Origin of the sequence: Acetobacter orleanensis (genome assembly GCF_001581005.1) — a bacterium.
Classification (GTDB): Bacteria; Pseudomonadota; Alphaproteobacteria; order Acetobacterales; family Acetobacteraceae; genus Acetobacter; species Acetobacter orleanensis.
Map to the genome: position 1 here is coordinate 1 of NZ_LHZV01000058.1, position 85,911 is coordinate 85,911.

78 protein-coding genes and 1 tRNA gene are annotated in these 85,911 nt (G+C 59.4%); 55 read left to right on the top strand and 24 right to left on the bottom strand.

What is annotated here, in order from left to right; translation table 11 throughout:
• Positions 1–175: 175 nt before the first annotated feature.
• The gene (gene lpxB, locus AD949_RS05850; protein WP_048836556.1) at positions 176–1,369 is read left to right on the top strand and encodes a lipid-A-disaccharide synthase; all 1,194 of its coding nucleotides are present in this window, start codon (positions 176–178) and stop codon (positions 1,367–1,369) included.
• Between the two features lie 305 nt (positions 1,370–1,674).
• On the opposite strand, the gene hisI is transcribed toward lpxB, so the two are convergent.
• From hisI to AD949_RS05875, 5 genes are read right to left on the bottom strand one after another with little or no spacing between them, the layout of a single operon-like run.
• Positions 1,675–2,094, bottom strand: a complete 420-nt coding sequence (gene hisI, locus AD949_RS05855; RefSeq protein ID WP_048836555.1) for a phosphoribosyl-AMP cyclohydrolase — start codon at positions 2,092–2,094, stop codon at positions 1,675–1,677.
• Positions 2,091–2,975, bottom strand: a complete 885-nt coding sequence (gene ygfZ, locus AD949_RS05860; RefSeq protein WP_048836554.1) for a CAF17-like 4Fe-4S cluster assembly/insertion protein YgfZ — start codon at positions 2,973–2,975, stop codon at positions 2,091–2,093. Before ygfZ ends, hisI begins: the two co-directional genes overlap by 4 nt.
• Positions 2,976–3,019: 44 nt before the next feature.
• Positions 3,020–4,792, bottom strand: a complete 1,773-nt coding sequence (asnB, locus tag AD949_RS05865; protein WP_048836553.1) for an asparagine synthase (glutamine-hydrolyzing) — start codon at positions 4,790–4,792, stop codon at positions 3,020–3,022.
• Positions 4,792–5,844 (bottom strand): glycosyltransferase, encoded by a 1,053-nt coding sequence (locus AD949_RS05870; RefSeq protein ID WP_048836552.1) that lies wholly within the window; start codon positions 5,842–5,844, stop codon positions 4,792–4,794. The genes asnB and AD949_RS05870 overlap by 1 nt, the downstream gene beginning before the upstream one ends.
• Complete coding sequence (locus tag AD949_RS05875; protein ID WP_048836574.1) at positions 5,841–6,749, bottom strand: glycosyltransferase family 9 protein; 909 nt, start codon at positions 6,747–6,749, stop codon at positions 5,841–5,843. Before AD949_RS05875 ends, AD949_RS05870 begins: the two co-directional genes overlap by 4 nt.
• Before the next feature lie 203 nt (positions 6,750–6,952).
• On the opposite strand from AD949_RS05875, the gene AD949_RS05880 reads away from it, so the two are divergent.
• The 4 genes from AD949_RS05880 (at position 6,953) to der (ending at position 11,027) form a co-directional block, all read left to right on the top strand.
• Entirely contained in the window at positions 6,953–7,345 is a 393-nt protein-coding gene (locus AD949_RS05880) for a hypothetical protein (RefSeq protein WP_048836551.1), read from the top strand.
• Positions 7,346–7,480: 135 nt separating this feature from the next.
• Positions 7,481–8,173 (top strand): hypothetical protein, encoded by a 693-nt coding sequence (locus AD949_RS05885; protein WP_048836573.1) that lies wholly within the window; start codon positions 7,481–7,483, stop codon positions 8,171–8,173.
• Positions 8,174–8,179: 6 nt separating this feature from the next.
• Positions 8,180–9,577 (top strand): PQQ-binding-like beta-propeller repeat protein, encoded by a 1,398-nt coding sequence (locus AD949_RS05890; protein ID WP_048836550.1) that lies wholly within the window; start codon positions 8,180–8,182, stop codon positions 9,575–9,577.
• Entirely contained in the window at positions 9,570–11,027 is a 1,458-nt protein-coding gene (gene der / locus AD949_RS05895; protein ID WP_096430451.1) for a ribosome biogenesis GTPase Der, read from the top strand. The genes AD949_RS05890 and der overlap by 8 nt, the downstream gene beginning before the upstream one ends.
• A 263-nt stretch (positions 11,028–11,290) precedes the next feature.
• Here der and AD949_RS05900 read toward each other — a convergent pair whose 3' ends face one another.
• A complete protein-coding gene (locus AD949_RS05900; protein WP_048836549.1) occupies positions 11,291–12,634 on the bottom strand; it encodes a GntT/GntP/DsdX family permease in 1,344 nt (447 codons plus the stop codon).
• A 315-nt stretch (positions 12,635–12,949) separates the two neighbouring features.
• Between AD949_RS05900 and AD949_RS05905 the strand changes: the two genes are divergently transcribed.
• Positions 12,950–14,371 (top strand): MFS transporter, encoded by a 1,422-nt coding sequence (locus tag AD949_RS05905; protein ID WP_082064832.1) that lies wholly within the window; start codon positions 12,950–12,952, stop codon positions 14,369–14,371.
• 75 nt (positions 14,372–14,446) lie between these two features.
• Here the strand turns inward: AD949_RS05905 and AD949_RS05910 are convergent, their stop codons facing one another.
• Together AD949_RS05910 and AD949_RS05915 are read right to left on the bottom strand one after the other, a co-directional pair.
• Positions 14,447–15,874: a glutamate--cysteine ligase gene (locus AD949_RS05910; protein ID WP_048836548.1), complete on the bottom strand. Its 1,428-nt coding sequence runs from the start codon at positions 15,872–15,874 to the stop codon at positions 14,447–14,449.
• A gap of 70 nt (positions 15,875–15,944) precedes the next feature.
• Positions 15,945–16,703, bottom strand: a complete 759-nt coding sequence (locus AD949_RS05915) for a 16S rRNA (uracil(1498)-N(3))-methyltransferase (RefSeq protein WP_048836570.1) — start codon at positions 16,701–16,703, stop codon at positions 15,945–15,947.
• A gap of 177 nt (positions 16,704–16,880) precedes the next feature.
• Between AD949_RS05915 and ubiA the strand changes: the two genes are divergently transcribed.
• The 18 genes from ubiA (at position 16,881) to AD949_RS06000 (ending at position 35,704) form a co-directional block, all read left to right on the top strand.
• Positions 16,881–17,798, top strand: coding sequence for a 4-hydroxybenzoate octaprenyltransferase (gene ubiA, locus AD949_RS05920; protein ID WP_048836547.1), 918 nt, complete (start codon positions 16,881–16,883; stop codon positions 17,796–17,798).
• A gap of 236 nt (positions 17,799–18,034) precedes the next feature.
• Positions 18,035–18,991, top strand: a complete 957-nt coding sequence (gene mbfA / locus AD949_RS05925) for an iron exporter MbfA (protein ID WP_048836569.1) — start codon at positions 18,035–18,037, stop codon at positions 18,989–18,991.
• A gap of 113 nt (positions 18,992–19,104) precedes the next feature.
• Positions 19,105–19,812 (top strand): LolA family protein, encoded by a 708-nt coding sequence (locus AD949_RS05930; RefSeq protein ID WP_244463421.1) that lies wholly within the window; start codon positions 19,105–19,107, stop codon positions 19,810–19,812.
• A 279-nt stretch (positions 19,813–20,091) separates the two neighbouring features.
• Complete coding sequence (locus tag AD949_RS05935; protein ID WP_048836546.1) at positions 20,092–21,471, top strand: replication-associated recombination protein A; 1,380 nt, start codon at positions 20,092–20,094, stop codon at positions 21,469–21,471.
• A gap of 10 nt (positions 21,472–21,481) precedes the next feature.
• Positions 21,482–22,465, top strand: coding sequence for an RluA family pseudouridine synthase (locus AD949_RS05940; protein ID WP_048836545.1), 984 nt, complete (start codon positions 21,482–21,484; stop codon positions 22,463–22,465).
• Positions 22,466–22,495: 30 nt separating this feature from the next.
• The gene (locus tag AD949_RS05945) at positions 22,496–24,694 is read left to right on the top strand and encodes an AsmA family protein (protein WP_048836544.1); all 2,199 of its coding nucleotides are present in this window, start codon (positions 22,496–22,498) and stop codon (positions 24,692–24,694) included.
• A complete protein-coding gene (locus tag AD949_RS05950) occupies positions 24,691–25,452 on the top strand; it encodes an ATP12 family chaperone protein (RefSeq protein WP_048836543.1) in 762 nt (253 codons plus the stop codon). The genes AD949_RS05945 and AD949_RS05950 overlap by 4 nt, the downstream gene beginning before the upstream one ends.
• Positions 25,453–25,611: 159 nt before the next feature.
• Positions 25,612–25,782: a hypothetical protein gene (locus AD949_RS14080; protein WP_156475922.1), complete on the top strand. Its 171-nt coding sequence runs from the start codon at positions 25,612–25,614 to the stop codon at positions 25,780–25,782.
• Positions 25,783–25,884: 102 nt separating this feature from the next.
• Positions 25,885–26,406 carry a Spy/CpxP family protein refolding chaperone gene (locus tag AD949_RS05955; protein WP_048836542.1) on the top strand — a complete coding sequence of 174 codons (522 nt, stop codon included), beginning with the start codon at positions 25,885–25,887 and terminating at the stop codon, positions 26,404–26,406.
• A gap of 116 nt (positions 26,407–26,522) precedes the next feature.
• Positions 26,523–27,917, top strand: a complete 1,395-nt coding sequence (gene ffh / locus AD949_RS05960; protein ID WP_048836567.1) for a signal recognition particle protein — start codon at positions 26,523–26,525, stop codon at positions 27,915–27,917.
• Positions 27,918–27,965: 48 nt separating this feature from the next.
• Positions 27,966–28,316, top strand: a complete 351-nt coding sequence (gene rpsP, locus AD949_RS05965) for a 30S ribosomal protein S16 (protein ID WP_048836541.1) — start codon at positions 27,966–27,968, stop codon at positions 28,314–28,316.
• A gap of 28 nt (positions 28,317–28,344) precedes the next feature.
• Positions 28,345–28,887: a ribosome maturation factor RimM gene (gene rimM / locus AD949_RS05970; RefSeq protein ID WP_048836540.1), complete on the top strand. Its 543-nt coding sequence runs from the start codon at positions 28,345–28,347 to the stop codon at positions 28,885–28,887.
• Positions 28,884–29,636: a tRNA (guanosine(37)-N1)-methyltransferase TrmD gene (gene trmD / locus AD949_RS05975; protein ID WP_048836539.1), complete on the top strand. Its 753-nt coding sequence runs from the start codon at positions 28,884–28,886 to the stop codon at positions 29,634–29,636. The genes rimM and trmD overlap by 4 nt, the downstream gene beginning before the upstream one ends.
• Before the next feature lie 14 nt (positions 29,637–29,650).
• Positions 29,651–30,037, top strand: a complete 387-nt coding sequence (gene rplS, locus AD949_RS05980) for a 50S ribosomal protein L19 (RefSeq protein WP_048836538.1) — start codon at positions 29,651–29,653, stop codon at positions 30,035–30,037.
• A 180-nt stretch (positions 30,038–30,217) separates the two neighbouring features.
• Complete coding sequence (gene leuC / locus AD949_RS05985; RefSeq protein WP_048836537.1) at positions 30,218–31,621, top strand: 3-isopropylmalate dehydratase large subunit; 1,404 nt, start codon at positions 30,218–30,220, stop codon at positions 31,619–31,621.
• Positions 31,621–32,244: a 3-isopropylmalate dehydratase small subunit gene (gene leuD, locus AD949_RS05990; protein ID WP_048836536.1), complete on the top strand. Its 624-nt coding sequence runs from the start codon at positions 31,621–31,623 to the stop codon at positions 32,242–32,244. The genes leuC and leuD overlap by 1 nt, the downstream gene beginning before the upstream one ends.
• Positions 32,245–32,259: 15 nt before the next feature.
• Complete coding sequence (gene leuB, locus AD949_RS05995) at positions 32,260–33,375, top strand: 3-isopropylmalate dehydrogenase (RefSeq protein ID WP_048836535.1); 1,116 nt, start codon at positions 32,260–32,262, stop codon at positions 33,373–33,375.
• Between the two features lie 172 nt (positions 33,376–33,547).
• Positions 33,548–35,704 (top strand): prolyl oligopeptidase family serine peptidase, encoded by a 2,157-nt coding sequence (locus tag AD949_RS06000; RefSeq protein WP_244463420.1) that lies wholly within the window; start codon positions 33,548–33,550, stop codon positions 35,702–35,704.
• A 221-nt stretch (positions 35,705–35,925) separates the two neighbouring features.
• Here AD949_RS06000 and rpsU read toward each other — a convergent pair whose 3' ends face one another.
• A complete protein-coding gene (gene rpsU / locus AD949_RS06005; RefSeq protein ID WP_048836534.1) occupies positions 35,926–36,129 on the bottom strand; it encodes a 30S ribosomal protein S21 in 204 nt (67 codons plus the stop codon).
• 201 nt (positions 36,130–36,330) lie between these two features.
• On the opposite strand from rpsU, the gene def reads away from it, so the two are divergent.
• From def to AD949_RS06030, 5 genes are read left to right on the top strand one after another with little or no spacing between them, the layout of a single operon-like run.
• Complete coding sequence (gene def, locus AD949_RS06010; RefSeq protein ID WP_048836533.1) at positions 36,331–36,861, top strand: peptide deformylase; 531 nt, start codon at positions 36,331–36,333, stop codon at positions 36,859–36,861.
• Positions 36,858–37,523 carry a ubiquinone biosynthesis protein COQ9 gene (locus AD949_RS06015; RefSeq protein ID WP_048836532.1) on the top strand — a complete coding sequence of 222 codons (666 nt, stop codon included), beginning with the start codon at positions 36,858–36,860 and terminating at the stop codon, positions 37,521–37,523. Before def ends, AD949_RS06015 begins: the two co-directional genes overlap by 4 nt.
• Before the next feature lie 34 nt (positions 37,524–37,557).
• Positions 37,558–38,088, top strand: a complete 531-nt coding sequence (locus tag AD949_RS06020; RefSeq protein WP_048836531.1) for a MarR family winged helix-turn-helix transcriptional regulator — start codon at positions 37,558–37,560, stop codon at positions 38,086–38,088.
• Positions 38,078–38,809 (top strand): response regulator, encoded by a 732-nt coding sequence (locus tag AD949_RS06025; protein ID WP_244463419.1) that lies wholly within the window; start codon positions 38,078–38,080, stop codon positions 38,807–38,809. Before AD949_RS06020 ends, AD949_RS06025 begins: the two co-directional genes overlap by 11 nt.
• A gap of 24 nt (positions 38,810–38,833) precedes the next feature.
• On the top strand, positions 38,834–40,213 hold the full coding sequence (locus tag AD949_RS06030) for an ATP-binding protein (protein WP_048836530.1): 1,380 nt from the start codon (positions 38,834–38,836) through the stop codon (positions 40,211–40,213).
• A gap of 15 nt (positions 40,214–40,228) precedes the next feature.
• Here the strand turns inward: AD949_RS06030 and AD949_RS06035 are convergent, their stop codons facing one another.
• Complete coding sequence (locus tag AD949_RS06035; protein WP_082064828.1) at positions 40,229–40,795, bottom strand: outer membrane protein assembly factor BamE; 567 nt, start codon at positions 40,793–40,795, stop codon at positions 40,229–40,231.
• Between the two features lie 258 nt (positions 40,796–41,053).
• Between AD949_RS06035 and AD949_RS06040 the strand changes: the two genes are divergently transcribed.
• From AD949_RS06040 to AD949_RS06070, 7 genes are all read left to right on the top strand, one after another.
• On the top strand, positions 41,054–41,608 hold the full coding sequence (locus tag AD949_RS06040) for a DUF177 domain-containing protein (protein ID WP_048836563.1): 555 nt from the start codon (positions 41,054–41,056) through the stop codon (positions 41,606–41,608).
• Between the two features lie 156 nt (positions 41,609–41,764).
• A complete protein-coding gene (gene rpmF / locus AD949_RS06045) occupies positions 41,765–41,968 on the top strand; it encodes a 50S ribosomal protein L32 (RefSeq protein ID WP_025825885.1) in 204 nt (67 codons plus the stop codon).
• 78 nt (positions 41,969–42,046) lie between these two features.
• A complete protein-coding gene (gene plsX / locus AD949_RS06050) occupies positions 42,047–43,153 on the top strand; it encodes a phosphate acyltransferase PlsX (protein ID WP_048836529.1) in 1,107 nt (368 codons plus the stop codon).
• Between the two features lie 71 nt (positions 43,154–43,224).
• Positions 43,225–44,190 (top strand): beta-ketoacyl-ACP synthase III, encoded by a 966-nt coding sequence (locus AD949_RS06055; protein ID WP_048836562.1) that lies wholly within the window; start codon positions 43,225–43,227, stop codon positions 44,188–44,190.
• A gap of 50 nt (positions 44,191–44,240) precedes the next feature.
• On the top strand, positions 44,241–44,597 hold the full coding sequence (locus tag AD949_RS06060; protein ID WP_257007546.1) for an integration host factor subunit alpha: 357 nt from the start codon (positions 44,241–44,243) through the stop codon (positions 44,595–44,597).
• A complete protein-coding gene (locus tag AD949_RS14535) occupies positions 44,587–45,369 on the top strand; it encodes a MerR family transcriptional regulator (RefSeq protein WP_244926389.1) in 783 nt (260 codons plus the stop codon). The genes AD949_RS06060 and AD949_RS14535 overlap by 11 nt, the downstream gene beginning before the upstream one ends.
• Positions 45,370–45,433: 64 nt before the next feature.
• Positions 45,434–45,507 (top strand) — tRNA-Pro (locus AD949_RS06070).
• Between the two features lie 74 nt (positions 45,508–45,581).
• Here the strand turns inward: AD949_RS06070 and AD949_RS06075 are convergent.
• Positions 45,582–46,703 (bottom strand): AI-2E family transporter, encoded by a 1,122-nt coding sequence (locus AD949_RS06075; RefSeq protein WP_082064826.1) that lies wholly within the window; start codon positions 46,701–46,703, stop codon positions 45,582–45,584.
• Between the two features lie 183 nt (positions 46,704–46,886).
• Between AD949_RS06075 and murJ the strand changes: the two genes are divergently transcribed.
• Together murJ and AD949_RS06085 are read left to right on the top strand one after the other, a co-directional pair.
• Positions 46,887–48,437 (top strand): murein biosynthesis integral membrane protein MurJ, encoded by a 1,551-nt coding sequence (gene murJ, locus AD949_RS06080; RefSeq protein ID WP_048836526.1) that lies wholly within the window; start codon positions 46,887–46,889, stop codon positions 48,435–48,437.
• 95 nt (positions 48,438–48,532) lie between these two features.
• Positions 48,533–49,801 (top strand): UdgX family uracil-DNA binding protein, encoded by a 1,269-nt coding sequence (locus tag AD949_RS06085; RefSeq protein WP_048836560.1) that lies wholly within the window; start codon positions 48,533–48,535, stop codon positions 49,799–49,801.
• 66 nt (positions 49,802–49,867) lie between these two features.
• Here AD949_RS06085 and AD949_RS06090 read toward each other — a convergent pair whose 3' ends face one another.
• Positions 49,868–50,158 carry an integration host factor subunit beta gene (locus tag AD949_RS06090; RefSeq protein WP_048836525.1) on the bottom strand — a complete coding sequence of 97 codons (291 nt, stop codon included), beginning with the start codon at positions 50,156–50,158 and terminating at the stop codon, positions 49,868–49,870.
• 208 nt (positions 50,159–50,366) lie between these two features.
• Complete coding sequence (locus AD949_RS06095; RefSeq protein WP_048836524.1) at positions 50,367–50,828, bottom strand: MucR family transcriptional regulator; 462 nt, start codon at positions 50,826–50,828, stop codon at positions 50,367–50,369.
• 398 nt (positions 50,829–51,226) lie between these two features.
• Here AD949_RS06095 and AD949_RS06100 point away from each other — a divergent pair, with 398 nt between their 5' ends.
• A complete protein-coding gene (locus AD949_RS06100) occupies positions 51,227–52,666 on the top strand; it encodes a mannose-1-phosphate guanylyltransferase/mannose-6-phosphate isomerase (protein WP_048836523.1) in 1,440 nt (479 codons plus the stop codon).
• 115 nt (positions 52,667–52,781) lie between these two features.
• Here the strand turns inward: AD949_RS06100 and AD949_RS06105 are convergent, their stop codons facing one another.
• Complete coding sequence (locus AD949_RS06105) at positions 52,782–53,663, bottom strand: LysR family transcriptional regulator (protein ID WP_048836522.1); 882 nt, start codon at positions 53,661–53,663, stop codon at positions 52,782–52,784.
• A 102-nt stretch (positions 53,664–53,765) separates the two neighbouring features.
• Complete coding sequence (gene trxB, locus AD949_RS06110) at positions 53,766–54,719, bottom strand: thioredoxin-disulfide reductase (RefSeq protein WP_048836521.1); 954 nt, start codon at positions 54,717–54,719, stop codon at positions 53,766–53,768.
• A gap of 180 nt (positions 54,720–54,899) precedes the next feature.
• On the opposite strand from trxB, the gene AD949_RS06115 reads away from it, so the two are divergent.
• The 4 genes from AD949_RS06115 (at position 54,900) to gshB (ending at position 59,099) form a co-directional block, all read left to right on the top strand.
• A complete protein-coding gene (locus AD949_RS06115) occupies positions 54,900–55,385 on the top strand; it encodes an Lrp/AsnC family transcriptional regulator (protein WP_082064825.1) in 486 nt (161 codons plus the stop codon).
• The gene (locus tag AD949_RS06120) at positions 55,382–56,503 is read left to right on the top strand and encodes a glycosyltransferase (RefSeq protein WP_048836519.1); all 1,122 of its coding nucleotides are present in this window, start codon (positions 55,382–55,384) and stop codon (positions 56,501–56,503) included. Before AD949_RS06115 ends, AD949_RS06120 begins: the two co-directional genes overlap by 4 nt.
• Before the next feature lie 8 nt (positions 56,504–56,511).
• Entirely contained in the window at positions 56,512–57,984 is a 1,473-nt protein-coding gene (locus tag AD949_RS06125; protein WP_048836518.1) for a glycosyltransferase family 39 protein, read from the top strand.
• Between the two features lie 113 nt (positions 57,985–58,097).
• Positions 58,098–59,099, top strand: a complete 1,002-nt coding sequence (gshB, locus tag AD949_RS06130) for a glutathione synthase (RefSeq protein ID WP_048836517.1) — start codon at positions 58,098–58,100, stop codon at positions 59,097–59,099.
• 1 nt (position 59,100) lies between these two features.
• On the opposite strand, the gene AD949_RS06135 is transcribed toward gshB, so the two are convergent.
• The gene (locus AD949_RS06135) at positions 59,101–59,313 is read right to left on the bottom strand and encodes a hypothetical protein (RefSeq protein ID WP_048836516.1); all 213 of its coding nucleotides are present in this window, start codon (positions 59,311–59,313) and stop codon (positions 59,101–59,103) included.
• 152 nt (positions 59,314–59,465) lie between these two features.
• Between AD949_RS06135 and AD949_RS06140 the strand changes: the two genes are divergently transcribed.
• The 4 genes from AD949_RS06140 to AD949_RS14225 all read left to right on the top strand — a co-directional run bounded on the left by AD949_RS06140 (position 59,466) and on the right by AD949_RS14225 (position 62,715).
• Positions 59,466–60,155, top strand: coding sequence for a class I SAM-dependent methyltransferase (locus AD949_RS06140; protein WP_048836515.1), 690 nt, complete (start codon positions 59,466–59,468; stop codon positions 60,153–60,155).
• 207 nt (positions 60,156–60,362) lie between these two features.
• Positions 60,363–61,622: a cbb3-type cytochrome c oxidase subunit I gene (locus AD949_RS06145; RefSeq protein WP_048836514.1), complete on the top strand. Its 1,260-nt coding sequence runs from the start codon at positions 60,363–60,365 to the stop codon at positions 61,620–61,622.
• Positions 61,619–62,578, top strand: coding sequence for a heme o synthase (locus AD949_RS06150; RefSeq protein ID WP_048836513.1), 960 nt, complete (start codon positions 61,619–61,621; stop codon positions 62,576–62,578). Before AD949_RS06145 ends, AD949_RS06150 begins: the two co-directional genes overlap by 4 nt.
• Complete coding sequence (locus AD949_RS14225; RefSeq protein ID WP_167334775.1) at positions 62,578–62,715, top strand: hypothetical protein; 138 nt, start codon at positions 62,578–62,580, stop codon at positions 62,713–62,715. The genes AD949_RS06150 and AD949_RS14225 overlap by 1 nt, the downstream gene beginning before the upstream one ends.
• A gap of 111 nt (positions 62,716–62,826) precedes the next feature.
• Here the strand turns inward: AD949_RS14225 and AD949_RS06155 are convergent, their stop codons facing one another.
• From AD949_RS06155 to AD949_RS06185, 7 genes are all read right to left on the bottom strand, one after another.
• Complete coding sequence (locus AD949_RS06155; protein ID WP_048836512.1) at positions 62,827–63,021, bottom strand: hypothetical protein; 195 nt, start codon at positions 63,019–63,021, stop codon at positions 62,827–62,829.
• Between the two features lie 86 nt (positions 63,022–63,107).
• Complete coding sequence (locus AD949_RS06160; RefSeq protein ID WP_048836511.1) at positions 63,108–64,094, bottom strand: Tim44 domain-containing protein; 987 nt, start codon at positions 64,092–64,094, stop codon at positions 63,108–63,110.
• Between the two features lie 24 nt (positions 64,095–64,118).
• Positions 64,119–65,459 (bottom strand): TldD/PmbA family protein, encoded by a 1,341-nt coding sequence (locus AD949_RS06165; RefSeq protein ID WP_048836510.1) that lies wholly within the window; start codon positions 65,457–65,459, stop codon positions 64,119–64,121.
• Entirely contained in the window at positions 65,456–66,721 is a 1,266-nt protein-coding gene (locus AD949_RS06170) for a M16 family metallopeptidase (protein WP_048836509.1), read from the bottom strand. Before AD949_RS06170 ends, AD949_RS06165 begins: the two co-directional genes overlap by 4 nt.
• A 75-nt stretch (positions 66,722–66,796) precedes the next feature.
• Entirely contained in the window at positions 66,797–68,194 is a 1,398-nt protein-coding gene (thrC, locus tag AD949_RS06175; RefSeq protein ID WP_048836508.1) for a threonine synthase, read from the bottom strand.
• 58 nt (positions 68,195–68,252) lie between these two features.
• The gene (locus AD949_RS06180; RefSeq protein WP_244463417.1) at positions 68,253–69,407 is read right to left on the bottom strand and encodes a major royal jelly family protein; all 1,155 of its coding nucleotides are present in this window, start codon (positions 69,405–69,407) and stop codon (positions 68,253–68,255) included.
• 136 nt (positions 69,408–69,543) lie between these two features.
• A complete protein-coding gene (locus AD949_RS06185) occupies positions 69,544–71,049 on the bottom strand; it encodes a carboxypeptidase M32 (protein WP_048836507.1) in 1,506 nt (501 codons plus the stop codon).
• Between the two features lie 110 nt (positions 71,050–71,159).
• Here AD949_RS06185 and AD949_RS06190 point away from each other — a divergent pair, with 110 nt between their 5' ends.
• From AD949_RS06190 to AD949_RS13735, 4 genes are all read left to right on the top strand, one after another.
• The gene (locus AD949_RS06190) at positions 71,160–73,124 is read left to right on the top strand and encodes a tetratricopeptide repeat protein (RefSeq protein WP_244463416.1); all 1,965 of its coding nucleotides are present in this window, start codon (positions 71,160–71,162) and stop codon (positions 73,122–73,124) included.
• Between the two features lie 46 nt (positions 73,125–73,170).
• Positions 73,171–75,813, top strand: a complete 2,643-nt coding sequence (mutS, locus tag AD949_RS06195) for a DNA mismatch repair protein MutS (protein ID WP_048836506.1) — start codon at positions 73,171–73,173, stop codon at positions 75,811–75,813.
• Between the two features lie 53 nt (positions 75,814–75,866).
• Complete coding sequence (locus tag AD949_RS06200) at positions 75,867–78,833, top strand: [protein-PII] uridylyltransferase (RefSeq protein WP_048836505.1); 2,967 nt, start codon at positions 75,867–75,869, stop codon at positions 78,831–78,833.
• Positions 78,834–78,953: 120 nt separating this feature from the next.
• A complete protein-coding gene (locus AD949_RS13735) occupies positions 78,954–79,733 on the top strand; it encodes a helix-turn-helix domain-containing protein (RefSeq protein WP_209421665.1) in 780 nt (259 codons plus the stop codon).
• Positions 79,734–79,806: 73 nt separating this feature from the next.
• Here the strand turns inward: AD949_RS13735 and AD949_RS06210 are convergent, their stop codons facing one another.
• Positions 79,807–80,691: an NUDIX hydrolase gene (locus AD949_RS06210; RefSeq protein WP_048836504.1), complete on the bottom strand. Its 885-nt coding sequence runs from the start codon at positions 80,689–80,691 to the stop codon at positions 79,807–79,809.
• A 127-nt stretch (positions 80,692–80,818) separates the two neighbouring features.
• Here AD949_RS06210 and AD949_RS06215 point away from each other — a divergent pair, with 127 nt between their 5' ends.
• The 4 genes from AD949_RS06215 to fusA all read left to right on the top strand — a co-directional run bounded on the left by AD949_RS06215 (position 80,819) and on the right by fusA (position 85,761).
• Complete coding sequence (locus tag AD949_RS06215) at positions 80,819–82,645, top strand: ABCB family ABC transporter ATP-binding protein/permease (RefSeq protein ID WP_048836503.1); 1,827 nt, start codon at positions 80,819–80,821, stop codon at positions 82,643–82,645.
• Between the two features lie 87 nt (positions 82,646–82,732).
• Positions 82,733–83,035 carry a hypothetical protein gene (locus AD949_RS06220; RefSeq protein WP_048836502.1) on the top strand — a complete coding sequence of 101 codons (303 nt, stop codon included), beginning with the start codon at positions 82,733–82,735 and terminating at the stop codon, positions 83,033–83,035.
• A 115-nt stretch (positions 83,036–83,150) separates the two neighbouring features.
• Positions 83,151–83,456, top strand: coding sequence for a 50S ribosomal protein L28 (rpmB, locus tag AD949_RS06225; RefSeq protein WP_048836501.1), 306 nt, complete (start codon positions 83,151–83,153; stop codon positions 83,454–83,456).
• A 217-nt stretch (positions 83,457–83,673) separates the two neighbouring features.
• On the top strand, positions 83,674–85,761 hold the full coding sequence (gene fusA / locus AD949_RS06230; protein WP_048836500.1) for an elongation factor G: 2,088 nt from the start codon (positions 83,674–83,676) through the stop codon (positions 85,759–85,761).
• Positions 85,762–85,911: the final 150 nt, after the last annotated feature.

Below are 85,911 nucleotides of genomic sequence, written 5' to 3' on the forward strand. Positions count from 1 at the left end.
ATCACACTTCAGCGAATTTCCAAACAGGCTCTGAGATACTGGCTTACCGTCACGAGACCTCTTTCTGCTCTGGCTGATACTGTGTCTGGTGATGTAGGGCATAAGATGCCGGCACCGGGATCGGAAAGGTTTTTCTGAGATTGTGCTCCATCTGGCGCGCCGGTATGGCTGAGAGATGGCCGAGCAAACTCCCCTTCCTTCTTCCGCATCGTTAATCTGGATTCTGGCTGGTGAGGCCAGTGGTGACGTGCTGGGTGCGCGCCTCATGCATGCGTTGCGCGCCCGTAACCCCGCCATCCATTTTGCCGGAGTGGGCGGCGTGCGAATGGAGGAACAAGGGCTGCGCAGCCTGTTCCCCATGCGGGATCTGGCTGTGATGGGGCTGGTGGAAATTCTCCCACGTCTGCGCGCGCTTTCTGCCCGGCTGAATGAGGCTGTGCAGGATATTGAGGCCCGCAGGCCGGACCTAGTCGTGACAATCGACAGCCCCGGCTTTGCCCTGCGTCTGCTCCGTCGGATTTCCGGGTTCGGTATTCCGCGTGTGCATTATGTCGCCCCGCAAGTGTGGGCATGGCGGCAGAAGAGGGTGAAGGAGTTTCCCGGCATGTGGGAGGAACTGCTGTGCCTGCTGCCATTTGAAGAAGCATTTTTCAGTAAACATGGTCTGCTGACGAAATTTGTCGGCCACCCCGTTTTGCAATCAGGAGCCGAGACCGGCGACGCAACCCGCTTTTACCGCCGGCATGGGCTGCCGGATGGCGCGCGTGTTCTGATTCTAATGCCCGGCAGCCGTCGCTCAGAAGCCCCCCGTCTGCTGCCTGTTTTTGGCAGGATGCTGGCTCTGTTGCAGCGGGATATGCCGGATGTGGTGCCGGTTATTCCGGTCTCGCCAGTTGTGGCGGCTACCGTTGAGCGGGAGACGGCGCGCTGGCCAGTACGCCCCGTGATTGTGACGGACGTGCAAGACAAGCATGATGCGTTTGCCGCAGCCGGAGCGGCCCTGACAAAATCAGGAACCTCCACGCTGGAACTCGCGCTGGCGGGGGTGCCCATGGCCGTGACGTATCGGGTTAACCCGCTAACGGCGTTTATGGCGCGTCGTCTGATCCGCGTGCCGTATGTCGCCATGGTCAATCTGCTGGCCGGACGCGCCATTGTGCCGGAACTATTGCAGGAACAATGCCGCCCCTCCGTTCTGGCCAATGCCGTGCGGGCCTTGTTTGAGGATCCGACTTTAGCCAATGCGCAGAAAGAGGCTTTTAAAACCGTGCTGCATGGTTTGCAGGGGCCGGGCGGTAAGCTACCAGCAGATGCGGCGGCAGAAGCTGTGCTTGACCTTCTGGCGGGTAGGGCGCGGAAGGCTGATTGATTAAAAAATATTCTGGTTACAAGGATTTTTAAAAATTCTGTGGTGTTCGTGGGGGTTTTTACCAACGGGACTGATAAGTGTGGCAAGGTCTGTTTGGCGTGCTTTTGTGCGCTTGAAGCTGTTGTCTTTTTACCCCAGATTCTACCGAATCCGGACAAAAAGCCTGTTCAGGTCATGGATTATAAAGGTTCCGTCAGTTCTTGATTCTGAACGGTTGAATTTAATTTTTCGGTAAAATTGGACAGTCTAATCGCGTAAGGTAGGGCCGGGGGCAGTTGATGTTGCCTCCCGGCCAGACCGTCTGGTTAAGCCTGTTTGCCGTATAAGGCTTTTGGGTCAATTTCCGGTTTGGTCAGTTCCACCAGCCCATCCGGGCCGAAGGCACGGTAGAAACAACTACGGCGGCCAGTGTGGCAGGCAACGCCTATCTGATTGACCAGCAGCAGCACCGCATCGCCATCACAATCCAGACGTGCTTCGTGCAGATGCTGAATCTGTCCGGAAGTTTCCCCTTTGCGCCAGAGTTTCTGGCGGCTGCGAGAGAAATAGCAGACGCGGCCAGTTTCAAGCGTTTCCTGAAGGGCTTCGCGCGTCATCCACGCAATCATCAGCACTTCGCCAGTGTCATGCTGCTGGGCGATGGCGGCAATCAGGCCGGAGGCGTCAAATTTGACGGTATCCAGCATGGTGGAAAGGGCGGAGGGAGTGGGAGCCTGATAGGTCATGAGGATGCTGACGTGTCCGGGGTAGGAGGAGAAGAAGGCTGCGGCGGCACGAGGGCCGAAGCAAGCCAGACAGGGGGGCGCGGCACAAGAGTATGGTCGCCACAGGTCAGTGTTTGCGTCACGGCGCTGGTTTTGAGCAGCGCAAGCCCGACATGATCCTGTGAAGAGCAGAGTGTCCCGACTTCGACCCCGTCTGCCAGAACCGGCGTACCGGGGGCCGGGAGCGGTGCGGCGCTGGCAACCGGAACCATGCGTTTTTTGACAAGTGTGCGGTAGTGCATACGGGCTGTGACTTCCTGCCCCATAAAGCACCCCTTGCTCCATGAAACGCCGCCGAGCAGATCCATATTGGCTTCCGCCGCCAGTGTGCGGCCCACTTCGCAATCCTGCATACCATCAGGCAGACCCAGAATGAGCCGGTGCAGGTTGTAGTCTTGTGGGGTATCCGTTGGCTGGGTGTCTTCCGGCACATCCAGTAAGCGCCATCCGGCAGCAGGCAGGCGTGGGTCTGCAAAGCTGATGCTGTTTTCCATCAGGGCAGCATCTGGCGCGTTGCCCCATGCGACCATAACGCGCATGCCGGTTGGCTCCATCTGCACATCAGCCCGCAGGCGGAAGCGTAGCAGTTGCTTGCATAGACCCTCAGCCTGCTCGCTGGCGCAGTCCAGCAGCAGGCAGGTGTCATCCGGGTCAGACACCAGAAAGAAATCCGCCTGCCAGCGGCCTTGCGGCGTCAGGCAGGCGGACCATGTGGCCTGTCCGGGCGCGAGGGCCGCGACATCCGCCGTAACCAGCCCTTGCAGGAACTTCACCCGGTCCGCGCCGGAGAGTTTCAGAACAGTTCGGTTTTCCAGCAGGGCACTATGAGAAGAGGTGGGCATGAGAGGTGCTCCCGGTGATGGTGCAGATGTTGGGATGGCAGATTTTATGACGAGAGGCGCAGCGTTTCAAAAACATCCCCCGCCGGGGCCAGTCCACGGATATGTGTCCGGTGCCACAGGGCATAGAAGAGTAACGTCCATGCCGCCGGGCCGGTTTTACGGCCTGCTGCGGCCTGAAAAAGTGCACGCACACGCTCAGGTTTGGCAATTTCCTGAATGCAGTCCTGCTGCGCAACAAGCTGGCCCAGACGGGCGCCGTCCTCCGCAATCCATGTTCCGATGGGCACGGTAAAGCCCTGTTTGGGGGCAAAGGGGCGGGCTGCGGGGCAGTGCTGTTCCAGCCAGCGGCGGAGCAACCATTTGCCTTTACCATCCCGCACACGCAGCGTGTCTGGCAAGCGCCATGCCAGAGTCGCGATGACCGGGTCCAGCAAGGGAGTGCGGCCTTCCAGCCCGTGCGCCATCAGGCAGCGGTCCAGCTTGAGCAGCAGGTCATTGGGTAGCCATTCAGCAAGATCGACCGCCTGTGCGGCAGAAAGGCGTGTGGGGGCGCCTTCCGCACACATCTCAGCGGCCATAATGCCATCCCGCCAGCCTGTCGGGCGGGTGCGGAGGATGTCCAGCGTGTCAAACATGCCGTGCCGCCACATGCGGCGTCCCCCCTGCCACCATGGACGCACAGCCGAGCGATAGCGGCCATAGCCTGCAAACAGTTCATCCCCGCCCTCACCAGAGAGGATAACGCGCACGTCCTTCGCGGCTTCACGCGCGAGGAACCATGTGGGGATAATGGCGTAATCGGCTGCGGGGTCATCCATGCAGGCCACAATGGCGGGCAGATGGTGCCAGACCATGGCGGATGTAATGCGGACAGTCTGATGCTCCGCCTGTGCGCTGCGGGCAAGGGCTTCAGCGGCTTCGGCTTCATCCGCCGTGTTACGGGCATCAAAAACCGCTGTCCATGTCCGCAGTTTTTCGGGGTGCTGTAGTCGGGTCATGGCCGTCAGCAGGCTGGCGCTGTCAATGCCGCCTGACAGGAACAGGCCAAAGGGTACGTCCGCTCGTTCATGCGCCCGCACGCTGTTCATCAGCGCCTCATCCAGACGGGCGAGTGCGGTGTCCTCCGTCAGAAGCGGCGCAGTGTCGGGCGATGATGGCAGCGGGGATAGACGTTGGCGGTCCAGAATACGGCCCTGCACAATGCGCAGCGTTTCACCGGGCAGCACGCGGGAGATACCTTTAAAAATAGTTTCCCGCCCGGTGGTGAACTGGAGTTGCAGCAGTTCGTCTCGCCTTGCGGCAGAGGCTGCGCGGGGTGTGAGATTGGCGGCAAGCAACACAGCGGGTTCGGACGCAAAGGCTACTCCGCCGTCAAACTCCGTGAAATAGAGCGGCTTTATGCCAAACGGGTCACGGCACAGCAGCAGCTCATCCTGCGCGCTGTCATAGAGTGCAATGGCGTACATGCCGCGCAGATGGCGGGGGAAATCCGCGCCATGGCGCTCCCACAGCCGCAGGGGGGATTCGCAGTCACTGCCGGTCTTGAAATGTTCGGGGCCGATCTGGGCGCGGATGTCCGGGTCATTATAAATTTCGCCATTGGCAATCAGCGTGCCGGTCCCGGCGGAAAGGGGTTGGTCACCCCCTGCAATATCAATAATAGAAAGGCGTGTATGGATCAGGTCCGCATGCGGAAAGCGGGCGAAGTGCGCCCCATCCGGCCCGCGATGCTGCAAAGCTGCGGCCATGCGGTCCAGCACATCCTGCCCGCAGGGCGGGGTGCCGCGTGTGTAAACCAGACCGCCAATGCCGCACATCAGGGCGCCTCCACAGTGGAAAGGAAGTCCGCCCAAGCGTTCAGCACCGGGGTTGTGGCAAAGGTCTGGTCATACTCCGCGCGGCCCGCGGCGGCCAGGGCGCTGGCCCGTGCCGGGTCTTCCAGCACAGCGGCGAGTTGCTGCGCGAGGGCGCGGTCATCCTCCACAGGGGCCAGAAGGCCGTTTTCCCCCGAGCGGATGAGTTCCGTTGGCCCTTGAGACGCTGCCGCAACCACGGGCTTCTGCGCGGAAAAACCCTCGATGACGACATTCCCCAGCGGTTCATGCCGGGAGGGGCAGACAAGGGCCGTGCAGGCGCGGATGAGGCCGCCGGGGTGGGTGGCCCAACCGGGCATCAGCACGCGGTCCGCAACGCCTGCTTTCCGGGCGAGGTCTTCCAGCGCAGCCCGTTCCGGGCCTTCTCCCGCAATGACCAGCCATACGCCGGGGAGATGCGCCATGGCGCGGATCAGCACATCAAACGCTTTGTTGGTATGCAGGCGGCCCAGTGCGAGCAGGAAAGGTACTCCGGCGGGCACGCCTTTTGGCCGAACCGGCGGCGTGTGTGCGAGTTCCGTCGCAAAGTTGGGCAGGTAATGCACACGGTCCTGCGGCCAGCCCTGTTCCCGCATCCAGCGTACCAGCCCATGCGTGTTGCCAATAAGGTGCGAGCAGCGGCGGTAATAGGACAGATCATAAAACCCGCCCAGCCGCCCGGCCAGAATCCAGTCGCCTTGCGGTGTGAATCGCGCGGCGCGGTTCATCCACGCGACCGTCACGCGGGGGGCGAACTGTTTGAGCTGTGTGCGGAGTTGCGGGCGTGTGCGCCAGTCGGTCAGTCCGCCGAATTTAAGGGCATGAGGTCTGGCGCCTCCTGCCTGCATCCGCTCCGCGCGGGCTGCATCCTGCCGAATGATGGGGAGAACGGACAGGCCAGACGCCGCCTGCGCCATGCAGAGTCGCTCAAAAAACAGTTCGGCCCCGCCGGTGGGGGCCCCCGCCATAACGTGGGCCACGCGGAGCGGAGCGAGGGGCGAGGAGGGGGTAGTCATGATTTGGTCTCCGCCAGCACAGTCAAGGCGACCTGTGTGACACGCTCCAGAGAGAGCCCGGCAATGGGCGCCTCTCCTTCCGGGCCGGGGGCTACAACCCATGAGGTGCTGCGGCCGGAGGGCGCGTATTCCGAGGCACGGGAGGGGCCGAATAGCCCCAGAGTAGGGGTGCCAGCGGCGGCGGCCAGATGCATCAGGCCGGAATCGTTCCCGATAAACAGGCGGCATTGAGCCAGCATGGCAGCAACCTGTGTCAGGGAGAAATGGCCTCCCGCATCAATAGCATTTGGCAGGGCATGCAGCACGGGCAGGGCAAGAGCACGTTCCTGTTCTCCGGGGCCATAAAAAATAGCCGGACGGGCCGAGGGGATCTGGCGCGAGAGCTCTGCCCAGAGCGGCAGATAGCGGTCTATGGGCCAGATTTTGCCGGTCCAGTTTGCGGTGGGCCCAAGGGCGATAATCGGGCCGCCGTCCGTAGGGATCATCTGGCTTGCAAGGGTTTTATCAGCCTCGGATAGCCAGACCGTGGGCATGGGGGGCGGTGAGAGGTGCAGAAGCTGCCCGAGATGGTTGAGCCGCAGGCCGGGGCGACGCCCCCCACGCATAATCAGCCGTTTGCGGCTGCGCAGGAAGAACGTGGTGGCTGACCCGCGCAGGTCAATCGTGAGGTCCCATGTCTGGCCGATGCAGGCTTTCCACAACTCCAGCCAGTGTCGGTCATACGTACGCTTGGTCATGACAAGCACGCGCTCGAGTCCGGGCAGGTTCTGAAATAGTCCGGCGGCCACAGGCCCGCAGGCAATGGTGAAACGCGCATCGGGGTAGGTGCGGACAAGATGGGCCAGAAGGCCGGTCGAGAGCACGGCATCGCCAAGGCGTGTGGCCGTGATGAAGAGAATGCGCATTGAAGAGAGTTTATACGGCTCTCGGTCCATTTTTCCAAGTGTGCGCGGTAGTTGGGCAGTCCTGTGCCGTATTCTGGCCCATAAGCGGGTGCAGAAGGCGTGGGGCTAGACATTTATACGGCCTGTGTCATGAACCCGCAGGCACTCAGACATCCGCCCGAAGGTTCGGGCCGGATAGCACGTGCAGAACAGGGAAATTGGGAATGAGGAAAGGTTTTTTTCTGGTTTTGGGTGGTCTGCTGGCCGGGGCGGCTGTGACAGACTCCGGGGTGGCACACGCCGCAACCGGTGGCTGGGGCGCGCCTGCCTGTGGGGCAGAGCCTGCTGCGCCGTCTGTCGATGTGTCTTCCGTTGAGCGGTATAATGCCAGCGTGGACAAGGTGACGGCGTATGAAAAGGCAGCCCGCGCCTATAATACCTGCGTGGCCCGCACGGCCAACAAGGAAGAGACCGCTATCAGCAATGAGGCGCGTGAGAAAATTGCCCATATTCATGAAGGCAGTTCCGCCGTGCAGAAGCGGATTGCGGGGAATTTTGTGCATCTGACAGCCTCGCTGAAGGCCGCCAGCGCCAAATTCGGCGGCGGCGCACACTAAGCGCCTTTTGGAGCGCCCCTTCTGTCACGTCATGTTAAGGGGTGTCTTTCTCGCAGGTGGCTTGTATGATGGGTGTGCATAGGGCAGAAGTGCCGATTACACATGCATCATAGTCAGAACGGGAACCAGCCAGACGTGGCAGAAGATGTTTTCAAGGAAGTTGATGACGAATTGAAGGCTGAACGCCTACGTCAGACGGCTCGCCGGTATGCCGGGCTGGGTGTTGGCGTGATTGCCGCTGTCCTGATTGGGGCTGGTGCGTGGTCATGGCATGTGTCCAGCCTGAAATCCGCCTCTCTCGCCGCAACAGGGTCTTACCTGACTGCGCTGCGTGAGACCGATCATCTTCCGCCCGCCCCCGCGACACAAACTCCGCTGCCGGAAACGGCTCAGACAGGTCTGGCTACCTTGCAGAAGCTTGTGGCAACCGGCCCCAAAGGCGTTGCAACGCTTGCCCGCCTGCAAGAAGGCGGGGTGCAGGCCGCGCATGGTGATGTGACGGCCGCCCTTGCCGCATGGGATGCCGTGCAGAATGACCAGAGTGCTGACCCCGTCCTGCGGCAGTTAGCGACACTTTTATGGTGCCAGAAGCAGCTTGATGCGGGAGACCCGGCAACGCTGCGGTCCCGCCTTTCCCTGCTGACCGGCAACGGTAAGCCATGGAATGGTCTGGCGACAGAGGCTCTGGCTACGCTGGATATCCGTGAAGGGCATCTGGATGAAGCCCGTAAGAAATTTGCCGTGCTGGCCGCGGCGCAGGACGTTCCTTCGGGCGTGCGGAACAGGGCGCAGGCGCTGTCCCAAGCTCTTGATCCGTCGGCAGGGTAAGGCACCATGAATAGCAAAACACGTTCCGGTTTTTTTGGTCGTCCGTCTGTTGCGCGCAGAAAACTGCTGACCGGTGCAGCCATGATGCCGCTTCTGGCGGGCTGTAGTCTGTTTGATGAAGATGAAAAGCCTGTTCTGGCAGGGCACCGTACCAATGTGCTGTCCTCCGGGGCCGGGCTGACGGTGGATAAGGAAGACCATACGGCTATTACCCTGCCGGAGCCGGTCTCTGTGTCCGACTGGCCGATCGTGGGCCGCATCACATCGCATGTCGGCAGTAATTACCGTTGGGGCGGGCTGCATCCGCGCTGGACGAAAGATATCGGCGCAGGTATTTCCGAGCCTGATCTTCTGGCGTGGGCTGCGCTTGGTGATTTCGGGCGTGGATTGATCCAGTCGCCGCCGGTGGTGCATGATGGGCGTCTGTTCATCATGGACGCGCAGTGCGTGGTGCGGGCCTTTAGCTGGCCGCATATGTCCCATCTGTGGACGCTTAACTCCAAGCCAAAAAAGCTTCAGTCCAGCAATGTGGGTGGAGGCCTCGGTGTTGATGGGGATACGCTCTATGTTGTGGACGGTATTTCAGAGGCGCTGGCGGTCAATGTTACCACTGGTAAGGTGAAGTGGCGTTCCGACTTTGGAACACCGGGCCGCTCCGCGCCGACCATTGCCGATGGCCGCGTGTTTTTCGCCACCATTGATGAACGGCTGTTTGCGCTTGACGCGGCAACCGGCAACCAGCTCTGGTCTTACACAGCTACGGCGGCGGAAACGACGGTGTTCGGCCAACCTGCTCCGGCTGTGGTCAATGGCGTGGTTATTGCCGGGTTTGGTGGGGGTGATTTGGTCGCGTTCCGTGCGGAAAGTGGCGAGGTTGTCTGGAGCGATATGCTCGGGAATGTCGGCAGTCAGGCCAGCACCTTGAATCTGACCTGCGTGCGTGGCTTGCCGGTTGTGGTCGATAGCACCGTTTACGCCATCAGCATGGCGCAGGTCATGGCCGCGGTGGATATCCGTACAGGCCGCCGCCTGTGGGAGCGTGCTGTTGGAAGCCAGAACAGTCTGCTATGTGTTGGGGACTGGCTCTATGTGCTGTCTCAGGATGACCAGTTAGCCTGTATTGACCGTCTTTCTGGCCATGTCCGCTGGATTACACAGCTCCGCCGGTTTGTGCGCGTGGATGTCAGCAAAAACATCGTGACATGGATTGGCCCTGTCATGGCGGGTGGTCAGTTGGTCTGTGTCAGCACCATGCCGGGCAATGGCATTGTGCGCGTGAACCCGACCAATGGCGCCATTATCTCCGTGGATTCCATGGATCAGGTTTCTTTTGTTCCCCCTATTGTTGTTGATGAGCAGATGCTGATTGTCACCAACGACGGAAAGCTTCGCTCTTATGGCTGATCGCCGGCGGCCCATGCGGCCTGTTGCGCCTGTACCTTCTGCTGATCTCCCTCTTGTGGCCATTGTTGGCCGCCCAAATGTTGGGAAATCGACTCTGTTTAACCGCCTTGTTGGCCGTCGTCAGGCGCTGGTGGCGGATACCCCCGGCGTTACGCGGGACCGGAAGGAAGGTCTTGCCGTCATGCGTGGTCGGACCATTCGGCTGGTGGATACGGCGGGGCTAGAAGAGGCAGCACCTGACACACTGTTCGGGCGGATGCGTGCGTCGTCCGAAAGTGCTGTGCGTGACGCCGTTCTGGTCCTGTTCTGTATTGATGCCCGCGCGGGTATTACCCCGGCGGATGAGCATTTTGCCGCTTGGGTGCGCAAGCAGGGGCGGCCAGTCATGCTGGTGGCTAACAAGGCCGAAGGGCGCGGGGGCGCTGCCGCCGCGATGGAAGCCTATTCTCTGGGGCTTGGGGAGCCGGTTGCGGTCTCCGCTGAGCATGGGGAAGGTCTGTCCGACCTGATGGGCGAGATTGTGGACCATCTGCCGCCCGAACCCGAGCCAGAAGACGTGTTTGAGGAAGAGGATGAGTTCGAGCCTGATGTGGAAGCGCAGGACCCGGACGCGGAAATTGTTCTTCCCGCCCGTCCGCCGGGCCCGATCCGCATTGCGATTGTTGGCCGCCCGAATGCTGGGAAATCAACGCTGCTGAATTGCTTGCTGGGTGAAGAGCGGATGATTACTGGCCCGGAACCGGGCCTGACACGGGATTCTGTAGCGGTGACGCTGCATGATGAAGGTGACGTGTTCGAGGTTGTGGACACCGCCGGTCTACGCCGGAAAGCGCGGATTGATGAAGCACTGGAAAAAATGTCGGTCTCGGCCTCCATTGAAGCTCTGAAAATGGCGGAAGTCGCTGTGCTGGTGCTGGATGCCACGCTGGGTGTGCATGAGCAGGATTTGCAGATCGCCCGCCTGATCGAGCGGGAAGGCCGCGCCTGTGTGCTGGCCCTGAACAAGTGGGATGCGGTGGAAGACAGAAACGCCACCCGTCAGGCTATTCTGGACCGTCTGAGCATTTCTCTCGCGCAGATGCGCGGTGTGCCGGTGGTGACATTCTCTGCCCTGACGGGTGCCTCCGTGCAGCGGCTGCTTCCTGCCGTGCGGGAAGCCTGTGAGGTGTGGAACGCCCGAGTACCAACGGGCGCGCTGAACCGCTGGTTTGAAGCCGCCTTGGAACGCCATGCGGCACCGCTGGTGGATGGTCGTCGCCTGAAGCTGCGGTATATGACGCAGGTTAAGGCGCGCCCGCCGACCTTCGTGATTTTCGGCACCCGCGCCGAGCAGACACCGGAAGACTACAAGCGGTATCTGGTGAATGGCCTGCGTGAGACGTTTAACCTGCCGGGCGTGCCGATTCGCCTGCAAACGCGTGGCACGAAAAACCCGTATTCCAAATCCTGAGGAGGTCAGCAGTCCTGTCAGGCGGCGGGCTGCTGACACGTGGATTGTGTGTATCCCCGGATTATGAGCGCATGAATGCCTAGTTATGCGTTCGCAGGAACGTATGGGGTGTATTCCGGGTACGAAATACCCATCGGGCCTTATCCAGACAGGGATGAGGAACCGGCGGTCTGAGAGAGAAGACAGGCTAGGATTAGTCGAGCAACTCTGGTGCAGGATTTATGGAAAAGGGGCCATGGCAACATGCGCCCCTTTCTGTTGAGTCAGTGAATGACCCATGAGAGCGGCAGGCAGATCAGCAGGCCGAGAACGGCAATAATCGTCTCGATCATCGTCCAACTCCGCAGGGTCTGGGAGAGGTTCATTCCCAGATATTCCTTCATCTGCCAGAATCCGGCATCATTCATCAGGCTTAGACCGACGGAGCCAGCCCCGGTAACCAGCACCAGCAGTTCGGGCGAGACAGAGTGTGATGTTGCCAGAATCGGGCCAACAATGCCGGAGGCCGTGGTGGTGGCGACTGTGGCGGAGCCGGTGGCAATGCGGACCAGCAGGGCCAGAACCCATGCCAGAACCAGCAGTGGCACATGCGCTCCCAGCGCCAGATTTGTGATGGAGTGGGACAGGCCGCTGTCAATCAGCTCCCGCCCGAAACCGCCGCCCGCCCCAATCAGCAGCATGATGGTGGCGGTGGGGGCCAGACAGTCATTGCTGAAACGGAGAATGGTCTCGCGAGAAAGGCCGCTCAGGCTGCCCATCAGCCAGAAGGACATCAGGGTGGCAACCAGCAGGGCGACATCCGTGTTGCCCAGAAAATGCATGATCCGGTAGGGCAGGGCGGTTGCGGGCCAGATCAGTTCCGCCAGCGCGCCCCCCAGCATCAGCACAACGGGCATCAGCAGGGTTGCGCAGGAAAGCACAAAAGACGGGAGCTTCTCGTGCTTGGCCTGTGTGGTAAACTGGTCTTCCAGCGCAGTTGGCGCCAGAGAACCAATGCGCGGCGCAATGTACCAAGCGTAAATTGGCCCCGCGATGGCCGCGATTGGCGTGCCAATGACAATCCCCCAGAACAGGGTGTACGCCGTATTGGCGTGGTAGGCCGTAATGGCCAGCAGGGTGGCCGGGTGCGGCGGCACCATGGCGTGTGTTACGGAAAGAGCTGCGGCCATAGGAAAAGCTAGCGCGGGGAGGGGCAGATCATTCCGGCGGGACAGGATAATGGCCAGCGGGATGAGTAGCACAAACCCGACTTCAAAAAACACGGGCAGGCCAACCAGCAGGCCGATAACCATCATGGCCCATGGTAGCCGCTTTTTTCCCGCAATGCGGGAAATAGTCAGGGCAATCTGATCCGCGCCGCCAGTTTCAGCCAGAATTTTCCCCAACATGGTGCCCAGTGCGACAACCCCGGCCACATGGCCCAGCACGTGGCCCATTCCATTTTCAAAAGAGGAAATGGCCTGCTCTGTCGGCATGCCAGTAACCAGAGCCAGCCCGATAGACACGATAAACAGCGTGACAAAGGGGTTAAGGCGTACGATCCCGATCAGGAGCATCAGCACGACAATGGCGGCGGCTGTCAGGCCAGAGGCAAGTAAGGGTGTCATTCTTAAAGGATGGAGCGGGGCGGGGTGCGAATGTCAACCATTATTAGGTGCAGCATGGCAGGCGTAGCCTGTGTGTTGAGACAGGCGAGGAAAACCTTAAATCAGTCGGGAAGACGTGATTTCTTGTATTTGCAAAATAGAGAGGTCGCGTTTCAGGGCTTAAGCACAAATTCGTGTGCGTATGAGACGTTTTACTATTTTCGTGGTCTGTTATGACAACTGATGCTGCCAGTCCGGCCTTTCCCTTCGGGGTTCAGGATGGCACAGAAGCTCCAGCGCAAGATGTTGCAGGTCAGAAAAGGAGTGATCGGGCCGATGAATGAACTTGCGCAGATAACAGGCGGGTCAATTGACGGGTCTTCCCAGTCCTCTGTCCCCACTGGCCTGTTTGGTCGGGCCAGAACGCTGGCCATGCTGGCGGTTTCTCTGTCCGTGCTGATGGCGTTGCTGGATTACGCCATTGCCAACGTGGCCCTGCCGGATATTGCGCAGGACCTGCATGCGTCTTCTTCTGCATCTATCTGGGTGGTGAATGCGTATCAGTTGGCCAGTCTGGTCTCTCTGCTGCCTCTGGCGGCGTTGGGCGGCAGGGTTGGGTTTTCCCGCATGTGCCAGTTTGGCATTATCCTGTTTATGGTGGCGTCGGTCCTGTGCGCCATGGCCACGACGCTGCCGGCTCTGGCCGCAGCCCGCGTGTTGCAGGGGATTGGCGGCTCCTGCATTCTGAGCGTGAATATCGCGCTGGTGCGCTACATTTATCCGCACGCGGAAATCGGCAAGGGTATTGGCCTGAATGGCGTTGTGGTGGCCATTGGTGTTGCGCTGGGACCAACGGCTGCGGCTGCCATTCTGACGGTTGCGTCATGGCCATGGCTGTTCTGGATCAATTTGCCGCTGGGGGCCGCAGCGCTTTTCATGGCCTTTACGGCGCTCCCTGTAACACCGCGCGCCGATACGCGGCCTGATCTGGTGGGTAGTCTGCTGTGCATGCTGGCGTTTGGCGCGCTGGTTATGGGGGGGGATGGACTGGCGCATCACTCCGGCAAGGCTCTGTCCTGCACGTTGATTGGGGTGGGGCTGATTTCCGGCATGCTGCTCATGCGGCGGGAGAGCGGGCAGCCGCAGCCCATCCTGCCCGTGGATATGCTGGCAAAGCCTGATTTTGGCATTGCCTTCGTCACAGGTTTTTGCGGCTTTGTGGCGTCCAACTTCTACATTGTTTCCATGCCGTTCATGCTGCATGACGTGCTGGATATGGGCGCGGCGGCGACAGGCCTGCTGATAACGCCGTGGCCGATTGGCATCATGTTTGCAGCCCCTCTGGTGCGGCGGCTTTCAGATACGGTGTCCGCCGGTGTACTGTCCTCCATTGGACTGCTGCTCACGGCAACGGGGTTTTTCCTGCTATGGAGTATGCCCGCACATCCTGCCGCTTTTGAGGTCGTCTGGCGGACATGGGTGGCCGGGTTTGGGTTTGGGTTGTTTCAGCCCCCCAATAACCGCGCCATGATGGTTTCGGCGTCACACGCACGGGCCGGAGGGGCCAGCGGCATGGTGCAGGTGGCGCGTCAGGCTGGGCAGACCTGCGGGGCGACGGGGGTTGCGGCGTTTTTCTCCCTGTTTGGGGAGGGAGCCGCCGTAAAATGCCTGCTGACGGCCACCTGTATCGCGGTCTTCGCGGCTTTGCTGAGTTCCAGCCGGTTGCTTGTCGGCGGACGGTCAGACGGAAAAGCCTGAGCGGCTTTAAACGTCACGCAGCCCGGTTACAAAAAAGGCTGGCACGCAGGAAGCGGCCAGCCCGGAGAGGCGGGATCAGATCTCGCTTTCTCCAAAAATGCGGGTCACATCGCCCATCCATGCGCCATAATAGCGCTCCAGCCAGCGTTCCGCCTGCGTGGGGCCACCTGCGGCCATGGCGGTCAGCGGGGCGAGGTATGCCCACTCCTCCCGCTCATTATCATCCACAAAACCACGCGCCTGAAGGCCGTCCATGGCAATGCCAATGACCTGTGCCGCAAGGTCTCGCACGGTGCCGTCACCCCACGGTGTGTTCAGCGCCTGAGACGGCACCAGAGCGCGCAGCTTGAGGTAGTCTTCCCACGGGCGTTCACGCACCAGTTCGTAGGCGGCTTCCAGCGCGGCGTCATCATACAGCAGGCCAACCCACAGGGCGGACTGGGCCAGCATCATCTCCGCAGAGCCAGCATCGGCCCCGCGCATTTCCAGAAACTGTTTGAGACGGACATCCGGGAAGGCGGTAGAGATATGGTTTTCAAAATCAGCCAGCGTCGGGGTGACATCCTCCAGTCCGTCCTGTCGGTCCCCATTCATCCATGCGCGGAAGGAGCGTCCGGTCACGTCACGCATCTTGCCATTACGCATGATGAAATACATGGGGACATCCAGCATCCATTCCGCATACCGCTCAAACCCGAAGCCCTCTTCAAACACGCAGGCGGGCATACCCGCGCGGGCATTGTCCGTGTCCGTCCAGATGCGGGCACGGTTGGAGAGGAAGTTGTTCGGCTTGCCTTCAAAGAAGGGGGAATTGGCAAACAGGGCGGTTGCGACCGGTTGCAGGGCAAGGGACACCTGCATTTTGCGCACCATGTCCTGCTCGGACCCGAAATCCAGATTGACCTGCACGGTGCAGGTGCGCTGCATCATATCCAGACCCAGCGTGCCAACCTTGGGCATGTAATTGCGCATGATGGCGTAGCGGGATTTGGGCATCCACGGCAGGTCCGCACGTGTTGCGGTGGGGTGGAAGCCCAGCGGGCTGAAGCCGAGCCCAAGCTTGCGAGCCAGCGGGCGCACGGACTCATAATGGGCAGCCAGTTCTTCCGCCGTTTCATGCAGCGTCTGCAGGGGCGCGCCGGAGAGTTCAAACTGCCCTGCCGGTTCCAGAGAAATGCCTGCGCCCTTCGCCTCTTCAATGCCTTTCAGGCCGATCACCTTGCCTTCGTCCAGAATGGGCTGCCAGTCATCCGGCTCAACTTCCTGAAGGCCGTTCAACAGGTCTTCTATCCCTGCGGGGCTATAAGGCGGGGTGGCATAGGCCGGGCGGTCTGCCTGCGGGCCTGCGCTCTCTGCTGCGGCTTCCGGCCGAACCCAGCCAAATTTTTCATGTTCTGTGCCGATACGCCATGAATCGCGGGGTTTGCATCCTCTGGCAAACACTTCGGCAAGCTGAAAAACGGACCGAACGGGTGTGTCGTCGTGGGCATCGGCGTGAGACATTAAAATCACTGTTCCTTGAAAAATTGCCCGGCAACAGGGGCGGGCCACAACGAGGGTAAAGGTATTCTGACTAATCCTGAGCAGAGCGCAAGCTCTGACCCATCAGGGCGAGGCCCGCCGCGACCGCTGTATCAGCCCGTAAAACCAGCGGCCCCAGAGAGATGGGGGCGATGGCCGGACGTGCAAGGAGGGCACGGCATTCCGTATCGGAAAAACCGCCTTCCGGGCCAATCAGCAGGCCATCACCCGCCCGCGCCTGCTGAAGAGAGACGTTGAGCGTGACGCCACGATCTTCCGTGCGCTCCATGGCCGTAAACAGGCGGGCCCCCTCCGGCCATGCGCCCAGCAGGCTGGCCAGAGGGCAGGGTTCGGCAATGGTGGGAATGTCCAGACGTTCGCACTGCTCGGCGGCTTCGGTCGCGATGGCTTCCAGCCGCTCCGGGTTGGTGCGGTGGGTATTGGTGCGCTCCGTAATGACTGGCAGAAAGTGCGTAACCCCCAGTTCCGTGCCCATGCGCAGGACCATATCGGTCGCATCGCGTTTCAGGAGCGCGAACGCCAGAACGAGGTCCGGTTGGACGGAAGGCGCGCGAAGTTGCTGCGTGAGCGTCAAGCTACCGCGATCCTTGCGAATCTCGCCCAGACTGGCCAGCCACTCCCCGATGCTCGCGTTAAAGACGCGCACAGGGTCTCCGGCCTTTTTCCGCATGACGGTGCCCAGATAGCGGGCCTGTGCCGGGCTGAGCGTGCAGGACGTGCCAGCCTCAGCGGGACCCGGTGTGGCGTCCAGCGGAATAAAAAGGCGGGGGAGATGCTCGGGCGAACTCATGACATTCAGCACTCAGGCGGGTTGCTGCGGAAGGAGAGGCCCGATCCGGCGGATCGGTCTCGGAATGACACTGGTGTGTAGGCGGTAATGCGGCTGTGCGCAAAGAGGTTCATGCCGGAGGGCAATGTATGGCATACCCCCGGCACTGCTGTGTTTGTTTAAAGGATTGCCTGTATCGTGTCAGCGTCTTCCGGTCATACCGATATCCGGGTAACGGGCTGGATTGCCCGCCTGCCTCCGGCGTTGCGCCCTTATGCCCTGCTGGCGCGGCTGGATCGGCCCATTGGCACATGGCTGCTTTTCCTGCCGGGGGTCTGGGGGATTCTGCTGCCTCAGGGTGTGCCGGTAGCGGAACGGGTGCGGCTGATCGTGCTGTTTGGTGTTGGCAGTCTCGTCATGCGGGCCGCTGGCTGCGTGGTGAATGATATGTGGGACCGGGATATTGACCGGCAGGTGGCCCGCACGGCAGGCCGCCCGCTGGCCTCCGGCGCGCTGCGGATGCGGCATGCGGTGCTGTTTCTAGCTGTTCTGCTGGTCATCGGCCTGTCCATCCTGCTGCAATTGAACGGCTTGTCCCGGATTCTAGGTGCGTCCTCGCTAGTGCTGGTGGCGCTGTATCCTCTGGCCAAGCGGTTTACGTGGTGGCCGCAACTGGTCATGGGCTTTACCTTCGGGTTCGGAGCGCCGCTGGGCTATGCGGCAGCGGCGGGGCATCTGTCCTTCGCGCAGATCGCCCTGTACGCAGCAACCATCGTCTGGCAACTCGGGTTTGATACCATTTATGGGTTTCAGGACATGGAAGATGACGCCCGGATTGGCGTGAAATCCACCTCACGGCTCATGGCCGGGCGGGCAAAGGCTTTTATTGGCACCTGTTACGCGCTGACGGGGGTGTTGCTGGCGGTGGCCGCAGGCCTTGCGGGCACTGGGCATCTGTTCTGGCCGGTTCTTCTGCTGCCGTTGTTCCTGTTATGGCGGCAGGTGCGGGCACTGAACCCAATGGACCCGGCTTTGTGTCTGGCGCAGTTCCGGGCCAACCGGGAAGTGGGGCTGGCTGTTGCATTGGCGTTTCTGGCGGGGCTGATTGCTGTCTGACGTTCAGAAGTGTGCGCAGAAATGCAGAAGTGCGCCCATAAATGCGTCCAGAAATCACAGAGGCTGAGAGTCTGTTTCTGTCAGGAAAGTAATGATGCAGGCAGGACCAGGTTATGATCCTGCCTGTTTTTTATTTGTATGGAAAACGGTCAGAACAAAGTGTCTGAAAATGAGAAATATTCTCATTATTTAAGAATAAATTGAAATTTGTCCTGAAAATCTATAGAGCAACAAAAATGCGTAAATTTTCCGCCCTGACTGAACAGGAAATTCTTGCTCTGGCCATTTCCAATGAGGAAGAGGACGGGCGCATCTATGCAGATTTTTCTTATGCCTTGCAGGAAAACTATCCGGATACCGCGAAAATTTTTGCCGATATGGTGCATGAGGAAGATGATCATCGGCGGCATCTGATTGATGTCTATGTCCGGCGGTTTGGCTCCCATATTCCGCTTGTGCGCCGCCAGGATATTGCAGGCTTCATGCCGCGCAAACCGGCATGGCAGATTCAGGGGCAGGGGATTGAGGTTGTCCGGTGCTATGCGGAGGATATGGAGCGTGATGCCGCACGGTTTTACCGGCAGGCCGCTCTCCGCACCAATGATGCCGAAACACGCAAACTACTGGGTGATCTTGCAACAGCAGAAGACCAGCATGGCCGCACTGCCAGTGACATCACATCCCGCCACCTGACAGACGATAAGCGGGAGGATGAGGACGAAAACGCCCGGCGGCGTTTCGTGCTCCAGATTGTCCAGCCCGGTCTGGTGGGGTTGATGGATGGGTCCGTCTCCACACTGGCCCCGGTTTTTGCCGCGGCTTTCGCTACGCATGAGTCGCATAGTGCGCTGCTGGTCGGGCTTGCGGCCTCGCTGGGGGCGGGGATTTCCATGGGGTTTGCCGAAGCACTGTCTGATGATGGCACGCTGTCCGGTCGCGGCAAGCCGCTTATTCGCGGGCTGGTGTGCGGTGCCATGACCATGGCGGGCGGCATTGGCCACACCCTGCCATTCCTTATTGAGTCGTTCAGCGGCGCAATGATGGTGGCCGTTGCCGTTGTGGTGGTCGAACTGTTCCTGATTTCATGGATACGCTGGCGGTATCAGGATACGCCGTTCGGCTCAGCCATTGTGCAGATTGTTTTTGGCGGGGCGCTGGTTTTTCTGGCTGGCGTGCTGATAGGCAGTTCCTAAACCCGCCCCCTGTTATCCGCCTGCCACAAATGGCATACTGGATGTGCCATAATAAAGGCCCGCGCAGGATGTTTGCTGGCGGCTTATGGTCACCAATGGGAATGACAGCGCGTATGACATCACGTTCCAGCAAATTTTCAGCCCTGTGTCTGGCTCTGTCCGTGGGGGGCGGCGTGAGTGCGTTCGCGCATGCTGCTCCGGCTCTGGCGCAGGGGGCAGCAGCCCAGAGTGTGCCCCAGAGCGGGGGGCAGAGCGCCACACCGGCGGAGGCACCGGAGGGCATCACGCTGTCTGCGTCTGACAAGATGTGGCTCGGGAAGATTGAAAAGGCGCTCAACAGCGTCACAACATTTCAGGCGCATATGCAGCAGTTGGATACGGATGGAAAACGTACCACCGGCGTAGTCTGGATGCAGCGCCCCGGCCAGATGCGGCTGGCGTATGACCCGCCAACGCCGCTCCTGCTGGTTGCCAATCAGGGCAAGGTGGTGTTCCGGGATAACCAGCTTGACCAGACAACCGTTATTCCTATGGAGCGTACGCCGCTGGGGCTCTTGCTGCGGCAGCATGTCAGTCTGAAAGAGGATGTGACGATCACCGGCTTTCAGCATGAAGGCGGCTTGGTGCAGGTTACAGTCGTGCGCACGTCTTCTCCCGGAGATGGCAGCCTGACACTGGTATTTTATGATAATCCGGTCTCACTCCGCTCATGGAGCGTGGTGGATGCGCAGGGGCGCGAGACGCGTGTGACCCTGTTTGATGTCAAGAGCGGGGTTGCCATTCCCGCAGGCACCTTCACGCTCCCCGCGCAGCCGGATTAAAGCGGCGCAGGCCGGGAGGCTGGATGGCCGTCTGCCCCTGAACTGTTGTTTTTGCGGTTGTCTCAAATGTTCAGGGATGTGACTGGCTGGGCCTGCTTGTGTGGTGGAACAGATGGTTTTGTAGGTGCGATACCGTCGCCCCGGCGCAGAAAAATAGCGTGTCTCGATGCGAAAATGGGCGCCGACTAATCCTGACGGCTTTTGAAAACAGTCCTTAAGGGTGGCAAAACGGCAGCGGCGGCCCGATATCAGGGGCGGATAGTTTCAGGACAGGCGGGTATGGCGGCACGGCGCACGACACCTTCGGGCACGACGATGGGGGAAGATCTTTTTGGGGGGCAGGCTCCGCCGCTGGAGCGTGAGCCTTCCACGATGCATCCCACGCGCCCTGCGCCCAACCAGCCGCTGGCGGATCGCCTCCGCCCCAACAGGCTTGAGGATGTGGTGGGGCAGGCGCATCTGCTCGGGCCGGATGGAACGCTGACGCGTATGCTTGAGCGTGGCTCCCTTGCCAGCCTGATTCTCTGGGGTGGCCCCGGCGTTGGGAAGACGACCATTGCACGGTTGCTGGCGCAGGCCGCAGGGCTGCGGTTTGTCCAGCTTTCCGCAGTTTTTTCCGGTGTTGCGGATCTGAAAAAAGCCTTTGAAAATGCGCGCAGGCAGGCAGAAGCCGGAGGCGGCACGCTGCTGTTTGTGGATGAAATCCATCGCTTTAACCGCGCCCAGCAGGATGGCTTTCTGCCGGTGGTGGAAGATGGCACCATCGTGCTGGTGGGGGCGACCACGGAAAATCCCTCCTTCGCGCTGAATTCGGCCCTGCTGTCCCGCTGTCAGGTCATGGTGCTCAACCGGCTGGATGATCCGGCGGAAGAAGCGCTGCTGGCGCGGGCGGAAGAAGAAACCGGGCGGCCTTTACCGCTGACTGAGGAAGGACGCGCGACACTTCGCGCCATGGCGGATGGGGATGGCCGCTACCTGCTGAACATGGTGGAGCAGATTCTCAGCCTGAAAACGGATGCGCCGCTGGATGCGCAGGCTCTGGCTCGTCTGCTGGCCAAGCGTGCCGTGCTATATGACCGGGACCGGGAAGAACATTACAATCTGATTTCAGCATTGCATAAATCCCTGCGCGGGTCAGACCCGGATGCCGCGCTCTACTGGTTCGCCCGGATGCTGGAAGGTGGGGAAGACCCACGCTACCTCGCACGGCGTATGACCCGTTTTGCGGCGGAAGATGTGGGGATGGCGGACCCCCATGCGCTGCCGCTGGCTATTGCCGCGTGGGAGACGTACGAACGTCTTGGCTCACCGGAGGGGGAACTGGCGCTGGCGCAGCTTGTGGTGCATCTGGCGACCGCTCCCAAATCCAACGGTGTTTATAAAGCCTATGGGGCGGCCCGCCGTGCCGCAAAGGCCACGGGCAGCCTGATGCCGCCTGCGCATATCCTGAATGCGCCCACAAAGCTGATGAAGGATATCGGCTACGGGAAGGGCTATCAGTATGATCATGATGCGGAGGAAGGCTTCTCTGGACAGAATTATTTTCCGGACGGAATGGGCCGCCAGACCTTTTATAATCCGAGCGGACGGGGCTTTGAGCGGGAGATAAGCCACCGTCTGGAAACATTGGCCCGCTTGCGGGATCGGCGTCAGTCGTGAATATCGTCGCATGAGTGTTGTGATTCTGACTGTGAGCGAAGACGAGGCGGATATTCGCCTTGATCGCTATTTTCGTCGCCATTACCCGCATCTGACGCAGGGGGCGTTGCAAAAGCTGTGCCGTACCGGGCAGATACGGGTGGATGGCAAACGTGCCGAAGCGTCCACCCGCCTGCAACCGGGCCAGTCCGTGCGCGTGCCGCCTATCCCCATGGCCGCAAAACCGGCAAAGGATGCCCCGCGCCCGCTGGATGAGCGTCTGGTGCGGGAAATTCAGGGTATGGTGCTGTATCAGGACAAGCATCTGATTGTGCTGAATAAACCGGCAGGTCTGCCGGTGCAGGGTGGCCCCGGCATTACCAAACATGTGGATATGATGCTGGACGGCCTGCGGGGCGAGCCGGATGATCCACGCCCGCGTCTGGTTCACCGGATTGACCGAGATACGTCCGGCCTGCTGCTGCTTGCCCGCACACCCGGCGTGGCCGCCAAACTGGCGGAAGCTTTCCGTGGGCGGGATGTTAAAAAGACGTACTGGGCTGTGGTGGTCGGGCGTCCTGACCCGATGGAGGGTGAGATTGACCAGCCTCTGGCGCGGCTTGGCGTAGGGGCTAACGCTATTATGGTGGCGGCGGACCGCAAGGACCCGGACGGCCAGTATGCACGCACGACCTATGAGGTTCTAGATTCGGCAGCCCGTAAATTCTCATGGCTGGCTCTGTCTCCGCTGACAGGCCGGACGCATCAGTTGCGCGTGCATTGTGAATCGCTCGGCACCCCGATTCTGGGGGACCCGAAATATGGCGGGGCCACCGCGCATGTTGAGGGGTTTACGGACCAGTTGCATCTGCATGCTCGCCAGTTGGATATGCCCCATCCGGCCGGGGGGCGGCTGACGGTCACTGCCGAACTCCCGCCGCATATGCGTGAGACCTTCCGTGCTCTGGGCTTTACACCGGGGGTAACGCCCAAACCGTCCCGTCGCGGCGGATAATAGCGACTTCTGGAACGCGGGAGGAAGCCGATGCGGCTGAAATGGAAAATTGGTTTGGTCGCCGGGGCTGCCGTGCTGCTGGTGGGTGGCGGTAGCGTTGTCTCCGCCATGCAGGATGCAAACTGGCTGCGGGTGCGGCTGGTGGCCGCTGTGGAAGAACAGACGGGCCGTCATCTGACGATCGACCAACTCCATGTCTGGATTCTGCCCTTCCCGTGGGTGGAAGCGCGTGGCGTGCGTCTGTCCGGGGTCGCAGATGCAGAGGCGGGAGCCGGGATTGGAGCAGGGGAGCAGGGGCAAGTGGCTCCCGCGATGCTGGAGGCGGCGGAAGTTCGTGCCCGGCTTGGTCTGTTGCCGCTCTTCCAGCATCGCATTGTGTTTAATGATGTCAGCCTCATTCAGCCGCATGTGGCGCTGCGTCGTCTGCCGGATGGGCGGGCCGACTGGCTGTTTGAACCGCCTGCGCGCCCGGATACGGGGGCAGGAAGCGCGTCCTCCGGCCAGATGCATTGGGATGTGAGTGTTTCTACACTCCGCATTTCCAAAGCGGATGTGCAGTGGGATGATCAGGTTCGGCACAGAACCGGCCAACTCGCTTTTGGCCATATTCAGGCCAAGGATCTGGACGGCGCGACGCCCAGCTTTGACGTGCAGGGTGAAAAAGGAAAAGGCCAGTTTGTGCTCACCGGCCAGACCGGCCGCCTGTTGCCGCAGCGGGCCAAAGAGTTTCCTGTGCAGTTCAAGCTGGCACTGACTATTGCCGGGCATCCTGCGGGTCTGGCGCATGTGGATGGCAAGGTGACGGACCCGGACGGCGCACGCGTTTATGCGCTTCAGGTCGGCGGCTCTCTTGGGCAGGTGCGGGACCTTGAACAGTTTTTCCCGCGGGCGCAGTTGCCGGATGGGCAGAATATTTCAGTCGATGCACAGATAGCAGGCTCTGGCGCGCAGCCCGTCGTGCAGGGGCTGCATGTGCATACCGGGCAAGTTGAACTGGGCCGTTTTGTGCCCGGCAGCAAACTGACCCGCGCCATGCTGGACGCCGCAAAGCCGGATGATCCGCTAACGGTGCAAAGTGACGGCCAGCTTGGCGCGCAGGCGCTGGGGTTGCGAGGCACGCTCGGCACACTGGCGCAGATAACAGCTCTCGCACAGGCCCCGGAAAAGATGGAAATTCCGGTGGGCCTGACGCTTGTGGACGGGGCCTCCAGCCTGAAAATGGCGGGCACGCTGGGCGGTGGTCACTCCTCGGTGGACGTGCATGGTGTGCTGGACCAGTTGGCTCCCGGCGGCACGTTCCCCACGGCGGAAAGTGTCAAGGTGGATGGACACGTGGAAACAGCGTCCACACTGGCACTGGTGAAAAAGCATGACCTGCCTGATCTGGTGCGCGGCCTGACGCTGACAGCCAATGTGGAAAGCCCGCATGTGGTCTGGCGTGATCTCGCATGGTCGCAGGTGACGAGTCATGTCTCCGTGCAGGGTGGCCGCTTGGTGGCGGACCCTGTGCAGGCGGAAGGTTCCGGCTCAGCCCAGTCTGCCCGGTTTGTTTATGATGCGTCCGGCAACGCCCCTGCTTACGAAATTGCGATGCATCCCGTTGTGCTGCCGGTGGCGGCTGTGCAGGGCTGGATGGGCGCACCCTCTTTGATGCAGGGGGCGTTGATGCTTGTTGGCACCGTCAGCCTGCAAGGGGATGATGCGGCAGCCCGGAAGCGCAGTTTGACCGGGCATATTGGCGCATCCGTAGTGGATGGCTCTATTGGGGGCGCGGCCCTCCGCACCCTGCTGGGGCCAGATGTTCCGCTGAAGGGTAAAATGCCGGTCCGGTGCTTTGGCACACACATGCAGTTTGCGGATGGGGTCGCGCAGATTGACCTGCTGGCCATGGAAACCCCGTTCCTCTCCCTGCACGGTCACGGCACGGTTGGTCTGGGCACAGAGGCGCTGGACCTGCATCTCTCACCGCGTGTCCTGCTGGGTGGTGCATCGGCCTCGTCCGACCTGCGGGTGACGGGCACGCTGACAGCGCCGGTGCCTAAAATGGAGCCCACGTACGGCGGCCGCTACGGGCTGAATATCGGTGGGGATGACAGCGGAAATGATAATTGCCCCACAATGCTTTCCGCCGCGCGGGAGGGCGGGGCGGGTCCCGCGCCGTCCACCCCCAAGGCCGGTAAAGAGGGGAAGGTCATGAACATGCTGCGTGGTCTGGGGTTGTTTAAATGAGCGATCAGGAAAAAACGCCAACCGCCGCCCCAGTGCCAGCTGGAGCGCGCAAGCGGTTCTGGAAACAGGCCAGTGTTGTGCCGGAGCAGGATGGGTTTGCCGTGCAGCTTGATGGCAGGCCGGTCCGCTTGCCCGAGCGCACGGCGCTTTCTGTGCCGTCCCGTGCTTTGGCGGAGGCTCTGGCGGCAGAATGGCAGGCGGCAGGCCTGACGGTGGGCGGCTATTTCCGGCCGGAAGATCTCCCGCTGACCCGTATTGCCGGGTCCATGCTGGAGCGAGTGCCGGGCGCGCGGGCCGGTGTGATCGATAGTCTGCTGGCTTATGCCAGTAGTGACCTGCTGTGTTACCGCGAGGCCGGAAATTCCAGACTGGCACGGCGGCAGCGCGAACTCTGGGGGCCATGGCTCGATTGGTGTCAGGATACCTTCGGGATGGAACTGCGCACGACGGAGGGGGTAATGCCCATCACCCAACCGGACGCTACCCTGCACACGTTACGCGCCCTTCTGGAGTCCCTGTCCGATGCGGAACTGGCGGCACTCGGTGTTGCGGTTCCGGCTCTGGGCAGTCTGTATCTCGGGTTGGCTCTGGTCAAAGGGCAGGGCACACCGGAAGAACTGCTGGCCTGCGCGACGCTGGATGAGAGCGAGCAGATGGCGCGCTGGGGGGAAGATACGGATGTGACCGACCGTATCGCCTCGCGGCTGCGGGATGTGGCGGATGCGGCTCTTTTTCTGGATTTCTTACGTAAGCCCTAATTCTTCCTGCCGCATGTGATGCGTGTTTTGTGTCGGATAGACACGTCCGTGCCATGAATTTGCCCCTGTCTGCATGCAGACAGGACCTTACAGACTGATGAACCTGAGCGTTCTCTCAGCCTGAAATACAGGTCTTGTCACCGGATGAGGAGCATTCAAATGCACTATGAATCGACAGGTGGAGAACCTCAGCGTCAGGTTCTGTCGGGGGCTGCCGCACGGGCACGGTTGCAGGGGCGGGTTGCCCATGCTGTCGCAACGTGCGCCATGGGCTCATGGTTTTTGCTGGGGCTGATCCCGGTTGTGGTCATTGTCTATTCCATGAGCTGAGATGAACGCTGCGGTATGACAGTGTGGTGAGCGCCTTGTGTCCGCGTACCGTCTTGGCGGATAGTATTCAGGACGTAGAATTTTCAGGAGTTGTCAGAGTCCATGAACTACAGAAATGGTTTCCTCGCCACAGCGGCGGTCATCGGTCTCTCCCTTGCTGCTCTGCCTGCCTCAGCGCACCCCGGTAAGGGGGAGTTTCCGCCGCCGGGTGGCCCCGGCGGGTGCATGATGGGCGGTGGTCACGGCCATGCCATGAGCATGCTGGAAGGGCTGGATCTGACCAAACAGCAGCGCAAGCAGGTTGATACTATCCTGCATGACGCGCGCGATCAGGATCACGCCGATGACATGCGGGGTGAGTTTTCCAAAATTCACCAGCAGATTCAGGATATCCTGACATCGCCCGGCCCAGTCGATAAAGACAAGATTGCCGCCTTGCAGCAGCAGCAGGCGACTCTGCGTGCGCAGGCTGAAGCACGCCATCTGGACGTGGCTTCCCGCATCCATGATGTGTTGACACCGGACCAGTTGGCGCAGGTCAAGGCGCGTCAGACCAAAATTCATGACCTGATGGAGCAGCTGCGCGAAGCTGAACACCCCGCTCCGCCGCCGTCTGACAAGTAAAACACAGACGTTTCTTGACTCGGTGAGAGTGGGGTTGTAACTCCCTCTCACAAATCAGGACCGCCACTCCGCGAGTGTTCGCGCAGTGGCGCGTCTCCTTTTGGGGTAATAGGCTTTTGTTCGAGGCACTTTCAGGCAGGCTTTCCGGGGTTTTTGATGGGCTCGCCAAACGTGGCGCGCTGTCAGAAGCTGACGTTATGGAGGCAATGCGCGAAGTCCGTCTGGCGATGCTGGACGCAGACGTTGCGCTGCCTGTGGTCAAGGACTTCGTTAATAAGGTGAAGGAACGCGCCGTGGGTGCGGAGGTGCTGGAAAGCATTTCCCCCGGTCAGGCCGTTGCGAAAATTGTTAATGACGCGCTGATTGATGCCCTTGGGGGCGCGGGCGCTGTCCCGCTGAACCTGAGTGCTGTGCCGCCTGTGCCGGTGCTGATGGTGGGTTTGCAGGGGTCTGGTAAAACCACAACCTCTGGTAAAATCGCCCTGCGCCTGTCCACGCGTGAGCGCAAGAAGGTGCTGCTGGCCTCGCTGGATACCCAGCGCCCCGCCGCCCAGTTGCAGCTTGCCCAGTTGGCGGAGCAGGCGCATGTCGCCTCCCTGCCGATTGTTGCGGGCCAGACTCCGGTTGAAATCGCGCAGCGCGCGATGGATGTCGGGCGTCGTGAAGGCTATGACGTTGTTATTCTGGATACCGCAGGTCGTCTCTCCATAGACGAAGCGCTGATGGAAGAGGTCCGGCAGGTTCGCGCCGTGACCCAGCCTGCGGAAACCCTGCTGGTTGTGGATGCCATGACCGGGCAGGACGCCGTCAATACAGCCAAGGCGTTTAATGACGCCGTGGGTGTGACCGGCGTGGTGATGACCCGTATGGATGGTGACGCCCGCGGTGGCGCGGCCCTGTCCATGAAGGCTATTACCGGTGCGCCCATCAAGCTGACCGGCTCTGGTGAAAAGCTGGATGCGCTGGAGGAATTCCACCCCGAGCGTGTTGCGGGCCGTATCCTCGGTCTGGGCGATATCGCCGGGCTGGTGGAAAAAGCGGCTGATACCCTTGATCATGAAGAAGGGGAACGGCTGGCCAAGAAAATGATGGCCGGCAAGTTCGATCTTGATGATTACGCATCGCAGATCAAACAGATCAGCAAGCTGGGGTCCATTTCCGGAATTGTCGGCATGTTGCCGGGTATGGGGAAGATCAAGGAAGCCCTTGGTGACAAGGATCTTGATACCTCCATCCTCAAGACGCATCTGGCCATTATTTCTTCCATGACCAAAGGTGAGCGCAAAGCGCCTGCCGTTATCAAGGCCTCCCGCAAGAAGCGGATTGCAGCCGGGTCAGGGACGAGTGTTCAGGAGGTCAACAAGCTGCTCAAGCAGTTTGATATGATGTCCTCAATGATGAAGCGCTTTAACAAGCTCGGCGTGAAAGGTCTCATGCGCCAGGGTATGTCCGCGCTCATGCCTAAGGGAATGGGTGGAGGGCCGCCGGGTGGTGGTTCTCCCTTCCGCTAAGCGGCCTGTTTCTATCCGAAGTTTTTTCAGAGTTTTGGAGAAGTCTGAATGAGTCTTAAAATTCGTCTTGCCCGCGCAGGGGCCAAGAAGCGTCCTTACTACCACATCGTTGTGGCTGACAGCCGTTCCCCGCGTGATGGCCGCTTTATCGAGAAAGTGGGTTCCTACAACCCGATGCTGCCGTCTGACCACGCTGAACGCGTGCGTCTGGTTGACGAGCGCATCACCCACTGGCTGTCTCAGGGTGCGCAGGCAACGGACCGCGTTGCACGTTTTCTGGGGAACGCTGGTCTGGCTCCTAAGCCTGCTTATGCCGAGCAGCCCAAGCAGTCTGCTCCGAAGAAGAAAGCTCAGGAACGCGCTAAAGCTGCCGCTGCCGCAGCTGCCGCCGCAGCCTGAGGCCAGAGCGAGCTAAGCTGACCGGATCATGCGCGCAGACCTTATCCAGATAGGCGTTATCGGCAGGCCGCATGGCGTGCGCGGGCTTGTGCATGTGCACAGCCACGCTGCCGATGCGTCCGCGCTGGAAGCCTACAAGGTTCTGCTGGATGATAAGGGGCGGGAATGGTCTCTGCGGTGGCGTGGGGCGGATGGTGTGGCGGAACTGCGTGATGCGCAGGGCAAGCCGCTGGCCGACCGGACCGCAGCGCAGGCGCTAGTCAATGCCCGCTTATATGTGCCGCGTGATGTGCTGCCCGAGCCTGAGGAAGAAGAGTTCTACCATGCTGATCTGATCGGTATGGAGGCGCGGGAAGGTGACTGCTCTTTGGGGCAGGTTGTCATGGTGCATGATTACGGGGGTGGTGCCAGTCTGGAACTGACCGGTGGCGTGCTGGTGCCGTTTACCCGCGCCTGCGTGCCGGAGATTGATCTGAAAGGGCGCGTGGTTTCCATCGTGCGTCCGGATGAGGTCTCTGGTGAGGAAGGGCGTGGCGTAGGGACAGTCAAAGCAGTGGGACCTGCGGCGTGAGCTGGCAGGCTACGGTGCTGACACTGTTTCCAGAGATGTTTCCCGGTCCGCTGGGGCTGTCTCTGGCTGGTCGCGCACTGGAAGGCGGCGTGTGGTCCTGCACGGCGCAGGACCTGCGGGAGCAGGGGCTGGGCCGACATCGGGCGGTGGATGATTCCCCGTTTGGTGGTGGGGCTGGCATGGTGATCCGCCCGGATGTGGTGGATGCCGCTCTGGACGCCACGCAGGTTCCGGCAGACGTGCCGCGGGTGTTTTTAACGCCCCGAGGCCGCCCGCTGCGCCAGCAGGACGTGCAGCGTTACGCACAAGGGCCGGGTCTGGTGCTGTTGTGCGGTCGGTTTGAAGGTGTGGACGAGCGTGTGCTGCAAAGCCGCCAGATCGAACAGGTGTCCGTTGGAGACTATGTTCTGTCTGGTGGAGAGACAGCCGCCCTTGTGCTGCTGGATGCCTGCGTCCGGCTGCTGCCCGGCGTGATGGGGAGTGAGGAAAGCGGGGTTGAGGAAAGTTTTTCCGAAGGCCTGCTGGAATATCCTCATTATACCCGTCCCGCTGTATGGGATGGTCAAAACGTGCCTGAAGTCCTGCTGTCAGGAAACCATGCGGCAATTGCTGCGTGGCGTCAGACGCAGGCGGAAGAAATCACGCGGGAAAGACGGCCGGACCTGTGGTCTGCCTGGCTGGCTCGCAGGGAGAAAAACGGGGCTGCTGCCAACGGGAAAAACGGGCAGACAGACCCAACAGGGGTTTGAGGAAGGATACCGAAATGAACATTATTCAGCAGTATGAAGCTGCAGAAATCGAACGTCTGACAGCCGCTCGCGCCGTGCCGGAATTTGCAGCCGGTGATACGCTCCGCGTGTCCGTGCAGGTTGTTGAAGGTGAGCGCAAGCGTCTTCAGGCATTTGAAGGTGTTGTGATTGCCCGTTCCAACAAGGGCCTGAACAGCAACTTCACCGTGCGCAAAATCTCCAATGGTGAAGGTGTGGAGCGTGTGTTCCCGCTCTATGCTCCGACCATTGCTGAAATCAAGGTTGTGCGTCGCGGTAAAGTGCGTCGTGCAAAGCTGTATTACCTGCGTGGCCGTAGCGGTAAGTCCGCTCGTATTGCAGAACGTCCGCGTGACGTTGCTGCTCCGGCAGTTGCTGGCTAAAAGCATGATGCAGCAGGGGGCCTTCGGGTTGCCTGCTTCACTTAAAAACCCGGTGGGGCTTCGGCCCGCCGGGTTTTTGGGTGCTGAGAAGATGAAGGCGCGGGTTTTTCGTCTGTCAGACCATGGCTGAGTTCAGGCTGATCTGCGCGAGTCCGTGCCGTTCCATGAAAGGGGAGGGCGATGGCGCCGCGTACGTTATTCGACAAGATCTGGGACCACCATGTTGTCGAAACCCTGCCGGATGGCACCTCTATCCTTTATATTGATCGTCATCTTCTGCATGAGGTGACAAGCCCGCAGGCGTTTGAAGGCCTGCGTCTGGCCGGGCGGAAGCTGCGTCATCCAGAAATGACCATGGCTGTGGTGGACCATAATGTTCCCACCTCTGACCGCACCCAACCTATCGAAGAGCCGGAAAGCCGGAACCAGATTGAAACGCTGGAACGGAATGTGAAGGAATTCGGGGTTCCGTATTTCCCGCTGCTGTCCGCCTCTCAGGGTATTGTGCATGTGGTTGGGCCGGAGCAGGGCATTTCTCTGCCGGGTATGACCATTGTGTGCGGAGATTCCCATACCTCCACACATGGCGCGCTTGGCGCGCTGGCGTTCGGCATCGGCACGTCCGAGGTCGAGCATGTGATGGCCACCCAGACCATTCTGCAACGCCCCGCCAAAAACATGCGGGTGACGGTGGAAGGCCAGTTGGCGCCGGGCGTGTCGGCCAAGGATGTGATGCTGGCCATTATCGGGCATATCGGCACCGCCGGTGGCACCGGGCATGTGATTGAGTTCGCGGGTTCCGCCATTCGTGGTCTGGACATGGCCGGGCGCATGACCATCTGCAATATGTCCATTGAGGCTGGCGCACGGGCTGGGCTTGTCGCCCCGGATGACACGACCTTTGACTATGTCCGCAACCGTCCGTTTGCCCCCAAGGGCGAGGACTTCGAGAAAGCTGTCTCCTTCTGGCGCACACTGGCGACGGATGACGGCGCTCATTTTGATAAGGATGTCTCTCTGCGGGCGGAAGATATTGCGCCCAGCCTGACATGGGGCACCAGCCCGGAAACGGTTCTGCCCATTACCGGCACGGTGCCGGACCCGGCGCAGGAGGCGGACGAGTCAAAACGCGCCCAGATGCAGCGGATGCTGGACTATATGGGGCTGGAAGCCGGACAGAAAATTGCCGGAACACCGGTGGATGTCGTGTTTATTGGCTCCTGCACCAACAGCCGCATTGAAGACCTGCGCGCCGCGGCTCAGGTTGCTGCTGGCCGTAAGGTTGCGGAGGGTGTGCGCGCCATGATCGTACCGGGCTCCGGGCTTGTGAAAATGCAGGCGGAAGAGGAAGGTCTGGACCAGATTTTTCTGGATGCCGGGTTTGAATGGCGTGAGGCCGGGTGCTCCATGTGTCTGGGCATGAATCCAGATAAACTGACTCCGGGCCAGCGTTGCGCCTCTACCTCCAATCGGAATTTTGAAGGCCGTCAGGGGCCGGGCGGACGGACGCATCTGCTTTCTCCCGCCATGGCGGCTGCGGCGGCTGTTACCGGCTGCCTGACAGATGCGAGGGAGCTGGTCTGATGGATAAATTCACCACTCTGTCCGCTGTTGCTGCGGCGCTGCCCGAAGCCAACATTGATACGGACAAAATTATCCCGGCTCGCTTCCTGAAAACCACACAGCGCACGGGCTTGGGTAAATATGCGTTTGACAGCATGCGCTATCGGCCGGACGGGTCTGAAAATCCGGACTTCATTCTGAACAAGGAGCCTTGGCGGAAAGCCGAGATTCTTGTCACCTATGACAATCTCGGCTGCGGGTCTTCCCGCGAGCATGCGCCGTGGGCGTTGCTGGATTTTGGCATCCGCTGTGTGATTGCCCCCTCTTTTGCGGATATTTTCTTCAATAACTGCTTCAAAAACGGCATCCTGCCCATCACGCTACCCCGTGAAATCTGTGAGCAGTTGATGTCGGATTCCACCATGGGCAGCAATGCCCGGCTGACCATTGACCTGCCCCGGCAGGTGGTGGTTCGTCCGGATGGTGAGGAAGTGCCATTTGAAATTGACCCGTTCCGCAAGCACATGCTGCTTGAGGGGCTGGATGATATTGGTCAGACACTTCAGCACGAGACTGAAATTAAGTCCTTTGAACAGAAGGTCGCCGGGGAACGCCCCTGGATGCCCTCAATCACCCTTGATTGAAGAATGGGAAACACCATGAGTGCTCAGCCTGCAAAACTGCTTGTTCTGCCCGGGGATGGCATTGGCCCGGAAGTGATGCACGAAGTTGGCCGCGTGATCACTTGGCTTGAAAAGAACCGCGGACTTGCGTTTGAGATTACGGAAGATCTGGTGGGTGGGGCGTCTCTTGCTGAATATGGCGAGCCAATCCGCAATGAGGTGATTGAAAAAGCCCGCGCGGCAGATGCGGTTCTGTTCGGCTCGGTTGGGGACCCGCGCTGGGGCCATGTGGGCTTTGAGAAGCGCCCGGAAGTGGCCATTCTTAAACTCCGACAGGAGCTGGAACTGTTCGCCAACCTGCGTCCGGCCAAAGTGTTTGATGCCCTTGTGGATGCCAGCACACTCAAGCCAGATGTGGTGCGCGGTCTGGACATTATGATTGTCCGTGAGACAGTTGGCGGTATTTATTTTGGTGATCCACGCGGGATTGAAACCCTGCCGGATGGTACGCGGCGTGGTATTAACACCGAAGTTTACACGACACCTGAAATCGAGCGTGTGGCACGCGTAGCGTTTGAAATGGCCCGCAAGCGTTCCAACCACGTCTGTTCCGTTGAAAAATGCAACGTGATGGAAAGCGGCCTGCTGTGGAAAGAGGTTGTGACAGACCTCCATGCCCGCGAATTTTCGGATGTTAAGCTCACACACATGCTGGCCGATAACTGCGCCATGCAGCTTGTGCGCAACCCGCGCCAGTTTGATGTGATTGTGACTGGCAACCTGTTCGGGGATATCCTGTCCGATCTGGCCTCCATGCTGACAGGTAGCCTCGGTATGCTGCCGTCCGCCACGCTGGGTGCGGTGCGGGCTGATGGAAAGTGCGCGGCCCTGTATGAGCCGATCCACGGGAGTGCGCCGGATATTGCCGGGCAGGGCATTGCCAACCCGATTGCGCAGATCCTCTCCTTCGCCATGCTGCTGCGCTATTCGCTGAACCTTCAGGACGAAGCGAAGATGGTAGAAGAGGCTGTCTCCCGCGTGTTGGAAAGCGGCCTACGCACGGCGGACATCATGAGTGAAGGCATGGCCCGTGTCGGAACATCCGTGATGGGTGAAGCGATTGTTCGTGAACTGGATAAACTCCAGAACTAAAAACGGTCCGGGCCGGTGTCTGACGGTCTGATATAAGGAAACCCCCGGTGTCATGCACCGGGGGTTTTTCTTTGGCCTGTTCCTGTTTGTTTCCCGGTGTGACTGGACTGTTTTTCAATACGGTGGAAAAACAGTCTGTACGAGAGTGTAGAGATGTCCGGGAGCAGTAAAAATGCGGTTTAAACAGTGGATTCTGACAGGGGCGGCGTCTGCGCTTGTCATGGTAGGTGCCGCACATAGCATGTTCGCTCAGGCTCAGGCGGCAGAAACACCGTCTGGCAACGCCCCGGTTATTACAGCCCAGACAAACACAGCCTTTCTGGATGAAATTCACGGGCCGCAGGCTATGGCATGGGTGCGTGCGCAGAACCAGCACACCACAAGCACGCTGGAAAAAGACCCGCGCTATGCCGGGTTTTATAAAAAAGTATTGTCTGGTCTTCAGGCGCCAGACCGTCTGGCCATGCCGTCGCTCATGGGCGGGAAGGTCTGGAATTTCTGGCAGGATGCCGCGCATCCTCATGGTCTCTGGCGGGCAACCAGTCAGGCCTCTTACCTGAAAAAAACGCCTGACTGGACTGTTAGGCTCGATGTTGACGCTCTTGCAAAACAGGATGGGGTAAACTGGGTCTTTAAAGGCCCTAACTGTCTGGCCCCTGCGGATGAGCATTGCCTTGTGGCGCTCTCTAATGGCGGGGAAGATGCCGAAACTCTGAGGGAGTTCAATACCAGAACCGGGCAGTTTGTGCCGGGTGGTTTTGTGTTCTCGCGCTCCAAGCAGACCGCTGCATGGGTGGATGACAACACGATTGTGCTGGCGCGGGACTGGGACGGTAAAGGCACAACCCTGACACCTTCGGGCTACCCGTTTGTGGTAAAAACCATGGTGCGTGGGCAGCCTGCCGGACAGGAAAAAGACCTCTTCCGGGGGGAGCCATCTGATATGGCCGTCACGCCTATAGTGTTGACGGATGGGGATGGGCATCAACTGGTCCTTATCCAGCGGAGCCTTAACTTTTTTGAAACGCGCTATGCCGTTGTGGAGGCTGGGCACACTTTGCGTTGGTTGGCCCTACCGGCAAAAAGTGAAATTCAGGGGCTGCTGAAAGGGCGTCTGATTGTCTCGATTGAAGAAGACTGGCACCCAGACGGACAGCCTGTAATTCCGGCGGGGAGCCTGCTTTCTGTTGACCCAACCGGGGTGGAGCACGGTGTACAGGCGCTCTTCACACCCGGTCCGTCTCAGTCGATTGATCAGGTGGGTGTCACGAAAAACACAGTTCTTGTTACGCTGTTTGATAATGTTCGGGGCAGGGCTATTCGCTTTACACCCGCGCAGGCCGGGCAGCCTTGGAAGGCGACCCCTCTGGCGCTGCCGGATATGACCTCTATCCATATCGTGGATACAGACCATGCTTCGGACACGGCTTTTCTGAGCGTTGAGGGCTATCTGGAACCGTCGCAGCTCTGGCTGTTGGAGGGAGCCGCCCAGCCGCGTAAGGTCAAGTCTGCTCCGGCGCGGTTCAAGACGGATAATCTGGTGACGGAGCAGTTCTGGGCGACCTCCACGGATGGCACCCGTATTCCCTATTTCATCGTGCATCGGCGCGACATGGCGCTGAATGGGGCCAACCCGACCCTGCTGACGGGCTATGGTGGTTTTCAGGTGTCCTACACACCGCTTTACACGCCGGAAATGGGCCAGCTCTGGCTGGACCGGGGTGGCGTGTATGTGGTGGCTAATATTCGCGGTGGCGGTGAATTTGGCCCGGCATGGCATGAGGCAGGCAGGAAGTCCGGGCGGCAGAAAGTGTATGATGACTTTGCCTCTGTCGGGCGCGATCTGATCAGTCGCAAGATCACCTCTTCGCGCCATCTGGGTATTCGCGGGAGGTCCAATGGGGGTCTGCTGTCCGGTGTGGAAATGACACAGCACCCGGACTTGTGGAACGCGGTGATTATTGGGGTGCCGCTGCTGGATATGGAACATTTTGAAACGATGTCCGCCGGGGCCTCATGGGCTGCGGAATATGGCTCCATGTCTGTTCCGGCGGAGGCTGAGTTCCTACGCTCCATTTCCCCGGTGCAACATCTGAAAGCGGATGTTTCCTACCCGGAGCCATTCATTTTTACAGCCACCAGTGATGACCGCGTGGGACCCGTGCATGCGCGTCGCTTTGCGGCCCGGCTGGAAGCATTGGGTAAGCCTTTCTTCTATTATGAAGATATTGAAGGCGGCCATTCCGGTACCGTGAACGCGCCGGAAGTCGCGCATGAGCGGGCACTGGAGGCGGTCTATCTGTCACACCGTCTGATGGACGCTCACTAAGGCGGGACAGGCGCAGCGGTGATGCGTGTGAAGGTAGGACGCGAAGGGGAGGGCTTTCCTTTCCGTCCTGTCGCCATGGAGGGTTGTGAATAAATCTCGGGTGTTGGCTTTTCTGGTCTCAGCTTTTGGTCTGGCAAAGGTGAGGTTGCCACGTTGAGAATAAAAAAAGGGCGGGACACGCGATGTGTCCCGCCCTTTTTGGCGTAGTCAGTGCGGAAGCTTTAGAAGCCTTCGCGCTCAATACGCTTGCGTTCCATCTTGCGGGCGCGGCGCACGGCCTCAGCAGACTCACGCGCTTTACGCTCGGAAGGCTTTTCGAAATGACGACGCAGCTTCATTTCACGGAAGATGCCTTCACGCTGCATTTTTTTCTTGAGCGCTTTGAGAGCCTGATCGACATTGTTGTCACGGACGAGAACGTGCACTTGGCCACTAACCCCTGTTTCAGAAAACCCGGATAACCCCGGTTTTAACGTGATATGGAAAAGACTCGGCAAAGCAACTGCGTGCCACCGATTCCTCTATTGGCGGCGTCTATAGCACGGGCTTGCGCAAAGACACAATTCGTTCTTGCTTCCGGGTCACAAACTCTTGTGAGTAGTCCATAGAACAATAAGGAGGCGGGTATGGCGGTCTTGAAAGTTGCCCGGATGGGGCATCCTGTTCTGCTCGGGCGGGCGGAAGAGGTTGAAGAGATCACCGCGCCAGACACCCAGCGCGTGATTCAGGATATGATAGAAACCTTAAAAGATGCTGGTGGGGTTGGGCTGGCGGCACCGCAGGTCCATGTTTCAAAACGGATTTTTCTTTATTGTGTGCCGGAAAGCCGGAGTGAGGGGGAGGAAGATCCACCCTGTGCGGTACAGGTGCTGATCAACCCCGTTCTGGAGCCGGTGGGAGAGGAGCAGGTACCGCGTCTGGAAGGTTGCCTCTCCATTCCCGGCCTGCGTGGGGAAGTCCCGCGTTACAGACGGGTCCGTTATGCGGGATATGACGAGATGGGGCAGCGCGTGGAAGGCGTAGCGTCAGGTTTTCGCGCCAATGTCATGCAGCATGAAATGGATCATCTGGACGGGATTCTTTATCCCATGCGAATGGATGATCTTGGAAAGCTCGGATTTGACGCCGAGATAACGCGATACGGAGTGCGGACATGACCACAGTTTGGGGCCGGGTCGAGCAGGCTATTTCTCTTGCGGTGGCGGGCCTTGCCACAGGCAGCATGCCACATCCCATACAACGGGACGCGGTGCGGGATGCAGCGCTTCACAAGCTGGCCGCTGTGGCGGGAGAGCGTGGCTGGAGTGTCCCTGTGTTGCGGGATGTTGCCGGACCGGAAGCAGACCTGTTTTTCCCCGGCGGGGCTGTGGAAATGGTTGAAGCGTGGTCCGACCTGTGTGACCGCGAGATGGTCATGGCCATGCAGGATACGGCTGAGCCACGGCTGAGCCAGCGTGTCAGGCAGGCGATTCTGCTACGTCTGCCAACCGATTCTGCTATGCGGATGGGGGCGAGAAGCGGGTTTGCGACACTGGCCACGCCGTGCGCACGTGGTGCGTTGCGGCGGTCTTTGATGCGGACCATCAATGCGATCTGGCAGGCTGCGGAGGATGAGTCGTCTGGCATGACATATGTCACCAAACGTCTGACACTCGGCGCAGTCTATGGCGCAACGTTGCTATATTGGCTGGCGCGCGGACAGAATGAAGCCGCTCTCGCGGCATTTGTTGATCGCCGTCTGGCGGGTGTGCTGCGTCTGGGCAAATTGCGGGCGCGGTTGAGCGGGCGGCGTCCGGCTACCAGTCCGGCCCCGGTCTGAGGGTGCGGGTTATGCAGCAAAATGACAGGTGCTGATGAATACCGTCTATCGCCCGCATGATGAAGCCGGTGCGGGCCTCCTGTTCCTGCGGGAAGAGCAACTCCGTCTGGCTCAGGCCATGATGTTTCTGGCAGGGCGCGATATGGCCGCGGCGCTGGAGCCGATTCTGACGGAAGAACGGTTGGGCAGTGCCCACTATCGCGTGTTGCAGGTGCTGGCATTTAGTCCCGGTATCCCCGTCAGCCGCCTTCAGGAGACACTGGGGGTGACGAAACAGAGCCTTGGGCGCACATTGGGCGAGTTGCAGGATCGTGGCTACCTGAAGAGCGAAACCAGTCTGCGGGACAAGCGGCAGAGGCTGTTGCATCTGAGCAAAGAGGGGCAGGCTGTGGAAGCCCGACTGTTTGCCGTTGTGCGCCAGTGTCTGAGTGCCGCCTACAGAGAAGCAGGCGGAGCCGCAGTGGAAGGGTTTCGGCGTGTCATGCATGGTATGCTTTCGGAAAGCAGTCGCGCGATGATTGCGGATGATGCCGCAGGACGGAGAAAGAGACGCAATGGACCCTAGCCACCGCGATCTTGTGCCCGAAGAGGGCATGGCCCCGCATGTGATTGTAGTGGATGATGACCCACGCCTGAGGCGGCTGCTGCATCGCTACCTATCCGAGCAGGGGTTTCGCATCAGTGTGGCGGCCAGTGCGGCAGAGGCGCGGCAGACTCTTCAAAGCATCCAGCCCGACGCGATGGTTCTGGACGTAACCATGCCGGGAGAAAACGGGCTGGAACTCACCCGCGCTCTGCGGGAGGCGGGGCAGGATTTGCCGATTGTGCTGCTTACGGCGCGGGGCGAACCGGCCGACCGGATTTCCGGGCTGGAAGCGGGGGCCGATGATTATCTTGGTAAACCGTTTGAACCGCGAGAACTGCTATTGCGGCTCAAGGCGCATTTGCGGCGGCTGGCACCGGCTCCGGCGTCGGACAATCTGCGGATTATCCGGTTGGGTGAGAAGGAGTTTGACCCGGTACGGGCCTTGCTGTCTGGCCCGGAGGGCAATGTGCATCTGACAGGTGGCGAGGCAGCCCTTTTGTCCGTGCTGGCGCGTCGTCCGAATGAAATTTTTTCCCGCGAGGAAATCGCCCGTGCGTTGGATATGGCGGAAATCGGGGAGCGCGCGGTTGATGTGCAGGTCACACGGCTACGGCGCCGCATTGAGCCGGACCCGCGTGAACCGCGCTTTCTGCACACTATTCGCGGGCGTGGCTATGTGCTCAAACCCGGCGTGCAGTAAGAGCTATCTGTCCGTGTTGCGGGTATGAAGAGGCGAACACTCCGGCTTTTCCCCTCAGGGGTTTTAAAGTCCCGCAGTATGGAAAAATCCGTACGGCGCGTGCTGCCGCGCTCGCTGCTGGGGCGCTCTTTGCTGATTGTGCTGATCCCGCTGCTGGTCACACAGGCTATTTCGCTGGAACTGTTTTACGGGAATTTTCTCAAGGTTGTATCCCGTCGGCTGTCTGACAGCGTGACATCTGACATTGTGCTCTCCCTCAACGCGCTGGAACATTTGCAAAAGCAGAGCGATAAGGCGTGGTTTGTCGCGCAGGCGCGGGACCATTTGCAGCTTGTGGAAACATGGCACCCCGGCGCACGGCTGCATCGTTTTGGCTCCAACCATATTACCGGCCCGATGGATGATGATCTGGCACATGCGCTGGATACAGCCATTGATTATCCGTTTTTTGTAAACTGGAAGAGCGACCCGCATACCGTAAAAATTGCCATTCAGTTGCCCGATGGTGTGCTGGATGTGGATGCACCGCGCAAACGGCTGGATATGGGGCAGATCTGGTTGTTTGTGGTCTGGGCGTTCAGTAGTTCCGTTCTGCTGTTTGTGGTGGCCAGTCTGTTCATGCGCAATCAGATCCGCGCTATCCGCCGTCTTGCGCGGGCGGCGGAGCAGTTCGGGTTGGGGCGGGACATTGGCCCCATCAAGCTGGAAGGCGCGCAGGAAGTGCGTAAGGCCGCTGTGGCCTTCAACCGTATGCAGGACCGGATTTACCGCTTTGTCTCACAGCGGACGGGCGTTCTGGCTGGTGTCTCGCACGACCTGCGCACACCGCTCACACGGCTGCGGCTTTCTCTCGCCATGGTGCCGCGTACCGGCACGATTAAAGGGGAAGAGCTGAGCGCGGATGTGGATGACATGATCGGCGATATCGCCGAGATGGAACACATGATCGGCAGCTATCTGGCCTTTGCGCGCGGTGAGGGGGCGGAAACGCCCGAGCATGTCGAGATGGCGCCGTTTATCGAGGATGTCGTGGCTGCGGCGCGCCGGTCCGGAGCAACCGTTGCGTCTGTTACGGTGCAGCCGGGTTTAACCGCCCATATGCGGCCGGACGCCATGAAGCGCGCCCTGACAAACCTGCTGGATAATGCGCGCAGGCATGGCGGAGCGATTGCCATTACGGCTTACGCCATACAGGACGGTGTCTGCCTGCTGGTGGACGATGACGGGCCGGGTATCCGCCCTGAGCGGCGGGAAGCCGTTTTTCGGGCGTTTGAAAGTGGGCGAGGTGGAGGTACAGGGCTGGGCCTGACCATTTCTCGTGACATTGTGCGTGCCCATGGGGGAGACATGGAACTGGATGCCTCGCCCGCCGGTGGGCTACGTGTCAAATTGGTCCTGCCCTAAGGGGCGGGGAAGATATTAGAGCGTATTACCCGCGCCGAAGTGGCCCGGACCGTTGTTGCCGCCCATCATACCCGAGCCGCCGCCACCCATACCATTCGCGCCACCCATCATGTTCTGCATTGGGTTGTAACGGCCCACGTTGCCCAGAATCTGCTGAAGGATATTGATGCTCGTGCCCGGTGTCGGGGTGACCTTGCTGATCATGGAGACAGGGCGGCTGTCTTTACGGTTCAGCGTCCGCAGGCTTTGCAGCATGCCAGCGTTATCAAACTTCAGAACCACGAGCTGCTGCTTGTCGATCCCCGGAAAATCCATGGGCTTCATGTAGGTGGTCATGGAAATGTAAATCCATGTGTTGTCATCAAAGGCACCCTTTGTGGTTGGGGAGCCGAGAAGATCCACCGCATCGGCGCGGGTGCTGGTGCCCGGTGTAAGCTGATTGTAATCATCCGCTTCCACCAGAGAACCGCGCGGGATAGGCGTGGGGGCGAACACGGAGCAGCCGGAAATGACAAATGCCGCAGCCAGCGCACCACAGGCGGTGCCGAAGCGCGTCATGCTTTTCTTGCGGTGCGGTGTCATATCAGTAAGGCGTCCCCAAATCTGTAACAGGTCACTCTGAGAAGGTTTGATCTTTCAGGCTACGGCATGAAGGAAGACCTACTCTGTCGGATGCCCCAACGGGCTCTGTGCGTCAATTCCTGAATTATGTGGCGGTCCGGTTTAGGCGGGATGATGGCACCGGTGGCGCTTTATGTTAGGGCTGCTGAAGGCGCTTCCGCACACTGGCGGCGGGAGGGCTGTCTGTTTTTTCAGAAGCTAGAATTTCAGGAGGTTTCCATGCCCCATAAGCCGGAATTTTCCCGTCCCGTTGCCGTGCGTCGAATCGGCGCGGCCGGGTTGGATCTCATGGTCGAGGCAACGCCTGCGGAATGCAGGCAGGTTGCTGAGCGGCTCGGGCTGCCTGAAATCAGCATGTTTCGCTGCAAATATACGCTCTCACTTGGTCGGCGCGATATTGTGTCCGCCCACGGGGCGCTGGCTGTGCGGTTCAAGCAGACGTGTGTGCGCACGTTAGAGCCATTTGAGGATATGCTGGCTGGCTCCTTTGTTGTGGAGTTTGTGCCCGAGGAGCATTTTGAGGAAAAGGCGGTTCCTGATCTGGAAGCCGTGGATGAGATTCCCTATGCGGGGGAATCGATAGACCTTGGGGAAGCTGCGGTGGAGCAGTTCGCACTGGATCTTGAGCCATACCCCCATGCTCCGGATGCTAGTCTGCCCGCAGGGCTTGTCATAAGTGAGGAAGAGGCGGAAAAGCTGGCAGAGCAGGACGCCGCAGAGAAAAAAATGAATCCGTTTGCTGATCTCGCACGGTTGCGCCGCAAAGATAGCTGACGTGTCAGCGCAGGTTTTATTGCGCTCTTGCTTGCGAAAGGGGCGGCTCTCTGCTAGAGGCCGCCCTCAATCTGGTGATTAACCTGTTTTGTCTTTCGGTATGTGGATTGTCCACGATGCCGGTAGTCTTAGATCTGTTTGGAGGGGCTCGGTCCCATGGCTGTACCCAAAAGAAAAACTTCGCCTTCACGTCGTGGCATGCGTCGCAGCCATCAGGCTCTGCGTGTGGAGGCTCATGCTGAATGCTCCAACTGTGGTGAGCTCAAGCGCCCGCACAACATCTGCAGCCACTGCGGCCACTACGATGGTCGTGAAGTGATTGCGGCTGGCAAGGCACTGAAAGTCGCTGTTCGCGCCTGAGGGCAAGCGGCTCGCATTACCATGAGGTAATGCGGTTGTACGGGAGTAAGGCATCTGCGGCATGGCAGAGAAGCAGGCATGAGCGATAGAGAGATTTCCGAGAATTCCCCCGTTGAACAGAGCGAGGTTTTTAGCCTTGCGGTTGATGGGATGGGGGGGGACGGAGCTCCCGACGTGGTCGTTGCCGGGCTTGCCATCGCAGCTGATCGCCATCCCGGCATGCGTGTGCTTTTGACGGGTGATGAAGCCTGTCTGCGTCCGCTTTTGGCAAAATATCCTAAAGCGGAAGCAATCTGCACCATCTGGCATACGGATGCTGCCATCCCCATGGACATGAAGCCCACCGCTGCCCTGCGGGTGCGCCAGTCTTCCATGCGTCTGGGGATGGATGCCGTTGCAAGCGGTCGCGCCAAAGGCGTGGTCTCTGCGGGCAATAGTGGTGCCATGCTTGCTCTGGCAAAAATTGTCGTTAAGACCATGCCCGGTATTTCCCGGCCCGCCATGGCCGCCATCAGTCCGACGGTTAAGGGTGACGTTGTCATGCTTGATCTTGGGGCTAATGTGGCGTGTGACTGGCGCAATCTGGTTGAATTTGCCGTGATGGGCGAGGCCTTTGCCAAAGCTGTGCTGGGCCTGCCTGCTCCCCGCATCGGGCTTCTCAACATCGGCTCGGAAGAGTTGAAGGGTGATGAGAAGCTGCGCGTAGCGTCTGAAGCCCTGCGCGAAAGCCCGCTTGCGGCCCAGTTCCACGGATTTATCGAAGGTCATGACATCACGGCGGGTACAACTGACGTGGTGGTGACGGACGGTTTTACCGGGAATGTGGCGCTCAAGACAGGGGAAGGGGCGCTGAAAATGGCGTCTTCCCTGCTGCGTCAGGTCTTTAATCGCGGCATTATTTCTAAAATTGGCTATCTGCTTGTAAAGCCCGGCCTTGAACGCATGAAGGAATGGCTTGATCCGCGCCGGTATAACGGCGCGGTTTTTGTCGGTCTGAACGGCGTTGTGGTGAAATCCCACGGTGGAACAGATGCTGAGGGCTTTGCCGCGGCTGTGGATGTGGCCATGGATATGGTTACGCATGGATTTAATGATAGTATTCGCGAGCGCCTGACCCATATGGGGGCGCTTCTCTCCCGTCAGCAGGCCGCGCTTGAGCGTGAGCCTGAGACGACGGCTTCCTGATCAGACACAGGTTCAGGGCACTGGTTGTCAGGCCGTCCTGAGTGCTGGTGTTTGACAATGAAAGAACGGTAATGGCGAGACGTTCGCTTCTGGTAGGGTTTGGCGGGTTTCTGCCGGATCGGGTCGTGTCTAACGATGAACTGGCAGCCCGGCTTGAAACGTCCGATGACTGGATAAAAACCCGCACCGGCATCACCCAGCGGCATATTGCGGGTGAGCACGATACGGCAACCAGCATGGGGGCCGCCGCAGCGCGCAAGGCACTGGATTACGCCGGTCTGAGCGCTGATGACATTGATGCCGTGATTGTTGCGACATCCACCCCGGATCAGGCTTTTCCGGCAACAGCCGTGCGCATTCAGGCGGAGTTGGGCATGAAACAGGGCTTCGGGTTCGACCTCGCCGCGGCCTGCTCTGGCTTCATTTACGCTCTTTCCACAGCGGATGCCTTTATCCGGGCCGGGCAAGCGCGGAACATTCTGGTCATCGGGAGTGAAGTCTATTCCCGGATTATCGACTGGTCTGACCGTGGCACCTGTGTGCTGTTTGGCGATGGTGCTGGTGCCGTTGTGCTCTCCGGTTCCGATACGCCGGGCGAGCAGGGACTTTTGTCCACGCATCTTCATTCCGATGGCACTGCTGGTGATCTCCTGTATGTCGATGGTGCGGTCGGTCGCCGTGATAAAAGCGGCTACCTGAAAATGAACGGGCGTGATGTTTTCCGCCATGCGGTCGCAAAGCTTTCCTCCTCCGTGGATGAAGCCCTGAAAGCCGAAGGTCTGGATTATTCAGACGTCGCATGGCTTGTCCCACATCAGGCCAATATCCGTATTATCGAAGGGGTGGCCAAAAAGCTCGCCCTTCCGGCCGAACAGGTTGTGATTACGGTGGACCGCCACGCGAATACCTCCGCCGCGTCCATTCCTCTGGCGCTGGATGAGGCTGTGCGGGATGGCCGTATCAAAAAGGGTGATCTGGTGCTGATGGAAGCGCTGGGTGGCGGCCTGACATGGGGTTCCGCACTGGCCCGCTTCTAACGCTTTTACCGAGATTTTAATGACAGGATGGTGGGTGGCCTCACGAGAGAATTGACGAGGCCGCCCAACATGTTACTTTCCATAGTATGGAAACTGTCACGCGCGCCTCTCTGGTTGAGCAGATTTATCAGCAGGTCGGGTTGTCCCGCAAAGAATCGGCCGTGCTTCTGGAAGATATTCTGGAAACGCTCATGCAGGCGCTGGAGCGCGGCGAAAGCGTCAAGATTAGTGGTTTCGGCACGTTTTCAATAAGACAAAAAGGCCAACGCTGCGGACGCAACCCGAAAACGGGTGAGGAAGTCCCGATTCTTCCGCGTTCCGTGCTGGTTTTCCGCCCGAGTCAGCTGCTCCGTGCAGCCATTAATCACGAGCCGCTCGAAGGTGGCGAGGCGTACGATGATGAGTGAAGCCGACCAGTCTCCTTCTATTACAGATGTTTCCGACCTGCCGGACGAAGACGGCGGTGGTCTGGCACGTTCAGAAAAAGGGCCGCACGCCTTTCGTACAATTAGTGAGGTTGCTGACGAACTGCATGTTCCGCAGCATGTGCTCCGATTCTGGGAAACGCGCTTTGAGCAGGTTCGCCCTTTAAAAAGAGGCGGTGGCCGACGGTATTACCGTCCGGCTGATGTCGATCTGCTTCGGCATATTTCCGATCTTCTTTACGCTAAAGGCTACACGGTAAAAGGTGTGCAGCGGCTTCTGCGTGAAGGAAATACGGACACAGGGCATCAGGCTGACGCAGATGTCCCGGTTGTGACTGACGCTCTTGAGGCGGACACGTCTTCCTCTACGCGTGACAGCGCAAGCGAACCAGTGGCTACTGTTGCAGTGTCGGCTCATGGCGTTGCCTCTAATGACGTCGCGTCCGATGTAACGCCAGAAGACGAACAGCGGGAAGAGACCGCAGCGACGACGCTGGAGGCACAGAGCGCGCTGGATCAGCCTCACGCAGAGGTTGCACAGCAGCCCAAAAAGGTTGTTGAGGCTGCACCTGCACCTGCACCTGCACCTGCACCTGCACCTGCACCTGCACCTGTATCGGAATCAGCATCAGTCGTGAACGCTGGCTCTGGTGACGTTGTGCGGCGGCTGGAAAAGCAGACTGTCCGCCTGAAAAGCGAGCTGGCCGATATTCTGGTGGAGCTGGAATCGTTCCGTAACCGCCTGACAGCCTGAAAAAATCCGCAAGGTGACTTGTGCGGTGTGAAAGGGACTGCTAAAGACCCTTTCACCAAATGGACGGGCAGTAGCGCAGTCTGGTAGCGCATCAGTCTGGGGGACTGGGGGTCGTGGGTTCGAATCCCGCCTGCCCGATATTTGTCCAGTTGGTTCTCTAAAAATGAGAGCAGTTTATAGGGTGTCCGGAAACGGAACACCCTTTTTGCTGTTTAGGCCTCTATTGCATTGTTGCCCGCGGTCCAGCGGCGCCAGAGCAGGTTGAGTGCGGCCATGGCCGCCGGGCCAACAAACAACCCCAGCAGGCCCCATGTTTCCGCGCCACCCAGAATTCCAAGAAGAACCCACAGGAAGGGAAGTTGGGTGCTGCCGCCAATAAGTACCGGGCGGATAAAATGGTCTGCGACAAAAATCACGACAGCGCCGATGCAGAATGTCACGATCGCGGCAATTGAAGCGCCTTTGACAAGGATCAGCAGGGAGACAAGCCCCACGGCAATCATGGCGCAGAAAGGGATCATGGCGGCAACAGCCGTAATCACACCAAACAGGGCAGGGTGGGCCGCACCGGCAAAACTGTAGACAATGCCCATCAGCGCGCCTTCGCCAATGCCGACCAGCACAAGGCCGAGCACGGTCCCATGCACGGAGGCAACAATCTGGCGCGCAATGGTTTCGCCTCGCTTACCGAATGCCCGGCGAGAGGCCACGCGGCATTGGCGAATAACCGACGTGCCATCCTTATAAAGAAAAAACAACGTGATGATTGAAAAGCAGAAGAGCGTGCCTCTGTGCGCAATCTGAGAGCCAAGGGCTTTTGTGATCGACATGCCCTTGCTGTCCAGAGCACCTGTCAGGTTGGAAACGTCTTCCGGGTTGGACAGATGTGCCTGCCACCAGTTTGTCAGAGTCTGGCTGCCAAAGGGCAGGCGGCTGAGGGCATCAGGCACGGGCACACCGTTCTGGCGCGCCTGCTCCAGCCAGCTTAGGGCGCTTTTCGCTTCACCAACCGCTTCCAGTGTAATGAGCATCATGGGAATAACAAAAATCAGCGCCATAGCTGCGGTAAAGAGAAAGGGCAGCATTGTCCCCTGTGCCGCCTTAGGCCATGCGGCTTGGGCGCGCGTGTAAAGGGGCCACGTTGCAATGGCGAAAACGCCGCCCCACACCAAAGCCGGTAAAAAGCCATGGATGGTATAAAGTGCTATGGCGAAGATAAAAAATGCCAGAACGTTACGCGCTGTTTCCTGCCCATTTCTTGAGCGCTGGCTTGGCTTGACCAGAACACAGCGAGGGTGCCCGGAAATGATGGGCTGGCTTGTCGTGTCTGGCATATGGGGCATTTCTCCTTGGTCGACCGGACAAAATATGAAGTTTGGTAAGTTTGCGCGCTCATTGGCTTGCGGTCGAGCAAAATATAGAGCCACAACGTCGCTGCACAGCGGCGGTTTTATTTGAAGTTTAAGGCTTTATCCCTCTATCTCTAAAGGGAGCGCTGCCCGTATAAGCAATCTGTCATGCTCAAAAATTTCCTTACTGTTGGCGGCTGGACCATGCTCAGCCGTATTCTTGGTCTGGTGCGGGATCAACTCCTGGCCGCCTTTATGGGTGCTGGTCCGCTGCAGGATGCCTATCAGGTGGCGTTCCGCCTGCCGAATATGTTTCGGCGGCTGTTTGGAGAGGGCGCGTTCAACGCGGCTTTTGTGCCGCTCTTTTCGTCTGTCCTGACCAAAGAGGGCAAGGATGAAGCCCGCACCTTCGCGCGGCGCGCGTTGGGCGTCATGCTGCTCTGGCTGCTGTTTCTGTGTGTGCTGGGTGAAATTTTCATGCCGCAGGTGTTGCGGCTGATTGCCCCCGGCTTTTTGCAAACGGGTGAACGGTATGCACTGGGCGTCAGCCTGAGCCGCATCACCTTTCCCTACCTCGTGCTTATCTGTGCCGCAGCCCTTGTGGCGGGCGTGCTCAACGGGCTGCATCGGTTTGGCATCGCTGCGGCTGCGTATCTGGCGTTCAATGTGGTGGGGATTGCCGCCATTCTTTTTGCCTCACCGTTTTTGCCAAATGTGGCTTATGCGGCAGCATGGGGCGTGACGGCTTCTGGCGTGGCGCAGCTTGGCCTGCTGTTATGGGCCGCGCATCGTGCGCAGTTTGGCCTGATGCCGCTCTGGCCTGCGCTGACGCCGCGTATTCGTCTACTGGTGCGTCGCATGGTGCCGGGGCTGGTGGGAAGTGGCGTAGGGCAGATCAACCTCACGGTTGATACGATTATCGGCACGCTCCTGCCCCCCGGCAGCGTCTCGCTGATGTATTTTGCAGACCGGATCAATCAGTTGCCTTTGGGGGTGCTAGGTGCTGCGGCGGGTACAACCCTGCTGCCTGTGTTGACGCGCTATCTCGCGGCCGGGGAGCATGATGCAGCACATGCCGCCCAGAACCGCGCCATGAGCTACGTCCTGCTGCTCACGCTTCCTGCTGTAGCTGGATTACTGGCGCTGGCCGGCCCGATTATGATCGTGCTGTTTGGCCACGGCTCTTTTACGGAGCATGATGCACTGCTCTCCGCGCAGGCTCTGAGAGCCTATGCGATTGGTCTCCCGGCTTTTGTGCTGGTGAAGGTTTTTTCCCCAGCCTTTTTTGCGCGCGGCGATACCCGCACTCCGGTTTATATCGGTATTGGCGTTCTGGTGCTGAATTTTCTCCTGAACCTGCTGTTTATGAAGCCTCTGGCCCATATGGGGCCGCCGCTGGCCAGTAGTCTTGCGGCCTGCGCCAATGTGGCCTGTCTGGCAATTCTGCTCATGCGGCGTGATGCTTTGCAGGTCTCCGGGCGTGAGCAGTTCAGAATGGTTAAAACAGCCTGTGCCGCGATTTTGATGGGAGTAGTCCTGTTGGGCGTGCAGGCGCTGCTAGCGTTCCCGTCTGGTCTGAGCCTGCGGATTCTGTGGCTTGGGAGCATGGTTGGGCTTGGCGCGGTTCTCTATGCGGTGCTGCTGCATGTGTTTGGCATCATGAACGGCGCGGATCTGCTGGCGCGTGTGCAGCAGCGGTTGCGTAAACGACGGGCCTGACGCGTTAAGACCATTAAGGTCTGGTGGTCCGGCTTGCGTGTTCGCGGTGTCGCTGAAGAGACGACCGGATGGGGTGCGTCCGGAAAGGGAAAATCGTGACGGAAATTCTTCTGGCTCATCAGGTTGACTTCAAAACATGGCGGAACGCGGCGCGTGAGCATGCTTTGGCGGGTACACTCCCGGATGCTCTGACATGGCGCGTCGCGCAGTCGGCTGAGGACGTGCAGAAGGCTCTTCAGGCTATTCCGACCGAGCAGACGTCTCCTGACCATACGCTGCATCTGCCACGCAGACTTGTGGAATGGATTTTACTAGCCTTTCAGGCGCCCCAGCCTGAGCGGTTTAGCGCGCTATATCGCCTACTCTTTCGCGTGGTACACGAGCATCTGGATCTGACGACAACAGATGATGACCCGGACGTTCGGAGGGTTGTTGCTCTTGTGGAGGCCGTGAAAGCGGAAACCGAACGCTTCCGGTTTGAGTTTGCGCGGCATTTTGCGGACACAGAGCAAAATATCTGGATCGCGACGCCCTCAGCCTACGTGGTGGAAGGCAATGCCGCCTACTGCATGGCGCGTTATGCACGGGCTTGGGAAGTCCGCACCGCGTATCGCAGCATGAAGTGGGACGGTAAGACGCTGTGGTTTGGTCGGGGAAAAGCAGAAAGCGGCAGCGGTTCGCCGGTGGACTGGCAGCAGGCTGGGCAGGGTATGTGGCAGGATTGGCCTCGTACAGTTCTGGTGCCGGAGTCTGAGGACATTGCAGACACGACATCGCTGACGGCTTTGGGGGCGGAGGCGATGGATTGCCGCGCCTGCGCGCTCTGGCGTCCGGCGTCTCGCACAGTTTTTGGCGAAGGAACAGCCGAAGCCCGTGTCATGCTGGTGGGTGAACAGCCGGGGGATCAGGAAGATCTCGCCGGGCGACCGTTTGTCGGCCCTGCTGGTCAGGTGCTGGATCGGGCGCTGGAAGCAGCCGGGTTGAGTCGGAGCAGTGTTTACGTAACAAATGCCGTCAAACATTTCCGCTTTACTTGGCGGAATGGTCGCAGACTGCATCAGAAGCCCGAACAGGAGTCCATGCAGGCGTGCCAGATGTGGCTGGATGCTGAACGACGGCTGATTAAACCGGCTTTGATTGTCATGATGGGTGTTACGGCGGCGCAAAGTTTGCTGCATCGACCCGTGACGATTTCTCGTGAACGGTCTCGGATTTTCCCATTAGTGGACGGAAGTCAGGGACTGGTGACGGTTCACCCGTCCTACCTGCTGCGTCTGCCCAGCGAGGCAGATAAGGAGCGGGAATATGCACGTTTTGTAGAAGATTTGCGGCAGGCCAAACTCTTTATGGACAGTCAGCCCTGACGGGTATTCGGGAGAGGGGTACGCGGCAGCGCGAGCAAAAAGCTCATGGCAAGCCCAACCGGACTGTCAGGCCTTGCGTGCTTTATTGATCCGCGCGTGTAGGTCTTTCCCGGTTTTAAAAAATGGAATGTATTTTTTAGAGACCTGAACCTGCTCGCCGGTTTTTGGGTTGCGTCCAATGCGCGGATCTCTTTCCTTGATGGAAAAAGTGCCAAAGCCACGTAATTCCACACGATTATTGTCTGCCAGACTGCTGGAAACAGACTCGAAGACAGTATTGACGATCAGATTGATGTCTTTGAGTTGAAGATGCGGATGTTTCTGCATAAGCGCGGCAATGAGCTCAGACTTAGTCATGGTCCACCTTCCAAATTCCGGGTTGGCCGCTTGCTGGACGAAGAGCGCCGACGGATATGCGTGACAAAAAGGGACGCCAAAATAAAAAAAGTGCGTACCTGCCACAGTGGGCTGATACGCACTTCAAAATTCACTAAGCCGATATGATCCGTCAATACATAAATGATCTGACAGTACGAACCAGAGGAATACTGTCAGATTTTAAAAATCAGGCTGTTGCTTTTTTGCTGCGGCGGCCACGTGCACCGGACTCTTCACCGTCCGGGGTTGCATGGATTTTGCGGCCCAGACCGATTTCACGCGCCAGCGTGGAGCGGCGTTCTGCATAGTTCGGCGCAACCATGGGGTAATCAGCCGGCAGGCCCCAGCGCTCACGATACTGTTCCGGCGTAATGCCATAGGCGCTCTGTAGGTGGCGCTTGAGCATTTTCAGCTTTTTGCCGTCTTCCAGGCAGACAATATAGTCAGGGAACACGGAACGCTTGACCGGCACGGCGGGCTGAAGCTTTTCCGGTTCGTTCTGCGGCTGATCAGCTGTTTTCAGAGCCTGATAAATATCACGGATGAGCGTGGGGATCAGGGCAGGATCAGTCTGGTTGTTGGACACATGAGCCGAAACAATTTCTGTGGCGAGCTCAAGGATGTTGGGATAGCTCTGGTTCTCTGACATCGACAATTCCGTTTATTTGTGAAGATGAATAAGCCACCCATACTATTCCAGTTCTTGTTTGGGAATAGAGAATATAACAATGTGATTGAATAAAATCGAATTTCTCATGAAAAAAGACATATCAGGAGAATGAAAGAGGCAATGTATGCAAGTAAAATAAATATTTGGTAATCTGTTTTAGGAATGATTTGTCTCGTTCTCTTCGTCTTCAGGTTAAGGGAATGTATTGGAGAGAGTTGGTTTTTGAGACAAAGGTATATGGAAATGTTAGAGGTGGATGTACGGTCTGGCAGACCAGCCGAAGCCATTGGCAGTCTACCAGCACGCCTCTTAACAGATAGGTATGGCTGGAATAATTCTTTAATATTTGTAAGATATCAGAATAAGGACTGTTGGAAATGACTTCATGCCACACTGCCGGTAAGATGATCGTGCCTGTTGTGCTGTCAGGCGGCACGGGCAGTCGGTTGTGGCCCATGTCACGTGCCAGCTTTCCCAAACAGTTGTGGTCTCTTGTCAGTGCGCGGAGCATGCTTCAGGAAACCGTCCTGCGAGGGCAGGTGGCCGGGTTTGCTCCACCTGTTATTGTTTGCAATGAAGAACACCGTTTTTTAATTGCGGAACAACTGCGTGAAGTCTCGGTCACAGGGGCCAGTATCATGCTGGAGCCAGTTGGTCGGAACTCTGCACCGGCCATTACCGCGGCGGCCCTTCTTGTCGCGCAGACGCATCCCGAGGCTGTACTGTGGATGATGGCCGCAGATGCCGATATCAAGAAATCCGACGCTCTTGGCGAGGCTATGGCGAAAGCTGTGCAGGCGGCGGAGCAGGGGCGTATCGTGACCTTCGGGATGGCCCCCACCCGTCCGGAAACGGGTTATGGCTATATTGAAAAAGGTGATCTGCTCCCCGGTGTGGACGGAGTTTTTACCATCCGCTCTTTCCGTGAAAAACCAGTACAGGCTGTTGCGGAAGAATTTGTAAAAGACGGCAATTATTTCTGGAATTCTGGCATGTTTGTTTTTCGGGCGGATGTGCTGCTTGCCGAAATGCAGCATTACGCGCCGGAGGTTTTGCAAAACGTGCAGGAGGCTTTTGCAAAGCGAAAGACAGACCTTGATTTTATCCGGCTGGATAAAGATGCTTTTGCGCAGGCCCCCGATATTTCTATCGATTATGCCATTGCGGAGCCTACGCAGGTTTCAGCGGTTATCCCGGCCGATCTCGGCTGGTCGGACGTAGGAAGCTGGGACGCGCTGTGGGACATCAGCCCTAAGACGGCAGAAGGCAACGTGCTGTTGGGCGATGTTCTGGTGGAAGACGCACACGGCTGTTACGTGCGCTCCGAAGGCCCGTTGACGGCGGTATCGGGTGTGGATGACGTGGTGGTTGTCGTCACAAGTGATGCTGTGCTGGTAACCCGTAAAGATCGTGCGCAGGATGTAAAAAAAGTGGTGGACCGTCTTAAAAAAGATGGTCGGACAGAGGCCTCAGCGCACCAGAAGAATTATCGCCCGTGGGGATTTTATGAGGGGCTGATCCGCAATGAGCGGTTTCAGGTGAAACGCATTGTGGTCAATCCGGGCGGGAAACTGTCTCTCCAGAAGCATTTTCATCGGGCTGAGCATTGGGTGGTTGTGGAAGGCGTTGCTCTGGTAACGCGTGGGGAAGACCTGATGCTGGTGCGAGAAAATGAGAGTGTTTATCTGCCGCAGGGCTGTGTGCACCGTCTGGAAAATCCGGGAAAAATCCCTTTGACGCTGATTGAGGTTCAGTCGGGTGCTTATTTGGGGGAAGACGATATTATAAGGCTGGAAGACAGTTATAATAGAAATTGATAAATAAATAAGAATAAAACCATAAAAAAAGCTCCCACAAAGGGGAGCTTTTTCATGGAAACAGGCCGACTCGTTTTAAGCGAGGGACCTATAACCGAGTCTGAAACGCCTGATGTTAGCGAATGCCGAGCTCGCTCATCAGGAAATCCCGGAAAACGGCAACGCGCTTGGAGCTGCGCAACTCTTCCGGATAGACAAAATAGGCGTCTACGGTCGGGGTGGTAATTTCCGGCAGGATCTGCACAAGATCAGGAAATTCAGTCGCGGCATAGGTCGGGATGGATCCGATACCGAGCCCTGCGCCAATGGCACAGGCCATGGCGGCCATGCTGTTCACTTCCAGACGTGCGTTCTGCTTTATCGGGTTGCTGCGGATATGTTCAGCCAGCCAGTTAATATGGGCGACCGGCGGGTGATGCTCCCCGAATAAAACGAGCTGATGCTTTGAGATTTCCTCAATGCTTTTCGGCATGCCGTATTTTTCGATATAGAGCGGTGCGGCAAAAATCGGCAGATGGAAATCTGCCAGATGCCGCTGGATGAGGTCTGGCTGGCGCGGCGCATGCATACGCACGGCAACGTCTGCTTCTCTCATACCGAGGTCAAGGTCACTGTCTTCCATAATAAGACAGATATCGATGTCGGGGTTGGCCGCCATAAACTTGTGCAACCGCGGCATAAGCCAGCAATTGCCAAAGCCTGTGGTTGTTGTAACCCGCAGACGCCCTGCGGCTTTTTCCTTACTCTCGGTTAAAAGCGTCTGGGTCATTTCAAGTTTTGAAAAGACCTCGCGCACCGTTTTGTGCAACGTCTCGCCCTGTTCGGTGAGGATCAGTCCTCGGGCGTGGCGATGAAAAAGCGGAACCTGAAGGACGTCCTCCAGCGCGGAAATCTGCCGTGAAACAGCAGATTGGCTTAGATTAAGCACATCTCCCGCGTGGGTAAAGGAACCGGCTTCCGCCACAGCATGGAATACCCGGAGTTTGTCCCAGTCCACGCACGCCTCCTGCAAATTGAATGAAGTTATCTAGAGCATAATTATCATGCTTCGGATTTCATTACGTGCAGTAATTGGCGGGACTGGTCAAGGGATGAGCTGTTATTCGGCGCTCAGTTCGGCCAGATATCGTTCCGCATCCAGAGCGGCCATGCAGCCGGTGCCAGCAGCGGTTACGGCCTGACGGTAAATTTTGTCCTGCACATCGCCCGCAGCGAAAACACCGGGAACGGAGGTGCGGGTGGTGCCGGGCGTGGTCTCAATATAACCTTCCGCATCCAGCGCGACCTGCCCGTTGAAAAGGCCTGTCGTGGGGCTGTGCCCGATAGCGATAAAAATGCCGTCAGCCGGAATGTCCTGCATGACACCGTCCTGCGTATTGCGCACACGAATGGCGCTGACAGTCGGCGGCGTGCCGGTGGCCAGAATATCCTCCACCGTCGTATTCCACAAAATGGAGGTCTTCGGGTTTTTGAAAAAACGGTCCTGCAAGATTTTCTCGGCCCGCAGGGTGTCTCGGCGGTGGATAAGAGTCACATGCGCTGCGTGGTGGGTGAGGTACAAAGCCTCTTCCACAGCCGTATTGCCGCCGCCCACCACAACCACGTTCTTGCCGCGATAAAAGAAACCATCACACGTGGCACAGGCGGAAACGCCAGCACCCTGCAAGGTTTTCTCCGCAGGCAGGCCGAGCCATTTGGCCTGAGCGCCAGTGGCGATAATCACGGATTTTGCAAGATACTCTGTGCCGGAATCGCCTGTCAGACGAAACGGGGAGCCGGATTTGAAATCCACGGTGGTGATGATGTCATACTCAATCCGCGTGCCAACATTTCTGGCTTGGGCTTCCATCTGTTCCATCAGCCACGGGCCTTGCACAGCGTCTGCAAAGCCGGGGTAGTTTTCCACGTCAGTGGTGATGGTCAACTGGCCACCCGGCTGAAGCCCTGCCACCAGAACGGGCGCAAGGTTTGCGCGCGCGGCGTAAATGGCAGCGGTATAGCCAGCCGGGCCTGCGCCAATAACAAGCAGATCGGTGAGGATGGTTTCTGTCATGGGGCAGACCTTTGCGTGCTGGAAGTCAGGATGCGCTAGACGCACTTTGCATATGTTGCGATATGGCGGGTGTATGCGGCGAGAGCAAGAGCGGAAGCCGTTTGCGGCGCGTGCGCGTGCGTGGCATATACGCCCCATACTCTTTGGAAAAAGGCTACGGCGAGAAATGGATCAGGCAAGGTGACGGAACTAGACGCTGTTGACCTTCGTATTGTGGCGGAACTTCAGGAAGACGGGCGCATGACCAACGTCGAGCTGGCCCGCCGCGTTGGAATTTCTGCCCCACCCTGCCTGCGGCGTGTGCGGCGGCTGGAAGAGCTGGGTGTGATCCATGGCTATCATGCGGAGCCGGACGCGAGTGCCTTGGGCTGGCCCATCACTTTTTTTGCGTTGATTGGCCTTGATAGCCAGAAGGAAGCTGTCCTGTCCGCCTTTGAGGCAGAGATGGCCCGCTGGCCGGAAGTCCGCGAGTGCCACATGATTCGGGGCGGTGGTGATTTTCTGGCGCGCCTGATTGCGCGTGATGCCGCGCATGAAAACGCGCTGACCCGTCGGCTGACTGAAGGCCCGCACGTGATTCGCGTGCAGACCCTGCAAACCATCCGCACCAGTCTGGATCGCACGGGTGTTCCGATTTTTCCGGGTAGCGAGGGCGGCATAGCGTGAGCGAGGCGGCGGCAGAAGCGGCCGCAGACGGGCAGGCTGGTCCTGAGATCAGCGTGATTGTGCCGTGTTACAATGAGGTCGGGAATGTTGGCCCGCTTGTCGCCGCACTGGAGCGCGCGCTGGCAGGGAGGCGGTGGGAAGTCATTTTTGTGGATGATAACTCACCGGATGGCACAACCGAGGCCGTGCGTGCGCTTGCCCGCGAAAATGCCCGCGTGCGTGGCCTCTGTCGTGTTGGCCGCAGGGGGCTTTCTTCCGCTGTTATTGAGGGCGCGCTTTCTTCCTCCGCTCAAATTGTTGCCGTCATGGACGGGGACATGCAGCATGATGAAAGCCGCCTTGGCGCACTGGTTGATGCCGTGCGGAGCGGCGTGTGTGATGTTGCCGTGGGCAGCCGCCATGTGGAGGGCGGGGATAATTCCGGTCTCGCCAATGCTTGGCGGCATGCCTTGTCAGATGGCGGTATCAAACTCGCGCAGATGCTTCTGCCCGTAAAGCTGGGCGACCCGATGAGCGGTTTTTTCGCGCTAAGGCAGGAGACATTCGCCCGCATTGCGCCGCATCTGTCAGGCACGGGTTTTAAAATTCTGGTCGATCTGCTGCTGTCTTCCCCACACCCTTTGCGTGTGCAGGAAATTGCCTGCGGTTTCCGTGCGCGGCTGGCGGGTGAAAGCAAGCTTGATGCGCTGGTTATGCTGCAATTTGTCGCCCTGCTGCTGGATAAGCTCTGCCGTGGTTGGCTGCCTTTGCGGTTTGTGGCGTTTGCGCTCGTCGGTCTTGTCGGGATTGGCGTTAATCTGCTGGTCATGCAGTGTGCTCGTGCGCTGGGGTTCGATTTTCCTGTGGCGCAGGGCATTGGTACGGTTGTGGCCATGATTATCAATTTCCAACTGGATAATAACCTCACCTATCGGGATAGACGCCTGCGTGGTGTGCGCTGCGTATGGGGCCTGCTGCTGTTCATGCTGGTCTGCTCCGTCGGGGCGCTGGCCAATGTGGGTGTGGCGGATATGGTTTATCACCAGAGCCGGGAGTTTAATGAGGCCAGCGTGGCCGGAGCTGTCGTGGCGGTCGTCTGGAATTATGCCATGTCCTCCACCATTGTCTGGCGGCGGTGATACACCGCATGGTGCGTGGGCGTGCTCTGTGGGCTTGGTCCGCTGCTCTGGCGGGTCTGACGCTTGTGCGCCTCTTGATGGCCGCATGGGTGCCGCTCACGCCGGATGAAGCCTATTATCGTATCTGGGCCTTAGCGCCTGCTACTGGCTATTTGGATCACCCGCCTCTGGTGGCGGTTTGGATCTATGCTGGCATGGCCGTGTTTGGTGATACGGCTCTGGGCGTGCGCGCGATGGGGCCGGTTTCCGCTCTGGCTGGCACGGTTCTGCTGGCTCTTACGGCACGGGACTGGCTACGGAGCCGCGCACAGACTGCACAGATCAGCACGTCTCTGACGCCTGATGCGGGTATGGTTCGCACCGGGCTGCTGCTGAATGGAACCGTGGCGCTGGGTGTCGGCACGCTGATTATGACACCCGACACGCCGCTTCTACTCTTCATGGCGTTGCTGGTCTGGAGCCTCGGGCGAGTCTGTCTGCGCGGGCAGGGAGCAGCATGGCTTCTGGTTGGAGCCGCTGTTGGGCTGGGTTTTGAAAGCAAATATACGGCTGTGCTGCCCGTTGGCGGGATGCTGGTCTGGCTTTTTCTAACGCGCGCAGGCCGGGGCTGGCTGAAAACGCCGTGGCCGTGGATGGGCGGGGGTGTCGCGTTACTCTGCGCAGGGCCTGTCATCTGGTGGAATGCCACACATGGCTGGGTGAGCTTTCTCAAGCAGGGGGGGCGCACGGGTGACTGGCATCCGGCGAAGATGGTTACCTATTTTGGTGAATTGCTCGGCGGGCAAATCGGGCTGGCCTCTCCGGGTGTCTTCGTATTTTTCGTCGGTGGCGTCTGGCTGCTGTGGCGACAGAAAGATGCGTTTTCCCGGCTTTTACTTCTGATGATTTTGCTGCCTGCGGTCGTGTTCATCCAACATGCGTTTGGAGCCCGTGTGCAGGCCAATTGGCCGGTTGTGCTATATCCGGCTCTTGCCTTGGCGGCGGTTCTGCCTGTCTGGAGCGGTGCGCTGGCTTCCAGCCTGCTGGGTATGGCGCTGGTTGGGGTGATTGTGGTGCAGGCCGCGTTCTCACCCGTAACACTTTCCCCGCATTTTGATATGACTTTACGGCAGATGGGCGGCTGGCAGGCATTTGCACAGACCGTTGTGGCGCGCACGCCTGAATCGTCTTTGCTGATTGCGGACGAATATGGTCTGGCCGCCGAGCTTTCCTTCTATAGCCCTCGTGGCCGGAAGGTCATGGCGGTCGAGCCGCGTTGGCTGTTGTTTAATCTCCCGCACGCGCGGTGTGGTGAAGGCTACTTGATTCGTAGCCATAGGCGGCATGATCAGCCCGATACGACTCACTTTATAGTGCTGGGTGAGGAGCTACCGCTCGTGCGTGCGCGGCACGGTGCGGTAGCTGATACATATTCGGTTTTTCATGTGCGGATGCGGTGTGATGCCGCAGGACAGGGGCTAGATGCTGTCCTGCTGCCCTGAAACCGGGCGGAAAAGGTGTGTTCTGTGCTGATAGCGGATGTGTTCGTTTGGACAGGCGCACGGAACAGGATTACGGTGCTAAAAGAGAAATGAAATTAGGAAAGCGGGGGCGTATGTCATCTCCACTGAATGTGGCCGTCCAGATGGACCCTCTGGAGCACATCAATATTGATGGTGATTCCACATTCGCCATGATGCTGGAAGCGCAGGCCCGTGGGCATGCGCTGTTTGTGTATGAAGTCGGCTCCATGGCGCTGGGTGAGGGCGTGACCGAACCCGGTGGCGTTGCCAGAGCGCAGGTGAGTGCTGCGGTACGCCCGGTGACGGTCCAGCGGGAAAAGGGGCGTCATGCCAGCTTTGGTCCTGTAACCCGGCGTTCTCTGGGCGAAATGGACGTGGTGCTGATGCGTCAGGACCCGCCATTTGATATGGCTTATATTACGGCAACCCATCTGCTGGACCATGTGCATGGCATTGGTCCGGGCAAGGCGCTGGTGGTGAATGATCCGCGCTGGGTGCGGGATTCCCCGGAAAAACTGCTGGTGACCCATTTCCCCGGCTTGATGCCGCCGACACTGGTGACATGGGACGTCGGGGAAATTCGCGCGTTCCGTCGGAAATGGCGTGACATTATTGTTAAGCCGCTCTTCGGCAATGGCGGCAGCGGCATCTTCCGCATTCGTGAGGATGACCAGAATCTGAACGCGCTGCTGGAGATGCATTTTGCCCGCTCCCGCGAGCCATTGATGATCCAGCGTTATGAACCCGCTGTCAAAGCCGGGGATAAACGGATTATTCTGGTGGACGGCAAGCCGGTAGGGGCCATTAACCGCGTACCATCCGGTGAAGACCATCGCTCGAATATGCATGTCGGAGGGGTTGCCCGCAAAGTCGGGCTGACAGCGCGTGATGAGGACATCTGTGCCGCTATTGGGCCGTTCCTGAAAGAGCACGGCCTGATTTTTGTCGGGATTGATGTGATCGGGGATTACCTCACGGAAATCAACGTGACATCCCCGACGGGTCTTCAAGAGTTGGAGCGCTTCGACGGCCTTAATGCGGCAGGGCTGATCTGGGACTGTATTGAAGGGAAACTGGCAGGAAAACTGTCCTGACTTACTGAACCTTGTCAGTCGGAGGTGATGCGGGTGCAGCGGTCGGAGCGTGATCGCCCTGATGGGCTACGTCTGCGTCGTCTTCAGGGACTGGAAGAACGGTGTCTTTGCCAAAGCGGTTGTCAAACCAGTGCATCAGAGGCGTGCGGAAATAATAAACCACGATTGATGACCAGATGATGAGCGCAATGATGGCAATAACCAGATTCAGCATGACAGTTTTCTTTTCAACCCGTTCTTTCAAGGCGGAAGGTAAGGGCACAATGGGGCCGAAGACAAGGGCGCTTTTATGGCGGCCATTATTTAATACAGGGAAGATACGTTGTGGCACTTGAAGAAATGACGGCGAGCAGGCAGAGAGAGAGCATGAGTGACGTTCTCCATGAATGCCCGCCCGGTCAGGGTGAGGATCCGGTGCCTCCTCCTTCACGCTCGGCGCTGGATGCAGAGGCTGTCAAACTTGCCTACCGTCGGTGGGCTGGCGTCTATGATACCGTTTTTGGCGGTATTTCTGGCGTTGGTCGCAAGCGCGCGGTGGAAGCTGTCAACGCGCTGCCCGGTACCAAAGTGCTGGAAGTCGGCGTGGGAACAGGGCTTGCTTTGCCCTGCTACACTCAGAGCAAGAAAATTACCGGCATTGATCTCTCGGGTGACATGCTGGCCCGTGCGCGGGAACGTGTGCAGAAAGAGAATCTGACTAACGTTGAAGCGCTTCTGGAAATGGATGCGGAAGAGACCAGCTTTGCTGATGCGTCTTTCGATATTGCCGTGGCCATGTTTGTCGCCTCTGTCGTGCCGCATCCGCGCAAGCTGCTGCGTGAGCTCAAGCGCGTGGTGCGCCCCGGTGGCCATATTCTTTTTGTAAACCATTTCCTTGCGCCCAACGGCGTGCGGGGTGTTGTGGAACGGGGTATGGCACGGGCGTCCCGCTCTCTGGGCTGGCATCCGGACTTTGCCATGGAATCCCTTCTGCCGCCGGATGATCTTGCCCGCGCCCGTATCCAGCCGGTGCCTCCCTTGGGGCTTTTTACATTGGTGACACTCGACCGGACGTAAAACTACGCCCTATCCGCTTCCGTCGCCCTTTCCGCACAAGGCAGGGCAGACGGCGGCGCGGGACTTAACGGGTCGTCTCTCAGTATAAAAATCGTTATTATACGCTTTTTACAGAGTCCGCAGAGCGTGAGTGCTGTGGGGCTTGTGGCGATACAGGTTACGAGCAATGGCCTTTACCGGGCAAAAAGCCGGAACGGAAAGAAAAGCATGAACAAGCAGGCTGCATCGGGTACGGGTGTGGGGGCAGGGTATCTGCTCATCGCCACGATTGCGGGGCTGCTTGGTGGAGGAGCCTCTGTGCTGCGTCAGGCAGGCATTATGCCAGATGCAGGACTCTGGCCTGTTCTCGAACAGATCCATGCTCCGCTGATGCTTCTTTTTGTTGTTATTCCGGCGTTAGTTTGCGGCTTTGGCAACCTCTGGTTGCCGAGGGCTCTTGGGCGTTCCGGGGGTGTGCTGCCAAGCCTGAACTATGCTGGTCTCGGGATGGTTGCTGTTTCTGGTGGTCTGACCGTCACGACGGGCGCGCAGGCTCCGGCTGTTCTGCTCTGGAGTGTCGGGCTACTCTGCGCCGTGATGGTCCTGCTGGCCACGATTTTTGACAGCCGCGCGGATTATGAAGAGCAAAAGCCGTTTTCTCCGTTTGTTTGGGGAGAAATGCTGGCTTCTGCCGTTCTGCTGGTGACTGTGCCTGTGCTGGCCGCCGTGATGACGCATCAACTGCTCTCCGGTGCCTCAACATCAATCCTTCCGCTTTTGGATGGGCTGACGGAGCCTGTTACCCTTGTCTCTCTGCTGGCCGGGTTTGGACTGGTGTTTGAAGTCGGTGCGCGGGGAAGTCATTTTTCTGAAAAACCGGTTATCGCGATCATGGCGACAACGGCTGCGGCCTCTGTCATCATCTGGACCCGTGGCGTTTTCGCGCATGGACTGGTCGCCACTGTGCAGCAGCCGGGCGTTCTGACCTCTCCTGAAAACGCAGTGCTGTTCGCGTCCACGCTGGCCTCTGTTCTGCTGGCGGGTCTGTGGATGGCCGGCGCATGGCGCAGCCGCCTTTCCCTGCGTGTTCCCATGCTATGGGGCCTTGGTTTTCTGGCTGTTGTCTCCACAGGTTGGGTTGCACAACTGATGCAGGGAGAAGGTCTCCATTCCGCTCTTCAGCTTGCAGCCGTTTATGCTGCCTTCTGCGGCCTTTACCTGTGGCGCGGAGAAAATGGCGGATATTGGTATCCGCGCGCCCCGGTTATTTTGCAGTTTGTGCTGATGGCGACCGCAACTGGGCTGTCCTTCTCTCCGCTTTCCGCCACAACGCAAATCTGGAGTGGGAGCCTGCTGGGCGTGTCTCTCTTCTGCTTTCTGCTGACTATGGGACTGAGTTTCCTGCAGAACCGGAAAGAAGAAGAGGTTAGTTCTGTGACAACACAACCCGTCATGGTGTCTGTTTCTAAGGGAACGGTGCAGTCATGAGCGAGACCGTAGCCAGCGCTGCTCAGGCAGAGCGTATCCGTTTTAAGGCGGACCGGGTCGGCACGACAGCGAAAGACTGGGTTCTGCTGCTCAAACCGCGCGTGATTTCACTGGTGGTGTTCACGGGTGCTGCCGGGATGATTATGGCGCCGGGGCACCTGAACCCGTTTGTGGCAGCTGTTTCCATTCTCTGTATCTGTCTGGCGTCAGGCGCTGCCGGGGCTATCAATATGTGGTATGACCGCGATATTGACGCGGTGATGCAGCGCACCATTACCCGGCCTATTCCCGGTGGCCGTATTCCGCCACAGGAAGCGTTGGCTTATGGCGTTGGGTTGTCCTGCCTTTCGGTCTGCCTGATGTGGATGGCAACCAATGCGCTGGCCGCCGGTATTCTGGCCTTCTCGATTTTCTTCTATTCCGTCATTTATACCATGTGGCTCAAGCGCTCGACGCCGCAGAATATTGTGATTGGTGGAGCCGCCGGGGCTTTTCCACCCATGATTGGCTGGGCTGCGGCAACCGGCCATATGGCCGTGCTGCCCGTGGTGATGTTCGGGATTGTTTTCTTCTGGACCCCGCCGCACTTCTGGTCACTCTCCCTTTATGCCTGCAAGGATTATGGCCGCGCTGGAATCCCCATGCTGCCGGTTGTCAAAGGGGCGCGGCATACGCGGTGGAATATCTTTGTTTATACGCTGGTGCTGTTGGCGGTCTCGCTGATTCCGTCTTTCCTGCGTCTGAGCGGCTGGCTTTATACCGGCACGGCTTTGGTGCTGGGGCTGGGTTTTGTCGCGTGTGCCGTGCGGGTGCTGCGTGAACCGCAGGATGCAACAGGCATGAGCTTGAATGGTGACAAGGCGGCCCGTCTCTCATTCCGCTTTTCTCTGGCCTATCTGTTCCTGCTGTTCTGCGGGCTTCTGGCTGACCATATGCTGATGGGGTGGATGATCTGATGACACATCTGAGCGCGCTCAACCCGCAGGAAGTTGCGGAGAAAAAGCGCCGCCAAAAAGACCGGCTGCGTGCCATGGTGGCCTTTATGGTGCTCATTGCCGGTGTAATGTACGGCCTGACACTGACGCATTTCTAATTTTATCGCGCTGGCAAGAGTAGGCGCGAGCTTCTTATAAAATACGTGAATGTAGTAGGACGTGCCTTTCCGCTGGCTCTTTTAGCGAGATGGGGGGGACGACCGTGCTATTCAGGCTTCTTCCTGCCGCGTCGTGCGGGCTGAGTGCAGCAGGCTGTCCATCTGTATGGAAACGCCCTTTTCCTTAAGCTTGAGAATATCCGCTTCCAGATCAGCCATTTTGCGCTTGCTCCAGAAATGCAGAAACAGGCCAAAGACTGAGGCAGAGACGCCAAGTGTCACAACGGCGATTTCCAGAAACAACATGGCGTCTATCCTTGCGGAAAAGGCTTAAAAAAAGCCTGCATGCCGGTTGCAGACATGCAGGCTGACAAAAACGAGAGCGGTTGCTGTTACGCGCCGCGCCCTTGCTGAATGGCGGAGAGCAGCCAGCGCCCACCGCGGGAGGGTCGGGTAAAGGTCCAGAGTTCCGTTACCGTTATCGGAGCGGTCGAACTGCCTTCAATCACCTGACCGGTCGCGTTGGTCGTCAGGTCAATCAGGCTGTAGCGCATGGCAACAGTTGCATAATCCATGCCCGCTTCCTGCCAAGCTTCCGCCAAATCACCCTGAATGAAGTGAACGTCAGACACCACATTGCGGGCTCCCTGACTAGCCAGAGCGGCAAGCTGCTGGTTGAAGTAGGAAACCATTTCCGGCGTCGCCATCTGCTGGAGAGCCGGAATGTTCTGCTGGTTCCATGCTGTCTGGACATCCAGCAGCGTTTGCTGGAAGGCCTGATAGTCACCACTGGTAATGGTCAGCGCAGCACCGCTGCTTGCGGGGAAGCCAGCAGGGGGAGTTGTGGGGGCCGGGCCGGATGCACCGGGATTAAGCGCAAAGCCAGACCCACCGGAGCGGGAACTGCTATTGCCGGAAAAACGGCGGACGAGCCACATCACGACCATGACAATCAGCCCGATCTGGATCAGCAGGCCGATAAAGCTGAACAGCCCGTGTACACCGCCCATAAAGCCGTGCCCGCTCAGTAAGCCAAACAGGCCAGCGCCCAGCATCCCCCCGGCAAAGCCAGACAAGAAGGGATGGCGAGCCACTGCGCCCCCCATCATGCCCCGGTTATAGGGCGCGCCATAAGTATTCTGGCCAGTAGACCCATTATAGCCCGGCGCGGCACCGCGCGGCGTGATGGAGCGGTCCATGGGGGACGCACCATAAGGCGTGGTGCTGGTGGAGGGAGGTGCGCTCCACGTCCGGCTGCCACGGCTGCCCATGGAGCCTCCCTGACCGGGGCGGGCATCGGCATGCTGTACCAACGGGCCACCAAGCATGCTGATGGTCAGAAAAGCGGTCAAAACGGGCGTAAGAAAACGCTTTTTCACGGTGTCTGGTCTCTCCGGACGATGTTAGGCCCCGGCAAGGCTCAGGGCATCTACCCTTAATGTGGGGGCGTCACTGCCAAAACGGAACTGCAAATCGTCCGCTAATGTCATAGAGACGAAAATTTCCAGTAGATTTCCGGCTAGCGTGAACTCTTCCGCCGCTTCTGCAATCTCGCCATTGCGGATCATAAAGCCGGACGCGCCCCGGCTGTAATCCCCCGTCAGGCCGTTGATGGATGAGCCCATCATCTCCGTGATGAACACGCCTTCCTTAATATCAGCCATGAGGGCCGCTGGTGTCACGCTGCCCGGCTGGAAGGCCAGATTGGTGGGGGAAGGGGCTGGCTGGCTGGAGGCGCCACGTGCTGCCCGGCCATTGCTTGTCAGACCAAGCTGGCGGGCGCTGCGTGTGTCCAGAATCCAGCTTTGCAGAACGCCGTTTTCAACGAGTGCCAGCGGCGTGCCCTGCATAGCCTCTCCATCAAACGGACGGGAGCGCAGGCCGCGCTGGCGGGTCGGGTCATCCGTAATGGTAATGTCCCGTGCGAAAATCTGCTGGCCCAATTTGTCCTTCAGAAACGACGTGCCCCGCGCAATGGCGGAGCCGCTGATGGCCCCCACTAGATGCCCCAGAAAGCTGTTGGCCACACGGGGATGAAATACAACCGGATATTTGCCGGTGCGTGGACGGGTAGGGTTCAGGCGCGCGACGGCCTTGCGGCCTGCGCTCAGGCCCAGTGTGGCGGCATCGTCCAGATCATCCAGATGGACTGTGCCGTGGTAGTCATAATCGCGCTGCATACCGCCTTCCTTGCCTGCCAGAACACAGACAGAGGTGGAATGGCGTGTGCGGGCATAGGACCCGGCAAAGCCCTGCGAGGTGACAAGCATAACCTCAGTGCGACCAAAAGAGGCGCTGCTGCCCGCGCTGTTGGTGACACCCTCAACCGCCAGAGCGGCCTCTTCCCCCGTGCGGGCGCGGGCAAGGAGGGCGTTGGCGTCCGGTTCCGCCGTATCGGTCAGATCCAGCGCATTGTGCGTGAGCGTGCCGGTCAGGCCATGCTGCGCGAGGCCCGCATATTTATCATCTGGCAGCATCCGGGCCATGGCCAGAGCCTGCTCGATCAGCCCGTCAAACCGGGCCGGGTCCAGCGTGGTGGTGGAGACAATGGCGGTTTTCTGGCCTGCAAACACGCGCAGGCCGAGGTCTGTGGTTTCAGAGCGTTCCAGCTCTTCTGTCACACCGTTACGAACCCCCGCGCCCAGTGCGGTGCTGGAGACAAAAACCGCATCTGCGGCATCCGCTCCGGCTGCGCGCGCGCGGCGGACAAGATCAGAGATCTTTTCGAGGGTTTGTTCACTCATGCCGCGAGGTTCTCCGTAATCGTGTCCAGAGGCAGGACGTGTTTGACTGGCCCCAGTGCCGCCAGCGTTGGCTTCTGGGTGAAAATGCGGGCCGCAACACGGCGGATATCATCCGTCGTGACGGCTTCAACACGCGCCACGGTTTCCGCAACCGGAATCAGACGGCCAAAAAGCTGGAGTTGGCGGGCAATTTGCTCACACCGGCTGCCGGTGCTTTCCAGAGACATCAGCAGGGAAGCCTTGAGCTGTGCGCGGGCGCGGGCCAGCTCTTCCTCTCCCACGTTTTTCTGAACTTTTTTGAGTTCTTCCAGCGTGACAGGCACCAGTTCCGCACATTCTTTTTCACCCGTGCCCGCATAAATGCCGAACACGCCGCCATCAAGGAACGGGGCGTTAAAGGAATAGACGGAATAAACCAGACCACGCTTTTCCCGGATTTCCTGAAACAGGCGAGAGGACATGCCGCCGCCGAGCAGCAGGGAGAGCATGAGAGCCGCATAATAATCCGGGTCATTATACCCCACGGAGGGGAAGCCCAGAACCACATGCGCCTGATCCAGATCCTTCTCCTGCCGGAACTCACCACCGCCATACAGGGACGGTGTGCTGGGGATCAGCGCTGTTGTGCCGAGGTCCGCAAAATGGCGTTCTACCTGCCGCACAACGTCCGCGTGATGCAGGTTGCCCGCGGCTGCCACGACCATGTTGCCGGTGGTGTAATGCGCGCTCATGTAGCGCATCAGCGTGTCACGGCTCATGGTGCGGATCAGGTCTTCCGTGCCCAGTGTGGGGCGGCCCATGGGTTGGTTGGGGTAGGCGGTGGCCTGAAAATGGTCGAACACCACGTCATCCGGCGTATCGTTAGCCTGCCCGATTTCCTGAAGGATCACGCCACGTTCACGCTCGATTTCCGTGGGGTCAAACGTGGAGTGGGTCAGAATATCGCCAATGATATCAATGCCGAGATCCAGATTTTCCTTCAGCAGCTTGACGTAATAGGCGGTCTGTTCCCGTGCGGTATAGGCATTGATATGCCCGCCCACATTTTCAATTTCCTCGGCAATCTGGAGGGCGGAGCGGCGCTCCGTGCCTTTGAACGCCATATGTTCGAGGAAGTGGGACACACCGTTTTCTTCAGCCGTTTCATCCCGTGTGCCGGTGGCGACATAGGCGCCGAAGGAAACGGTTTCAACGCGCTCCATACGTTCTGTCACAACAATCAGGCCCGAAGGCAGGCGGGTCATCTGGATTGGATCAGTCATTCTTATCCTGAAAAGAAAGGCCGCAAGCGCGGCCTGAAGAGAAGGGCCAGAAGAGTAAGGAAGATTAAAAGAGGTTCAGGCGTTAGCGAGTACAGCCGCGCGCACGGCGTCCTTTACGGCTTCTGCCGTGGCGGGAACGGTGCGATAGCGCTCTTCACGCGAATACAGGTCTGCCAGATGCACGGGCAGGGCTGGGCGGATGCCGGTTGCAGCCACCATAGCGTCCGGGAATTTTGCCGGATGCGCCGTTGCCATGGCGACCATCGGCACACCGGCTTCCCGGAAGCGGCGGCCCGCGGCAATACCAATGGCGCTGTGCGGGTCCGCCAGATAGTTGGAGCGGTCATGCAGATGTTTGATTTCTGCTTCCGTCGCCGCATCATCCAGCGCCAGACCGGAGAACAGAGTGCGGGCGGTCTCCCACGCTTCTGCTGGAACATCCATGTGTCCGGTAGTGCGGAAGTTCGTCATGATGCGCGCGCAGGCTTCGGCGTCACGCCCCAGCAGTTCAAACAGCAGGCGCTCGAAGTTGGAGGAGACCTGAATATCCATGGAAGGGGAGAGGCTGGGCATGACGGACTTCATCGTCATGTCATTCGCATTCAGGAAGCGGGTCAGAATGTCATTGCGGTTGGAGCCGACGCACAGATGGCGGATCGGCAGGCCCATTTTCCGCGCCGCCCATGCGGCAAGGATATTGCCGAAATTGCCGGTGGGCACCGCAAAAGAGACTTCCTGTTCCGGTGCGCCAAAGTTGAGGGCCGCATAGACATAATAAGGGATTTGCGCGGCAATTCTGGCCCAGTTGATGGAATTGACGGCGGAGAGGTGCATATCCTTACGGAAGGGCATATCCGCAAACAGGGCTTTTACTAAGTCCTGACAGTCATCAAACGTGCCTTCAATGGCCAGATTGGTCACGTTGGGGTCCAGCACCGTGGTCATCTGGCGGCGCTGCACTTCGGACGTGCGGTCCTTGGGGTGCAGGATCACGACAGAGATGCGGTCACGCCCACGGCAGGCTTCAATAGCGGCGGACCCGGTATCACCCGAGGTTGCGCCCACAATGGTCACATGCTCATTGCGCTCGGTCAGCACATGCTCAAACAACTGGCCAAGCAACTGCATGGCCATATCTTTGAAGGCCAGTGTTGGGCCGTGGAACAATTCCTGCACAAACAGGCCATTTTCCACCTGTGTCAGCGGCACAATGGCTGGATGGTCAAACCCGGCATAGGCTTTCTCGCACAGGGCGCGCAGGGTGCCGGGGTCAATATCTTCCCCCACAAACGGCCGCATGATCCGCGCCGCGAGTTCCGGATACGGCAACCCCCGCATGGCTTGCCACTCGGAGAGTGAAAAGCTGGGCCATGTTTCCGGCAGATACAGGCCGCCATCTTCGGCAAGGCCAGTCAGCAGGACATCAGAGAACGAGAGAGCGGGAGCCTTCCCCCGGGTCGAGATATAGCGCATGGCCAGACTTATACCCTGAATGGGGAGCGGCGCGAAGTGGCCTTCTGCATCCGTCTGCTCAGGTTGGGGGCGGGGTGGTGGGCAGCGTGAGCTGATAAACCGTAATAGGCCATTTCACTGTGGCCTTGCCGTTCTGAAAGGCGGCGCTGTGGTCAAGCTGCATGGTGGGCACAAACAGGTGGCCGTGTGTATCCAGCCCCGGTGTGCCGGGGTAGGTCAGGCGCGGGTCCGTAATCAGTCTGCGCGGAATGCGGCCCGTGCTGTAGCTGAGGATGCTGCCCGTGCTGACATCCGACCAGTAAAGCGTGCCATCCGGGCCAATGGTCATGCCGCCGAGGGATGGTGTTTTGTACCACTGCGTGACGATTTCTTCCATCGCGGCGGGTGTAATGTCCGGGTCAGAAAACGTGCTGGTATCCACGCGGGCGAGGTAATTACCCGGCGCTTGCAGGACAATCCACCGGCCATCCGGGCTGATGGCAATCATGCTGGAGTCAATAGCCGCGGGGTGGCCATCGCCCCAGTTGAGCGTGCCACCGGGAATCTGGATGGGGCGCGTGGCGGTGAGAGACGGATGATGGTCCAGAAACCGGCGGCTGGACGCGGAGGGAATATCCACCACAATAACCCCAGCCACCCCGGAATCCGCCAGATAGGCGGTGTTCCCATGCACCGCGACACCGGAGAGAATGCTCTCCGGATGGAGCACTGTTTTCTCTATGGTCACGGTGCCCAGCACCACATTTTTCTGTGTATCAATATGGATCAGCTTAGGCTGTGCGACAGCCGGAGCTTTGCGGTTTGGCACGCCACTGTCCAGCACCCATACCGTGCCATCGGGCAGCAGTGTCAGCCCTGCGGCGGCAACAATGCGGTGAGCCACGTCTCCCTCCGCTGCGTTCCACGCGGCATCCGGGTAAGGCGCAAAGCTGCCATCTATAGCGCGGATGGAGAGCTGCGGGCCGGGGTTGCCAATCCATGCGGGGGCTTCAAACAGCATCCGCCCATCGGGGAGAGGCACCACGGCATCCCAAATCTGTTTGTCAGACTGCGTAAAGGGCGTAAGCGCCGAGGCTGAAAGCTCAGGCACTTTCGGCATATGCACCGCCCATGCTGCCGGAGCAGGCAGAATGGCAGCAAAGCTTGCCGCCAGAGTTGTCAGAGCGAGGGCGCGGCGAACGCCTAAAAAAGGCCGGGTGGGGCGGGTCATCATGAAATATCTGGCAGTCTTGCTGGAAGTGTGCGGCGGAAACATAGGGTAGTCTCTCCCGTTTTGACCGTGCCCGACAACCGCGTTCTTCGCATGGCCCGTCAGAACCGGGCGAAGAGGCGGCGTCTTTGCTGCGGCATCAGGCGTCTGGCGCGCGGTCCAGATAGCGGTGGCGAATGTGGGCCTGCCATGCTTCCGCGCCTAAGGGGGCACCCGTGGCGTCCTGAATGATGTCCGGCATGGAGGCGCTGCTTGCCCGGTTATGAATATTGGTGCGCAGCCAGCGCAGAAGAGGGGCAAAATCACCCTGCGTGAGTGCGGGGGCAATCTGGCTGTCCTGCTGGAAGGCCGCGGCGCGAAGCTGGGCCGCCGCGAACGCACCCATGGCATAGCAGGGGAAATAGCCAAACAGCCCTTCCGGCCAGTGAATATCCTGCAAGCAGCCGCGCCGGTCATCTGGTACAGTCAGGCCGAGCAGGGTGTGAAGGCGGTCACTAAACGCGCCGGGCAGGTCTTTCAGGGCGAGATCACCATTGATCATCGCGGTTTCCAGTTCGTAGCGCACGAGAATATGGGCGGGATACGTGACCTCATCCGCATCCACGCGGATAAAGCCGGGTTCCACATGCGTAATCAGACGATGCAGGTTGTCCGCCTGCCAGCCCGGCGTGCCCTCCGCGATGTTGAACTCCGCCCGCAGCAGGGGGGTAACCCACTCCACAAAGGCGCGGGAGCGGCAGACCTGCATTTCCATAGTCAGAGACTGGCTTTCGTGCAGCGTCATCCCGCCAGCCTGCCCGACGGGTTGGGAAAGCCATTCGGCAGGCAACCCCATGTCATACAGCGCGTGGCCGGTTTCATGCAGAACGCCCATCATGGCGGGGAGGAAATCGGCTTCCTCATAGCGTGTGGTCAGCCGCACATCATGCGTAGCCCCACCACAGAAGGGGTGAAGGCTGACATCCAGTCGCCCGCGCGTCATATCAAATCCAAGCTGCTGCATCAGCTTGCGGCCCAGTGCTTCCTGCTGTGGCACGGCGAACGGGCCTTGCAGAGGCGTGGGGGCGGGCAGGCTGTTCTGCTTTTCCAGCACGGCGGCAATCAGGCCGGGCAGGTCCGCGCTCAGGCGGCTGAAAATCGGGTCGATATCCGTCTGGCGTGTGCCGGGGTCAAACGAATCCAGTAGTGCATCATAGGGCGACAGGCCCAGAGCGTTCCCCTTAGCTTTGGCAATCTGCTGCGTGAGGTTCAGCACCTCCTGCTGGTAGGGTAGAAAGGTTTTGAAATCACTGTTCTGGCGGGCTTCGCGCCAGACCATTTCGCTACGGGCTGTTGCTTGCGCGTTGGCTTCCACCAAATCCCCCGGCAGGGCGGTAGCGTGGGTGTGCAGGCGGCGCATTTCCGTAAGGTTGGCGCGGCGCCAGAGATCATCCCCGGCGTCAGCCGTAGCCAGCAGGTCCGCCATTTCAGGAGCCGTCAGGATTTCATGCCGCAGCCCTTCCAGCATGGCCAGATTTTCCGCCCGACGCTCCGCCGCGCCGTGGGGCATGATCACTTCCTTGTCCCAGCACAGAATGCCAATGGCATCATTCAGGGACGACAGGCGGGCAAAGTGGCGCTCAAGGCTCTGATAGGCTTTATTCATGGGGCGGGATCTGGTCCTGTAGAGTGGCAACGCTTGCCCGCAGGGTAGAGCATCCCCGTGCGGGACGGAACTCCCTGACGCCGGTACCAAGACAGAATGAAGGAATGCACATGCCCCACACAAACGGGATGGCCGCACAGGAGCCATCGGTTGAGCAGGCGCTGGCACTTCTCTCTGTAGGGGATGCGGAGCGGGCTGCCTCTCTCTTGCGTAACCTTCTCCGCGAGGACGCATCAGATGCCGAGGCGTGGCACGCCATGGCCTGCGTGGCGCGTGCTGGGGGAGATGCTCAGTCCGCCGTGGCGCTGGCCGGGCGGGCAATTGGCCTGCGTCCGGAGGGGCATTTTCATATCACGCTGGCCCATGCCCTGCTTGAACAGGGCCATGCGGAACCTGCGCGGGCGGCGGCCAACGTTGCGGTGATGACAACGCCGCGAGACCCTCGGGCGCATGAGGCCATGGCCGCTGTTCTGGAAGCACAGAACCGGATGCGGGATGCGGAGCAGGCCTTACGCACGGCCTTGAAATTGCGGCCTCTGGATTGTGAAAAACATCTTAGTCTTGCAGCGTTTCTCGCCCGAACCGGGCAGGTGGCCGAAGCCGTGCGGTTGTCAGAAAAAGCCATACGCCTCGCCCCGGAGGCTGTCTTTGCACACAATCAGCATGCCGTGCTGCTGGAACGGGCAGGCCGGATGCGGGAGGCTGAGCCATTTTTTGCAACAGTGGCCAAAGCCTTTCCGCAGGATGCAGCAGCCCTCGCCAATTACGGCGCGGCGTTGTTTGCCACCGGCGCGTTTGAAAAAGCACGGGATGTGTTGCAGCAATCCGCGCACCGAGTGCCTGATGCGCCGGAGACGCGTACCAATCTGGGTCTGGTGCAGATGGCTCTCGGCGCGTTGGATGAGGCCGAGCAGGAACTGGGCGCAGCCCTCGCCCTCCGCCAGCAGGATGCCCGGCTGGCGGTGAATTACGGCACGGTGCTGGCGGACCTTGGCCGCAGGCGAGAGGCAGAAGCACTTTTCAGGCAGGTGGAAAACTGGCCGACTTCTGAGCAGGACCGCGCACGGGCACGTTTTAATCTCAGCACCGTGTTGCTGGCGCAGGGCCGGCTTGAGGAAGGCTGGCAGGCGTTTGAAGCCCGGCAGACTTTGCTGCCTTCGGGGGTGTTTTTGGGGCATACGGAAGGCCTACCGCAATGGGATGGCATTGATACCGGCGGCCATCCTGTTGCGCTGTATGCGGAGCAGGGGCTGGGCGATACGCTCCAGTTTATCCGGTATGTAGAACCCGCGCTGGAGCGCGCACCACTTCTTCTGGCTGTGCCAGACGCTTTGCGCGCTCTGGTGGCGCGGATGGAGCCTGTGCGCACTGGCCGCGTAACACTCCTGCAAAAAGGCCAGACAGCACAGGCGGTCGGGGCTGTGGCGTGTTGTTCCCTGCTCAGTCTGCCCGCTCGTTTGGGGCTGAATGCTCCCTATCCATGGCGGCAACTGGTCAGTTTGCCGGATGCTGAAGGCGACCATCTGGCAAAAGGGCATTATGAGGCTAGCGCGCATAAAAGCTTTGGCGGCGAGAAAAAGCCTCAGCCACGGGCAAAGCCGCTCCGGGTTGGTCTGTGCTGGGCGGGTAACCCCGGTTATCGGTTTGACCGCCGTCGTTCCATGAACCCTGCCTGCCTTGCTCCGTTGGCTGAGGTGCCGGGCGTGGCGTTTCAGTCTCTTCAGCGGGGGCAGGCGGAAGCGGACCTGCCTTTCCCTGCGGTGGTATTGCCAGAGGGGGATATGCTCAGCACGGCTCGGTTGATTGCCGGGCTGGATGTGGTGGTTACAGTCGATACGGTTATCGCGCATCTGGCTGGGCTGTTGGGAAAGCCGGTCTGGCTGCTGAACCGCTTTGGGGGGGATTGGCGCTGGGCGGACGGGTCAATCGGGCAGGGGGCGGAGGGGCAGGAGGAAAGTCTGTGGTACCCGAGTCTGCGGCTCTTTTCTCAGTCCACGTACGGAGAGGGAAATGGTCCGTGGGAGCAGCCGGTAAAGGCTGTGGCAGAGGCTTTGCGCAAACTTGTTAAGATGTAATTGCAATGCCTGTTGCCCCGGCGCATGACGCCCTTATGATAGACTGATGACGCGTTATTCTCCCGAGGGTGCCTCTCCCGCCATGGCGCAATGGTTTGCGCTAAAGGCCGAAAATCCTGAAGCCCTGCTGTTTTTCCGCATGGGCGATTTTTACGAGCTGTTTTTTGATGACGCCACGGCAGCGGCGGCGGCGCTGGATATTGCGCTCACAGCGCGCGGCAGCCACGCGGGAGACCCTATCCCCATGTGTGGCGTGCCGGTGGCGGCAGCATCCGCTTATCTGGCCCGGCTGATCCGCCGGGGGTTTCGCGTGGCCGTGGCGGAGCAGACCGAAGCGCCGCGCAAAGGCAAAGGGGCAGCCAAAGGGCCACTCTCACGCGCCGTGGTGCGGGTGGTCACACCGGGCACGCTGACGGAAGACGAATTGCTGGAGCCGGGGCGCTCTAACCTGCTGCTCGCTCTGGCGGAGCAGGCAGGGAGTGGGCGGGGCCGAAAAAGCAAAACGACTGAACCGGAAAGCATGATCGGGGCCGCGTGGATTGATGTCTCCACGGGCCTGTTTGAAACCGCGACGGTTCCCTCAACCTCCCTGTCGGCCTTGCTCGGGCGGCTGGACCCTGCGGAAATTCTTGCTCCGTCTAGCATGGTGTTGGGTGAGCACGACTCCGCCCGTGCGCCGGAAGTCCTTTTCCCGACGGTCGAGACAGCCCGCCAGCGTCTGGCCGCCGCCTTTGATGTCGCCAGCGTGGATGCGTTTGGCACCTTTACGGATGAGGAAGCTGTCGCGGCCTCGGTCGCGGTTGAATATGTGCAGCGCAGTCAGGCCGGAAAACTGCCCCGCCTTGCGCACCCTAGCCCGCAGATGGAAGGCGGTATTCTGGGGATAGACCCGGCAACCCGCGCCAGTCTGGATATTCTGCGCGCGCGGGATGGCGGGACCGAACACACGTTATTTTCCGCCATGAACCAGACAGTCACCTCCGCCGGGGCGCGGATGGTGGCGGAATGGCTGGCGGCCCCGCTGACGGACCCGGCCCGGATTGCCGCCCGGCAGGATGGCTGGTGCTGGCTGCGCGACTCGCCGGGGTGCAGTGCTACTCTGCGTGAGGCACTCAAACGCGCGCCGGATATTGCCCGGGCCTTGGGGCGTCTCTCCCTCGGGCGTGGCCAGCCGCGTGACCTCGCTGCGGTGCGGGATGGCCTACATGCGGCGCGGGCGGCGGCGGCGGCGCTGGAGCAAGGGCAAAACGCGCTTCCGCCTTATCTGGCCCGTGCGGCCGCCAGTCTTGGGGCCGCGCCGGAACTGGAAGCGGAACTGGTGCGCGCCGTGGCGGAAGATCTGCCCGCCCGGCTGGATGATGGTGGGGTAATCGCCGCCGGATATGATGGGGAATTGGATGGCTACCGGAGCCTGCGGGATAATTCCCGGCGGGTCGTGGCCGGTTTGCAGACGGATTATGCCAGCCGATTCGGGATAGCGAGCCTCAAGATCAAACATCACGCGCAGCTTGGCTATGTGATTGAGGTGCCGGTTGCGGCCAGCGCACGGATCAAGGAGCGGGATGATCTGATGTTCCGGCAAGGCACGGCCAGCAATGCCCGCTTTTCAACAGAAGAACTGTCTTCGCTGGATGCCCGGATAGCCGAGGCCGCCGAGCGCGCCGCCACGCGCGAAAAAGCGGTGTTTGCTGCGCTGGTGGACCGTATTCTGGAGGAGGAGACGCTCCCGGTTCTGGCGCGGGCTCTGGCTGTTCTGGACGTTCTGCAATCCTGCGCGCTGCTGGCGGCTGGCGGAAGTTGGTGCCGCCCTGTGGTGACGGATGATACCGCATTTGTGCTGGAAGGTTGCCGCCACCCGGTGGTGGAAGCGGCACTCCCCAAGGGTACACGCTTTACGCCTAACGGGTGTGATCTCTCCGCAAACCGGCGTGTCATGTTGCTGACCGGGCCGAACATGGCCGGTAAATCGACTTTCCTGCGGCAGACCGCACTGGCTGTGCTGCTGGCTCAAGGCGGGTTCCCTGTTTCGGCCGACAAAGCGCATATCGGTATTGTAGATCAGCTTTTTTCCCGTGTGGGTGCTTCGGATGATCTGGCGCGGGGGCGCTCCACCTTTATGGTGGAAATGACGGAAACCGCTGCCATCCTTAATCAGGCTGGCCCGCGCTCTTTAGTGGTGGTGGATGAAATCGGGCGTGGCACGGCTACGCTGGATGGTCTGGCGATCGCTTGGGCGGTGCTGGAGGCTTTGCATTCAACGGTGCGCTGCCGTGCAATTTTTGCAACGCACTTCCATGAATTGGCCGGACTTGTAGACACACTGCCGCGCCTTTCCCCACACACTATGGCGGTGCGGGAATGGCGGGGCCAGATTGTCTTTTTGCATGAAGTACTGGCCGGTTCCGCCAAAAAGAGCTGGGGTGTGCATGTGGCCAAGCTGGCCGGGGTGCCCCCTTCAGTCGTGGATCGGGCCGGGCGTTTACTGCGGGAGTTGGAGCGGGATCACGCAACCGGACCCAAGCCTCTGCCCCTGTTCGACACGCAGAAGATATTACCGCAAGAAGACGAAAATACGATAAGAAAGCGACTGTTAGAGGTAGACCCGGATACACTGACACCACGTGCGGCGCTGGACATCCTGTATGAGCTCCATAAGGACGCCGTGCGGGAAGAGGGATGCCCGGCGTAGAGTTAAAACCGGGTCCCTTATCAGACGGCCCTCAGGAGCAGATTCCGACCGCAATGTCGACTTCCACCGCACACGCTGCCTCCGGGCAGCCCGACGTTTCCGCCCTTGCATCTCTCACACCTGAGGGGCTTGCTGCCTGCCTTGCGCGGGAGTTGAGGGACGCCACACCGGAAAACGCCACCATCCCGGAACGGGATCAAGCCGTGGCCATCTTCCGCCGCCACCTTGGCCGGTATCAAGCGGACGTGCGCGGCCAGTTTGAAAAGCATGTGCTCAAAGGTGCGAAGGCGGCCAAGCAGATTGCGGCCTTCACGGATGTCATGCTGCGCGGCATTGTGGATCTTGCCCTGCGCGCAACAGGCCCGGCGGACGAGCTCGGGCAGAGCGGCGAGGGCGCCCCGTCTGCCGCAGGGCGGCTTGTTGTGGCGGCTACGGGCGGTTACGGGCGCGGCCTGTTGGCCCCCTTCAGCGATATTGACCTGCTGTTTCTGACTGAGGAAGACAACGTCCAGAGCGCGCACCAACTGGTGGAATATGTGCTCTATTTTCTGTGGGATCTTGGCCTGAAAGTCGGCCACGCGACCCGCACCATCAATGAATGTATTGAAGAAGCGGGGCGGGACACAACAGTCCGTACTGCTCTGCTGGATGCCCGTCTGCTGGCTGGGGATGCGGCGCTGTTTGCCATGTTCGAGGCCCGCTACATTGTGGCTTGTGTGGAAGCCGGAGCGCCCGGCTTCATTCAGGATAAACGGCGTGAGCGGCTAGAGCGGCACCGGCGGTTTGGGGATAGTCCCTATCTGGTCGAGCCCAATATCAAGGAAGGGCGCGGCGGCCTGCGGGATTTGCAGACGCTGTACTGGATGTGCCGCAATACCTTTGGCACCCGCCACGTCATGGACCTGCTGGCCCCGGAATTTATCTGGATGGGCCTGCTGACAGAGCAGGAGGCCGCCCGTGCACGCCGGTCATGGGACTTTCTGTGGACGGTGCGGCTGCACCTCCATTACGTCGCGGGCCGCGCGGAAGAGCGGCTAACGTTTGATATGCAGCCCGTTATCGGCGCGCGTATGGGCTATACACGCCATGGCCGTCAGAACGGGGTGGAACGCTTTATGCGGCACTACTTCCTGACAGCGCGTGAGGTTATGCGCCTGACGCACGTGCTGGAACCCGCCGTGCTGCGGCAGGCACAGGGGCCAGCCGCCACAGCCGCCAAGCCGGATGAGGCCATGCGGGAAGCCGGGTTTACGCTGGTTGATGGGCAGATTTTGCCTGAACGGGGCATTTCGTTTGATCAGGAACCCATCAAAATGATGCAGTTGCTGGACTGGGCGCGTGTCCGCCGCCGTCCGCTGCATCCGCTGGGGCGGCATCAGCTTATCCGGTGGGAACGTCGGGCCATGGCCCTGCGGGATGACCCGGAAGCCGCGCGTATTTTTCTTGATCTGCTCTGTGGCGAAACAGAAACACAAGATACGCCGCCGCGCCGCCGCCGCGAGACGAACGGCACGTCCGGGGATGAAGCCGCCGCGCCGCTGTTGCGTGACGCAACGTATGAGCAGCAGACGCCTCCCAGCCATGCGCACTGGTTACACATCCTGAACGAGACAGGTATTTTCGGACGGCTCATCCCTGACTGGGCGCGGATTGTCGGGCAGATGCAGTTTGATACCTATCATGTGTTCACAGTGGATGAGCACACGATAGAAGCCATCCGTATTATGGATGAGGTCGCATCCGGCCGTATGGCGGATGAAATTCCGGTGGCGTACGAACTCGTTAAAGGTCTGCATTCCCGTCGGGCACTGTATATGGCTGTGCTGCTGCACGATATTGCCAAAGGGCGCGGGGGAGATCATTCCGAAATCGGCTCCGAAATTGCCGCTGATCTTTGCCCAAGACTGGGGATGTCGGGGGAGGAGACGGAAACCGTTTCATGGCTGGTGCTGCATCATCTCCTGCTAAGCCATACGGCCTTCCAGCGCGATATTGATGACCCCAAAACTATTCTGGACGTCGCCGACATCGTCCAGTCCCCCGAGCGCCTGCGCCTGCTGCTGCTGCTGACCATTGTGGATATGCGCGCCGTCAGTTCCCGAGTGTGGAATGCTTGGAAAGCGACTCTGCTGCGTGAGTTGTATGTGCGCGTGGCGGAAGTGCTGGCGGGTGGTCTGGCGACAACCGAGCGCGACGTACGTGTGCGTCATGCCAAAGAAATCACGACGGATATTCTGGCGGAGGATGGCGTTTCTCCGCAGGATATCGATCGTTTTCTGAGTCTGGGCTACGCGGGGTACTGGCTGTCCTTTGACCATGAGACCCATAAGCGGCACGCCCGCCTGATCCGCGATGCGGATGCGCGGGATGCTCCGCTGACGGTGGAAGTCCTGCCGCTGCCAGCGCGTGGCGTGACGGAAGTGACAGTCTATACCGTGGACGTACCGGGCCTGTTTTCCAAAATTGCGGGGGCTCTTGCGCTGGCCGGTGCGTCCATTGTTGACGCCCGGATTCACACCATGATGCACGGCATGGCGCTGGATACCTTCTGGATTCAGGACACGGCAGGCAGCGCGTATGAAGAAACACACCGTCTGGCGCGGCTCTGCTCCCTGATCGAGCAGGCGCTAAGCGGGCAGATTGATATTGGCGCGGAAATTACGCAGGCCGGTTTCGGGCATATGCCCATGCGGATGCGCGCCATTCATGTGCCGCCGCGTGTGGTGATTGATAATGGCGTGTCCAATACCTACACGGTTATTGAGGTCAACGGACGTGACCGGCCCGGCCTGCTGCATGACGTGACAGCCGCCATGAGTGAGGAAAATCTTCAGATTGCCTCAGCCCATATCACGACGTACGGGGTGCGGGCCGTGGACGTGTTTTATGTAAAGGACCTTTTCGGTCTAAAAATCACCGATAAAAAGCGTCTGGAAGAAATCCGCGAACATCTGCTGAAAGGCATGAAAGAGGCCGAGGCCGAAGCCAAGGCCGCGGTGGACGCCCGCATTTCGGCCTGACACCGGAATGCGGAAGCCTGCCGCATCTGTCTGGGCGCGTCAGATCGGGGTCGGCCGGCCGACCGTCTATCACGGGATGACGCAGTTGGGCACCGCGCAATTCGCAACATCGGCTGTGTCATGACACCAAACGATCCGATGATTCTGAGCGAGCGAGAGAAAGAGGCGCTGCGTCTGCTTCTGGTCGGGCATGACGCGAAATCCGTCGCCGGGACGCTCGGGCTGTCTGTGCACACAATCAATGACCGTCTACGCGATGCGCGGCGCAAGCTGGGCGTTTCGAGTAGCCGTGAAGCCGCCCGGCGTCTTGCCGCGATGGAGGGGGAGCCCCCCAATTTTTTTGGCACCAAGGAAATTGGGGGTGTCGAAGCAGCGTCTTCGGTGGATAGGGCCAGAGAGCCAGCATTGCCGCGATCATCGGGGCATCGCATGGCGTGGCTTACCGGAGGAATGCTGATCATGTCTCTTATCATCGCGGCCGCGGCGCTCCTGACCATCAAGGGGCATGACGGCGCTCAGATTTCCGCTCAAAATGTTTCGGCAAACATTGTCCGTCCCGCCGAGACAGTGGCCTCGGTGGATGCCCGCAAATGGGTCGAACTGCTTGATGGCGGACAGTGGGCCGCAAGCTGGAACGCCGCAGGCACGATGTTCAAGGCCAAGGTCACTCTGGAGCAGTGGGTCACTATGATCCAGTCTGTGCGACATCCCTTGGGACGCCCGGTATCACGCGTTGTCCAGAGCGCGATGCAGACAAAAACGCTGCCGGGCGCGCCAGCGGGGGAGTATCAGATCATTCAGTTTCAGACGCGCTTTGCCAACAAACCTGATGCGGTGGAAACGGTCGTGCTTTCTCGTGAACAGGACCATTGGCGTGTCAGCGGATATTTTATCCGCTGACGTCCGCGCTGTTTATCGTTGTTTGGTGGAAAAGCAGCGCCTTGCCGTCATAGCGTTGCCGCACCAGACGGGGTCAGGCGTTCACAGGTCCGAGGGCTGCTTTATGGCCGGGACTGGCGGCTGAAAGACCGTGGTTGAGGCCGTCCCGCAACTGGCGGCCTTCTGCAGAGTGCGGGTCAATCAGCCCGTTGCGCAGGAAAAGGTCGATTAGCACGAGATTGACGTTGAACTTGAACGCGTCCGTATCCCGCACCAGCGTGTAGACTTCGCCCAGTGGCATCAGGTGGAAAGATTCCACTTCACCATCCGCAGCGATGGGGGTGAAGCTTTCGGGCAGAAATAGATCATAGCAATATAGACAGTCGCGCCGCAGCCCTTCGGGCCGGTCCAGCGCATAGACAATGCGGCCAACCTGCTGCGCCTGCCGCGCGAGGTCTTGCGGAATACTCGCTTCTTCCGCCGCTTCCTTCAGCAGGGCGTCCCACGGCGTATGGCCTGCGGGAACACCGCCTGCCACCAGATGGTCCAGCTTGCCGGGGTCCAGCCGCTTGTTGGCGGCTCTGCGGCCTGTCCACAGGTAAAGTCCGTCAGCCTTCTGCACCAGACCATTCAGATGCACCCCAATGCCGATCAGCCCGAAGAGGGGGAGGGCGCCACGATCAATCTGACCCAGCACAGGCTGGTCAATATCCGGCATGACATCAAACAATTCGTGGTGAGAACGATAGAGGCCATCCTGCGCTAGGTCTTCCCCCAATGACTCCAGATCAGCCGGGTTAGGCAGGCTGAAACCCTGCGTGCGGGACCCAAGGCCCCGCTGTTTCAGTGCTTCCGCCAGTTCTGGCGCAACCCATCCGGCAGGCATTCCTCCTAGAGAAAACGGCGCGCGCGCACCGGGAACGATGGCGGTGTTGCAATGCCTGAGATGGCGAAGGAAGGGCGTATCGTCCGACGGCATGGGAAATCCTGTCGTGCTTGAATGAGTCCGTAAACGCACAAGGCGTATGCGTTTATCCGGCGGATGCCGGGGTGAGGCAAGGTGCGGCGGGGTTGCAAAATTATGGAGGCGTGCCACATGCGGACGTATGTCACCACGCAATCGTTCTTCATCGGGGTCGCTGAAGCAGCCGGCCTCGGTCACACTCTCCCGTCTTCTCCCGTATCTCTGGCCGCGTGAAAATAGCGGACTGCGGTGGCGCGTCGTGCTGGTGCTGCTGGTGCTGGTCGGGGGAGAACTCGCCACGCTGGCCGTGCCAATGGCCTATAGCCGTGTGGTGGACCGCCTCTCTCATCCCGGCAGTCTGGCTATGGCCCCGGTTGCTCTTATTCTGGGGTATGGGCTGGTGCGGCTGGTTTCCGCCGCCCTGACCAACCTGCGGGATTCCCTGTTCGGCCCTGTCCGGTTTCGGGTGGCGCGGCAGGCGGCGTTTCGCAGTTTTCAGCATATGCACAGGCTCTCGCTCCGGTTCCATCTGGATCGCAGGACAGGCGGCGTGACACGCGCCATTGAGCGTGGCACGGAAGGCGTGGAAACCCTGTTACGGATGGGTATGTCCATCTCCCCGACCATTTTGCAGGCTCTGCTGGTGGTGGTGGTGATCTGGCGGGTGTTTGACTGGCGTTACGTCAGCCTGATGGTGGTGATGATTGCCGCCTATATCGGCTTTACGGTGCTGTTCACCTCATGGCGGCTGGGGATCCGGCGGCAGATGAATGAGACCAATACCGAGGCAAGCGGCAAGGCGCTGGATAGCCTGCTGAATTATGAAACGGTCAAATATTTCGGTAATGAGACCCATGAGGCCACGCGTTATGACAATGCGCAGGCCCGCTATGAGCAGGCGGCCCGGAAGACGCAATATTCTCTCGGTCTGCTCAACTTCGGGCAGGCGGCCATTATTGCCGTGGCGCTCACGCTCATCATGCTGCTGGCCGGGCGGGATGTTGAGGCCGGGCGGATTAGTGTTGGTCAGTTTGTCATGATCAACACCTATCTGCTCCAGCTTTATGGGCCGCTGAACTTTCTGGGCTCTGTCTATTCCGCAATCCGCACGGCCATGGTGGATCTGGAGCATATGTTCGGCCTGATTGAGGAGCATGTGGAAGTGGCGGACCCGGAACACCCGCTGCCAATTGCAACCCGTCTGGCAGAATCAGCCCCGGCGGAAGTGGAGTTCCGGGATGTCCGGTTTGGGTATGGGCCCGAGCGTGAAATTCTGCATGGCGTCAGCTTTGTGGCGGCTCCGGGGAAGAAGGTCGCGATTGTCGGCTCCACCGGAGCCGGGAAGTCCACGATCAGCCGTCTGCTGTTTCGCTTTTATGACGTCTGGGATGGCGCCGTGCTGGTGGATGGGCATGACGTGCGGGATTACCGCCAGAAGGACCTGCGGGCGGCCATAGGCGTGGTGCCGCAGGATACCGTGCTGTTTAACGAGAGCATTGGCTACAACATCGCCTACGGGCGTTTGGGGGCGACACCAGCGGAGGTGGAGCAGGCCGCAAGGCTCGCGCAGATTCATGACTTCATCCAGTCGCTACCCGATGGATACCAGACGCAGGTGGGCGAACGGGGGCTGAAGCTGTCCGGCGGGGAAAAACAGCGCGTGGCCATTGCCCGAACACTTTTGAAAGACCCCCGCGTTCTTGTGCTTGACGAGGCCACAAGTGCGTTGGACACACATACCGAACAGGAGATTCAGGCCGCCCTGAAAGCCGTTTCGGCCTCCCGCACCACATTGGTGATCGCCCATCGTCTGTCCACCATTGTGGATGCTGACGAAATTCTGGTGATGGGCCACGGGCGTGTGCTGGAACGCGGCACGCATGAGGCTCTTCTGGCTGCTGGTGGCCAATATGCGGCCATGTGGGCCGCGCAGGGGGCGGAAGGGATTGCAGAACGCATGGTCGGGTAGGGCGCGCCCTGCCGCCGTTCTGGCGAATCGAATTTGGCACAGGCCGTTCTGCCGGTGCCTGAGCAAAATGTAAGGAAGACGGAACGCATGACGGACAACGCTGCAAACACACCCGCGGATACGACAGAGAATCAGATGCCGGGCGTGCCGGAAGATCTGGCCCGCTGCGCTATGGTGATTGAAAGTGCGATAGAACATTTGCTGAAGGAAAATCATCCGCCGCTGGCCGTCGCCTCTGCTTTGCTGGGTGGCTCTCTGGGTTTGCTGGCCCGCAGCATGGATAAGGACACCATTCTGCATATTCTCGACTCTGCCGCCCACAGCGTGCGTACGGGCGAGATTCATGCGGCAACGCAGGCACAGCCCGCTCCGGAAAGTGAGAAAGCCTGAGGTCAACCCTTGACGGAAGGCGCTTGCTCAGCCATAAGCCGCGCCAATCCTGAATGTGGTCGCCGGGCAAATTGTCTCGGCCCTCTGTTTGATACCTAAAGACAAGGATGAGACAATGTCCCGTCGCTGCCAGATTACCGGCAAAGGCGTTCTGACCGGAAACAACGTCAGTCACGCCAACAACAAAAGCCGTCGCCGTTTCCTGCCCAACCTGCAGGAAGCATCCCTGATGTCCGACATTCTGGGCGCTCCCGTGCACATGCGCGTCAGCACCCGTGGTCTGCGCACCATTGAACATAATGGTGGTCTGGACTCCTTCCTGATCAGCACGCCTAACCGCAAGCTGCCGGAAGAAGCTCAGGTCGTGAAGCGCCGCGTTCTGCGTGCTCAGGCTAAAAAACAGGCTGCCGTAGGCGCCTGATTCAGGGGTTTCCTAACCGCAGTAGGTCCGGGCCTGTCAAAGTCTGACGGTCTGAGCCTGCTGTGCAGGTGTCTGGCAAGGTGTCAGGCACTTTTCGTCTATCGGCCGGTTTCCGGCAGCCGGGCTTCCTGAAGAAAAAATAGGATCAGCACGGTGTTCGGTAGCCACAGGCGCGAAGGGTTCCCTGTCGCGCCTGACCTGTTTTCTGGAGGTTTTCGTGTCCGCTAAATCTGACCTTTCGAAGATCCGTAATATCGGGATCACCGCGCATATTGACGCGGGCAAGACAACCACGACAGAACGTATTCTGTACTACACCGGTGTGTCTCACAAAATTGGTGAAGTGCATGACGGTAACACCACGACCGACTACATGGCACAGGAACGTGAGCGCGGGATTACCATTACCTCCGCTGCTGTGACCTGTGAGTGGAACGAGCACCGCATCAACATCATCGACACCCCCGGACACATCGACTTCAACATTGAAGTGAACCGTTCTCTGCGCGTGCTCGATGGCGCTGTGTTCATCATCGAAGGTGTGGCCGGTGTTCAGCCGCAGTCCGAAACCAACTGGCGTCTGGCTGACCGCTACAAGGTTCCGCGCATCATCTTCATCAACAAGCTCGACCGTACCGGCGCGAACTTCTACCGTGCGTTTGACACGCTGAAGGAAAAGCTGGATATCGTCGCTATCCCGCTGCAGCTGCCGATTGGCGTGGAAGATCAGTTTCTCGGTGTGGTCGATCTGGTCGAGATGAAGGCCATCGTCTGGGAAGGTGGTGAACTGGGTGCCAAATTCCATGATGAGGAAATTCCGGCTGACCTGAAGGAAAAGGCTGCTGAAGCCCGCCAGAACCTGCTCGACACCGCGCTGGCTGTCGATGAAAAGGCGATGGAAGAATATTTCGAAAACGGCGACGTTTCTGTTGAAACGCTGAAGCGCTGCATCAAGAAGGGCACCATCTCCGGTGAGTTCCGCCCGGTTCTGTGTGGCACGGCCTTCAAGAACAAAGGCGTTCAGCCGCTGCTCGATGCCGTGATCGACTATCTCCCGGCCCCGAATGACGTTGAAGGCATCCGTTGCGCTCCGCCGGAAGGTGAAGAAGACGATGAAGCCGCTCAGCCGATCATCCCGGTTGACCCGGACGGCAAGTTTGCTGGCCTCGCGTTCAAAATCATCAACGATAAATACGGCACGCTGACCTTCGTGCGCGTCTATCGTGGCGTGCTCAAGACCGGTGATACCGTTCTGAACACCACGAAGGGCCACAAGGAACGTATTGGCCGTATCTACCAGATGCATGCTGACAAGCGTGAAGAACTGACAGAAGTTCATGCTGGTGATATTGCTGCGTTCGTGGGTCTGAAAGACTCCCAGACGGGTGATACACTGGCTGATGCGGCTGATCCGGTTGTTCTGGAACGTATGAGCTTCCCGATCCCGGTTATCGACATCTCCGTTGAGCCGAAAACCAAAGACGGCGTGGAAAAGATGACGCTGGCCCTGCAGAAGCTGGCCAGTGAAGATCCTTCCCTGCAGCTCAAGACAGATCAGGAAACGGGTCAGACCATTCTGTCCGGCATGGGCGAACTGCACCTCGACATCATCATCGACCGTCTGCGTCGTGAATATGGTGTGGATGCAAACGTCGGTGCACCGCAGGTGGCCTATCGTGAAACGATCTCCAAGCCGCACACGGAAACCTACACGCATAAAAAGCAGTCTGGTGGTTCCGGTCAGTTCGCTGAAGTGAAAATTTCTTTCGAGCCGGTTGAGCGGAACGACGGCATTCACTTCGAAAACAAGGTTGTCGGTGGTACCGTGCCGAAGGAATATATTCCTGCGGTTGAAAAAGGTATCCGCATGCAGTCTTCCACCGGCGTGCTGGCAGGCTTCCCGACCGTGGACTTCAAGTTCACGCTGCTTGACGGTAAGTACCATGACGTTGACTCGTCCGCTCTGGCGTTCGAAATCGCGGCTAAGGCTTGCTTCCGTGAAGGCATGAAACTGGCTGGTCCGGTTATTCTTGAGCCGATCATGGACGTGGAAGTGACAACCCCGAACGATCACGTTGGTGACGTTGTGGGTGATATCAACCGTCGTCGTGGCATGATCCAGAGCCAGGAAACGTCTGGTTCCACGGTTATGGTGCGTTCTCATGTGCCGCTGAAGGAAATGTTCGGCTACATTTCTCACCTGCGCTCCATGACGAAGGGCCGTGCGTCCTTCACCATGCAGTTCCATCACTACGACCCCGTGCCGCGCAACGTGGCAGAAGAGATCATGGCTCAGTCCAAATAAGCCATCCTCTTCGGGACTATCTTCGGATACAGAAAAGCCGCCTCATCACGAGGCGGCTTTTTTTGTGCCTGCGCAGCTTGAAAACGGTTGACGCCAACGGGCCGCCTAGACATTGGCCAAGTGCCAAGTGCCAAGTGCCAAGTGCCAAGT

Coding starts and splice junctions, on each gene's coding strand:
- lpxB (WP_048836556.1), top strand. CDS start 176: ATGGCCGAGCAAACTCCCCTTCCTTCTTCCGCATCGTTAATCTGGATT.
- hisI (WP_048836555.1), bottom strand. CDS start 2,094: ATGACCTATCAGGCTCCCACTCCCTCCGCCCTTTCCACCATGCTGGAT.
- ygfZ (WP_048836554.1), bottom strand. CDS start 2,975: ATGCCCACCTCTTCTCATAGTGCCCTGCTGGAAAACCGAACTGTTCTG.
- asnB (WP_048836553.1), bottom strand. CDS start 4,792: ATGTGCGGCATTGGCGGTCTGGTTTACACACGCGGCACCCCGCCCTGC.
- AD949_RS05870 (WP_048836552.1), bottom strand. CDS start 5,844: ATGACTACCCCCTCCTCGCCCCTCGCTCCGCTCCGCGTGGCCCACGTT.
- AD949_RS05875 (WP_048836574.1), bottom strand. CDS start 6,749: ATGCGCATTCTCTTCATCACGGCCACACGCCTTGGCGATGCCGTGCTC.
- AD949_RS05880 (WP_048836551.1), top strand. CDS start 6,953: ATGAGGAAAGGTTTTTTTCTGGTTTTGGGTGGTCTGCTGGCCGGGGCG.
- AD949_RS05890 (WP_048836550.1), top strand. CDS start 8,180: ATGAATAGCAAAACACGTTCCGGTTTTTTTGGTCGTCCGTCTGTTGCG.
- der (WP_096430451.1), top strand. CDS start 9,570: ATGGCTGATCGCCGGCGGCCCATGCGGCCTGTTGCGCCTGTACCTTCT.
- AD949_RS05900 (WP_048836549.1), bottom strand. CDS start 12,634: ATGACACCCTTACTTGCCTCTGGCCTGACAGCCGCCGCCATTGTCGTG.
- AD949_RS05905 (WP_082064832.1), top strand. CDS start 12,950: ATGAATGAACTTGCGCAGATAACAGGCGGGTCAATTGACGGGTCTTCC.
- AD949_RS05910 (WP_048836548.1), bottom strand. CDS start 15,874: ATGTCTCACGCCGATGCCCACGACGACACACCCGTTCGGTCCGTTTTT.
- AD949_RS05915 (WP_048836570.1), bottom strand. CDS start 16,703: ATGAGTTCGCCCGAGCATCTCCCCCGCCTTTTTATTCCGCTGGACGCC.
- mbfA (WP_048836569.1), top strand. CDS start 18,035: ATGCGTAAATTTTCCGCCCTGACTGAACAGGAAATTCTTGCTCTGGCC.
- AD949_RS05930 (WP_244463421.1), top strand. CDS start 19,105: ATGACATCACGTTCCAGCAAATTTTCAGCCCTGTGTCTGGCTCTGTCC.
- AD949_RS05935 (WP_048836546.1), top strand. CDS start 20,092: ATGGCGGCACGGCGCACGACACCTTCGGGCACGACGATGGGGGAAGAT.
- AD949_RS05940 (WP_048836545.1), top strand. CDS start 21,482: ATGAGTGTTGTGATTCTGACTGTGAGCGAAGACGAGGCGGATATTCGC.
- AD949_RS05945 (WP_048836544.1), top strand. CDS start 22,496: ATGCGGCTGAAATGGAAAATTGGTTTGGTCGCCGGGGCTGCCGTGCTG.
- AD949_RS05950 (WP_048836543.1), top strand. CDS start 24,691: ATGAGCGATCAGGAAAAAACGCCAACCGCCGCCCCAGTGCCAGCTGGA.
- AD949_RS14080 (WP_156475922.1), top strand. CDS start 25,612: ATGCACTATGAATCGACAGGTGGAGAACCTCAGCGTCAGGTTCTGTCG.
- AD949_RS05955 (WP_048836542.1), top strand. CDS start 25,885: ATGAACTACAGAAATGGTTTCCTCGCCACAGCGGCGGTCATCGGTCTC.
- rpsP (WP_048836541.1), top strand. CDS start 27,966: ATGAGTCTTAAAATTCGTCTTGCCCGCGCAGGGGCCAAGAAGCGTCCT.
- rimM (WP_048836540.1), top strand. CDS start 28,345: ATGCGCGCAGACCTTATCCAGATAGGCGTTATCGGCAGGCCGCATGGC.
- rplS (WP_048836538.1), top strand. CDS start 29,651: ATGAACATTATTCAGCAGTATGAAGCTGCAGAAATCGAACGTCTGACA.
- leuC (WP_048836537.1), top strand. CDS start 30,218: ATGGCGCCGCGTACGTTATTCGACAAGATCTGGGACCACCATGTTGTC.
- leuD (WP_048836536.1), top strand. CDS start 31,621: ATGGATAAATTCACCACTCTGTCCGCTGTTGCTGCGGCGCTGCCCGAA.
- leuB (WP_048836535.1), top strand. CDS start 32,260: ATGAGTGCTCAGCCTGCAAAACTGCTTGTTCTGCCCGGGGATGGCATT.
- AD949_RS06000 (WP_244463420.1), top strand. CDS start 33,548: ATGCGGTTTAAACAGTGGATTCTGACAGGGGCGGCGTCTGCGCTTGTC.
- def (WP_048836533.1), top strand. CDS start 36,331: ATGGCGGTCTTGAAAGTTGCCCGGATGGGGCATCCTGTTCTGCTCGGG.
- AD949_RS06015 (WP_048836532.1), top strand. CDS start 36,858: ATGACCACAGTTTGGGGCCGGGTCGAGCAGGCTATTTCTCTTGCGGTG.
- AD949_RS06020 (WP_048836531.1), top strand. CDS start 37,558: ATGAATACCGTCTATCGCCCGCATGATGAAGCCGGTGCGGGCCTCCTG.
- AD949_RS06025 (WP_244463419.1), top strand. CDS start 38,078: ATGGACCCTAGCCACCGCGATCTTGTGCCCGAAGAGGGCATGGCCCCG.
- AD949_RS06030 (WP_048836530.1), top strand. CDS start 38,834: ATGAAGAGGCGAACACTCCGGCTTTTCCCCTCAGGGGTTTTAAAGTCC.
- AD949_RS06035 (WP_082064828.1), bottom strand. CDS start 40,795: ATGACACCGCACCGCAAGAAAAGCATGACGCGCTTCGGCACCGCCTGT.
- AD949_RS06040 (WP_048836563.1), top strand. CDS start 41,054: ATGCCCCATAAGCCGGAATTTTCCCGTCCCGTTGCCGTGCGTCGAATC.
- rpmF (WP_025825885.1), top strand. CDS start 41,765: ATGGCTGTACCCAAAAGAAAAACTTCGCCTTCACGTCGTGGCATGCGT.
- plsX (WP_048836529.1), top strand. CDS start 42,047: ATGAGCGATAGAGAGATTTCCGAGAATTCCCCCGTTGAACAGAGCGAG.
- AD949_RS06055 (WP_048836562.1), top strand. CDS start 43,225: ATGGCGAGACGTTCGCTTCTGGTAGGGTTTGGCGGGTTTCTGCCGGAT.
- AD949_RS14535 (WP_244926389.1), top strand. CDS start 44,587: ATGATGAGTGAAGCCGACCAGTCTCCTTCTATTACAGATGTTTCCGAC.
- AD949_RS06075 (WP_082064826.1), bottom strand. CDS start 46,703: ATGCCAGACACGACAAGCCAGCCCATCATTTCCGGGCACCCTCGCTGT.
- murJ (WP_048836526.1), top strand. CDS start 46,887: ATGCTCAAAAATTTCCTTACTGTTGGCGGCTGGACCATGCTCAGCCGT.
- AD949_RS06090 (WP_048836525.1), bottom strand. CDS start 50,158: ATGACTAAGTCTGAGCTCATTGCCGCGCTTATGCAGAAACATCCGCAT.
- AD949_RS06095 (WP_048836524.1), bottom strand. CDS start 50,828: ATGTCAGAGAACCAGAGCTATCCCAACATCCTTGAGCTCGCCACAGAA.
- AD949_RS06100 (WP_048836523.1), top strand. CDS start 51,227: ATGACTTCATGCCACACTGCCGGTAAGATGATCGTGCCTGTTGTGCTG.
- trxB (WP_048836521.1), bottom strand. CDS start 54,719: ATGACAGAAACCATCCTCACCGATCTGCTTGTTATTGGCGCAGGCCCG.
- AD949_RS06125 (WP_048836518.1), top strand. CDS start 56,512: ATGGTGCGTGGGCGTGCTCTGTGGGCTTGGTCCGCTGCTCTGGCGGGT.
- gshB (WP_048836517.1), top strand. CDS start 58,098: ATGTCATCTCCACTGAATGTGGCCGTCCAGATGGACCCTCTGGAGCAC.
- AD949_RS06135 (WP_048836516.1), bottom strand. CDS start 59,313: ATGCTGAATCTGGTTATTGCCATCATTGCGCTCATCATCTGGTCATCA.
- AD949_RS06140 (WP_048836515.1), top strand. CDS start 59,466: ATGAGTGACGTTCTCCATGAATGCCCGCCCGGTCAGGGTGAGGATCCG.
- AD949_RS06145 (WP_048836514.1), top strand. CDS start 60,363: ATGAACAAGCAGGCTGCATCGGGTACGGGTGTGGGGGCAGGGTATCTG.
- AD949_RS06150 (WP_048836513.1), top strand. CDS start 61,619: ATGAGCGAGACCGTAGCCAGCGCTGCTCAGGCAGAGCGTATCCGTTTT.
- AD949_RS14225 (WP_167334775.1), top strand. CDS start 62,578: ATGACACATCTGAGCGCGCTCAACCCGCAGGAAGTTGCGGAGAAAAAG.
- AD949_RS06155 (WP_048836512.1), bottom strand. CDS start 63,021: ATGTTGTTTCTGGAAATCGCCGTTGTGACACTTGGCGTCTCTGCCTCA.
- AD949_RS06165 (WP_048836510.1), bottom strand. CDS start 65,459: ATGAGTGAACAAACCCTCGAAAAGATCTCTGATCTTGTCCGCCGCGCG.
- AD949_RS06170 (WP_048836509.1), bottom strand. CDS start 66,721: ATGACTGATCCAATCCAGATGACCCGCCTGCCTTCGGGCCTGATTGTT.
- thrC (WP_048836508.1), bottom strand. CDS start 68,194: ATGCGCTATATCTCGACCCGGGGGAAGGCTCCCGCTCTCTCGTTCTCT.
- AD949_RS06180 (WP_244463417.1), bottom strand. CDS start 69,407: ATGATGACCCGCCCCACCCGGCCTTTTTTAGGCGTTCGCCGCGCCCTC.
- AD949_RS06185 (WP_048836507.1), bottom strand. CDS start 71,049: ATGAATAAAGCCTATCAGAGCCTTGAGCGCCACTTTGCCCGCCTGTCG.
- AD949_RS06190 (WP_244463416.1), top strand. CDS start 71,160: ATGCCCCACACAAACGGGATGGCCGCACAGGAGCCATCGGTTGAGCAG.
- mutS (WP_048836506.1), top strand. CDS start 73,171: ATGACGCGTTATTCTCCCGAGGGTGCCTCTCCCGCCATGGCGCAATGG.
- AD949_RS06200 (WP_048836505.1), top strand. CDS start 75,867: ATGTCGACTTCCACCGCACACGCTGCCTCCGGGCAGCCCGACGTTTCC.
- AD949_RS13735 (WP_209421665.1), top strand. CDS start 78,954: ATGACACCAAACGATCCGATGATTCTGAGCGAGCGAGAGAAAGAGGCG.
- AD949_RS06210 (WP_048836504.1), bottom strand. CDS start 80,691: ATGCCGTCGGACGATACGCCCTTCCTTCGCCATCTCAGGCATTGCAAC.
- AD949_RS06215 (WP_048836503.1), top strand. CDS start 80,819: ATGTCACCACGCAATCGTTCTTCATCGGGGTCGCTGAAGCAGCCGGCC.
- AD949_RS06220 (WP_048836502.1), top strand. CDS start 82,733: ATGACGGACAACGCTGCAAACACACCCGCGGATACGACAGAGAATCAG.
- rpmB (WP_048836501.1), top strand. CDS start 83,151: ATGTCCCGTCGCTGCCAGATTACCGGCAAAGGCGTTCTGACCGGAAAC.